The sequence below is a fragment of the Peptoniphilus sp. Marseille-Q6390 genome (genome assembly GCF_965119475.1).
Map to the genome: position 1 here is coordinate 344,463 of NZ_CBCPLS010000001.1, position 115,343 is coordinate 459,805.

The following is a 115,343-nucleotide window of genomic DNA, read 5'->3' on the forward strand; positions in this document are numbered from 1 at the left end:
AAAAGGCTAAGAGAAAGAACAAACATAGAAATATTTGAAGACACTCCCATACTTGACCTTATTGTAAAAGATGGCAAGTGTTACGGAGCAAGGTCTCGTGATGAAATTTTTATTTCTACAAATGTTGTCCTTGCAACTGGTGGACTAGGTGGACTCTTTGACAAGTCTACAAACTTTCCTCATATATCAGGCGACGGACTTGCCATGGCAATAAAAAATTGTGTCAAGATAAAGGACATATCTTACATTCAATTTCATCCAACTTCCCTTTATGAAGAGGGAGTGGAAAGGCAACTATTAATATCTGAATCTGCTAGGGGAGAAGGTGCAGTCCTACTTAATCACGAGGACCAGAGATTCACAGATGAAATGAAGCCAAGAGACATAGTAGCAGGTGCCATAAAAAATGAAATGGAAAAAGAGGGAGTGGACTTTGAATATTTGTCTATGAAGCCCCTTGGAGAAGAAAGAATTCCCAAGAGATTTCCAATGATTTTTGATGAGTTAAGAGCCAGGGGGATAGACCCAAGATACGAAAATATTCCAATAGTTCCCTGCCAACACTACACCATGGGAGGAATTGAGTGTGATATCCAAGGAAGGACTAACCTAGAGGGACTCTTTGTTGTTGGAGAGGCTGGTAATGTTGGAATTCATGGTTCCAATAGACTTGCTTGCAATTCACTTTTAGAGTGCCTGGTCTTTGGAAGAATTTTGGCAGACTACTTAAATGAAAATAAACTTGAAGAAAAAGAAATAAATTTTCTAATTGACACAAAAGACCTTGATGGAGAAGATAAGAAAAAAATTATTTTTGAAAGGATAAGAGAAGATGAGAGAGCTAAAGCCAATCTTAATTGACAAGTATATACTTGCAGCTCTGCAAGAAGACATGACAAGTGGTGACATTACCACTGATGCCATCTTAAAGGATGAAAGGGCTGAGGTAACTTTAATAGCCAAGGACAAGGGAATCCTTGCAGGACTTGATGTCTTTAAGAGGGTCTTTGAAATCTTAGACCAAGAAGTGGCTTTTGAATTTTATTTTTCTGATGGCGATGAGGTTAATAATAAGGACTTAATTGGAAAAATAAGTGGAAGAGCCAAGGCAATCCTTGAGGGGGAAAGGACAGCTCTAAACTTTTTGCAAAGGATGAGCGGGATTGCAACTTACACCAAGAAAATGGTTGATGCCCTTGACAGCGACCATGTAAAAATTCTTGACACAAGAAAGACAACACCTAACATGAGGGTCTTTGAAAAGTATGCAGTGACACTTGGTGGAGGTTACAACCATAGGTACAATTTATCTGATGGGATTATGCTTAAGGACAATCACATAGATGCAGCTGGTGGAATAAGAGAGGCAGTGGAAAAAGTGAGAAGCCTAAATCCCTTTGTAAAGAAAATTGAAGTTGAAGTAGAAAATTTTGACCAAGTTAGGGAAGCCTTAGAGGCAAAAGCTGATATAATAATGTTAGACAACATGGATATAGAAGAGATAAAAGAAGCCTGCAAGATAATTAATAAGAGAGCCATCATTGAGTGCTCGGGTAACATTAGCCTTGAAAATATAAATTCTTATAGGGACCTAGACATTGATTATATTTCTTCAGGTGCAATAACTTATAGTGCAGGAGTCCTTGACCTATCCATGAAAAATTTGAAAATCTATTGAGGGAGATATGTTAGATCCAAAATCAAGAAGAGAAGACTTGTTAAAATTTTTATACGAAAGTCAAAAGCCAATGTCGGGAGAAAATCTTGCAAAAAAGTTTGATGTAACAAGACAGGTTATAGTCCAAGACATGGCAATACTTAGGGCCAGCGGTAAGGATATTGTCTCAACCAATAGGGGCTACTACTTAAACGAAGCCAGGACCCAAAAAGTTTTTAAGGTCAAGCACAGTGACAAGGACATAAAAAAAGAACTAGAAGCCATTGTTGACCTGGGAGGACTTGTTAAGGACGTCATTGTCCACCACAAGGTTTATGGTGAGATAAAAAAAGATTTAAATTGTTCATCAAGAAGGGACATAAAAATTTTTTTAGAAAAGATGGATGAAGAAAAGTCCAAACCCCTTGACGTCTTAACTGGTGGAGTCCACTACCACACAGTAGTAGCAGAAAACGAAGAAGTCATGGAAGAGATAGAAGTGGTCTTGGGGGAAATGGGATTTTTAATAGAGGACTAAGGAGTTAGGAAACTAACTCTTTTTTTATTGTAAAAATTTACATTACAAGGGATAAAGGTTAAAAAGTAAAATAATTTACACAAAGTTTACAAAAGACTTCTTGGCAATTTACAAAGCAAAATTATAATGACCATGAAATAAAAAATAAATTAAATTTTGAAAGGATGAAAATTAATGAAGTTAAAAAGTTTTGGAAAAGTTGCTATGGTTCTTGGTCTTGCTGCAAGTCTTGTCGCTTGTGGAGGAAACAAAAAGGAAGAAGCCACTGCAAATGCTGGTGGAAAAGATGAAGGAAAGGCTCTTGGAAAAATTAATGTTATATCAAGGGAACAAGGCTCTGGAACAAGGTCAGCCTTCACTGAATTAACTGGTGTTCTTATTAAGGATGGAGACAAGGAAACTGACAATACTTATGCAGAAGCTGCTGTTCAATCTTCTACTGATGCAGTTCTTACTGCAGTACAAAATGACGCCGCTTCCATTGGTTATATTTCTCTTGGATCTTTAAATGATGATGTCAAGGCCCTAAAGCTTGAAGGAGTTGAAGCTACTCCAGAAAACATTAAGGCAAACACTTATAAGCTTGCAAGACCTTTTAACCTTGCTTACAAAAAAGACCTAGATGAAAAAGCTATGGACCTTGTTAAGTTTATCATGTCTGATGAAGGACAAAAGATTTGTGAAGATGAAGGATATGTTGGCGATGCAAAGGGCGAAACTTATGCGCCAATTGATAACGATGCAAAGTTAACTATTGCAGGCTCAACTTCTGTTACTCCTCTTATGGAAAAACTTGTTGAAGCCTATAAGGCAAAGAACCCTAAGGTTGAAATTGATATCCAATCTAATGGTTCATCAGCAGGTATGACTGCTGCAATGGAAGGAACTGCACAAATTGGTATGGCATCAAGAGAGCTTAAGGACGAAGAAAAGAAGGCTCTTGACTTCACAGTTATTGCAAGAGATGGTATCGCAGTTATAGTAAACAAAGAAAACCCTGCAGAAGATGTAACTATGGATAACTTAAAACAAATCTTTACTGGAGAATTAACAGATTGGTCAGAACTTGCAAAATAAAATGCAAAGGAAATAAAATGGAAAATATTAATATAAAGGCCCCTCGAGATGACAAGAGGACCAGGACATTTTCGTGGGAAGAAGTATCTAAGTACTTCTTCCTACTTTGTTCTGTTCTTTCGATTTTCTTCTTACTCTTAATTTGCCTATTTATCTTCAAAGATTCAATAGGATTTTTGACTAAGGTGGGAGTGAAGGATTTTATCTTAAATGACTCTTGGGCACCTATGAATCAACCGCCAACTTATGGAATCTTATCCATGATACTTGGCTCAATAATTATTACAGCCCTATCATGTTTGGGGGCAGTGCCAGTTGCCATTATGGTGGCAGCCTACTTGGCCTTTGATTGTCCCAAAAAATTTTACAAGATTTTAAAACCAGGACTTAATTTAATGACAGGGATCCCATCAATTGTTTATGGTTTCTTTGCTCTAACAATTATTGTTCCTATTAACAAAAGTATTTTTGGTGGAAATGGAATGAATATTTTAAGTGCGGCAATTCTACTTTTAATAATGATTCTACCAACAATAATTTCTATGGCAGAAGCTTCACTTAGGACTGTGCCAAAGTCTTATTACTCAGGTTCACTTTCTCTTGGCGCAAGTCACGATGAAACTATAACAAGAGTTATGATACCTGCTGCAAGATCAGGAATCTTTGCAGGGATAATACTTGGAATTGGACGTGCTATTGGTGAAACTATGGCAGTAATCCTAGTTGCTGGTAACCAAACAAGACTTACACTTAACCCTCTCAAGGGAATTAGAACTATGACTACAAATATTGTTTTGGAAATGGCTTATGCTGCTGGCGACCACAGACAAGCTCTAATAGCAACAGCAGGAGTCCTATTTATATTTATACTGATTATAAATACAAGCTTCTTCATAGTTAAGAATAGGAGAGAAAAAAATGACTAAAATAATTGTCCTAGGTCTCTTGGCCCTATTTATAATTTCAATTCTTGGACTTCACTTTGTTGGGAAGATGTCCTTTTATAAAATAACTACAAGACTATTTTCTGCAATGACTCTTGGAGTCCTAGTCTTTATAGTTTTATTTGTTGTAGTAAAGGGAGCCATGTCCTTTAAACCAAGCATGCTATCTCTTAACTATTCAACAGAAAATCTTTCTATGGGTCCTGCCATTGTAACAACACTTTTAACAGTTGTCCTTTCAATTTTATTGGCATCACCTATAGGAATCTTTACTGCCATCTTCCTAGTTGAGTACACTAGGGTAGAAAACAAATTAGTAAGGGCAATTAGGCTTGCAACAGAAACTCTTGCAGGCATACCTTCCATTGTCTATGGACTTTTTGGGATGTTGTTCTTTGGACTAAAATTAAAAATGGGATTCTCAGTGATTTCTGGTGTCCTAACAGTTTCTATTATGATTCTGCCAATTATTATTAGGGCAACAGAGGAAGCTTTAAAGTCAGTTCACCCATCAGTGAGGCAAGGTTCACTTGCCCTTGGTGCAGGTAAACTTAGGACAATCTTTAAGGTTGTGCTACCAATAGCAATCCCAGGAATTTTATCAGGGATAATTTTATCTGTAGGCCGTGTAGTTGGAGAAACTGCTGCCCTTATGTACACACTGGGAACAGCGACATCACTTCCAACTTCTCTTAAATCATCATCAAGGACCCTTGCCCTTCACATGTATGTATTGTCATCAGAAGGTAAGCACGTTGGAGAAGCTTATGCGACTGGCATGGTCCTATTGATTTTAGTTTTAATAATTAACTGGTCTTCCACAAAACTTGCAAACAAACTTAGTGAGGTTGAATAATGAATACAAAAATGAGCGTTAAGGACTTGAATCTTTACTACGGAGACTTTCAAGCCCTTCACAATATAAATTTAGACATAAAAGAAAGGGAAATTCTTTCCTTTATTGGACCATCAGGTTGCGGCAAGTCTACCCTATTAAAATGCTTAAATAGGATGAACGACCTAGTCCTTGGCTGCAAGATTAATGGAGAAATAAAACTTGATGGCGAGGACATCTACGCCAAGGATTATGATGTAAATAAACTTAGAAAAAGAGTGGGCATGGTCTTCCAACAACCCAACCCCTTTCCAATGAGCATCTACGAAAACATTGCCTATGGACCAAAGACCCATGGGATAAAAAACAAGGCTGAGCTTGATGAAATTGTTGAGTCATCACTTAAACAAGCTGCCATTTGGGATGAAGTAAAAAATGATTTAAAGAAGTCTGCCCTTTCTATATCAGGTGGCCAACAACAAAGGCTTTGTATAGCAAGAGCTCTTGCAGTTAATCCAGAAGTAATTCTAATGGACGAACCAACATCTGCCCTTGACCCAATTTCTACAGGAAAGATTGAGGACCTTGCCCAAGACCTAAAGGATAAGTACACCATTGTAATGGTAACTCACAACATGCAACAGGCATCAAGAATATCTGATCAAACTGCCTTCTTCTTAAATGGAGTAATTGTTGAGAAGGGAAAGACTGTGGACATCTTTACAAACCCAAGGGAAGAAAAAACAGAATTATATGTAACAGGAAGGTTCGGCTAATGAGAAAAAGATTTGATGAAGAATTAAGGCACTTAAACAACTTGCTCTTGGAGATGGCAAGTATAAATGAATCTGCAATTAAAAAAGCAATTTCACTTTTAGATGAAAAGAATAAAAATATTGCAGAAGATGTCATCCATGACGAAGAGAGGACAGACCAATACGAAAAGACTATCCAAAACCAATGCCTTAAAATTTTTGTAGAGCAACAACCGGCAGCAAGTGACCTTAGGAGGGTCTCTTCTGCCTTAAAGATGATAACAGACTTAGAAAGAATTGGTGACAACGCAAGAGACATTGCAGAAATTTGCATGGGTCTTCCTGATGACTGTGACAGGTCAAGTCTAGGGCTTATTAAAGAGATGGCTGAGGCCACAGTAAACTTATTAAATAGGTCTATTGATTCATTCGTAAATTTAGATCTTGATCTTGCTAAAAAAATTGACGACGAAGATGATGTAGTCGACAAGTATTTTGTAATGATAAGAGACCAATTAATTGATATAATTAAGGCAGATTTTGACCCAGCAGTTGCCATTGATTTTATAATGATTGCCAAGTACTTGGAAAGAATTTCTGATCATGGAGTTAACATTGCTGACTGGGTGATTTTTACTCTCGAAGGTTCAAGAACTTAATAAGAAATCAAAATTTATAAGGATGATTTTATGCTAATTTATCTCGTTGAAGATGATACATCAATTTTAAAATTAATTGAATACTCCCTAAAGACTAAGGGCTATGAGGTCAGGGCCTTTGAAAGGGGCAAGGACTTTTTCAAGTCTCTTGAAGAAAGAAAGCCTGACCTCGTCCTCCTTGACATAATGCTTCCTGATATGGATGGTATTGAAATTTTAAAAAGACTTAGGGAGAGAGAAGACACAAGGGATACTTGGGTCATAATGATAACTGCCAAGACCTCAGAATACGATGTGATCTCTGCCCTTGACGAAGGAGCAGACGACTACATCAAGAAGCCCTTCTCTGTCATGGAACTTTTATCAAGAGTTGGGGCAGTGGAAAGACGTGCTGGCAAAAAAGTTGTGGACACAGGAGTTCTTGACTACAATGGAATTGTCATTAAGGACAAGAACAGGTCCGTTACCATTGATGGAGTCCAAGTTGACTTTAGTTTAAAAGAATATGAAGTTTTAAAATACTTAATTTTAAATAAGGACATAGTTATATCTCGTGAGAAACTCTTAACAGAAATTTGGGGTTATGATTATGAGGGAGAAACTAGGACTGTGGATATGCACATAAAATTAATAAGGGACAAGCTTGGCGACAAGAGAGGCTCAATAAAAACTATTAGGGGTATTGGTTACATGATGACCAAGGAGGAATAAGATGAAGAAAAGATTTTTCAGATACCTCCTTGGCATTGCCCTCTTGACCTTATTTTTATCAACTGTGGCATCCATGTTTATTTTTTATTCTGGCTATGCCAAGAGGTCTAACGAAGACCTGAGAAGCATCATCATGACCATGGGGGAAAGTCTCAACAAGCATGAAGATGATATAACTTACTTGGAAGGACTTGCAAATAAAAAATTGGATTTCAGGATAACTTTGATAAGAGATGACGGACAAGTTCTTTACGATTCAAAGAAGGATGTAAAGCTCTTACCATCTCACAAGGATAGACCAGAAGTCATTGAAGCAAAACGACTTGGCTATGCCCAAGTGGAAAGATATTCCAACACACTTTCCAAGGACCTCTACTATGTCAGCCTAAGGCTTGATGATGGAAATATGATTAGAATCTCCAGAGAGATGGACAACTTAATCGGTGCCTTCACAAAGGTCCTTCCTCTTGACATCTTAATGTCTATAGTGATTTTTATAGTGGCAGCTCTCGTTTCAAAGACCTTAACTAAAAAGACCTTTGATCCACTTAACAGTCTTGAAGAAGACCTACTTAGCCTCGACACAAATATTTTTCCAGAGCTAAGTCCCTTCATCAATAGGATAAAAAAACAAAAGATTACTATAGATGAAAACTACAGAGAGATTGCAAGAGAGAGGGACACAATTAATACAATCCTAAAAAATATGAGGGAGTCCCTTGTTATTGTTGACGAAAATAAAAACCTATTGGCAGTGAACGACTCTGCAAGAAAAATTTTTAAGTCCAAGAGAGAAATCCTCGGAGAAAATATAATCAACCTAATAAGAGATGAAGAAATTTTAAAAATGACTGACGAGGCCCTTGTGGGTAAGAGCATCGAAGCCATAAGAAGAATTGGCGACAGAGACTACAAGTGCTATGTCAATCCAGTCTATGAAGATAAGAGGGTGAGGGGACTTTTGATCCTCTTCATTGATGAGACAGAAGAGATTAGGGCCCTAAGACTTCGTGAAGAATTTTCATCAAATGTCAGCCACGAGCTAAAGACTCCTTTGACATCAATAAGTGGTTTTTCAGAACTTCTTGTCAATAACTTAGTAGAAGACAAGGACAAGGAAGGATTTTACAAATTAATTTACGATGATTCAAAGAGACTCCTAAGTCTTGTTGAGGACATTATGAAAATTTCTGGGCTTGAAAATGCAGGAGACTATGACAAGGAAGGAGTTGATTTAAGAGAAATTATTTCTGAAATTCTAAAGGGATATGAAAATTTAATTGAAGAAAAAAATCTTGAAGTTAAGCTTGAAGGACAAGGCACTGTCTTTGAAAACAGGACCATGATCTGGGAACTCTTCTCCAACTTAATTAACAATGGACTTAAGTACAACAAGGAGGGGGGAAGGCTAGATGTAAAAATTTCTGAAGAAGAAAGAGCCTACAAGATTATAATTGCCGACACAGGAATTGGAATCCCACAAGAAGACCTTGCAAGGATCTTTGAAAGATTTTACAGGGTGGACAAGTCTAGGTCACGCAGAGTTGGTGGAACAGGTCTTGGCCTCTCAATAGTAAAACACATCTTACAAAACATTGGGGGAGAAATAAAAATTTCTTCACAACTAGGTCAGGGAACGACCTTTGAATTACTTTTAAACAAGCAAAGTTAATAAAATTTTCAAAAGCTTTTAATAAAAGAAAGTAAACTTAAATGACCTATAGGGGTTGAACTTAAAAATCAACCCTTATAGGTTTTTTTGGTATGTAAACTTTCTATAAAATAAAAACTCCTTAAATCAATTTAATAGGGCTTAAAGGTATACAAGGTTTGGGATACTATTAGATTTTCAAAATTGAAATCAAAAATCAATTTATGTTATATTAGCTATTGATGATAAATGTAATCAAAATTAAAGCAGGAATCATTAACAATATTAAGATTTATTTCAAGTAGCCATAAATTAGTAAATAATTGATTTTAAATATCATTGTATTATTGAAAAATTATTTTAAAATTTTGCTTAATTAGGAAATTTTTTAAAAAAATGATTGTAATTTATAGATTATTGGGTATAATGAAGGCAAAGAAAAAATTTAGGAGGTTTTTATAATGAATAAGAGATTAATTAATTTAGGATTAGGTTTAGTAGTAGGTGCCCTTGGTGGAAAAATTCTTGCATCAGACACTGCAAAAAAATTAGCAGTTAATACTGTTGCTGGTGGTTTAAAAATCAAAGAAGGCATTGACAAGAATCTTGAAAATGTAAAAGTTACTAGCGAAGATATTCTTGCTGAAGCAAAAATTAAAAAAGCTGAAGACGAAAAGAAGGAAGCTGAAAGAAAGGCTCAAGTAGACATAGAAAAAGTTGCTGATGCAGAAGTTGTTGAAGAAGAAGTTGTTGAAGAAGAAGTAGAAGACTAAGATGATTGCTTCTATTGCTAGCAGGACTCTGGGGAGAGCTCGTTTCACTTACGAAGGGAGCCTTCCAGATTCCAATGTAAATAAATTAAAATATAAAATTGAAGAGCTTGAGGGAGTTAAGTTCTGCAAAATTTCTCCCCTTGCCAATTCAATAACTGTAACTTATGAAGAGAAATTTCTTCCTAAGATTGCAAGATTTATCTTGGACTTTGACTTAAGTGACTTAGATGACTTTGAAATCGATGATCCAGACTTTGTACCACAAAATAATAGGGAAGTATTTCACATCTTGCGTGACGCCATGTACAGGAGGATTTTCTTTACAAAAATTATGCCAATGCCTTTGAGACCAATTGGGGTAATTATAAAATCCATCCCTTACATCAAGGCTGGTTTAAGGAGCCTTAAGAATAGGAAGCTTGACGTGAGCCTACTTGATGCAACAGCAATTGGTGTATCTATACTTGATGGAGAGTTTGGCGACGCAGGTAGCATTATGTTCTTGCTAGGACTTGGCGAAGAACTAGAAGAGTACACACTAAAAAAGTCTAAGGATGACCTAGCTCAGTCCTTAAAATTAAATGTTGACAAGGTCTTTGTAGTTGAGGGAGATAAGAAGTATTTAAAGAAACTTGAAGAAGTAGAAATTGGCGAACTTGTTGAAGTCAACATGGGTTCAACTATTCCTGTTGATGGAGAAATAATTAGGGGTTACGGCATGGTCAACGAGGCCTCCCTAACTGGTGAGTCCCTTCCTGTTAAAAAGACTGAAGGCAAGACTGTCTTTGCAGGCACTGCCTTAGAAGAAGGAGCTCTCTTAGTAAAGACTGCCAAAAAATATGACGACTCAAGAATCAACCATATAATAGAATTAATTGGAGAAAGTGAAAAGAATAAGTCTCTTGCAGAAAAGAGGGCAGAATCTCTTGCAGATTCAATTGTAAAATATTCCTTCCTTGGAGCAGGACTAACTTATCTTTTGACAAGGAACTTTATCAAGGCCAAGTCCTTCTTAATGGTGGACTTCTCTTGTGCCCTAAAACTTACAATGCCAATTGCAACAATGAAGGCAATCTCATCGGCATCAGAAAGAGAAATTCTTGTAAAGGGTGGAAGGTATCTTGAAAAGTTAGCCCACGCTGACTCCATAGTTTTTGACAAGACAGGAACTCTTACAAAGTCAGAACCAAAGGTTGAGAAGGTAATTGCCTTTTATGACCACGATGAAGATGAATGTCTAAGGATTGCAGCTTGTCTTGAAGAACACTTCCCACACTCAATTGCCAATGCAGTTGTAAAGGCTGCTAAGGACAAGGACCTTAAGCACGAAGAAATGCACTCAAAGCCAGAGTACATTGTGGCTCATGGAATAAAATCAACTATTGAAGGAAAACCTGCCTTAATAGGATCTGCCCACTTCATACTTGAAGATGAAAAGATTCAAATAGACAAAGATCAAGAAGATAAGATTGAAGAGTTAAAAGAAGACTATTCACTTTTATATCTTGCTTTTGATGAAAAACTAATTGCAGTAATTTGCATCAAGGACCCAGTTCGTGAAGATGCAAAATTCACTATTGATGCCCTAAGAGAACTTGGCTTCACAAGAATTGCAATGCTAACTGGCGACGCAGAAAATTCTGCAAGAGCTGTAGCAAAAGAACTTGAGCTTGATTATTACGAGTCTCAAGTCTTACCAGAAGACAAGAAAAATTATGTAGATAGGGAAAAGGAAGCAGGCAGAACTGTAGTTATGATTGGAGACGGCATCAACGATTCCATTGCTCTTTCATCAGCAGATGTTGGCATCTCTATGCATGAAGGTGCAGACATAGCAAAGGAAATTGCAGACATATCCATTAAGTCTGACTCCCTAAAGGAACTCATCGACGTAATAAAAATTGCAAGAGCTCTCGAAGGAAGAATTCACAGAAATTACAGGGAAATTATTTCCTTTAACGGAGCCCTAATTATCCTTGGCGTTTTGGGTTATGTGACAAACACTCGCTCAGCCTTCCTTCACAATGCATCAACAGTTGCCATTGCGGGAAGAAATATGAGAGAGTATAGAATTTAAAAATTTAATTTAAGTTTAAAAATAAAGCCCTAGCGGCTTTATTTTTTTGCATATAGTAAATTTTTATGAATTATTTGGGGGAAATTTTAAGGGTTAAAACCGTCTAAGAAAAAGAAAAACATTTGAAAGCAAACGACTTGTAAAAGAAAATTGAAAATAAAGTAAAAAAAAATATACATTTTTTTATGGAATGTAAATTTTTTTATTTTCAATTCAAAAAAAATATTGTATAATTTTTTCCTAAAAAAATCCTCTAGCCGCATGTTGAGGGGGTTTATATATTATTATTGTATATTTAGGAGATGAGTAAATTTGAAAAAACATTTAAAAAGAATTACAACACTTTTTTTAGCAATATGCATGGGTTTAACAATTCCCTTACAAGCTTTTGCAGGCAGTACAGATTTAATCTTATTGTCAAAGGAAAAAGATCCTATTAATACTTTAGCCGTTTCACCTTATAAACTTAATGATAATGAAAAGGCAGCAGAATTTTTAAAAGACAAAGACCAAGCTGACATTTATACATACCGCACAAATTATAAGGTACAAAAGGGCGAGAAATACAAGAAAAATTATCAGCCTTACGTAGCAAGTGTTGGTGCAGCTATAAGCGAAGAAGATAAAGCAAGGGTAAAAAAAATAATTAAACTACCTGACCTTACTGGTTATATAAAACCTAAAGATAGCTTTTCAATAAATTATGATGAAATAAAAAGGAAAGCAGAAGAAGGAGATATAAAAAGAGAAGATGGTGTAAATATTCACCAAGGGGAACAAGACTTTAAATATAAGGCTAAAAAAGCACAAGTTAAAGTTAAGCATGTATTCCAAACCTTAAGAGATCTTAATAAATATGCTAACAAAGATGGTTCAGAAAATGCTTTTACAAGGGAACAAACAGGTAGCACTGGCTCTACAATGGAAGTCAAACCTTTAGATGAAACAGAAAGAGAGGGATTTGAGCCAGAGGCAAAATTTATTATGACCCAAGTTCCAGAAGACACCAAAGACTTTGAACTAGAGTACCGCTACAATCGTGCCTACAATGATGTGGTATTTGATTGTGCTGATGGTACGCCAATACCTGCAAGGACCCTATATTATGAACAAAAAATTCCAAAGATTGCAGAAGGGGATATGCCAACTAAGGCTGGTATGATACTCAAAGGCTGGAAGCCTTCTGTAGATTTAAAGGGAAATATAAATGGTAAAGATACTGTTTTCAAAAAAGATGAAATCATGAAGGACACATTAGGTAAGCCAAGCTTAAATCTTGACCTTAATTTACAAATGCCGGCGAAAAAAGTAACCTTTACGGCCCAATGGGAAACTAAAAAAGAAGCAGACTATACAGTCTTGTTTTGGGCAGAAAAGGCGGATCATCCAAAGGATGCTAAACTTTTGGATAAGTATGACTTTGTAGGAACCCATGTATATAAGGATCAGAAAGTAGGTATGCGACCAGAACTTGAAAAAGAACCTGTAAAAGGCGTAGAGTTTACAGATTTAGATGCTGGTAGACTAAAAAGGATTTACGCCGGGGAGAAAGTAAAGGTCAACAATCCCAATGGCACTGATAAAATGGAAATCCCCTACCTTAATAAGTTTTATGTCTACAACCAAGACCTTACTAATAAGCAAAATGCCGATAGCAAAAACCCAAGCCTTATAAAGACAGTGTCAGCTACAGGAGAGACTGTATATAACATCTACTACGATAGGCAGGTCTACAAGCTTTGGTTTACTAAAGGCTTATTCAACAGGAGTTTCTATCCGACACTAACAAGGAATGGAGAAGTGCTGGGCAAACCGGGAGCACCTTATCACTTTGAGGCTCGCTTTAACCAAAGTCTTTTGGGTCTATGGCCCAATGACATCTTGGAGGTCACTGGTTTTGAAGAGGGCTACAATTCTGTAGGATGGTCTATCTTGCAAGATGTTAGATATAACCGTAACTATCGTGATACCCCTCCTTATAGGCTCACTGCCAATCAATTTGTGGATTATCCGGAATTGAGTACAAAAGGTTTAGCAAAAGAAATTCCTATGGGCGAAGGGGTGGCTGCCAAAAAGGCGGGACCCTTTGATATAGCCTTTGGCATTGATCAAGGTAAAAGTTCTAATGTTATGCCAATTCACGAAGACTTTTTGCTGGATGGTTTTGAAGAAGACGAACAAAACTATGACTATGATCTTTATATGGTAAAATCTGATGTAGATAATTCAGACTATGACTTTACACAGCCGGACCTGCAAGGTTTTACGAGAAAGTGTAAAAGTAAAAAACTTGATAAAAAATTAGATGATTATGACCTGCAAGAGGAAATGAATGAAGAAAGAAATGATATAACGCCATTTCCTGAGCTTTATTATAGATATAAAGGCAAGAAAAGACAAAAGGGCAAGATGTATTTTATGTATGCCTTCCCTAAAATTAACTCACTAAATGAAGAAGAAAAAGAAGATTTAAAGAAGCCTATTGAAGACCTAGAGGAAGATGAAAACGAATATGATAGCAGCGTTGCAAATTTTGAGCAAAATGGTTATTTGGTCTTTGAATACTCAAGAAATAAGTATGAGATAAAACTCAACAATGACCCATCAAAAGAAAAGGAAGCTTCATCTTATACAGATAAGGACAAAATTCAGGTTTTCTACGATTACCCTTTAAAGAAATTAAATCTTGATAAAGACCACAAGCCGAAAAAGCCTAAGGGAATACCAGATTCATGGGAATTTAAGGGCTGGGCAATGGATACTAAAGGACAAAAGCTTGTATGGAAAAACAATGAAACCATGCCGGCGAGAAATTTAGTCTTATATGCTCAGTGGGGCGAACCTGATTACAAGTGGAAGGTTACCTTTGATGCAAATGGCGGTACTTTATCAAATATCAATACTGATAATCTAACTGTTGAGAAAAAATCAATTAAAGAGGGGGATATTGGACAAGAAAAAGAAGTAACTTATCCCCTAGCTGGAGAAAAAGATGGCGACAAACAAGTCTTTACAGTAGTCCAACACCAAATATTAAACTTGCCGGAAAAACCAAATCGAAAGGGATACGAATTCCGTGGATGGGAACTTATCCGTTATAAGAAGGATAAGGATGGCAACTACACTGATGAGTTGGACACAGACTACAGTCAAGCATACCGCAAGGCTTCAGGCGGTCCAGAGCTTTATGCCTTTGGCAATGATGTGGTCAGCCCTATTTATTTAAAAGCCATTTGGGTGCCGACGGACACCGTTGATGTCAAAGTTAAGCATTATTTCCTAGATGAAAACTTTAATCTCGATAAGTCTATTTCAAAAAATCCTTTAAAGGAAGATGTTGTAGATAAGCGTGTCAACTATTTAGCAGCGACAATTGGGGACCAACAAAACGAAGAATGGATTTTAGCGACTGATGAAGAACTTATGGCTCATAAGGATTCTGATGTTTACAAGGAATACAAGGATTATAACGATAGGGTAAAACTCAACAACACCTATTTCCAAACAATCCGTGTAGAAGCTGAAAATGTTGTGGATCAAAAAACGGGTGTATCAAGCAAGAATCCAAATTTTGAAAATAATATTTTTAAATTTTTCTACAGAAGATATAAAACACGTAAATATAAGGTAAATTATGTGGATGTAAGGGCTAAAGAAGCAATAGAAAAAGCTACAGATCCCGCAGAAAAAGAAAGACTCATTAGAGAAAACAGCATAATTGGACAAGAGAAAGTTACCAGTGAATGTCGTGACTTTGATGCAAGAAATTATAGACCTATACCAGGTTGGGTTTTGGCAAAGGATGAAAAACCACAAAAGCAACTTTTCTATGATATTGATGAAGAAACAAATAAATTCTTAGGTATTAATGGAAGTGGATCTGATGAAATCAACTTCTACTACCAAGATGCTCGTGTAATTGAATGTCAAAATCCTAAGGAGCCTGTACCAGATGGTTATGTAAAAGTAACATTTAAGGCTTCTGATGGTGGCTCCTTTGGTAGGGATCTTAAAGGCAATGAGGTTAAAGAAATTAATTATTATGTTATAAAGGGTCTCAAATTTGGTTTATTATCAGTGCCTGACCTATTAAAAGCAGGCGAAAATATATCTGATAAGCACCATATAAGACCAGACCTTGGAAGAGAATTTACAGGATGGGACACTTCCTTATTAAACAAGAACACACCTATTGAAGAAGACCATACCTTTACTGCAAAATTTGATTGGTCTGAAATTGAGGCAAGGTGTTTTGCGACAACAGAATCCTTTATGGATCCAAATGATAAGTGGACTAATAGTTTTGCACCTAAAATTTCTGATATTATGAGTCTTGTTACTTGGTCAGGGAAAGATAGTGGAACTATTGCAAGTCTAGAGTTTGTAGATGAAAATGGAAGAGCATTAACTGATGAAAAACTTTTTGACCTTTGCAGCGAAAAAAATATGTCTGATAAGGATGAACTTGTTCGCACAGTAAAGATTAGGGCTTTGGTACAATTTGGTACTAGTGAAGATAAAAAAGTAATTGAAATACCAATAAAGCTTTACAAAAATATTTATGAGGCGAATACATCAGGAGATAAACCTTTATTTTTAACTGAGGCTGAAAAAACTGACCTAAACATCAACTATGTAAAAGTTACAGTTAATCCAACAAGAAAGGCAAATAATAAAGATAGTAAAATTTATTATGTAAATCCAAAGGCTTGGGTTAGTATTCCAGAATTTGATATAAATAATGGGGAGAATGAGCCTAAATTATCCAAGTGGTTAAGTGGAAGTCAAAACGATGAAGTTTTTGATTTTAAGGCTCGTCATCAGTTTACACAAGACACAACTATAACTGCTCAGTTTGATGACCAAAAACCAAATATACCAGAGAAACCAGATGATCCAGGAACAACAGAAAAGCCTGATAAACCTGATACACCAGATGTGCCAGGAACAACAGAAAAGCCTGATAAACCAGATAAACCAAATAAACCAGAAAATCAAGATCCATCTGATAAGCCAAATGAACCAGAAAATCCTGAAAATCCAAGCAAGCCAAGTGGATCAGATGATGACAAACCAGAACCTGGACCTAGACAAAAGCCTGAGGATCCTGATGACTCAGGACCAGAATTTCCACTTAATCCGGGAGATGATAATCCACAGGATCCTGAAGACTCAAATCCTGGTAGCCAATTTAGGCCAAGTGAAGAAGATTTTGGATATCCTGATAATTCAAGGCACTGGTATCCTGAAGTAAATAGTGAGGCCTTCTTCCAAGAAAAATTTGCAAGAAAGCCTATACCATCAAGTGATAATTCTTACTCTAAAGAAGTAATCTATATAAAGGGTTTTAATGGAAGTTTTAGACCTAAGGATGGACTTACTCGTGCAGAGGCTGCGCAAATTCTTGCTAACGCCCTTATTGAGGACGGCTACAAGTACCATGATGATTTCAAAATTTCTTATAAGGACATTGGAGAAGGATGGTACACTAGGGCTATTAAAATAGTAACTGAAGCTAGAGTGTTTACTGGTTATGATGATGGAAACTTCAATCCACAAAAGAAGATTACAAGAAACGAATGGATTTCATGCTTAAAGAGATTCCAAGAACTTTCAAATGCAAGTGGGAACCATATGAATCTAAAGGCTGGTCACTGGGCAATGGGTGATGTCGAAGCAGCTTGTGAGGAAGGTTGGCTAAAGATTTATGAAGAAGGAAAGCTTAAGTATGAAGGCGATAAGTTTATAACAAGAGAAGAGGTTGTAGCAATTTGTAACAAGGCCTTTAATAGACTTGTTGATAAGGACTATATTGAAAGAAATGCTAAGGATCTAATAAACTTCAATGATGTCAATGAAAGCATGTGGTCTTACGATGATATTCTTTGTGCAAGTAATACTTTCTTGTATCAAGGAAATATTATAAAGGCACACTTGAATAAGGATAGCAAAAACTCCTTTAGTATGGACACCAGTGGATTTGAAATTAAACAAGTAAAGTTTGAAAGAATCCCGAGGTAAAATTTTATAAAAACATTAAAAAAACAAACCCAGAAAACATCTCTAGGTTTGCCTACAAACTAAAAGGACCCTGGTGGTCCTTTTTCTTTTGCTTATTTATTTTCTTCTTCTGTCAAAATTTTTAAAATTTCTGAATAAATTTCTTCTGGATTTTTTTTGAAGTTAGCAGAAATTTTCTTCGCCATAGTGGCATCTGAAGTTTCAATTTTTAAATTTAATACTTCGATCTCGTCGTCTCTAATTTTTAGTTGAGCGTAGTGGCTCCCATCTCTTTCCATGACTTCTGCTGAGACAGAATTTTTTAAAAGTAATTCGTGGTGGTAGGCTTCCATCTTCTCGTCCAAAAATTTTATATTTTCTTCAGGTATTTGCTCGTAGAAAATATTTAGGGTCTTGACTCCGTCCTCTGATAGATAATATTTTTTGTCATTGTCAAAGAGGACAAGGCCCGTTGACTCTAGCTCCTTTAAATATTGTTTGAAGTAAAAATAATTAAAGAGCTCAATATCCAATACAAAATAAGACAGGTCATTCTCCTTTAGTCTGTGGTTGAAGTTGTCTATTATGTAGAGGATTAATAATTTATTCAATGCAAGTTCAAAAGAACTTTTTTTCATAAGATCACCTTCTAGGGTATTATACCAAAGCCAGGCTTATAATGGCAATTAAAGATGAATTTTTACAAGTTTTTGATATAATGTACTTGGAGGAATTATGGAAAAAGAAATTTTATTTTCTCGTGAAGAGATACATGAAAAAGTTGTAAGCCTGGGCAAGATGATTGAAAAAGACTTCGAAGATGATTTCGTAGTTATTTCTCTTTTAAGGGGAAGTTTTATCTTTGCAGCAGACTTAGTTAGAGAGATAGATAGATTAGTTGAAATAGATTTTTTAACAACGTCAAGTTACGGCCACAGCGAAAGCTCCAGTGGAGAAGTTAGGTTCTTGACAGACCTTCGCACGAATATTGAGGGAAGAAATGTCCTAATAGTCGATGACATATTGGACACAGGTAATACCCTTTATGCTGTGAAGGAAAAGTTAATGACTTATAAACCTAAGTCCATAAAGACTTGCGTCTTGTTAGATAAACCTTCAAGGAGAGAGGCAGATGTAAGTGCCGACTATGTTGGCTTTGAAATTGAGGACCTCTTTATAGTTGGTTACGGCCTAAACTATGGCGACCACTACAGGAATGTCCCTTACATCTACACTTATAAAGAAAAAAATGAGAAACTTTAAGAAGAAAAATTTAAATGTAATGAGTGTCAACTCCTTGACCCTCGTTCTTGCAATTATATTTTTGACAATTGGCTTTAATATTCAAGAACGTTTTAGTTTTTGGGGGACTTTAATAACAGAGGTAGTAATTGTTTTAATTCCAGCCCTACTTATTTCTTCCACAGGAAGAATTAAGGAGGTCCTAAAGATCAAGAAGGTCCCAATGAAGAGCTTGGGACTCACAATAATCCTTGTGGTATTAATTTATCCTGTGATTTTACTTCTTAACGGAGTATTTTTGTCCCTTCTTTCAAACTTTATTGAATACAAAAATTTTCCCATGGAGTTAATGCTACAAAATGTTCCGATTTTTAATTATTTAATCTTCATGTGCCTTGTGCCGGCAATTTGTGAAGAAGTTTTCTTCAGGGGAACTCTTACCAATGCCTACAATGTTTATGGAGAGAGGTTTGCCATAGTGGTGTCGGCTCTTGTCTTTGCCCTCTTCCACTTTGACATCCAAAATTTTATAGCTCCCTTCTTGTTGGGGCTTTTATTTGCAAGTTTAATTGAAGTTACAGGCTCAATTCTGCCTGCAATCTTGGGTCACTTTGTCAATAACGTCCTTGCAGTTTTATCTGCCAGGTATGTAAATGAAAGAGTATTTAACTTTTTGAGGCAGACAAAATTTTCTCGTGAGATTGGATCTCTTGAGCTTTCAATAATTATAATTTTAGTTGTCCTTTCTATTTTCTCAATAGTCTTTAGCAGGCTTATTTTGAAAAATCTAAAGAAGGAAAATCAGGCTGAAGGTCAAGTTAAGATTAGGTATAGGGACGTAGAGGCTATTGACTTGTTCAACTTTGTGCCCCTTATTGCCCTTGTGATTTTGTATTTCATCTATCACTATATTGTTTTTTAAGGAGATAGGATATGGATAAGATTAGAGAAGCAGCAGATTTAATTTTAAAATCAAAGAAGGTTTTTGCCCTAACTGGTGCAGGTATTTCTACAGATTCAGGCATCCCTGACTTCAGGTCATCATCTGGTTACTATTCCAAGATGGACCCAGCCCTTGCCCTTTCCAAAGACAGACTTTTAAACCATCCAGAAATTTTTTATAAGGAAGGTTACAAGATCTTAGAAGACCTAAATGACCAAGAACCTAATGGAGGCCACAAGGCCCTTGCCAAGATGGAAGAGGAAGGATTTTTAGCTGGAATAATCACACAAAACATTGACAACCTTCATGCCAAGGCTGGCTCCAAAAATATATATGAAGTTCACGGCGAAACTCGTGGAACCCACTGCATGAAGTGTGGGAAGGAATATCCCTTTGCCCTAATGAGAAAAAAGGTTGAAGCTGGAGAAATTCCACCAAAGTGCGACGCTTGTGGCGGAGTAATAAGGCCTAACGTTGTAATGTTTGGCGACATGATGCCAGACGACTTCGAAAGGGGAGCAAGGGAACTTGATTCCACTGACACCCTAATAGTTGTTGGCTCATCCCTTACTGTTTCACCAGTGAACTTCTTGCCAAACTACGTGGACCACTTGATTATAATTAACAATGACCCAACACCAATGGATAGGCGTGCAGATGTAGTAATCCACGAAAACTCCACTAGGGTCTTAGAAGAAATTTTAAAGGAGCTTGAAGCCAGATCATGATGTACGGAGATTTTGCTTATTTTTACGACAAGCTCATGTACGACCTTGACTACGAAAAAATTTATAAATTTATAGGAGAGCTTCTAGGGAAAAAATCTCTAGAAGCTGACTTAATTTTAGAAATGGCTTGTGGGACAGGAGGTCTTACAGAGAAACTTGTCAAGGACTACAAGGTCCATGCCTTTGACCTGTCAGAGGACATGTTGGCAGTCTGTGAAAATAAGATTAGGAGTAGAAATTTAAGACTTTTTAAGCAAAATATGGCAGGATTTTCTGCCCCAGGGACTTATGACGCCATAGTCTCAGTTGGTGATAGCTTAAATTATTTAATAGAGAGGGAAGACTTTGAGGCAGCTTTGAGGTCAGCCTATGACCACCTAAGAGAAGGTGGGATCTTTATCTTTGACTTAAACACTGAGTACAAGTTCAAAAACATAGACCCCGTAACTGTTGACGAAGTTGAAGATGTCTTTTACATCTGGGAAAATATTTTTGATGGGGAGTCAAAACTCAACACTTATGGAGTTAATTTTTTCAGAAACACTGAAGACAACAATTATAAGAGATTTTATGAAGAACACATAGAGAGGGCCTACGACCTTTCTTATGTGAAAAATATTTTAGAAGAAATTGGATTTTGTGACATAGAAGTTTATGACGACTACGACTTTAAAGAAGCAAGTGATAAAACTTCGAGATACACAATAATCGCAAGGAGGTAAATTTGGGATATATTTTAAGAGCAATAGATGAAACAGAAACTATAAAAATTTCTGCTGCCATAACAACTGACGTGGTTGAAGAGGCAAGAAAAATTCACAATCTTTCAAAGACAACTTCAGCAGCCCTTGGCAGGGTTTTAACTGCAACAGCAATTATTGGTTCATGGCAAAAAAATGAAAAGGACTCAATAACTCTTTCCATTAACGGAAACGGACCAGCAGGTCCAATTATTACAACTTGTAAAAATGATGGCTTTGTAAAGGGTTACGTTGCAAGACCTGGGGCCGACCTTCCAACAAGAGAGTCCGACGGCAAGATTGACGTGGCAGGAGCAGTGGGCCAAGGAACCCTTACTGTGACAATGGATGTTGGGATGAAGAAGCCTTACACAGGAACAGTTAACCTAACAAGTGGAGAAATTGCAGAAGACCTTGCAGTTTACTTCTTGCAATCAGATCAAGTTCCATCAGCAGTTGGACTTGGAGTCCTAGTTGATGTTGACTATTCAATAAAGGCAGCAGGTGGCTTCATAGTTCAACTAATGCCAGACTGCAGGGAAGAAGAAATTGCAAAGCTGGAAGAAAACTTGAAGAAGTTAAAGAATGTAACTTCAGTGATTGATGAGTACCACGACGCAGAAAAGTTAATTGAAATTTTAATGGAAGGCATGAACTACAAGGTCCTTGAAAAGAGAGACATTGAGTACAAGTGCAACTGCTCTCGTGAAAAAGTTGAAGATGCAATAGTGTCAGTTGGTCCAAAAGAAATTAGAGAAATTTTAGAAGAAGACAAGAAGGCAGAAGTAAATTGCTATTTCTGCAACTCTGTTTACAATTTCGATGAAAAAGACCTTGAGAGAATGCTAAAGAAGGCAGAGGACATAAATAAAAATAGGGAAATAATAATCCAAGATAATTTTTAAAAATTTTCTATTTTGTTTTAGCCTTATCTAAGAGTTAGGAGACTACTTATTACTTTCTTGTTGGCTGCTGGCAAAAAGGATATAATTGTATTATGAATAGAAATTTATTAGATGTTTTAAAATACGAAAAAAACAATAAAATAAGTGGTGGAATATATCACAAACTTCAAGTTGAATTCACTTATAACTCTAATCACATCGAGGGAAGTAAACTGACTGAAGACCAAACTAGGATGATATTTGAAACTAACACTCTTGGAGTCAATGAGGCAGTAAATGTTGATGATGTTATAGAAACTGTAAATCACTTCCAAGCAATTGATAAGGTCATCGACTCCTACGATGAAGATTTAACAGAAGACTATATAAAAGATATTCACAAATTTTTAAAGGCTGGCACAAGTGACTCGAAGTTAGACTGGTTTAAGGTTGGAGATTATAAGGCCTATCCCAACGAAGTTGGTGGATATGAAACGACTTCGCCAGAAGATGTGTCTCGTGATATGAAGAAACTTTTAGATTCCTACAATGAGAGGACAGACAAGACTTTGGAAGATATAATTGACTTTCATTATAAGTTTGAAAAAATTCATCCCTTCCAAGATGGCAATGGAAGACTTGGAAGGTTGATTATCTTTAAGGAGTGTCTAAAGCATGACCTCGTTCCCTTTATCATTAGTGAAGACTTAAAATTTTTCTATTACAGAGGTCTTGCAGAATACAAAAAGGAAAGAGGCTACTTGGTAGAAACTTGCCTTTCAGCTCAGGACAGGTTCAAAACTTATTTAGATTATTTTAAAATTGAATATAATGATTGAGAGAAACTTTATAAAAAAATAAAGATAGCTAGAAAATTTAATCTAGCTATCTTTTTTATTTTATGCTATTAAAAACTTTTTCCATGGGTTTTAATATCACAAGGACTATGACGGATGAAACGCCAATTTGAATTAGGTTGCCTGGTATTGATGCAAGGGGTGCAACAAAGGAAGACAAGATAAAAATTTCTCCTATGTAATAAACAACAACTTTTACAAGGGCAACAAGAATGAAGGACAAGATTAAACTTTTAAGAGTGTACTTCTTGTAGTTCATCTTGTTAAGTATGTAGCCCATAATAAGTGCTGAGATCACAGTCATTGGAGACCAAAGAATCCATCCACTTGTGAGGTCGAAGAGTCCCATGCCTAGAGCTCCTGCTGTCATGCCAACTCTCTTGTCAAAAAATATGGCTGCCAAGAAGAAGGGTACATTGCCCAAGTGAATCAAGCCGCCGTTGGGAGAGAAGGGAAGTTGGATTTTTACAATCCAAGTGAATACATATACAAGTGCAATAAATAGTGAAGTGATGACAAGGTCTCTGACCTTAAAATTTTTCATGTGAGCTCCTTTCATGTTTTAAAAAGTAATTTAAAAATATTCTACCAGAAATTGTCATATAAATAAAGAACAAGGTCGACAATCCGACCTTGTTTTTAATATTATTTATAATCATTAAAGGGAAAATTTTTAAAAACTTACTATGACTGTGAATTTATAGGAGTATTTTTGTAAGTGATTTTTGGAGTAAAGATTCGTTAATTCACTTAGTATTAAAGTAGCTTTAAAAGTAAGGAATATTATTGTAAAAGTTATAAGACTATTTATCTTTAAGAAATTTTAAGTTTTTTTCAACTAAATTTATTCCTTTTTGATATGCACTTATATAATATTTGGATATAAGTTTTAAAGTTGTTTCTGAATAACTATAGAGTTCACCTTTGAAATAGTATTCTATGCTAGTATTAGCTGTACTGTTTGTTGAATTATATAAATCTCTCTTATTATCCAAGATTTCTGGGTTGTTTTTTCTAATATCTTCTTCCCAAGCGAGATAAATAGCCATTATTGAATTGACGAGGATATCTTTGTCCTTTGAGATATAAGGGAGATTATTTTTTATTTTGCTAAAATATTTAGGATCAGTATATTGCATCATATAAGCATATTTTTCTGTAATCAGATTTCTATTGTCCTTTTTAGCACTGATTAAGTCATTTAAATAAGAAGTTAGTATTATATCATTATAGATATTCCAGTAACAAAGACGAGAGTATATAAAGGTAAAAGAATCATCTTGACAGAAAGCTCTTTTACCTAAATTATTTACATTAGTAAAAAACTTCCATTCACTTATTACAATTTTTTTTAGAGTTTCATCTCTTTTTTTTGATGTTGAATCGAATTTCATATTTAACCTACTTTATCCATGTATCTTCATTTTTTAATTCTTCATTATTTATTTTTTTAACTATTTCAGAAGAATGATATTTTAAAAAATTTGCATTTAAATTCGAAAAGTTAGCTTTATTTAGGTATCCCACTAACTTCTCACACATTTCTTCAATAATGTCAATTTTTTGAAGTGATTCGCTAACGTCACTATAAGACAATAGAGCATCCATTTTTGAACAAGTATATTCGCCAAGTAAATGTAATGATTTTAGAGATCTATATTGCCACTTATAGAAAGGCATATACTTTTTATTTATTAGGTGAATAAATTCACAATAATATTGCAGAAATTCGCTAAGTGCAATCTGAGCTCCCATTAAATTATTTCTTTTTAAGCATCTTTGATAGTTATACTGACCTGATTGGGCAATTTTATTACAAAGGTAAGCTAGTTTCTTTAAAACTAAATCTTTTGGATAATATGCTAGAAGTCTTTGCCTAATATAAGAAAACTTGCCGTAATTATCTTCGAATATCTTTCCATTAGTAGCTACTGATAAAAGATCTTGAGGGACTTTTCTAAATTCTTTCAAAGTTAAAGGACCTTTTTCATAAAGAGTATAATACTTGTAAAAATCTTCCACTGCAATAATCTTTACAAGCCCATCACCTAAGTTTATTTCAGTGATAGGGAGTTGAGAAATTATATCTCTAGGTAAAAACCAATAACATCTCTTTATAAAATCGTGATCTTTAGAAATTTCATCATCAAAACCGTAACATTCAGAACCTTCACCAACTAGACCAAAGGCAGAATATCTAACAAAATCTGGATAATTTTTTAATATGAAGGGTTTTACATGGTTGAAATAAAAGTCCTCCGATATTTCTATACCTTTTTTCAAATTATTTTCAGTAATATAATGTTTTGACTCTGGTTTTAAATTTTCTTTAATGAAATTTAAGTTGCTAACTATATTCTTATAAGCCTCGCTTTCTCTTCCGTAAGTATTTTCAATGATTTTTTTTGAAATATTATAAAGTGATGTACTTTTTTCAATTTCTCCTATATTAAAATAATATTTTGCAAGATTATTGAGTACACTAGCATAAAGTGGATTAGATGGAGAAATCTTACTTTCAAGGAATTCTTTTGCTTTAAAAATATAATCTTCGGCTTCGCTATCTTTTTTCATAAGAGTGCAAACTTCAAATAAATTATTATATGTAGTTGCAAGTTGTATGCTATGGTGTGGAATTTCAGACAAAATCTTTTCAGCCGATTTTAAAAGATCATAGGCCCTTTGAGGGTTTCCATCTTCTAAGAAAAGAAGAGCCAAGTTGTTTGCGTTTGATGCGTATGAATAATTATAAAGGTTTAAATTTTTGAAAATTTTATCAGCTTTATTAAATAAATTCAAGGCCTCTTCTCTATCAGAATTCATTCTATAAGCATTTGCTAAATTCATAAGAGTATTTGCATAGGCTTCAGAGTTTTTGTTGAAATGAGTTTCAATGAGGGTTTTTGCAGTTAGTAGGCTTTGAATACTCTTAGAATAATCTCCTGTATTTCTAAGTGCGCCACCATAATCATTAAGTAATTCAACTAGCTTTGCAAAATCTTTATTGGAAAAAGCAATTTCAATAGCTTCTTCAATTAGAGGGAGCATTTCAACTTCTTTTCCGTCTCTTAAAAGAGAGTGGTATTTTTTTTGAATATTTTCTATTTTATCTAAATACATTTTATTAACTCCTCTACAGGATTTTCGATGATTTCTAAAGCGACAATTTCTTTATCTGAAAAATTATTTAAAATAGTCTCTTTTGAATTCTCAAGACTTGACAACAAACCGCTTAAGATAAGAATACCTTTTCCAAAAAGTCCGACTTGGAAATGAATTTTAATTATAGAAACACCAGATGCTTTTAAACATAAGTCAGAAGCCTTAATGGCAGAAATACTGTTTTTAAACTCACAAATCATTAAAGAAGATATTTTTATTGATTTGTCAGGAGAATTAATCCTGCCTATAACACCTTCATGTATATTTAGAATGGGTAGAGCAGATATGTTTTTTTCTTTTAAATAATTTTTTATTCCTAGGATATCGTGGTCATTTCCTTTAAATATAAAAAGAATACTCCCAGGACAAATATTTTTTACTAAAAAAAGTTCAACAGGATAATTTAAAATTATTGAATTTACTTCTTTATAACCAAGGGCTATACTTCGGAATTCAACAAGTAAATAAGAAGAATCCATAAAATCACTTCCTTATCTTATATAAGGATAATTTTATTTTAAGAAAAAATTAAATTCAACATATGTCTGGGAAAATGTTTTGATTGTACAACGAAAAGTTTATATTGTCACTTTTTCATAAAAAATTGGTAAAACGTTAGTCAACGAATATCAAAAGGATACATATTAAAAGTTTTAATTTTACCTTACAAAGGTTTGCATAATATTTTAAATCTAATTCTGGTAAAGTATATAATTTCCATAAGCTTGATGGTTTACATAAGCAAAATAAAATTTAGGAGGTATTTTATGTTAGAAAAAGGGTTTTCACAACCTACAGAGAGAGTGAAAAGACTAAGACAAGTTATTATCGATGCAGTGCCACAAGTTGAGTCTGACAGAGCAAGATTAATTACAGAGTCTTACAAAGAAACAGAAGGTCTTACAAACATATTAAGAAGAGCAAAAGCAGTTGAAAAACTTTTTAATGAGCTTCCAGTAACAATTAGAGATGATGAATTAATTGTTGGTTCCATTACAAAGGCACCAAGATCAACAGGACTATGCCCTGAATTTTCTTACGAATGGGTAGAAGCTGAGTTCGACACAATGGCAACAAGACTTGCAGATCCTTTTGTGATTCCAGAAGAAACAAAAAAAGAACTACATGAAGTATTTAAATATTGGAAGGGAAAAACTACATCTGAATTTGCAGATTCTTTAATGAGTACAGAAGCAAAGGATTGCATTGCAAATGGAATATTTACTGTAGGTAATTATTTCTATGGCGGTGTAGGACACGTTAATGTAGATTATGAAAAAATAATTAAAAAAGGTTTCAGAGGAGTTCTTGAAGAAACAGTCAAAGCAATGAATGAAATTGACGAATCAGAACCTGAATCAATTAAAAAGATGCAATTTTATAAGGCAGTTATAATTTCTTATAACGCTGCTATAAATTTTGCGCACAGATATGCTAAGAAGGCTGAAGAATTAGCAAATGTTGAAACTAATCCTCAAAGAAAACAAGAACTTTTAAGAATTGCAGAAAACTGTAAGAGAGTTCCTGAATATGGAGCAAGAGATTTCTGGGAAGCTTGCCAAGCTTTTTGGTTTGTTCAAATAATGGTTCAAATTGAATCAAACGGTCACTCAATCTCACCAGGAAGATTTGACCAATATATGTATCCATCTTATAAGGCAGATACAACCATTACAAAAGAATTTGCCCAAGAACTAGTAGATTGTATTTGGGTTAAGTTAAACGATATAAATAAAACTCGTGACGAAATTTCAGCTCAAGCCTTTGCTGGTTATGCAGTATTCCAAAACCTATGTGTAGGTGGACAAGATTCTGAAGGTTTTGATGCTACAAATGACGTATCTTATATGTGTATGGAAGCTGTTGCTCATGTTGCTTTACCAGCACCATCATTCTCAGTAAGAGTTCATCAAAATTCTCCTTATGAATTCTTATTAAGAGCTTGTGAAGTTTCAAGACTAGGATACGGCGTTCCTGCTTTCTATAACGATGAAGTCATTGTACTTAACTTAGTATCAAGAGGAGTTAAGCTAGAAGATGCAAGAGACTACTCAATTATAGGTTGTGTTGAACCTCAAGCAGGTCATAGAACTGAAGGATGGCACGATGCCGCTTTCTTTAACATAGCAAAAGTTCTTGAAATAACATTAAACAATGGTAGATGTAATGGAAAACAACTTGGACCTAAGACTGGCGAACTTACTGATATGAAGTCTATTGATGACATATTTGTTGCATATCAAAAACAAATGGAATACTTTGTAAAATACTTAGCTGAAGCTGATAACTGCGTTGATTATGCACATATGGAAAGAGGAAATCTTCCATTTATGTCAGCTATGGTTGACGATTGTATTAAGAGAGGTAAATCTGCTCAATCAGGTGGAGCTATTTATAACTTTACAGGACCTCAAGCATTCGGTGTAGCAGATTCTGGAGACTCATTATACGCTATTTACAAAAATGTATTTGAAGAAAAGAAAATTTCTCTTACTGATTTAAGAGAAGCATTAGAAAAGAACTTTGGATTCACAGACTCATTAATGCCTGGATGTGGATGCAATACTCAAACTGTTTCTGCTAAGGTTGGAGAAATGAATGAAAGTGAAATTTATGAAGCTGTTAAGAAAATCTTAGCTTCAACAGGATCAATTAATGTTGACGATCTTGAAAACAAATTAAATGAAGAATATGTAGTATCTAGTGATTGTGGATGTGGTTCACAAGAAACAACAGGAAAGTTCAGAACAATTCAAAAAATACTTGATAACACTGATAGCTTTGGTAATGATAATGAACTTTGTGACGAATTTGCAATCAGAGCTGCAAAAATTTATTGTGATGAAGTTGATAAATATACAAATCCAAGAGGAGGAGCATTCCAAGCAGGAATTTATCCAGTATCTGCCAATGTATTATTTGGTAAAGATGTAGGAGCACTTCCTGATGGTAGACTTGCACATGCACCACTTGCTGATGGTGTTTCACCAAGACAAGGTAAGGATACAAATGGCCCTACTGCTGCTGCTAATTCTGTAGCTAAGCTTCCACACGGTCAAGCATCTAACGGTACTCTTTATAACCAAAAGTTTTCACCACAAGCTGTTTCAGGAGAAAAAGGATTAAAGAACTTTGTGTCTATTGTTAGAAGTTATTTCGACCATAAAGGAGCCCATGTTCAATTCAATGTAGTAGATAGAAATACCTTAATTGAAGCACAAAAGAATCCTCAAGATCACAAAGATTTGTTAGTTCGTGTAGCAGGATATTCAGCTCACTTTGTAACATTAGCCAAAGAGGTACAAGACGATATTATAAATAGAACAGAACATACTATGTAAGTTGGAGGTGACTATGGATTCTATAAATTATAATGAAGAGGGTGTCGTATTTGATATTCAAAGATATTCAATAAACGATGGTCCTGGGATTAGAACCATAGTATTCTTAAAAGGATGCCCTTTGAGATGTATTTGGTGCTCAAATCCTGAATCGCAAAGAAAAGGAAAAGAGCTAATGTTTAGAGAGATTCTTTGCATACATTGCGGCATGTGCATCAAGGCCTGTAAACAAAAGGCATTAGACCCTAAAAACCCGAATTTTATCGATAGAGACAAATGTGTGATGTGTGAAGAATGCGCGAATGTATGTCCTTCTAGTGCATTGGAGGTTAAGGGTAAAGTAATGAATGTAGAAGAAGTTATTACTGAACTAAAAAAAGATGATTCTTTTTACTACAGATCCAATGGAGGAATAACACTTTCTGGAGGAGAGACTTTAATGCAACCTGAATTTGCTAAAGAAATTTTTAAAGCTTGCCGATCAAGAGGATGGCATACTGCAATAGAAACAGAAGGGTATGCTTCTGAAGAAGTAATAAGAGATGTTGTTCCACATATAGATTTAGTTTTACTTGATATAAAAGCAAACAATGATGAACTGCACAAAAAAGTAACTGGTGTAAGTAATGAGCTTATAAAAAAGAATGCAAGAATTTTACAGGAAATTGCCAATACAATAATAAGGGTACCAACTATCCCTGGTGTTAATGCAGATGAAAAAGAATTCGGGGATATAGTTGCTTTTGTAAAAACATTGCCAAATGTAAAAGAGTTACACATATTGCCTTATCATAACTTTGGTGAAGGAAAATATAATTTATTAGGTAGAGATTATGAACTATCTAATGTAAAAAAACTAGATGAAGATCATATAAACAAATTAAAAGAAATAGTGGAATCTAGTGGATTAATTTGTAAAGTAGGAGGCTAAGGAGGAAACGATGGATAAAGATTTATTAGAAAAAATAATGGGACAAGTATCTAATGAATTGGGAATAGACCAAAAAGATACTGAATGCTGTCCTTCAAATGGATGCAAAAAAGTAGACGTTACTGAATTTGTTGGAACAGCAATAGGAGATACAATCGGATTAGTAATAGCTAGTGTTGATCCAATGTTAGTAGACAAGCTAAATCTTGGAAAATACAAATCAATAGGTATTATTGGTTCAAGAACTGGGGCAGGTCCACAAATTATGGCTGTCGATGATGCAGTAAAAGCAACTAACACAGAAGTAATTACTGTTGAACTTCCAAGAGATACAAAGGGTGGAGCAGGACACGGATGCTTAATATATATAGGAGCAGATGATGTGTCTGATGCAAGACGTGCTGTAGAAATAGCGTTGGATGTACTTCCAAAATATTTTGGAGATGTATATTCTAATGACGCAGGCCACTTGGAATTCCAATACACTGCTAGGGCTAGTTATTGTTTAGAAAAGGCTTTTGGAACACCTAATGGAAAGAGCTTTGGTATGGTAATTGGAGCTCCAGCTGGAATTGGTACAGTTCTTGCTGATGTTGCTGTTAAAGCCGCAAACATTGAAGTAGTAGGATATGCTTCTCCAGGACAAGGAACAAGTTTTTCTAACGAAGTTATATTAACTTTCACAGGAGATTCAGGAGCAGTTCGTCAAGCTGTAAAGGCAGCTATAGAAGTTGGTAAAAAATTGCTAGGGGCTTTAGGAGAAGATCCTAAATCAACAACAAGTCCATATATTTAATAGAAAATAATCAGGAGGTAAATTATGAATTCAGACGCTTTAGGAATGGTTGAAACAAAAGGTTTAGTAGGTGCAATTGAAGCAGCAGATGCTATGGTAAAGGCTGCAAATGTAAATCTAGTAGGATATGAAAAAATTGGTTCTGGTTTAGTAACTGTAATGGTAAGAGGAGATGTAGGAGCAGTTAAAGCTGCTACAGATGCAGGTGCTGCATCAGCAAGAGCTATTGGCGAAGTAGTATCAGTTCACGTAATCCCAAGACCACATTCAGATACTGAAAAAATTATCCCTCACTTTGATAAATAATATTTAAGCATAATAGAATTGAGAAAAGTTAAAATATCTTTTGGTATTTTAACTTTTCTATTACTTATATAAGTAGGGTGATTAAATGAATATTAGTAAAAAAGAGCTTGAAGAAATTATAAAGCTTATAGCGAAACAAATTTCTGAAAATAGAAACATTAATTTTATATTCTCAAAGCCATGGAATAACAAATATTATATTGCCCTTGATAGTTTGAAAAAACTAAATTTAAATGCAAATGCAATTATAAGCCGAGAATTGGACGAAAGTCATAAGCTTACAATAAAGAATTCATGTTGTTGGAAAGAAGTTATAGATTTTGATGAAAATAAACTTGATTTAATTTCAAAAAACGATACTTTCTTCCTTGATATAAAAATGAAAAATATTGTTAATATAACAATGTTAAATGAAGATGAGCTTGAATCTGCACTTGTAATGAAACTTTTTGAAAATGGCAAAAATATATATTTATGGAAGGAAACAGTAAAAACTGTAACAGGGAAAGAACCTGAAAAATATATAAAGAAACTATTAAGTTATTATGAGGAAATTTTAAGTTATGGAATAAATATAGTTGATATAGAGGAAGTGAGAAATTATGAATAGGGCACTGGGACTTATAGAAGTAGTAGGTCTAACAAACGCTATTATAGTAGCGGATACAATGCTTAAAGCTTCAAATATAAAAATGGAAGATGTCGAAATTACTAAAGGGATGGGCTTTGTTACTGTGAAAGTATCTGGAGATGTAGGAGCAGTAAAAGCTGCCATCGATTCTGGAAAAAGTTTGGCAGTTTCATTTAACAAATTTGTTTCATCAAAAGTTATACCAAGGCCAGCTAATAGTCTTGACGGTTTTTTTCATTTAGACAAAGAGGATAAGCTTGAAGTTAACGCAAAAGATGAGGTAAAAACTTTAAGTAAAGAAAAAATAAAAGAAGTTGAAGATAAAAATAAAGTAGAAAATGAAAAAAAAGAAGAAAAGGTTGAAAAGGAATCTGAAACTAAAAACAATTTGAGTGAAAAAGAAGTTAAAATAGCTGAAACTGTAAAAGTTGAAAGCAAGGAAATCAAAAAAACTCAAAGCAAGAAAGCTAAAAAAGATTCAAAGAACCTTAAGACAAGTGAGTAGTGATATTATGTTTATCGCAAAAGTAGTTGGTAATGTTGTTGCAACAAGAAAAAATGACACCCTAGTAGGATATAAGCTTATGATAATACAGCCTATTAATGCCAAGGGCGAAAAAGTTAGAAACGAATCAGTTGCGGCTGATTATGTAGGAGCTGGTATTGGTGAGCTTGTACTAGTAGGTTCTGGTTCATCAGTTCGTGTAGAAGATGATAGGAAATCATCGGTGATAGATTTGGCAATAATAGGAATTATTGATGATTTAATTGTGTGAGGTAGATTTATGAATAAAAGAGCAGTATTTGATACAGTATGCGATGCAATAGATGCTGTAAAATCATCTTTTCAATTATATAGAAAGCTTGGGATCTCAGATAGAGAGGAAATAATACAAGAACTTAGAAAAGAACTTTTAAATCATGTAGATGAACTTGCACAAACAAGTTATGAAGAAACTTGCATGGGTAATGTTGTATCCAAAATTGAGAAAATAAAGTTGAGTATTGAGAGGACACCAGGAACTGAAGATTTAGTTTCAGAAGTTTTAACTAAAGATAAAGTTATGACTCTTTACGAATATTCTGCTTTTGGAATTGCTTGCGCTATTATGCCAAGCACAAATCCTGTAGCTACGGTAATAAATAATGTAATAGGTTTATTGGCTTCTGGCAATGCCGTTATTCTATGTCCCCACCCAAGGGCAATAGAAGTAACAAAATACCTTACTGACATAATAGCGACTACAATACTTAGAATATCAGGTATTGATAATTTGGTTACTACTCTATCTGAAGTTAGTATAAAAAATATATCAGAAATAATGCATCATCCTGATGTAAATTTATTGGTTGTAACTGGGGGAAGCGATATAGCGAGGGCTGCAAATAAATGTGACAAAAAAGTAATATCAGCAGGGGCAGCTAATCCTACCTTTATTGTAGATGAAACAGCAGACTTAGATAAAGCAGCTAGTTGCATTGTAAAGGGGGCTAGTTTTGACAATAACATTTTATGTGTTACAGAAAAGAATATAGTAATTGTGGAATCAGTTTACGATAAATTCAAAATAGCTCTTGAAAAAGAGGGAGTTTTTTACGTAGATACAGTTGAAGATATGTTGAAACTTTCTAAGGTTCTTTTAACAGAAGACTTGAAGCCAAATAAATTTTTTGGCGGAAAAGATGTAAAAGAAATATTAAAATTTGCTGGAATAGAATCTAATGGCGATTACAAATTAATAGCTGTGGATGTTCCAAAAATTCATCCTTTTGCAACAGAAGAGTTATTGATGCCGGTTGTTGCAATAGTCAAAGCAAAGAATTTTGACGACGCATTAGAAACATCATTAAATCTTGAACAAGGGCTGCATCATACAGCAGGGATTTATTCTAATATTATAGAAAGGCTTAATATTGCCGCTAAGCAAATGCAAACATCAATATTCGTAAAAAATGGATGTTCCTTAGAAGGTATAGGGTTTTCAGATAACAATCCCGTAAGTTTTACTATAGCAAATAAAACAGGTGAAGGTTCAACAAGTGCAAGAAATTTTGCTAGAAAGAGAAGATGTGCTTTGGTTGATGCCTTTTCTATTAGGTGATGAAGTATGAAAGATTTAATAAATAAAACAGAAATAGTATTTCAAGGAAAAGCTCTCAGTAAATTAAAAGAGATAGAAGAAAAGAGAATTTTAATAATAACAGATTCTTTTATTGCAAAAAGTGTTCTTATGAATAAAGTTTTAAGTAACATAAACGCATCAAATAAAGTTGTTATATATGACAAAGTTTTGCCTGATCCAAGTCTTGAAATAATAGGTCAAGCTTTGTCTCTATATATAAAAGAAAATATAGATATAATAATAGGATTTGGCGGAGGTTCCTCCATTGATTCTGCAAAAGGTGTAATATATTTTGCTAAGGAAGTTACAAATAAAGATGTTTATTTTATAGCAATACCAACAACAAGTGGAACTGGATCTGAAGTTACAAGTGTATCAGTAATAAAGGACAATGATACGCAAGTAAAACACTTGCTACAATCTTATGATATGTTACCGAACTTGGCTATCTTAGACACCTGTCTTGTTAAAGAACTTCCTAAGAAAATAATTGCAAATACAGGCATAGATGTTTTAACTCATGCTATTGAGGCCTATGTTGGTAAAAACAGAAGCTCATATTCCGATGCTTTAGCAGAAAAAGCTGGAGAATTGGTTGTTAAATATCTCTATAGAAGTTATAGAAATATGAACGATATTGAGTCCAAAGAAGAGATGCATTTAGCATCTATGATGGCAGGTATGGCATTTGAAATGGCAGGGCTTGGAATAAATCATGCAATAGCACATCAAATAGGAGCTAAATTGCAAATACCTCATGGTCTTTGCAATGGTATTCTTTTAACAAGTGTTATAGGATTTAATTCGAAAGTTGAATCAATGAAAAAAAGGTATGCTAATTATGCAAGAAAGATTGGAGTTACTACAGCTAAAGATGATACAGAAGCAGTAAATAATTTAAATAAATTTATTGAAGTCTTACAAGCAATTATGGATATGCCAAAAAGCTTAAGCGAATGTAATGTGTCAAAAGAAAAACTATTAGAATCGAAGAATCAAATTGCTGAGAATGCTTTAAAAGACAATTGTATGAAAACTTCTGTAAATAGTATAAGCATTGATGAGATAAAAGAAATTATTGAAAAGATATATTAGCTTTTATAAGATTATTATGAGATTAAATCGTCTTGGAGGGATTTATGAACATTAATAAAAAATATAAACATATACCTAATATAAAAATCAATGAAAAATACACAGACGGAAGAAGTAGAATTGACATATATTCGATTTTTGGAAAAGAATATTTAGAAGAAATTCAAAGAGTTATTTCTGACGTAACAGGTCTTGCTTTTGTCACAATTGATTATAAGGGAGAGCCTCTAACAGAGATGACAAATTTCTCTAAAAGATGCAGATATATTAGAGAAAATGTAATGTGCAAAAAAATATGTGAATTATCTGATGCATCTGGTGCTATAAGATCAGCTGTGTCTAAAAAAACATCAATTTATTTTTGTCCTTTTAATTTATTAGAGGTTGCAATCCCAATTGTTATCAATGATAAATATTTAGGTGCCTTTATAGGCGGTCAAGTAATATGTGAGGATGCTCCTGAAAAAGTCCTAAGGATGCAAGAACAACTTTTACTTGATGAAATAGATTTGGAAAGTTTACATCTAAATAATATAGATTTAAATTCAAAAAAGTATACATTTACAGAATTTGAGTCAATTGTGAGATTGGTTGAGCTAATAATTTCAGAGATAATAAAGAAAGAATTGATTTCAAGTTATCATGAAAGTAAAAATAAAAAGAGAATAAAGGACTTAGAAGAAAAGATAGAAAAGCTTGAAGGGAAAAACTTAGAGCTTAAGAACAAAATCTTAAAAATTAATAATAATTTAAACAAACTTTTTTTAAACGATTTGATGGAGTCACTTTCAAATCTTGCCTTAATAGAAGAAGCAAAAAATACCAGCCAATATAGCGAGTATTTGAGGAACTATTTCATTAACTCAATTGAAATTGATTCTGATTCTATAAATTATGTTTATAAAACTTTGATTAATTATTTCAAAATGAAAAAAATTCAATATAAAGATAGATTCAAATATGAAATTAATATCGATGATGATGTTAAGGAATGCAGTATGCCTTTTAAAATATTAATTCCTTATACTCTAGTTATGTGTTATCTAGGACTTAATTTCAAAGAGGAAGAGTACCACATTGAAATAAATGTAAAAAGAGAGGAAGACAATATAATTATTTTAATTAATGATAATGGAGTTGGAATTTCAAAAGAAGCATTTGAAAGGTTAAAAGATATACATAACATAAGCGGAGAAGTAAAAAACATGTTTGAATATATAAAGAATTTGGAAGATGATTTCAAAAAAATATCAAATGGAAAACAAGAAATAAATATTTTTGAAGACAATGAAAAGGTAGTTATTTCTATGAAATATCCTATGAAAAATTAGGGTGATTATATGTATAGTGTTCTATTAGTAAGTAATCAAACCTTAATGAGAGATACATTAAAAAAAATAATAGAAAAGAATGAGAAATTCAGTATATTTGGAGAAACAAATTCTTATAACAAAGCAACAGATTATGTTAGAAGCAATAATATTAATTTAGTTTTTTCTGATTTTATAATGCCTAACATTACAAGGGTAGATTTTATAAATAAAATCGAAAAATCAAATAATAAAACAAAAGTATTGTTGGTAGCATTTCCTCATGATTTAGTTTTTGAAGGAAATGAAAATATAAATTTAAACCAAATAATATTAAAGCCTTTAACATATGAAAAAGTTAATGAGAAGCTAGAAAAATATGACGCTATAAATCAAAAGAGTTATGAAAAAGATTTTCTGTTTAATATGGAACAAACAGTTAATATGAATGACTTTATTGAAGTTAATGAGTATTTAATTGAGATAATAAATGAATTTGATTTTAATAGTAGTGATTTAAAAGTCAAGGATGAGATAAAAGACAAATTAAAAAACTTAGGAAATAAAATAATTAATTTTAACAGCTTTGCAGAAGATAAAGATCTACTATATAAGGATTTCCCAATTAGTGACTTAACAGTAAAAGATAAAAGACTTTGTAATATATGGATGTTTAGAATTATCAATTATTATTTTAAGAAAAAAGTGTTGCTAATTATCCAATATTAAAAGACGTCTTTAAATATATTGAAAATAATTTAAACAAAAATATTTCTCTTAATGATGTTGTGAAAGAATGTAATATATCCCAAGGTTATTTAAGTAGGCTCTTTAAAAATGAATATAATCTAACCGTTGTAAATTATATTCATTTAAAGAAAATAAATTTAGCAAAAGAATACATATTGTTAGAGAATAGCAGTGTTTTGGATATAGCATTTAATTTAGGATATAACGAATATGGTTATTTTAGCAAAGTATTTAAAAAATACGAGAAAATGACAGTTGAGCAGTTTAGAAAAGCTAGGTGATATAATGAATAAATTTATTATTACATCAGAATCAGTTACAGAAGGTCATCCTGATAAGGTTTGTGACATAATATCAGATTCAATTTTAGATGAATATTTAAAAAAAGATAGCAATTCAAGAGTTGCTATTGAAAATATGATTTCAAACAATCTTCTTGTTATAGCTGGAGAGGTAACTTCAAAAGTAAAGATAGATGTAGAGAAAGTTGCTTTAGATGCAATCAAAGAAATTGGATATTCAACTAATGAATCAGGTTTTGATGTAGATAAAGCTATTATTCTTACAAATATAGATGAGCAGTCAAAGGATATAGCAATGGGGGTAAATCAAGAAAAAATTTGTGCAGGAGATCAAGGACTTGTTTTTGGTTATGCAACAAACGAAAGTAAATCCTATCTACCTTTAGCAGTTGAACTTTCTCATGCTCTCACAAAAAGACTTTCTGAAGTTAGAAAAAAGGGAATAGTTCAAGGTTTGTACCCCGATGGAAAATCTCAAGTTAGCTTGGTATATGAAGACGGAAGACCTAGTTATGTTAAGTCAATAGTTCTTGCTGCACATCATAAGGCAAGCAAAGATATTGCACTTCTAAGATATGAGCTTATCAAGGAAGTAATAATGAAGGTTATAGATAAGTCTTTGATAAAAGGCGATACTTTAATTCATATAAATGCAACTGGGAAATTTACAATTGGTGGACCAAAGGCTGATGTAGGATTAACAGGACGAAAAATAATTGTTGATACATATGGAGGAATTGGAAGACACGGTGGTGGAGCATATTCTGGAAAAGATCCATCTAAAGCTGATAGATCAGCATCTTATATGGCAAGATACGTTGCGAAGAATTTAGTAGCAGCTGGATTATGTGATAAGTGTGAAATACAATTGGCCTATGTTATTGGCAAAGAAAATCCAGAAAGTGTATATATAGATACATTTGGAACAGAAAAATATGATCTAGAAAAAATTTATAAGGTAACTGAGAAGATTTTTGATTTGAGTATCGATGGCATAATAAAGAACTTGAAGTTACAAAGGCCTGTTTATAAAAAAACAGCGTCTTATGGTCATTTTGGAAGAGATGAAGATGAATTTACTTGGGAGAAAACAGACAAAAAAGATGAACTAAAAAACTTAATTAGGTAGGTGTACTATGGATATTTTAACAATAATTGCAGGTTTTGCAGGAGGAGCTTTCGGAGCAGCTTTTGGTTCGATACCAGCTTTTATCTTGACAGGAGTGTTTGCTTTAATAGGATCTATTTTAACCCTTTCAGGAGTTACAGACTATATTGTTGGTAATGTGGCATTTGGTCCATTCTTTGGTCCACATGTATCCTTTGCAGCAGGAGCTGCCGCAGCAGCATATGCAGCAAATAAAGCTAAAAAGCTAGATAATGCACAAAATGTTTTAGCATCTCTTTTTGGTATTAATGATATAACTACAATATTGGTCGGTGGAATTTATGGTTTGGTAGGTATAGTCGCCTTTACATTGATAACAAAACAATCTGTATTTGTAACAGATTATCCTGCTTTTTGTGTATGTATAGTTTTATTTTTAAATAGAATTATCCTTGGGAAGACAACAATTATAGGTACATTAAACGATGGAGAAAAAAGAGAGATATTTCCTAAATTTGAAATCATACAAAATTCAGTAAATGGATTCCTGTTATCACTAGGCATCGCCATAATTGGTCAAAAGCTTATTGAAGCTGGAGTTAGTAAAGATGCTATGGCAATTTATCCTGTTTTTGCTTTTGGAATTTCAGCCCTATCACTTATTTTCCTACAAATGGGTTATTCTATTCCAATTACGCATCATGTAACATATCCTGCAGCAACTGTATTTATTTTGACGCAAAATATATTTTTAGCCGCTATCACAGGATTCATCAATGCAATACTATGGGTAATTGCAGGCAGAATTTTTAATTCTCACTGCGATACATATATTGACCCACCTGCAATAGTAATTGCAGTTAGTATGTTTATAATAAATTTAATTTTCTAAAAAAGGAAGTAATATGTTGAATAATAATGAACTTATAGCAAAAATTTCAAAAGAAGTTTTACAAAGATTAAATGATATAGATAATCACAAGATTGTTGTAGGTGTATCAAATAGGCACATACATCTATCTAAAGAAGATTTAGAAAGCTTGTTTGGAAAGGATTATGAGCTTACTGTTAAATCAACATTAAAACAGCCAGGTCAGTTTGCAGCCGAAGAATGCGTAACAATACGAGGTCCGAAAGGTGAATTTAACAATGTAAGAATTTTAGGACCCATAAGAAAAAAATCACAAGTGGAAATATCTCTTACAGATTCTTTCAAACTTGGAGTGAAGGCACCTATAAAAGAATCCGGAAAACTACAAGGAACCCCTGGTATTCAAGTTATTGGACCATGTGGACGAATAAATATGCCAGAAGGAACTATAATAGCTCTTAGACATATTCATATGACTCCTGAAGATGCAAAGTTTATGGATGTAAAAGATGGTGATTTTGTTGATGTGCAATTTTTTGGTGAGAGAAAAGCAGTAATGGGCAATGTACTCATTAGGGTAAGTGATAAGTACAAATTGGAAATGCACTTAGACACTGATGAAGCAAATGCTGTAGGTATAAAAAACAATGACTATGTTGTTTTGAAAAAATTTACTAGGTGAGAAATTGATAAAGAATAAGGACTTATTAAAACTTTCAAACTTAATAAAAGAAAACAAATTTGTTGACTTTAAAGATAGTGAATTAAAAGTTGGAGTGGATCTTGGAACTGCAAATATTGTACTCGTTGTTACAGATATGAGTGACAACCCCATCGCAGGTCTAATTAGACATGCCAAGGTTGTAAGGGATGGAATTGTTGTTGACTACTTAGAAGCAATAAAAATTGTCAAGGATTTAAAAGAAGAGCTAGAAAAATTACTAAATGTAGAGCTTATATATGCAGCTTGTGCTATACCACCGGGAATTGATCCTAGGAGTGTAAAAGCTATATCTAACGTTGTTGAGTCAGCTGGTTTTATAGTTACAAACATAATTGATGAGCCAACAGCAGCTGCGAAAACATTGAGAATAAAAAATGGTGCAATTGTTGATTTAGGCGGAGGAACAACTGGGATAAGTTTGATGAGAGATGGGAATGTTATAGGAACATGGGATGAACCAACAGGTGGTCATCACATGAACTTAACGATAGCTGGATACTATAATATAGACATAGATGAGGCAGAAGAATTAAAAATAAAATCTAATAGCAGAGAAATATTAACTATAGTAAAGCCAGTTTTAGAAAAAATGGCGATTATAGTAAAAAATGTGTTAGTTAATAAAGACGTACAGGCCTTATATTTAGTTGGAGGGGCTTCAAATTTTGACGGAATAGAAGATTTATTTGAGAAAATAACTGGGATAAAAACTTATAGAAGCGAAGAAGCTTTATTGGTAACACCCTTAGGTATTTCAAAAAGTTGTATTGGAGGAAAATATGGAAAACAACATGATTGATGAAGTCATAAAACAAGTAATTGAAGAATTAAGAAAAGAAGGAAGTATAAATAATTCATTTGAAAGTTGTCAAACAAATTATGGAGTTTTTGACAATATGGATGAAGCAATCGAAGCAGCAGATAAGGCCCAAAAACAACTTTATGATCTTTCCATTGACGAAAGAGATAGATTTGCAGATATTATAAGAGAAACAGTATTAAAAGAAGAGAATTTACAACTTCTTACAAATATGGCTGTTGAAGAAACTAAAATTGGAAGAGTCAGTGACAAGTTAATAAAAAATAGAGTAGCTGCAATAAAAACTCCAGGGAAAGAAGATTTGAGGACAAATGCGTTAACAGGGTCAAATGGTCTTATGATTGAAGAATATTGTCCTTTTGGAGTTATAGGATCTATTACACCAACTACTAATCCAACAGAGACTATAATATCAAATTCAATTTCAATGATAGTTGGTGGTAATTCTGTTGTGTTTTCACCACATCCTCGTGCAAAAGAAACTTCAATAACTCTTATTCAAATGCTTAATCAAGCTCTAGTAGCAGGTGGAGCGCCTGCTAATTTAATAACCATGGTCAGAGAACCATCTATTGAGGCTACTAATATTATGATGAACCATCCTAAGGTTAGACTTCTTGTAGCAACAGGTGGTCCTGGAATTGTTAAGACAGTTCTTTCATCTGGTAAAAAAGCAATAGGAGCAGGAGCTGGTAATCCACCTGTTGTTGTTGATGAAACTGCAGATATTGAAAAAGCTGCAAAAGACATCGTTAACGGAGCAAGTTTTGATAACAATGTACCTTGTATTGCAGAAAAGGAAGTTTTTGTAGTTGAATCTCAAATTGATAATTTAATATATTATATGAAAAATAATGGTGCATATTTATTGACATCTGAAAATGATATAAGAAATCTTGATAACACTGTTAGTCAAGAAAATGGAAAACCAAAGACTGAATTCGTAGGAAAAGATGCAAAATATATTTTAAGTAAAATTGGAATTGAAGTTTCAGATGATATAAGGCTTATTATTTTTAAAGCAAACAAAGAGGATCACTTAGTAACTGAAGAAATGATGATGCCAATATTACCTATAGTTCCTGTTCCTAATGTTGATGAGGCAATAGAGTGTGCACATAAGGCAGAACATGGAAATAGACATACTGCAATAATGCACTCAAAAAATGTTGACAAATTATCAAAAATGGCAAAACTTTTAGAATGTACAATTTTTGTAAAGAACGCACCTTCATATTCTGGGATTGGTGTTGGTGGAGAGGGCTCTACTACTTTTACAATTGCCGGCCCTACTGGTGAAGGTATAACAAGTGCAAAGAGTTTTTGTAGAATAAGAAGATGTGTAATTAAAGATTCATTTAGCATTAGATAAAATAGAAAAACAAAAAAATATATTTATTTAGAAACCCCTAAATTTTTGAGATTTAGGGGTTTGTTATATAAACATGAATTAAATTAAGTCAAAATTTTAAATTATGAAGGCTCCCTTTTTATCAAGGTCAAGTGCCACAACTTCATAAGAATTTGAAAGTTTGTCTAAGTTATTTTTTATTTCCTCTTCTGAAGTCTTGTCCTTAGCCTTAAAGACTAGCATTATTGTTGAGCCGGCACCACTCAGGTAGTGACCAAGGGCTTCGCTATCATCAATAATTTTTTCAATCTCATGAATTTCTGGAATTAGTTTTAACCTGTAGGGCTCGTGAATCTTGTCATCAAGGGCAACTTTTAAGTTTTCTTGGTCACCTGAGATTAGGGACAAGATTACCATGGAAAGCCTTGATAGGTTAAAGACAGCATCTTCCTTTGAGTAAGTCTCTGGCAAGGCATCTCTTGCTTCCTTTGTAGGAAGTTTGAAGTCAGGAATGATTGCCAAGAATTTAAAATTATTTGAAATTTCAAATTTTTCTACATAAACTTGGTCATCTTTTAAGATTGAAGCCACAGCGTTTCCAAAAATTGCTGGAGCCACATTGTCTGGATGGCCCTCCATCTTTGTTGCAATTTTTAAAATTTCCTTCTTGTCAAAGTCTCTTTTCATGATGTCGAAGGCTGCCATTATACCCATGACAATGCAGGCAGCTGATGATCCAAGACCACGTGAAAGGGGAATGTTGGCGTCTACATCAAAGTCCACAGAGAGGACTTCTTCATCGTAGAAGTCGAAGGCATACTTGTAGGCCTTGTAGATTAAATTTGTTTTTAAATTATTTTCAAATTCTTCTTTATTATCAGTCAATTTAAATTCACAAGTGTTGGCAAGGTCAAGGGCAAGTCCAAGTACGTCAAAGCCAGGTCCTAGGTTGGCAGAAGTTGCTGGGACAGAAATTCTCTTGCCACGTTTTGCAAATTTTAAAACTTCTTCTTCAATTTCATTTTTTAGAATTTTTGTCTTGTGAATAATTTTTTTATCTTTCAATTTTTTAATTTCAGATGGAATCTTCACTCCAGTTTTTTCGTGAAGAATATTAATGTTTTCGAACTCATCATCTGAAAGATTTTCTCCAAGGGCCTCAAGGACTGTTGAAGAAAACTTGTAGGGACTTGCAGTTGATAAAATCACAGTCTTGTCAAGTCCAAGCTTGTCTACAATATTTTTTGCAACCCCTGTGTGAGGGTCAATTAAATAATTTTCTTCCTCAAAGACCTTCTTAATAGTTTTCCTTGTCTCCTCTTCATTGGCATAGCCACACAAGAATTCCTTGAAATCTCCATCGAAGTCAAAGAGACCCTTGTCTCTTAGGTCATCCATCTTTTCTTTTACAATATCATCAGAGGACTTGTGGAAGATTAGTCTTTCAAGATTTGATGAAACTAAGATGTCCATGGAAGGAGAAATTGTCTTTACAAGGTCCCTGTTGGCATCGTAAGTCCCAGTAGTGAAGAAGTCTGTCAAAACATTGTTGTCATTTGATGCAATTACAAGTTTGTCAACTGGCAGGCCCATTTCTTTGGCATAGTAGCCAGCCAAGATGTCTCCAAAGTTACCAGTTGGAACGCAGAAGGAAATTTTTTCGCCAGCATCTATTTTTTTATTTTTAACAAGGTCTGCGTAGGAATAAAAATAATAGACAATTTGGGGAAGGAGCCTGCCAATGTTAATGGAGTTGGCAGAAGAAAGATAAATATTTTCTTTTTTTAGCTCTTCCTTTATCTTGCTATCGTTAAATATTTTTTTCACAGCAGATTGGGCATCGTCAAAGTTTCCATCAATGGAAATAACCTTTGAATTTAAAGATCCTGTTGTATCCATTTGAGCCTTTTGGATGGAGCTCACGCCTTCCGTTGGATATAAAACCAAGATGTCAATGTCCTCTGTGTTGTAAAAACCTTCTAGGGCAGCCTTACCAGTGTCGCCTGATGTTGCAGTTAAGATTAATGTCTTGTCCTTGATGCCCAGAGATTTTTTGGCATAGGCCAAGAGGTTTGGAAGAAGGCAAAGGGCAAAGTCCTTAAAGGCAGAAGTCCTGCCATGGTAAAGTTCTAGGTAAAAATCCTTTTGGTAGGATACTTTTGCAATTTCATCTTCAAAGGACCCGTAGGATTTTTCTATAATTTTTAACAAGTCTTCCTTGTTGAAGTCTGTAAGATATAATGAAAGAATTTTGTGGGCCAAGTCAGTGTAAGATAGGTCCAAATTTTCCATTATGTCGAAGCTAGGGAAGAATTCTGGGACAAAGAGTCCGCCATCTTCAGAGATTCCCTTAACAATGGCTTCTCTGCCAGAAATTTTTAAATTTGAATTTCTTGTTGATAAAAATTTCATAGGTCCTCCTCAATTTCTGCCAAGAAAACTTTTGAAAGGTCTCTAAGGGCATCTCTCAAGTCATCAAGGGAAACTTCCTTTGTTACTATTAAGTGTTGGTCGTCTAGGACTTTTTCTTTTTCTATCAGGTCTTTTAATTTTTCTGAAACGTCACAAGTCCTAACATAAAATTTATTTTTCAGATTATTTTCGACGTCATAAGAATTACCCGCGTCATAAAAAGTCTTGATTTCTCTTCTTGCAAGAACTCTCAAGAGGTCACGCATAACTGCATCGGCAGTTTCAAGCTTGCCTGCACCAGGTCCCTTTAGCTCGTAGGCAGAGAAATTTTCTCCCCAGACCTTAACCCCATTGGTTCCACCAAAAGTCTTTGCAAAGAAATTATCTTTTATAAATGTAGGTATTACAGAAATATTTATCTTGCCCTCAGCGAGTTCTGACTTGGCAAGAAGTCTAATGGAATAGCCTCTTTCTTTTGCAAAATCAAAATCAGATTTATTTACATTTTGAATTCCAAAAGTAAAAATTTCTTCTTCATTTATTTTTGCATTGTAGATGAGAGAAGATAAAATTCTTATCTTTCTCATGGCATCAAAGCCACCAACATCAGCAGTAGGATCTGCCTCGGCATAGCCAAGTTCTTGAGCTTCTCTTAGGACCTCGCCGTAAGAGGACCCTTCCACTTCCATCTTTGAAAGGATGTAGTTGGAAGTTCCGTTTAAAATCCCTTGGATCCTGTTCATGTCGCTGAAGAAGGTCTCTTCCATGATGGGGTGAATTACTGGAATTGCACCAGCAACTGCAGCCTCATAGGAGAAGAAAATATTTTTTTCTCTAGCAAGCTCATTTAATTCTTCAAAATATTTTGAAACTACAGCCTTGTTGGCAGTGACAATATTTTTGCCAGCCTTCATTAGCTTTACAATTCTTTCGTAAGTTTCTTCAAGACTTGATGTCACATCAATAACTGTGTCCACATCAGAATTTAAAATTTCATCAAAATCATCTGTGAAAGCAAGGTCGCCATCCAGTGGAGACCTTTTTTTATTTTTATTTCTAATTAAAACTTTTTCAATTTTTATATCAAAATTATTTTTTAAGAGGGCATCTCTCTTCTTGTATAGAATTTCTTCGACACCTGTTCCCACAGTGCCAAAGCCCATTATTGCAATTTTCAACTTAAACCTCCAAGACTTTTTCCGCAATTTGCACTGCGTTAGTTGCAGCTCCCTTCCTGATGTTGTCGGCACAAGACCATAGGTTTAGACCATTTTCTACAGTGAAGTCACGTCTAATTCTGCCAACAAAAACTTCATTCTTGTCGGCTGCCATTAGGGGCATTGGGTAAACTTCATTGGCAAGATCATCTTGAAGGACCATGCCAGGGTAGTCGCCGATAATTTTTTTCACATCTTCCACTTCAAAAGGCTTTTCCACTTCAACGTTAATGGAAATTGAGTGAGAGAACTTAACTGGAACACGAACTGTTGTGGCAGTAACAAGGATAGAGTCGTCGTGAAGAATTTTTTTAGTTTCGTTAATCATCTTCATTTCTTCCTTGGAGTAGCCATTGTCTAAGAAGACATCAATTTGTGGAATGCAGTTGTTCTTAATTGGATACTTGTAAGCAAGTTGTGTTCCTTCTTCCAAGTCAGAAATTCCCTTTATGCCAGATCCAGAAACTGATTGGTAAGTAGAATAAATTACCCTCTTGATTTTGTACTTGTCGTGAATTGGTTTAAGAGGAAGTACAGATTGGATAGTTGAACAATTTGGGTTTGCAATGATTCCCTTGTTCATTTTAATATCTTCAGGATTGATTTCTGGAACAACTAGGGGAACCTCTGGGTCCATCCTAAAGGCAGAAGAGTTGTCAACAACAGTTACTCCAGCCTTAGCTGCAGTAGGAGCAAACTTTTCACTAACAGATCCACCAGCAGAGAAGAGGGCAATCTTAATGTCTCTTCCTTCAAAGGAATCTTCCTTTAATTCCTCAACAGTGTATTCCTTGCCACAATATTCAATTTTTTTGCCAGCTGATTTCTTGGAGCTAAACAAGTATAAATTGTCTATTGGGAAATTTTCTTCACTTAAAACCTTTAACATCATGCTTCCAACAAGTCCAGTTGCACCTACAACTGCTACATTAACCTTCATCTTTAGTCCTCCTTATAAAATTCTCTATAAATTGCGCGAATTGCTTTTTCAAAATCCTGAGTTTCCACACCAATAATAATATTGATTTCGCTGGAACCCTGGCTAATCATCTTAATATTAATTCCTTCTCTGGCAAGGGCAGTGAAAGTCCTAGAAGACACACCCTTTTCATTAATCATGCCACGTCCAACAACTGCAATTAGGGAGATGTCCCTTTCCCAAGAAATATTGTCTACGTTTAAATAAATCTTTAGCTCTTCAAGAACCTTGTTTAGCTTTGGTGTGATGTAAGAATCTGCCACAAGGACAGAAACTGAATCAATACTTGAAGGCATGTGCTCAATGGAAATATCGTTGGACTCGAAAACTGTAGTGAGCTTCCTGAAAAAGTCCTTTTCGCTATTCATATTTACCTTCTCAAGATTTATAACAGTGAAATCTTTTTTGCCCGAGATACCAGTTAAAATATTTTTATTTTTTATGTCACATTGAGAAAGAATCAAAGTCCCTTCTTCATGAGGGGCGTTAGTATTTTTAATATTGATTGGAATGTTCTTGTCCCTAAGTGGGAAGATTGCCTCTTCATGAAGGACCTTGGCTCCCATGTAGGAAAGCTCCCTCAACTCCTTGTAGGTGATAGTTCCAATAGGGGATGGGTTCTTGACGATTTTTGGGTCTGCAACTAAGAAGCCAGATACGTCAGTGAAATTTTCATACATCTCTGCATCAAGGGCAGAGGCAATGACAGAACCTGTCACATCAGATCCACCACGAGAAAAAGTTTTGACCTTGCCGTCTTCCTTTTCTCCATAGAAGCCAGGGACAACAGCCTTTTCATGTTGAGTTAGAAGATTTCTAATCTTTTCCTCTGACTTCGGAAGGTCCAAGACTCCATTAGTAAAGGCAATCAAGTCTCTTGCGTCTACAAAGTCAAATCCAAGATAGGCTGCAAGGACTTGGGCACTTATAAACTCGCCACGGCTTATGACGAAGTCGTAGCTTGCCCCATTGGTAATTTCATCCTTGACCTCAGCAAGAATCTTATCAATGTCTATATCCAAAACAAGATCATCAACAATATTCTTATAAACATTCTCGATGATCTTGTAAACTTCATTAAAATTTAATTCGTGGGCACTTAATTCGTGACACATTGCTAGAAGGTCAGTGACCTTGTGATTGTTGTTAACTCCTTTTCCAGGCGCAGAAACTACTATGTACTTTCTAGCCTCATCTTCCAGTACAATATCCTTAACTTTTTTCAGTTGACGAGCATCGGCAAGTGAACTGCCACCAAATTTTGCGACTTTCATCTCTTTCTCCTTTTTGTAAAATTAAGAAAAACCTTTAACACAATAAAAACTTTTGAGTTCATAAAAATTATTTAATCAAAACTACTTAATAAAAAAATTTTGAATTGAAAAAATAAACTTACAAAACAAGCTTATAAATATAAGTAAAAATGTTAAAAGTAATTTTTTCGATTATACAATTATTTAGCCCAGTTGTCAATTGAAAGGGACTTATAAGAAAGGAAGAAGAGGGATATCATAATAAATTTAAAACAAGCGAGAGAGAACAAAAATTTAAAATTTGAAAAATAAAAAAGGCCGAGTTAACTCGACCTGAATTTTTCTAAGCTATTAAGATTGTTTTCTTTAAATTTATTTTCTTGAAAAGGAGTTGCGTTTATAAAATTCTTTTTTCAACGCTTCTGCCACCAAAGCATAGACGAAGGAGATTAAAAACATGGCAAGTAGGGCTTTGATAGGAAGGTCAACTAAACCAAGATAGGAGTTAATTGGGCTGTAAATTATTCCAACTAAGAGGATGCCGACACAGACTATAGCGAGAATTAATTTTTTGGAAGGCTTACTTTTGAAAATTGGCCTTGCAGTCCTTACGATTAACATAACTACCATAGCTGAGATAACAGACTCTAACATCCAGCCTGTTTGGAAGTAACTTTCCTTTGCCTTGAAAATATAAATTAAAACAAAGAAGGTCACATAGTCAAATAGGGAAGATATAATTCCAAAAACAACCATGAACCTCTTAATAAATTTCATGTCCCACTTAACAGGATTCTTCAACCAATCCTCATCAACAGAGTCCGATGCAATTTGTAAAGAAGGAAAGTCAGTTAACAAGTTTGTAAGAAGAATTTGCTTAGGCAAGAGGGGCAAAAACTTTAAGAAGAGACTTGCGCCTGCCATAGAAAACATATTTCCAAAGTTGGCACTTGTAGCAACAAAGATATACTTCAAGGTGTTGATGAAGGTCCTTCTTCCTTCCTTGATGCCAGACAAGAGAACAGTGAGACTGTTTTGCAAAAGAACAATTGAAGCTGCATCCTTTGCTGTGTCGGCAGCAGTGTCAACAGATATACCAACGTCAGCTACCTTTATGGCAGGAGCATCATTGATGCCATCTCCCATGTAGCCAACAATTTCTCCAGCTTCCTTATAAGCCCTGATAATTTTTTCCTTTTGATTAGGACTTATTTCAGCAAATATATCAATATCCAAAACTTTTTTGTTAAGTTGACTTATGGAATAAGAGCTTAAATCTTCTCCAAGCAAAATTTTTTCGGGATTAAGTCCAATTTGGCTGCCGATATTTTTTGCAATCTCTTGGTTGTCTCCAGTTATCATCTTTAAGGCAACGCCAAGCTTATTCATATGGCTAACAACGTCCCTTATATCTTCCTTTAAAGGGTCAATGAAGAGCAAGAAACCCTTGAAGATCATATCTTGAGCAGCTTCTTTTTCAAGGTCGCAAGAATCATCTAAAAATTTGTAGGAAAGACCTAGGACTCTATAGCCTTGACTTGAATACTTATTGAAAGAATTTTTTAAACTAGGTATGACATCATCAATTGATCTAATAGAACCATCACTTCCTTCGTAAGTTTTACAAATCTTTAAGATGCTTTCAAAGGCTCCCTTAGTGACCATTAAATTTTTATTTGAAAAATCATCATTGGTTTTCACAATGACACTCAAGAGTTTATTTTCAAAAGAATAGGGGATTTCAAAAAGTTTTTTGTAGGCAGAAAAATCCTCTGACTTGTCACTTAAGATAGCCTCATCAATTGGATTTGCATAGCCCTCTTGAAAATATGAATTAAGACCTGCAAATTTTTTTAATTCTTCAGAATTTTCTCCAGCAAAGTTAAGGCTAGAGTGGAGCTTAACTTTTCCCTGAGTGATAGTTCCAGTTTTGTCAGAACACATAACTGTCATGGAACCAAAGTTTTCAATGGAGTTTAATTTTTTAACAATAACGCCTTGCTGGGACATCCTCTTGGCACCCTGTGACAAGTTGACGCTAATAATAGCTGGCAACATTTGTGGAGTTAGACCAACAGATAGGGCAAGGGCAAACATAAAGGATTCCAAAAAAGACTTATTTAAAACAATATTAAACAAGAAAATTAAACCAATTAAGAGGGTCGTAACGTGTAAGATTAAATTCCCAAAATTTTTAATACCCTTCTCGAAGTCAGTATCCGAATCTCTTTGACTAAGAGAATTTGTAATTTTTCCAAACTCAGTGTCCTTTGCCAAGTTGACAATTAGAGCCTTGCCAGACCCACTAATAAGATGAGTCCCCATCCAAAGAGAATTTTTTCTAGCAGAAAGACCTGTGCTTGCATCTAATTTTCCGCATGACTTTTCAACAGGGAAGGTCTCCCCAGTCAAGCTTGACTCATCAGTGGTAAGAGAGTTGCCCTCAATAAGCAAACAATCAGCAGGGATCATGTCGCCAGTTTTAACCTTAATTATGTCACCAAGAGTTAGATCAGCATTGTCTAACTCTTTAAAACTTCCGTCTCTTAAAACTGACGACGTAACACTAACAGAAGAAAGGAGTTTCTTCACAGCGTCCTTTGCCTTGCTCTCATGAAGATAACTCAAGAGAGAAGAAATTAAAATTATAATCAAAATAATGATGCCATCAGAATAATCCTTTAAAAAAATTGACAAGATAGCAGCAAAAATAAGAATCAAAGTAATAGGACTTTTGAATTGAGATAAAAAGATTATGAAGTTAGAAGAAGCCTTCTTCTCATCAAAAACATTCTTACCATAAGTTTCAATCCTCTTGGCAGCCTCTTGACTAGTTAAACCATCACGGCTAGAATTTAATTTTTTGAGCGCATCATCTATGTCATAAGACCAAAAATTTTTCATAATACCTCCTAGATAGGTCAAATATATATCTATTAATAATAAAATACAAGAGATTTACAAGAATAAAAATATGTAGGTAAAATAAAAAAAGACCGAAGGCTCCTCGCCAGAGGGCTGTGATTTTCCGCAGTCATGGTCTGTTCCAAATCAAAAAGAGGACGCTACGCTTCCCCTGCACTGGCTGCCGCCAGCTACCCTTTGAAAGGAAAAATTTATAGAAACAGTATTTACTACGAAATTCACCACTAAAATATTATTTTAAGAGATATAAACTTAAAAACAAATTAGTTGACGCATCAACTAATTTGTGGTATACTTCACTTATTATGAAAAGTGATGTAAGAGTAATGAAATATAAACGTTATATTTTCCCTATATTGATGGGGAGCACAATGAGTTGCATTATGTCTCAGATGAATACTGGAAAAATTGTTTTTCCGTCTATACTTTTAATGATGTTATTGCAATCTATAGTTGCAAGTATAGCATCTTTGATTTTTCCGGCTGGACTTATAGGTGCAAAAGTAACAGAGAAACTATATACTGGAAAATCATATATTGTTTTTTTAGTTCTTTCATCAATAATTCCAGCGATATATTTTACTACAATTATGTCTGTAAGCGGATTGTTAAGAATGAAGGGATATGATGAGAATTTCTGGAAAATATATTTTTCCTCATTTCCTATTAATGTTGTATTAGGATATTTTTCGAGTATTTTTTGGAATGTGATATTGGACAAAGTTTTAAGAAGAAAAGAGGCATAAAGTGGAGAAAAGTATCGGAAAACTTATAACTTATTTATCGAGATGTATTCAGCAAGAATTAAAAAATGTAGTTGTTCCATTTGACATAAGTGTCGGAGAAGAGCCTTATTACATGGCACTTACAAAACAGGATGGATTGACTCAGGATCAATTAACAAAGCTTGTGAAAGTAGATAAGGCTGGTACGGCTCGAATGGTTAAATCATTAGAGCAAAAAGGATATATCACACGAGAAACAGACCCTAAAGATAAAAGAAACAAAAAAATACATCTTACAGAAAGAGGACGATTAAAATATGAACCTTTAAGTAGAGCATTAAAAGAATTTAATCAGAAGTTGACATCAGAATGGACAGATGAACAATATGAAATCGTTTATCAAAGTCTGGAAATGCTAAAAAAAAATTTTGAGATTGATAATAAATAACTTTCAATTTATTGCCCCTCTACACATCGGGTCAACTTGCCTCGAACTTTTACACCTTGGATTGTCAACACTTATTTGTACAATTTAAAATCGAACGCACTAATTTAAGATTAAATGATAATTACTAGTTAATCTTGATTGTCTATATTTAACTGGGGGCTGTAAATAATTTTGTGTATCAACCTAAATCCTGACATAAGGGTAAGGGTTGATACATTTTTTGCATTTAAATATCTATACACTCCTATAGAAATAGAGCATATCGTAATATTATAAAACTTTAATTATTGAACTAGAAGTTTAAATATTATCATAATTTCTACATTTTTTCATTCCCTCCTTAATAATAGTGAATGCACATCCCACAACTCCTTGGATATTTTCTCTATTTTTTCTCTCATATAATCTATATCTTTCTTATAAATGACTCCCGTTGTATTAGTTGCTTTTACGGTCTGGTTTATATTATTTGTTGCATTTGAAAGTGACCATTGTAAATCTCTAAATTGTTCTAGGTCTATAATATAAATTTCTTTTTCTTCATATGTTGAGTATATTTTTAGTTGATTTTTTAAATTTATTTTATACTAGATGTCGCTTTTAATTGTACAACATATCAAATAAAAAAGACCATAACACTTAAGTTATGATCTAATTTTTTATCCAAATGTAAACCACTTGGAACTATTATTCAATTTATTATTTTTTACTTCCAGTACTATTTGAGTACCAGTAGCCATTTTTTATTCTCTATATAGCTTGTAATCAAGCTATTTTAGAAAATTTTGCGATTATTCCCATTCAATAGTTGCTGGGGGTTTTGATGTTATGTCGTAAACTATTCTATTTATATGGTCTACTTCGTTTACTATTCTATTTGACACCTTGTCCAAGATTTCCCAAGGGATTCTTGTGAAGTCGGCTGTCATGAAGTCTGTTGTTGATACTGCACGAAGGGCTAGTGTGTAGTCGTATGTTCTAAAGTCGCCCATTACTCCTACTGTTCTGTTGTTTGTTAGGACTGCGAAGTATTGGTTGATGTCTTCAAGTTTTGCTTTTTCTAATTCGTCTCTAAAGATTTTGTCTGCGTCACGAAGTATGTCGAGTTTTTCTTTTGTGATTTCACCCATTACTCTTATGGCAAGTCCTGGTCCTGGGAAGGGTTGTCTGTCTACTAGGTAGTCTGCAAGTCCTAGCTCTCTTCCAAGGTCACGTACTTCGTCTTTAAATAGCATGCGTAGTGGTTCGATGATTTCTTTGAAGTCTACGAAGTCAGGTAGCCCGCCAACGTTGTGGTGGGATTTTATTACTGCTGAGTCGCCTAGTCCTGATTCAATTACGTCTGGGTAAATTGTTCCTTGTGCTAGGAAGTCTACTGCTTTTATTTTTTGTCCTTCTTCTTCAAAGACTCTTATGAATTCTTCGCCGATGATTTTTCTTTTTCTTTCTGGGTCTGTTACGCCTGCTAGTTTATTTAAAAATCTTTCTTCTGCATCTACTCTTATGAAGTGCATGCCTGAGTCTTTAAAAGCTTCTTCTACTTCGTCACCTTCGTTCTTTCTCATTAGGCCGTGGTCTACGAAGATACATGTTAGTTTTTCACCAACTGCTTTTGATAGTAGGGCTGCTGTTACTGATGAGTCAACTCCACCTGATAGGGCAAGGAGGACTTTTCCATCGCCAACTTTTTCTTTTATTTCTTGGATGGATTTTTTTGCATAGTTTTCCATTGTCCAATCTTTTTTTGCTCCACAGATTTTTACTGCAAAGTTTTCTAACATTTCTTTGCCGTGAACTGAGTGGTTTACTTCTGGGTGGAATTGTAGGGCATAAAGTTTTTTGTCTACATTTGCCATGCCTGCTATTGGACAGTTTTTACTTTTTGCTATTACTTCAAAGCCTTCTGGCACTTGGCTCACTCTATCTACGTGACTCATCCAAACTGTTTCTTCTTTTGATAGGTTTTTAAAGATAAGTGATTCTTTTGTTTCGATTTCTGTTTTTCCAAATTCTCTTTCATTTGGTGCTTTTATTACTTCGCCACCAAGTGTGTGTGCCATGATTTGCATTCCATAGCAAAGTCCAAGTACTGGTATGCCTTTGTCGAAGATTTCTTTTTCTATTTGTGGTGCCCCTTCTTCATAGACTGAGTTAGGTCCACCTGTAAATATTATTCCTTCTACATTGTTTCTATTTTCTAATTCTTTTAAGGCCTTGTTGTAGGGTACAACTTCGCAGTAAATGTTAAGATCTCTTATACGTCTTGCTATTAACTGGTTGTATTGGCCGCCAAAGTCAACTACTAGTATCATATTAACCTCCTCTTCATTTAGTCCATTTTATAATAAATTTTTAATTTTGTATAGTTTCAGCTGAAGGGATTTGATTTAAATTAAGTAATTAGCCTATTTATATTGACATTAAATAATAGTAACAATATAATTTATAGAGATATATTGAACGGGATTTTTATTGTAAAATATGCCATTTAATGATAAAATAATACGTCAGGTAAAAGGAGTGGTAAAATGGGTTTAATGGAAAAGATTTTTGGTACCTACAGCGATAGGGAACTGAAAAAGATCGAGCCCCTAGTTAATAAAGTTATGAGTCTCGAAGGCGAGATGGAAAAGCTTTCTGATAATGAGCTTAAAGAAAAAACTGAAGAATTTAAAAATAGAATTAAGAATGGTGAAACAACTGATGACTTACTTCCAGAAGCTTTTGCTGTTGTAAGAGAAGCTGCTTGGAGAGTCCTAGGCATGAAGCATTTTAGGGTTCAAGTTATTGGTGGTATTATTCTTCACCAAGGTAGAATCGCAGAAATGAAAACTGGTGAAGGTAAGACACTTGTTGCTACACTACCAGCTTACTTAAATGCACTTGAAGGTAAGGGTACTCATGTTGTTACTGTCAACGACTACTTGGCTAGCCGTGATAGGGACTGGATGGGTAAGGTTTATGAATTCCTAGGTCTTAGTGTTGGATGTATTATCCACGACATGGATCAAGAGGAAAGACAAGCTGCTTACAATTCTGATATCACTTATGGTACTAACAACGAATTTGGTTTCGACTACCTAAGAGATAACATGGTTATATATAAGGAAGAAATGGTTCAAAGAGGACTTCACTTCTGTATAGTCGACGAAGTTGACTCTATCTTAATTGATGAAGCGAGAACACCTCTTATTATTTCTGGTCAAGGCGATGAATCTATTGACTTATATGTTAGAGCAAGAGATTTTGTTAACACTCTTAGCCACAGAATTAAGTCTCAAGATGAAATTGATCTTGAAAGATTTAACAGGGAATTCGAAGAAGAAACTGTTGACTATGTAATAGATGAAAAAGATAAGACTGCAACTCTTACTGATAAGGGTATTACTAAGGCTGAAAAATATTTTGGCATTGAAAACTTATCTGATGCAGCTAACATGGAGTTATCTCACCACATTAATCAAGCTCTTAAGGCAGCAGGTACAATGCACAGAGACATTGACTATGTTGTAAAAGATGGCGAAGTTATTATTGTTGATGAATTTACAGGCCGTCTAATGTACGGTAGAAGATATTCTGAAGGTCTACACCAAGCTATTGAAGCAAAAGAAGGACTAGAAGTAAGAGCTGAATCAAAAACTCTTGCAACAATTACCTTCCAAAACTACTTCAGGATGTATGACAAGCTTTCTGGTATGACAGGTACTGCCATGACAGAAGAAGGCGAATTTAGAGATATTTATAATATTGACGTTGTTGAAATCCCAACAAATAAACCTGTACAAAGGGAAGACGACAATGACCACATCTATATAAATGAAGATGCAAAGTTCAAGGCAGTTACAAGAGAAATTGCCGAGGCACATGAAAAGGGACAACCAGTCCTAGTTGGTACTGTATCAATTGACAAGTCTGAAGCACTTTCTAAATATTTAAAACGTGCAGGCATTAAGCACAACGTCTTAAACGCCAAAAATCACGAACAAGAGTCTGAAATAGTTGCCCAAGCAGGTCGTTTTGGTCAAGTTACTATTGCCACTAACATGGCTGGTCGTGGTACCGACATTGTACTTGGTGGTAACCCAGAATATCTTGCAAAGAAAGAACTTAAGAAACAAGGCATGGAAGAAGAAATGCTTGAATACGCGGATTCATACTTCAAGACTGATGATCCAGAAATCATAAAGGCAAGAGAAGACTATCAAGCTCTTGTTAAAAAGTTCAAGGTTGAAACTGACAAGGAAGCTGAAGAAGTTAAAAAAGTTGGCGGACTTAGAATCATTGGTACAGAAAGACACGAGTCAAGACGTATCGACAACCAATTACGTGGTCGTTCAGGTCGTCAAGGAGACCCAGGTTCTTCAAGATTCTACATCTCAGCTGATGATGACCTAATCAGACTATTCGCTGGAGACAGATTCAAGGATACAATGCTTAAACTTGATCCAGCAGAAGATGAACCAATTGAACACAAAATTCTTACAAGGCTAATCGAGTCAGCTCAAAGGAAAGTAGAAGGTAACAACTTTAGTATTCGTAAGAACGTCCTAAAATATGACGACGTTATGAATAAGCAAAGAGAAGTAATCTATGCAGAAAGAAGAAGAGTTCTTGAAGGTGAAAACCTAAGAGATGACATCATAGCAATGAGAAATGATGTAATCGACAAGACAATTGACTTCTACAATAAGCTAGACGACAACAACAAGAACTATCTTGACTTTGAATCAATAAGAAACTTTGGTGTGACTACTTTTGACTTCGAAGAAGACTTCTTAAAGAAGCTTGAAAATCCAACAGTAGATTCACTAAAGGCTTATTTCAAAGAACTTGCTGATGCAAAATACCTTGAAAAAGAAGAAGAATTCGGCGAAGAAAAATTCAGAGAAATTGAAAGAGTTGCCCTTCTTCAAAATGTTGACCAAAAGTGGATGGACCACATCGACGCGATGGATCAACTAAGAAAGGGAATTGGACTTCGTGCAGTTGGTCAAACTGATCCAGTAAGAGCCTACGCAGAAGAAGGCTTTGATATGTTCGAAGCAATGAACGAATCAATAAAAGAAGACACAGTTAAGATGCTTTACCACGTAGTTAACCCTGAAAGAGTTCAAAGAGTTAGGGTGGCAAAGGAAGTTGAAACTGTAAATCCTGATGACGGAAAACAAAAGCCTTTCGTTAGAAAAGAAAAAAAGGTTGGAAGAAATGATCCATGTCCATGCGGAAGTGGAAAAAAATATAAAAACTGTCACGGAAAATTTGAATAAGATGTAATTAAAGTGACCTAAATATTTAGGTCACTTTAATTATAAGCTACATATAATAATTATTGAGAAGGGGTGGTACTATTAACAAGTATTTTGTAGATTCAGAAAAGTTTGATGAAATGACATTTAAAGAAAAAGCCTATATATTAATTAAAAATTCGATTATGTTTAATAAATTTAGAGTAGAAGGTATATACTCGCAAGATGATATTTGTGATGAAATAGAAATTAGTAAAACACCTGTTAGGGAGGCCTTACTCCAGTTACAAAACGAAGGATTTGTAAAAATACTAAGAGGTAAAGGAGTACAAATAGTACCAGTTAACCATGGAAGAGCAAAAGATATTATTGAAACAAGATTATTATTAGAAGTAAATAATGCCTATTTTGCTGCATCTGTATTAGACGAAATTAGCAAGAATGAGATAAAAAGTTGTCTTGATGACCTTGAAAATTTTCTTGTTTCAAAAGATAGTAACTATTTGTATGTAATAGACCATGCTTTTCATAAATCTATAGCTAAGGCGACAAAAAATAAGATTTTCTATAAACAAACTTGTTTAATTTTAGATAACTATTTAAGATTTGAAAATAAAAATGTATATAACAATCTAATTGATGGAAAAATAGTTTTTGAAGAACATCGTTTAATAGCTGAAGCAATATTTAATAGAGATCCGAAGAATGCAAGCAAAAATATGGAGACTCACCTACTGAAATCATACAATAGGACTTTAAAGGAAATATGGGAAAAAAGTATATTATTTAATGAAAAAATTTATAAATGAAACTATTAAGTAAAAATTCTCTGCCAAATACAAAGGTAGAGATTTTTTTGTGATAAAGTGTTGACAAATATGTAAGAGGAACCTATAATAAGAAATATATTACGTAATATATTTCTTATTATAGGAGGTTAATATGATTATTTTAACGTGGATAATAACATTTTCTATTGTTGTTGGTTTAGGTATTTATTCTGGGAAATCCATAAAATCAGCAAATCAATGGACAGGTGGAGACAAGTCTATGGGAGCTATTTCTATAGGATGTATTTTTGCTGCATGGCAAATTGGTGGAATGGCTATTGTTGGTGCAGCTCAAAATGGTTATAACTTAGGGATATCAGGAGCTTGGTATTCTATTGCTGGTTCATTTTATTTTATAGCACTCGCGTTTTTTGCAAAGACTATACGAACTAAGATGCCAGGAGAATCAGTTCCTTCTTATCTACAAACTAGATTTGACAAAAAGACCGCTAAATTATATTCAATTGCATGGATAATATATGGATTTTTCTATATTCCAATTCAATTAAAAACAGTATCAAGTATCATTTCAATAGTAATACCAAATGTAAATCTAACGATTGCAATGATTATTGGATTAACACTAGCTGTATTATACACTAGTTTCTCAGGTATGAGGGGAGCAGATACTGTTGGAAGAATAGTTTGTATTGGAATTTACATATTATTAATAATATTTGTATTTACAAACTTAAAAAGATTTGAAGGATATGGAGGTTTATTAACCGAGTTACCATCTGAATACAGCAGTATGACAAATATGCCTATACAAAGAATTATAGCATGGATTTTTGGAGGCTGTATATCAACAGCTGTTATGCAATCTGTATTACAACCATTATTAGCAGCTAAGAATCCTGAGGCTGCTCAAAAGGGGATCTGTAATAGGATACTTAATAGCAGCTCCAATATGTTTCTTTACAGCACTATGTGGAATGATGGCGAAAGCTTCTGGGGCTAGCTTAGGCGATGGATCCACTGCTTTTGCATATTCTATTGATTTATTTAGTTCACCGTTATTTGCAGGTATTATATTTGCATTTACAACATTAATTATTTCAGCAACTATGGCAACAATGATGCTTGCTACGGGAACAATTATAACGAATATTTATAAAACAGACATAAATCCAAATGCTAGTGATGATAAAATTTTAAAAACATCTAAGATAGTAACTTTTATATTCGCTTATCTAACTTTAATACCAGCTTTTTTAATACCAAGTGAATCATTAACAAATCTATTTTTAACTTTACAGCATGTCGCAGCGGCGCCTGTGAGTTTCTCCATTATAGTTGGTTTAACTTGGCATAAGGCAACAAAACAAGGTGCATTTTGGAGTATGTTATTAGGAATTATTGTAGGAATTTCATGGATGCTTCTTGGTCTTACTGATAAGGTCGAGGCTATTTATCCAGTTTTCTTAACAACATATTTAGTTGGTTTCATTGTTTCTAAATTGACATATAAAGAGGAGATTGAACATATAAATGAATAAAAAAAGTTATTTATGGCCTACTTATTGGGAGAGGCCTTATGCAATGGGCGATAGTGGAGCAGTAAGTTCAAACAGTTATTATGCTACGAAGACAGGACTTGAAATATTAAAAAAAGGTGGAAATGCTTTTGATGCTTTGATAGCTGTTAGTTTAGTTTTATCTGTAGTAGAGCCTCATCATTCAGGAATTGGTGGTGGAGCGTTTAGTTTAATTTATTCAAAAAAACAAGATGAATTATTTGCCGTAGATGCTAGAGGGATAGCTCCAGAAAGAGCAACAAAAGATTTATTTATTAAAGATGGAGAAGTTTGGAACGAATGGAAAGATAATAGTGGAAAATCGGTTACTGTTCCAGGGTTAATAAAATCTCTTGCATACGTATATAAAAACTTTGCTAGCTTAGATATTAAAGAACTAATAAAACCAGCTTATGAATATGCAGAATATGGTTTTAAAACTAGCTTCACTGAATCAATAACAATTAAAGATGAATCGGTTAAGAGAAAAATAGAATTATCTAAAGATTTTAGAGATTTATTTCTTAAAGATGAAGATAAGGGATATGAATTTGGAGAAGTTCAATATAATAAAGGAATTGCAAAACTTTTAAAAATTCTTTCTGAAAAAGGATTTGAAGAATTTTACAAGGGAGACATTGCAGATAAAATTGTTGAGGCAATAAATACAAGAGAAGGCTGTTTTGTAAAGGAAGATTTATCAAATTATGATGTAAAGATAAGAGATGTTGTAGCTACTAATTATAAAGGATACGAAGTTAAATCGTTTGGGTTACCTTCAAGTGGTAGTACTGTAGTTGAAATGTTAAACATTTTAGACAACTTTGATTTAAAATCTATGGGTCATAATTCAAGTGAAAGCATCCACCATATAGCAGAAGCTATGAAGCTTGGATTTTCTGATAGATCTACTCTTATGGCAGATCCAGATTTCTTCAAGACAGATGTTGAAAAATTGATAGATCCTGAATATGCAAATAAACTAGCTAAATCAATAAAGGAACATTCACAAGATTTTGCAAAAAATTTAACGGATAATTATACAGAAGATTATAATGGGAATACATCTCATTTCTCTATAATTGATAAATATGGAAACTGTGTTTCACAAACTCAAACAATAAGAGATTGGTATGGAAGTGGAATTATTGTTAAAGATTACGGATTTACTTTAAATAACAATATGAGTGATTTTTCTGCAAGTGTTGGAGAAAAAACAAGCCAAGGTTTAGAATATGGTGAGGCTAATGCTGTTGAACCGTTCAAGACTCCAATATCTAGTATGTCACCAGTAATTATTTTTAAAGATGAAAAACCATTTTTAATTATAGGTGCTGCTGGTGGGCCTAGAATAATAACAGGGATAGTTCAGGGAATTGTTAATGCCATTGAATACGACATGAACCCAGAGCAACTCGTAAGTTTCCCATTTATAACTTGTTTAAGTGAGGAACAAGGGTTAGAACTTGAGTATGGAATTTCAAAAGACACAATGAACGAGCTTATAAAAAAAGGTCATGAAATAAAGCCTGTTTCAGTTAAAAATATGATGAGCTCTATGCTGAATAGTGTAATGTTTAAAGATGATGTATATTATAGTGCATCTACTAAGAGAGTTGATGGTTGTGGCGGATGTCTATGTGAAAATGGATCAATTATTTATGAAGGAATAAGTCATAATTAGTTAAAAACTCTGGTAGAGATACCAGAGTTTTTTATGTTCTATTGAAGAATAAAAGTTTTAAGTCAAAAGAAATCTGAAATAAAGTTTGAAAAGTTTAAACTTATTAAAGACTTAAAATAAAATTAAAGAGCCTTAGCAAATATACTTCCTAAGAAAGTAAAAAATTCTAAAAAAAAAGAGGGCTTAGCCCTCTTTAAAATTTAAATTTTATCTTACATATCTTTTTCTATAAGCTTACCTGTTTCATAGTCGTAAGTGTAAGAGATATCTTTAGTTCCGTTAACAACTTCAACTGTAACTACATACTTGCCGTCTTCGAATTCAACTTCGTATTCTCCAGCTTCAAAGCCTTGGCCAGCATCTTTTAAAGCTTCGTCCATATACTTGTCAACTGCTTCAATCATTTCTAATTGAACGTCAGCTGTCTTAGCTGAAGTGTTTTCTGCTTCGAACTCATCCTTAACAATGTCACCAGTCACTGCGTCCACTGTAACTTCGTATTCTTTTTCAGCGTCGTAGCCGCTAACCTTGTAGTAAGCTTTTCCGTTTTCAACTTCAAGTTGGAAAGATTCAACCTTTGCGTCAGCGTGAAGTTTCTTAAAGCCGTCAAAAGCTATCCCTCTATCTAAGTTTGCAACTGCACCCTTATTAATAGCTGTTTCTTCCTTTGTTTGAGCATCAGCTTTGTTTTTGCTTGCATTTTTATTTGCGTTCGCTTCAACTGCTGCAGTATTTTTTGCATTAGGATTATCTGCTTTTTCATTCTTTGGACCACAAGCAGTAAGTGTTAGTGCAAGTCCTAGTCCAAGTGTTGTCATTAAAATTTTCTTATTCATTATATTCCTCCGATTAAAGTGTATTTTAATTTTGCCTACAATTATTCTACCCGAAATGGCAAGGGATAAACATTTGGAAAAGCATGAAATATTGAAAATAAACGTATAGCAAACTACTAACTTTATGGTATAATGAAAAAAGAAAATTTCCTAGACTGAAGGAAAACATTTTTAGGATGTAGGAGGTGAGTTTTTTGGATGTAAAAGCTAATAAAAAGTCTCTTAGCAATATGGTCTATAGAGATTTAAAAGAAAAAATATTGAAGAACAAATTACTTCCAGGGGATAAGCTTATTGAAATGGAAATCGCTTCTAAACTCGACGTTTCTAGGACACCAGTAAGAGAAGCTTTGAAGAAGTTGGAGAAGGATGGTCTTGTTACTAGCTTTCCAAGGAAATCTTATATTGTTTCAAAAATTTCTGTCAAGGAAGCCAAGAATCTTTATATAGTTAGAAAATCTTTAGAACCTCTTTGTGTTGAACTTTTAGCGGAGAAGGGATTGGCAGATAAGACCAAATACTTCGAAGAAGTCAACGAAGATCTTAGGATCGCCATTGAAAATGGTGAAGAAGAACTTGCTCAAAATCTTATTATCGAGTGGAACATGGCTCTTGTAAGGTCACTTAACAATGAAATTCTTATTGAGGTAATGACTATGGTCAATAAGAGACTTTACAGGTTTGGTAATTTTATTTTCAGAGACAAGAAAAATTATAAGAGACACTACGATAACTTACAAAAAATTTATAAATTAATCGAAGAGAAAAAACCTAAGGAAGCTAGGAAGGCTAGCGAGAGAACAATTGAAGTAATTTACGAGATGTTTGAAGAGCAAGCTGACTATAGAATGTTTAGAAAATAATTAAAAAAAACACTTGACAGGAGTGTTTTTTTTAATTATAATTATTTTTGTTGTACTGATGGTACAGACAAGTTAATATTCATGCACCTTTAGCTCAGTTGGTAGAGCAACTGACTCTTAATCAGTGGGCCTACGGTTCGAGTCCGTAAAGGTGCACCATTCAATCCTGCTGACGATGTTGGCAGGTTTTTTTATACAATTATATTTTGATTTTACATACAATATCTATGACTTAAAGAAGGAATTTTTATAAATACAATTATTAACAATGAATTTATATTCTTCTTTTTGTTTTTCACAATTTATAGTATTATATAAAAGAGTTGGTGATTTAATGGGAAATAATGTGATCGGCTTTTATGATAGTGGAGTCGGAGGACTTTCTGTTTTAAAAGTTGCTTTAAATAAAATAAAAAATAAAAACTTCGTATTCTTTGGCGACACTCTTAGGATGCCCTACGGTGCCAGAACTAACGAAGAAATAAAAAATTATACAATGGAAGTCATGGGTTTCTTCAAGGATCTTGATGTTGACCTTTCAATTATTGCTTGCAACACTGCAACAAGTCATGGCCTCAAGGAATCCAATGAAAGATATAAGTATCCAATAATTGGTGTTGTTGAACCAGGTAGTGAAAATGCCCTTGAGAGAACTAAGACCAAGAGGGTTGCTCTTGTCGCAACAAAGTCCTGTGTTGAAAGTGGAGTTTATGACAAGGTCTTAAAGTCTATGGACCCATCTATTGAATTAAGATCTGTTTACTGTCCTGACCTCACTCTTGCCATTGAGAGGGGAGAGTTTGAAGAAGAATACATGGACGGAATTGTAAAAAAATACTTAGACTATTTCGAAGATTACGACTTCGACACAATGATTCTCGGCTGCACCCACTATCCTCTTGTTGAAGATTCCTTTAAGAGAATTTTGAAAAAACAAGGTAAGAAGGTCTTGATGGTTGACCCAGCCTACAAGACTGTCCTAGATGCCATGAATATTTTAAAAATTGAAAAGGACAACCAAGAGATTCCCAATAGGACAATTGACTTTTATATAACTGGGGACATTAATTTGTTTCGTTCTACCATGGAAAAGATAGTTGATCTATCTGACTTCGAGGTAAGCTTCCATCAAGTAGACATAAAAGATTTAGAAAAATATAGGTAATAAAAGAAGGCTTCAAAATCATGAAGCCTTCTTTTTGTTTAAGTCGTAAATAATTTTAAGTCCGTAGATGCCCAGGTCGTCATCTCTTATTAAGTCGTACTTAGATAGGTCTAAGAGATGGGCATAGGGTCCGGTGATTAAAATATTTGTGTCTTCTTTATTAAGTGAATAGCCTTCCACTATTTCATCAATTATACCAAGGACTGCCTTCTTGTATGCGAAGAAGAGTCCAGCCTGAATTGCCTTTTCAGTATTTTTTCCAACTATGTCATCAGGCTTTTTTAATTCTACATGAGGGAGCTTGGCGCTACCTCTCACAAGTGAATCTTGAAGCAAGTTGATTCCTGGCAGGATTAGTCCTCCCAGGAATTCTTTTTTTGCATTGATATAGTCAACTGTTGTAATTGACGATGCAGAAACTATTATTATGTTGCCTGTGTACTTTCTAGTGGCAGCAACTGCCTTTATAATTCTGTCTGACCCAACTTCTCTTGGGCTTTCGCACTTTATATTTAAACCAGTCTTAACTCCAGCAGAAATAAAAATTGGTTTCTTGCCAATGAGTTCTCTTCCAATCATCTCATAGGAAGATGAAAGCTCTGGTACAACATTAGAAATTATAATTTCATGGATGTCAGAAAGTTCTATATTCTTATCCATTAAGATGAGTTTAATCATCAGTTTAATTTCCACCACAGACCTATTCCTGTCAGTTGTAATTGAAAACTTATCAACTAACTTCTCTTGGTCGAAGACTCCAAAGTCTGTGGTCCTATTATCTATATCAATTGCAAGTAACATATTAACCCCTTCTTGATTTCAAAGCTTTTATAACTGCTGTAGTAATAATAACAGATAGGATAGCTTCAGGTATTCCTGATGTAACTGACACACCAAGGATTGCAGATTTTGCATTTTCTAGTGGAATGTTAAGAGCCTCAACATATCTCTTGGCATAGATTACATAAATTCCACCAAGGACTAGGATTGTGTTTGTCATTGATCCCACAAAGGCACCAATGGCAATAGGGAAGTCCTTCTCGCTTGACTTGAAAGAATAAATAAAAAATCCAAGGCAAAGGGCAAGTAGTATTACTACAAAAGTAATATTTAGTGTTGACCCACCACTTGTTATATTCTTATAAAGTAAGTAAGCTAGGAAAATTGAAATTAGTCCCCAAAGTCCCTTAGTTAAGTTTCTCAAGTTTTTATCTTCTAACTTCTTCATTGCTGCGTAAGAGTAGTAGGAAGTTATCCCAATTAAAACTCTTGGCAAGACAGAAATTAGTGGATTGTAAAAAACAAAGGCAACGGGACTTGCACCCCTTAGGATTGCATTTAAGAGTGATGACACTCCAAAAATAAGTCCAACCATGGCTCCCACCACAGGACCCTCTGCTATGGCACCAATAATTACTGGTATGTGCATAGTAGTTGCATTGATTACTCCAAGTGGAATAAGTCCAAGAGGAGTGAGACTAAGAACAACTGTGATGGCACCAAGCATGGCAGCTATCACTAGCCTTCTGTTACGTTCAGTGTTTCGATTCATTTTTACCTCCGATAGGGTTCGCGAGGATACCCTTCTTATTTGCATCAAATTATTTGATGGTCCTATAACTTACCAGCCCTCCAGAATCCTCGGCTGAATAAATTGCATTAGCAATAGACCTTGAGATGGTCTTTGCAGCAAGAATTCCAACCAAATTTATGTCTGCTTCAACTTGGCCACTTGCTAGTGTAAAAATTGTATCTCCATCGTTCATGGTATGCACTGGATTAATTGATCTTGCATATCCATCATGAGCCATTTGTGAGATCTTATTACAGTTTGCCTTAGTGAGTCTTGCGTTAGTTGCCACGACAGAAATTGTAGTGTTGGCAGGGCTAAATTGATTATAATCTTTAAGCTGCTTTTCGTAAAGGGCACAAGTGTCTAAAAAGATTTTATTTTCCCTGTCATAAACTCCCGCAATTCTTTTTCCAGCTTCGTAGTCAAAAATATCTCCCAAGGCATTTAATGCAACTATAGAAGAGACTACAAGGTCGCCAACTCTTATTGATGATTGACCAAGACCTGACTTCATGGCAAAGTCATTGCCCAAGATTTTTCCAACGCTGGCACCACAGCCTGCACCAAAGTTGCCTTGAGTCTTGTCATCTTCTCTTGCCTTTCTTGCAGCTTCATATCCCATATTAAAATCAGGTCGAACTTTTGAATCGCCTACTGCAAGATCAAAGAGAACTGCACCGGGAACTATGGGAACTATACCAACTCCCACATCGAAGCCTGCACCTTCTTCTTCCAAGAACTTCATAAGTCCGCCACCTGCGTCAAGTCCATAGGCAGACCCACCAGTTAAGAAAACTCCGTGGACCTTTTGGACCAAGTTTTCTGCTCTTAGAAGATCAGTCTCACGAGTGCCAGGTCCTGCACCACGAACGTCAACTCCTGCCGTAAAGCCTTCTGTGCAAAGGATGGCACTTGTCCCTGTTAGGGCCAGGCCATCTTCTGCGTGGCCAAGTCTTATACCCTTAACATCTGTCAAAAATCCCTCGTACATATTTCCTCCTTATTAAAAGTTTATCAACTCATACAAAATTATAAACTTGCAAAAATTTATAAAGTTGTAAGAGTTCGCTAAGTCATAAAAAAATATTAACTCACAAAGAACTATAAAGTCACAAAAACTTACAAAGTCATAAAACCTAATCACTTACAAAATATCAAAAAACCTCATCAAAGTCGATGAGGTTTAAAAATTTATTTATTTTTTCTCTTTTCGTTGACAGATGTAATTTTATCCTTGAATGTGTAATCCTTGTCGCGTCTGTCATCAATTTTTACAACAGAGTAAACCCTGTCTGCTCCAGATTCAAAAACTGATTCTTGCATCCTTCTTATTACATCATATAAAACTTTTAAATCCTTATGGGCAATTGTTGTTCCCATGGCATTAAGTTCATAAGTTAGTCCATCAACTTCGCCAATGGAGTCAAGGGCACCTGCAATGTACTTGCTCACAGATGTTGTCTTTGTTCCTATAGGTATAAGTGTTAATTCTGCTACTGCCATTTTATTCCTCCTAGTCACTAATCCTTGGCAGGTTCCAATTTCTTTTCACTGCCAAGAGTCTAAATATTAAAACTGTAAAAAAACAAATTATCATGGAAACCTGGTCGCCTAAAAAATTTCTCGTGAGGAGAAAAACTATAGAGCCCAAGATACATGCGCCGGCATAAATTTGTTCCTTAAAGATAAAGGGGATAGTGCCTGCCAAGACGTCACGAATCATTCCACCGCCAACTCCCGTTATAGAACCAACAAATATAAGCAAAAACCTCTTATCAAGTCCTAGGGAAAGGGCAGTTGCCATTCCAGTAATAGTAAAGGAAGCAAGACCAATTGTGTCGCTAATTATCATGAACTCATTCATAAAATTTATGACCTGTCTTGATTGAAATTTTTTTCTGAAATAGAAAAACATAAAAACTAAAATTGAAAAGACAGTGGATATGATTGCGTTAGTTGAATTCTGAAACATCTTTGGTGGATTGATACCAAGGACCAAGTCACGAACGAAGCCTCCCCCAAGAGCTGTGACAAGACCCAAGACGGTAACGCCAAGTATGTCCATCTTCTTCTTGCAACCAAGTATGGCACCGGAAATTGCAAAGGCAATTGTCCCGATGATGTCAAAAAATACATTGAACTCTAAATAATTTCCAATCATAAGGTCATTATACCAAAGTTTAAATTTGTGGGAATCGGAAATTTCAATAAATTGAAAAAATTTTTTTAAACTTTGTTATAATGTTAATAGTATTGGAGGGACTATGAGCTTACTTATAAAAAACATTTCTTATTTAGATATAGACCAGGAAAAAATTATTGATAATGCAGATATTCTTATAGAAGAAAATAAAATAAAAAAAATTGGAAGAGATTTAGATGTTAAAGCTGACCAAGTTTTTGATGGCAAGGACAAACTTCTTACACCAGGTTTTGTAAATGCCCACACCCACCTTGGCATGTCTTATTTTAGGAACTATGCCGACGACTTGGCACTGATGGACTGGCTGGAAAATGAAATTTGGCCAATTGAAGCAAAGTTAAATCCTGAGGACATATATTGGTCCTCTAAGCTTTCTATTATTGAAAACATAAAGTCGGGTGTGACAACTTTTTGTGATATGTACTACGAGATGGATAAGGTTGGGGACGCTGCCATTGAAGCTGGCATTCGTGGAGTCTTAACTCGTGGCATGACAGATGTTGATGGGGAAGGGGAAGCCAAACTTAAAGAGTTTGACGACCTTTACAAAAATTATCAAAACAAAGCTGGGGGAAGAATTAGAGTTGTCCCTGCACCTCATGCAATTTATACTTGTTCCACTGACTTTTTAAAGGAAATCTCTAAGAGGTCCTTGGAAAGATACGACAGTTTAATTCACATTCACTTGTCAGAAACTATAACAGAAGTAGAAAATTCAAAAAAAGAATATGGGATGACGCCAATTGAGTACGTAAACTCCTTGGGACTACTTGATAGCCAAATAATTGCAGCCCACTGCGTTCACATTACTGATGAAGAAATTGAACTTGTGAAGGATAAAAAATTCTTCCCAGTTTACAACCCATCATCAAACCTAAAGCTTGCCAGTGGATTCACACCAGTTGATAAACTTTTGAAAAACAATATAATTGTGGCATTAGGAACTGACGGCGACTCTTCAAACAACAACCAAGACTTTGTTGAGGAGATGCACATAGGCGGCATAGTCAACAAGGCCGTTACCATGAATGAAAAGGCTGTGCCGGCTATTGAAATTTTAAAAATGGCAACTGTAAATGGAGCAAGGGCCCTTGGCTTTGAAAATCTTGGCTTGATTAAGGAAGGCTACCTTGCAGATCTAACAATTTTTGATTTAGATTCAAATTCTTTCACACCGAGAAATAATTTGATCTCAGCCCTAGTTTACTCAGCCAACTCATCTGATGTTGAAGCAGTCATTTGTGACGGCGACTTTATCATGAAGAATAGGGAAATAGTAAAGCTAGATGAGGGAAAAGTTAGACAAGTGGTTAATGAGAGATGGGAAGACATTAAGAGCAGATAAGACCATGGAAAAGAAAAAAACAAATAATTTTTTTAAAGTCATACTAAGGCTAGCTATTTTACTAATCACTATTGCCATCTTCACTGGTGGTATCATGCTTGCCCTGTCCCTAATTTTTTATGGGCAGACTTATTTTAATAGCGGCTATAAAAATGCAAACCTAGTGATGTTAACGGGGACTACGGGCCAGCTCTTGGCAGCCATCTTCTTTGTGAAATTTATTTTGAAAAAGAAAATTGACTACATCTTCTTCAAGAGAGAAGGACTTGCAAAGAATATTGGACTTGGACTCTTCCTAGGATTCTTGCAAATTTCTATTTATGTCTTGCTAGACATGGGAAGGGGAGTCCTTGGATACGAGAAGATTAACCTAGGCAATTTAAACTTAATTTTTCTTGCCTACTTCATTGCCTTCTTTATCCAATCCACATCAGAAGAATTCTTGGTAAGAGGAATCCTAACAAGAGTCCTAGTTGATAAATATGGAAGGAAGATTGCAATCTTACTACCATCAATTTTCTTTGGTTTATTGCACCTAGGCAATGAGGGAGTGACAATTTTATCCACCCTCAACACAATCTTGGTGGGATTATTTTTTGCAAAATTATTATTCTACTCAGACAACATTATGTTGACCTCTGGAGTCCACGCAGGCTGGAACTTTTCCATGGCAATGATCTATGGCCTAAATGTTAGTGGCTTTAGTGGCTTTGACAGCCTACTTAATTTTAAAATTTTAAATTATAACTTGTACGACAAGACTTATGGGCCAGAGGGAAGTATCCTCGTGACCTTCATTGAAATAATTAGTATTTTTATTATATTTTATTTGGAAAAAAGAAAGAGAGATAAAAATGGAAGATAAAAAAATAGTTTACTCTGGGATCCAACCTTCAGGTTCCCTCACTATTGGAAATTATATTGGGGCCTTAAAGAACTTTATTGGCCTTCAAGATGAATACAACTGCCTCTACTGTATAGTTGACATGCATGCCATCACTGTGGCACAAGAGCCAAAGGACCTTAGGAAGAACACACTTGATGTCCTTGCACTTTACCTTGCAGCAGGTCTTGACCCAAAGAAGTCAATAATTTACATCCAATCTCATGTACCAGCCCACGCTGAACTTGGTTGGGTCCTAAACACAATGACAGGTCTTGGACAACTTCAAAGGATGACACAATTTAAGGACAAGGCAAAGAAGTATACTGACGTGCAAGCAGGCCTACTTAACTATCCAGTCCTAATGGCAGCAGACATTTTGCTTTACCAATCTTCCTTTGTACCTGTTGGCGAAGACCAAAAGCAACACATAGAAATTACAAGAGACTTGGCACAAAGATTTAACTCAAGATATTCTGAAACTTTTACAATTCCAGAAATTTTAACTCCAAAAGTTGGGGCAAGAATTATGTCTTTGAAAGACCCATCTTCAAAGATGTCTAAGTCTGACCCAAATAAGGACGGTTACATCCTTCTTCTTGACTCAGAAGACGACACAAGAAAGAAAATCAAAAGAGCTGTGACAGATTCTTCTGGCGAGTTTAGATATTCTGACGAACAAGCAGGCCTAAAGAACTTGATCAACATTCACGCTTCCTTCTCTGGCATGAGCCCAGAAGAAATTGTTAAGAAGTACGAAAACCTTGGCTACGGCGAATTCAAAGAAGATCTTGGCGAAGTTGTAGTTGAAGGACTAAGACCACTTCGTGAAAGATTTAAAGAGATTAGGGAGGACAAAGCTTATCTTGAATCAGTTTACAAGGAAGGAGCAGAAAAAGCATCCTATCTTGCCAACAAAACCCTAAGAAAGGTTTATAAGAAGGTTGGTTTTATCCCTAGATAATCAAGATTTTATTGATTTCAAATATTTTTTGTGGTATCTTTTATATTAAGTTGGAGGTGGCTTATGGCAAAGAAAATTATTATTGTCCTTGCCCTAATTCTTCTTGGAGGCTATTTTGCCTATCCACAGATTCGAAAAAAAATGTTTGAAGCAGAGTTTAAGAGGCAAAACCCTGGAGTAGAAATTATAGGTAAGGCAGATGGACCGACAGCTATTTTTACCACAAAAAATAAAAAAAGAGACAAAGATAAGGGTGTAGAAAAAAATAATAATCAAGAAGCAGACCAAGCAACTGCTATAGGAACAATTGGTGGGAATGACGATTTTAAGGTCTTATATCCAAAGGTTGATCCAGATTCTGAACCTACCTTACAAGCTTCTGATTTTTTAAGAGTCAAGGATTTTATTTTTGAATCTTCATCAGTTAAAAAGGACCTTGAGAAGGATTATGACAATGCAGCAAGAGCTTTTGGCTTTGGAAGTGAATCCAAAGAACCAGAAAAGGCTGGCAAGATAGAAGATGCGACAATAATTGGAGCAGTCATAAACTCAAGGGGATTTAGTGGTGACAAGTTGGTCTTAGATATTAACACCTATTCCAATGTTAAAAGTTTAATGAAATCTACTTACATCTTAGGATTTGAAGATGAAAATGGAAAAGAAATCAAAGAATTAAAGGTAAGAATAAATTCTTCAGAGCCAGAAGATCATCAAAATGTAAGAGAAGAAATTGGTGGGTTTGATAAGTACAAAAAGGTAATCATATTTTTGAAGCAAGTAGAAGTTGTAGAAGACAATGATTGTACAAGTTACCTCACTCCTATACAAAACTTGACAATAGAAAAATAAATTAGCAATAAAAAAGAGGATTGTAAAAATTTATATTTAGAGAGAGACTATTTGCTGAGATGTCTTTATAAACTTTACAATTGTAGCTTTTTTGCTTCTTTGGTGAAGCTAGTAGCCAGAGACGACTTATCTCGTTAAAGATTTTAGAGAGTTTATTGAAAAATAAAAATTAAGGTGGTACCGCGTCTTTCGTCCTTAGGGATGGAGGACGCTTTTTTATTTTTTAATTTTATAAAAATGCAAAAATTCAAAAATTATAAATTATGAGGAGGAAAAATGAAAGAGTTAAACAAAACTTATGATCCAAAGGATTTTGAAGAGAAAATCTATGACTATTGGATGGAAAATAATTACTTTAGGGCAGAGGTTGATGAAAACAAAAAACCTTACTCAATTGTAATGCCACCTCCAAATGTAACAGGCAACCTTCACATGGGTCACGCTCTTAACAACACTATCCAAGACGTTCTCATTAGGACAAAGAGGATGCAGGGCTACTCAGCACTTTGGCTACCAGGAACTGACCACGCATCAATTTCCACTGAAGCAAAGGTTGTTGAAAAACTTAGAAACCAAGGCATAAACAAGGAAGACATTGGAAGAGAAAAATTCTTAGAACACGCTTGGGAATGGACTCACGAATACGGTGGCAACATTGTAAACCAACTTAAGAAGCTGGGAATTTCTTGCGACTGGTCAAGACAAAGCTTCACCCTTGATGATAATCTTTCCCACGCAGTTGAAGAAGTTTTTATAGAACTTTATGAAAAAGGACTTATCTATCGTGGCAACAGGATTATTAACTGGTGCCCATCTTGTGAGACTTCAATCTCTGATGCAGAAGTTGAACACGAAGAAAGTGATGGCAATATTTGGTACTTCAAGTATCCCTTTGCAGATAGGGAAGGTGGAATTGAAATTGCAACAACAAGACCTGAGACTATCCCAGGAGACCTTGCCATTGCAGTAAACCCTGAAGACGAAAGATACACTGACCTTGTTGGTGAGTATGTAATGATTCCAGTAATGGGCAACAAAAAAATTCCAATTATTGCTGATGATTATGTTGAAATGGACTTTGGTTCTGGTGCAGTAAAGATTACTCCATCCCACGACCCTAACGACTTTGAAGTTGGAGCTCGTCACGACCTTGGTCAAAATATAATTATGGACGGCAAGGGCTACTTAAATGAAAATGCTGGTGCCTATGCAGGCTTGGAAAGATACGAAGCTAGAAAGAAAATCATAGAAGACTTTGAAAAGCTTGGCTTCTACATTGGCAAGAAACACCACCACAATGCTGTTGGTCATTGCGAAAGATGTCACACAGTTATTGAACCCCTAATCTCTAAGCAATGGTTCGTTAAGATGGCACCACTTGCTAAGCCAGCTCTTGAAGAATACAGGAAGGGCAACTTAAATATCATTCCAGAAAGATTTGGAAAGATTTACGAAAACTGGCTAGAAAATATTCGTGACTGGAACATTTCAAGACAATTGTGGTGGGGTCACAGACTTCCAGTTTGGTATTCAGACTCTGACGATGAAATTGTAATTTCAAGAGAAGATCCATCAAACACAGAAGGGCATGAAGGCAAGACTTACACACAAGACCAAGACACACTTGACACTTGGTTCTCATCAGCCCTTTGGCCTTTCTCAACTCTTGGTTGGCCAGAAAAAACTCCAGAGTACGACTACTTCTATCCAACAAATGTACTTGTAACAGGCTACGACATTATCTTCTTCTGGGTAATTAGAATGGTATTCTCTGCCCTAGAACAAACTGGCAAGCTTCCATTTAAAGATGTATTCCTAAATGGACTTGTAAGAGACGACCAAGGAAGAAAGATGTCTAAGTCTCTTGGCAATGGTATTGACCCACTTGACATCATAAGAGACTACGGTGCCGATGCTCTTAGATTTACCCTTGTAACAGGTAACACTCCAGGCAACGACATGAGATTTTACATTAAGAGGGTTGAAGCAAATAGAAACTTTGCCAACAAACTTTGGAATGCAACAAGATTTTTAATGATGAATATGTCTGATGAAATCGAAGATTCCAACTTTGATGTAAATAAACTTCACTACCAAGACAAGTGGATAATATCAAAGCTACAAAAGGTTATAAAATCAATTACAGAAAAAATTGACAAGTACGACATTGGCCTTGCAGCAGATGACATTTACGACTTCATCTGGTCCGACTTCTGCGATTGGTACATTGAAATTGTAAAACCAGTTTTATATTCAGATGATGTGGAAGAAAAAACAAACACAGTAAAAGTTTTACTTTATGTATTAGAAAATATTTTAAAACTTCTTCATCCATTTATGCCTTACATCACAGAAGAAATTTGGCAAGCCCTACCTAATAGGAAGGAAGCACTTATTGTTGCTGCTTGGCCAGAATACAGGGAAGACCTTGTGTTTGAAAAAGAAGAAAGGGCAACAGAATACATTGAAAATGCTATTCGTGAAATCAGAAATGCAAGAAGCGAAATGAATATAGAAAACTCAAAGAAGTCCAACACTCTTGTTTACACTAAGGACAATGAAGTTAAGGAAATCTTTGAAGAAATGAAGGGACTTCTTCTAAATCTTGGCTACTCAAACTCTGTAGAAATTACAGATGACGAAAGCAAAAAGAATTCAGAAAATATTTCTATAGTTCTCGACAAGGCAGAAATCCAACTTCCACTAAAGGAACTTGTGGACTTTGAAAAGGAACTAAAGAGACTTCAAAAGGATAAGAAGGAAGCTGAAGGAGAACTAAAGAGAGCCAAGGGCAAACTTGCCAATGAAGGCTTTGTTTCTAAGGCGCCAGAAAAACTTATTGAAGAAGAAAAAGAAAAAGTTACTAAGTACGAAGAAATCCTAAAGACAATTGAAGTGCAAATTGCAAAGGTAGAAAAGAACCTATGACATACCAAGAAGTTGTAAAAAATATTGAATCCAGGATTGGCAAGTTCAAGTCCAAGGGCAATGTGAGGATCAAAAAGTTTTTAGAAAAGCTTGGGTCCCCCCACAAGAACTTAAAAGTCATTCACGTTGCTGGGACCAACGGCAAGGGATCAACAGTTAACTTTATAAAAGATGTCTTAAAAGAAGACTACAAGGTGGGGTCCTTTGTTTCTCCCCACCTCATAACTTACTGCGACAGGATAAAAATTGGCGATGCAGAAATTTCTCAAGCCGACTTTGCTGAAATTGGTGAATTTATAATTGAAAGGGAAAAAGATATTGTAGAAGAATATGGGGACCTAAACCTCTTTGAGTTTTTGACAATTATGGCAATCATCTACTTTGAAAGGGAAGGGGTGGACCTTGCCATTCTTGAAGTTGGCATGGGTGGACGTGCAGACTCTACAAACATCTTCACAAATCGTGAAAAATTAATTTCTCTTATCACATCAATATCCATGGACCACATGGAATATCTTGGCGACACCATAGAAGAAATTGCAGATGCCAAGGCTGGCATCATCCAAGAAGGTGGACTTGTGGTAACGACTAATATGGATCCAAAAATTCTTGGAGTTATAGAGAAAGAAGCAAAAGAAAAATCTGCAGAACTTTTCTACACCAAGGACCTTGCAAGCGAGATTTTAAATTCAGACCTAAGGGGAATTGATTTCAAAGTGAAATTAGATGATGTTGAAGAAGAATTTCATCTCACACAAATTGGCGACTACCAAGTTGAAAATGCTTTTGGAGCAATTTACGCCCTCTACCTCTTAAACAAGAGGGGAATTTTAAAAATTTCTCTTGATGACATCAAGGCGAGAATAAAAAGATCAACTTGGAAGGGAAGGATGGAGATTGTCTCAAGAGACCCACTTATAATACTTGACGGAGCCCACAACTTTGATGGAATCAAGAGACTAGTTGAGTCCCTAGACAATTTTAAATTCAAAAAACTCCACCTCATTATGTCAATCCTTGCAGACAAGGAACACAAGAAGATGCTAGAAGAAATTGCGTCCTACACAGATGAAGTTGTCTTTGTAAATCTTGACTACAAGAGGGGAACAAGCCCAGATGAACTTAGCAGCGAGGCAAGTGAGTACGGACTTAAGGGTCAAGTCATGACAATTGATGAAGCCCTAGCCTATTACAAAAAGTCTTACCAAGAAGGAGACTTGATATTAATCACAGGCTCTCTTTACTTCGTAAGTGAAGCAAGATCAAAGATTTTAAACTACGATTACAGCATTTAATAAAATAAAGAATTGTAAAAAAATAAGACCATGGATTTTTGTTTCCATGGTCTTTTAATTTAAGTTAAATTATTTTGCTTCTTTAGCAGTTTCTTTAACTTCTTCTTTAGCTTCTTTGACGTCTTTCTTCATTTCTTTTTTAGCTTCTTTAACGTCTTTTTCCATTTCTTTTTTAGCTTCTTTAGCTTCTTTCTTTTCTTCTACTTTAACGTCAGCCTTGAAACCAAGTTGTTCTTTAGCTTCAACAAGTGCCTTAAGTTCATTTGTGAATTGTTCAGCAGTAGCTTTTTCATCAGCTAGTAGAGATTTTGCAGCTGCAACAGCATTTTCAAAGTTAGATTTTACTTTGTCGTCAGCTTTCTTGTAAGCTTCAGATTCACGAACTTCTTTTTCGTTAACAAGTTCTTTTTTAACAGCTTCTTTAAGTTCTTCTAATTTAGGAGCAACTTTTTCTTCTTTAGCAGCTTCTTTTTCAGACATTAATAGAACAGTGTTAGTAGCCTTGTCAAAATCAACGCCAAATCCAAGAGCTTCGCCAAGATCTCTTAACTTGTAGTAATTGCTGTCATCAACCTTGTAAGCAGTAGCTGTAAGAGCCTTGTCGCCAACCATTACCTTGTCGTTAGTAAGCATACCCTTAGACATAGCCTTTACTTCTTTTTGGTCAGTTTCAGCAACCTTGTAGTCAGCACCCTTAGTTAAAGTTACAAGAGCATCCTTGTATTCAACACCAAATTTAGCCTTAGAGTCTTTAAGAACTGCAGCTAGGTCTCTAAGTTTGAAGTAGTTGTAACCATCAATGTTGTATCCATAGATAACAACGTCTTTTCCGTCAAGTTTAACCTTTTGAGTAGTAGCCTTAACGTCAACAGTTTTAACTTCTTTTACTTCTTTTTTAACTTCTTCTTTAACTTCTTTAACGTCTTTCTTAACTTCTTCTTTAACTACTTTAGCATCTTTTTTAGCTTCAGTCATTTTTTCTTCAGCTTTTTCTTTAGCTTCAGTCATTTTTTCTTTAGCATCTTTAGCTACTTCTTTTCCAGCTTCCTTAGCGTCTTTAGCTAATTGTTCAACCTTAGATGGTTCTTTAGCTTCTTTCATAGCATTTTCAGCTGCAGCGAAAACTGGGCTAGCAGTAGATAGTAGCATTACTCCAGCTAGAGATAGTGATGTTAATTTCTTGTTCATTATAATTTTCCTCCTAAAATATAAGTTAACCTTATTATACATAAATTAATTGATAAATCAATTAAAGTGAGTAAAATAGAGAATCATTTTAAAAATTTTAATAATTCTGTAACATTAATTCTTGCTATAAGCGTAAACGAAACCACCACTTGCATCTACAGTGACTTCGCCAGACTTAGTGTAGAAGACATAAGTGCCAGCATCAGGGAGGTAATCCCTTTGGTCCTTGCTAAGTTCCTTATCTTTTAAAAACCTCTTCTTGTTTCCAACAAGGGTCATGAAGTCACGAGCAACTTTTCTTGACTCACCTTCACTCAAGTGCTTTTCCAAGAAGGGATACTTTTCGTTAGGGAAGTAGTCAAACTTATAAAACTTTAAATTATTATTCTTATCAAAGATAAATCTCATGGATAAATTTTTCTTTTCATAATCCTTTAAAAATAATTCATAGACCTTGCCGTCTTGAACTTCTTCCACCCTCATGACACCATCCCTTAAGTAGTCGCCCAGGTCAGTGACCTTTCGTATCTTATTAATAAGAGCAAGGTCCTTGACATCCTTAAGAGGGTCAGGGTCTCGAGTGGCATCTCTCTCATAGCCATTATTGATGCTGCAGTAAAATTCTTTTTCATTCCACTCAAGCTTGGCATTCATTGCATTGGCAAGTGCCCTAGCAGGTACATAAGCAGTGTCATTTAAGATAAAAGTTGGCGAGTCAATTGTAAAGACCATGTCATCAATCCTGTACTCCTTAGAGTCAATGTAGAAAACAATCTTTTTTCCCTTGTTAATAATCTCCACCTGCCTTGTGTCGCCCTTCCAAATAACATCAGCTCCTAGGTTTTCAGAAACAAGCCTAAGAGGAATGTGAATCCTGTCATTCTTAACAACGAAATCCTTCTTGAAGACGATGTTATTGATGACAAGAGTCATCTTTTTCCTTTCACTAGCGTAGACACTGGTGAAGAGTAAAAGAAAAGATAGGATAAATAAAAACTTCTTCTTCATGCAATCACTCCTTTAGTTAATTATAACACTAATAAAAAATTAAAAACTTACAAAAAGCTTAAGAATAAGAGAAAAGAAAAAAGTCCCCCTAAGAGAACTTTTAAGAATTAATTATGAATTTTTATTTCGCAATTAAAAGATAACTTTTTTTGAGACATACTCTTTTATGATTGAAGAAAGCTTGCAAGCAAACTCTTCTATCTTTGGATTTTTATATACGACAGTGATTGCTGAAAAGTCTCCATCAATTTCTATAAATTCACAATAAGAAGTTGAATTAATCATCTTAAGAGCTGACTCATAAATAAAAGTTACACCCTTATTGGCCCTAACCAAGCTTACAGAATTCATTATAGTGGATGTAATTTTAATATTCTCAGGGTAGAAGTTCTTGGCTTTAAAGATGTCCTCTACGGACTTTCTTAGATTTTTTTCACGATTTAACAAGAAGAAGGTTTCCTTTGAGTAGTCCTCTAAAGAATTATTATCATCTTTATAAATAGACTTGGGAACCATTAAATAAATTTTGTCGTTTAAAACGTGAACAGATTGTAAGTTCTTGTTATTTATATTTCTGTTAGTTATAAATAAATCAATCTCATCTCTTAATAAGGCATCTTCGAAAGAAGTGGAATCATACTTAGTAAGACTCAACTCCAAGTTTGGATAAACTTCTATTAACCTAGGTACAATGTTTGGAATTATGTATTGAGACATAAAAGTCAAAGAACCTATCCTAATGTATGAATTATTTGAACTTTTGGATTCGTTTATTTCTTTTAGCATTTCCATTTCTAAGTCTTGGAACTTATCTATGTAATCAAAAAGTATTTTGCCTTCTTGAGTTAAAGCTAGGGGAGACTTTGACCTATCAAAAATTACAAAGCCAATATTGTCTTCGATCCTCTTTAAAGTCCTACTTAGATTTGGTTGAGCAGTAAAAAGTTTTTGTGAAGCCCGGCTTATACTTCCACACTCTCTTATTGTTGTTAAAATTAAAAGACTTTTATGGTCTAACACTTATATCACCAAAGATATTATATCATAAATCATATATGGGGTATAGTAATTTAAGTATTTGCCGTAGTAAAGTCAAGAATGCTAAGATTTAAATATAGATATGAAAATGTTTACTCAAAAACTTTTCTATCAAAAACGTTAGAAGATTGTGTAATTTAAAAAAGAGGTGTTTTATGGAAAAAGTAAAAAAGAAAAAGGTTCCACATACTTTAGTAATTCTTATGATTATTATTTTATGTGCAGTTGCTCTAACTTGGATTATACCAGCTGGAGCTTATGAAAGGATTGAAAACGCACAAGGTGTAAAGGTAATTGATCCAGAAAGTTTTCATTATATTGAAAAGAGTCCAGTAAATCCTTTAAAAATATTTAACATTAGTTTAGAAGGCTTTAAGGATGCAGTAACTTTAATATTTGTAATTTTATTCTCAGGAGCTTCCTTCCATGTAATCACAATGAGTGGAGCTTTACAATCGCTAATAGGAGCTGTTTCTAAAAAGACAGAGAGTAAGGAATATCTTTTTATTCCAATACTAACTCTTATCTTTGGACTTATTTGTACAACTCAAGGTGTAAATACCTTCATAGGATTCGCTCCAATTATGGTTATGATTGCTTTGGCAATGGGATTCGACTCTATAGTAGGAGCTTCAATCATATTACTTGGTGGAGCTGTAGGATTTTCAACAGGAACTTTAAACGTTAATACAACAATAGTTGCTCAAGAAATTGCAGGATTAGCACCATACTCAGGTCTTTCCTACAGAGTTGTTTGCTTTATAGTTTTCTATATTGTTACAAACTTGTACTTAGTTAAGTATGCCCTAAATATTAAAAAGAATCCTGAACTAAGTCCTATGCATGAACTTGATAAGCTTAGAGTTAAGGATGTAGACTCTCACGATGAGTTTAACGCTCCAATGGATGCAAGAAAATGGGCAGTTATAATTTCGCTATTTGCTGCACTTGGACTTATTGTTTATGGTGGAGTAAAATTAAAATGGAAATTGGAAGAAACAGCAGTTGTATTTATTTGGTTATCAATAGTAGCAGGTTTTGCTGCTGGATTTACACCATCACAAATTGCAAAATATTTTGTTGAAGGTGCTAAAAAAATGGTAGGGGCAGCCCTAATAATTGGACTTGCAAGAACTGTTTCAGGAGTATTAGATGCTGGTAACATAATGGACACAAGTATCCACGCTATGTCAGGATGGCTTAACTTCTTCCCTCAATTTTTAAAGGGACCAATGATGTTTATCATAAACTTAATAGTTAATATGTTTATAACTTCTGGAAGTGGACAAGCAGCTGCAATTATGCCAATATTTGCTCCTCTAGCTGATACTATTGGACTTACAAGACAGACTGCAGTTTTAGCTTTTAACTTTGGAGATGGATTTTGCAACTATATCCTACCAACTTCAACAGCCCTAATGGGAATCTTGGGAGCAACAGACATACCTTATGACAAATGGATGATGTTCATGGGGAAACTATTTGGAATTTGGATCATAGTTGGTTCAATTATGATGATTGGGGCACAAGTTATTAACTTTTAAAAAATAGTAAAGGAGAAAAATGAAAGACCTAATTATAAAGGAAATTGATAAAATAAAAAATAAATTATTTGAAATGTCAGACGAGATCTTTGATCATCCAGAACTTTGCTTTGAAGAACACTTTGCAAGTAAAGTTTTAGAAGATTATCTTGAAGAAAATGGCTTTAAAGTTGAAAGAGGTTTAGGGAGTTTAGACACTGCCTTTCGAGCGAAGTATTCTAATGGAAATGCCAAGTACAACATAGGACTCTTGTGCGAGTATGATGCACTTCCTATGGGTCATGGTTGCGGCCATCAAATGCAAGGCCCATCAATAATAGGAGCTGCCATAGCAGTAAAAAATGCAGTGAAAGACCTCCCCTTTAACCTAATTGTTTATGGAACACCTGCTGAAGAAGGCGGTGGGGGAAAAATGATTATGCTTAAAGAGGGTTACTTAAAAGATATTGACATAGCCCTTATGATGCATGGCGGACCAGCAACTCAAGTTGATGTTAAGTCTATGGCACTGTCATCAAGATTTGTAAAATTTTTTGGCAAGTCATCTCACGCAGCCCTTAAACCAGAAGCAGGTAGATCAGCTTTTGATGCTCTTCTTTTAACCTTCCAAGGCGTAGAATTTTTAAGAGAACACGTGAAAGAAGATACGAGGATGCACTACACAGTTCAAACTCTTCCAGGACCAGCAAATGTTGTTCCAAGTGAAGCAGAAGGTCACTTCTCACTTAGGTCCTACAACTCAAAGTATTTAGATGAAGTTGTGGAAAGATTTGACAATATTGTAAAGGGTGCAGCCCTAATGACAGGAACGACTTATGAAATAAGAGAAGACAGAAGACTTGAATCAAAAATACCTGCCTATATCTTAAATGATTTAATAATGAAAAATGCTGAGGAACTAGGAGCTCCAAGAATAAAAGGAGCCAGAGAAAAGACAGGTTCAACAGATTTTGGAAATGTAACCTATTTAATGCCAGGATCATGTGCAAGGATAGCCTTTGTTCCAGAAGGAACAGCTTCTCACTCTCAAGAATTTTTAGACTTAGGTAAGAAAAAAGAAGCACACGACTGTGTTGAGTACGGTGCAAAGATAATTGCTACAACAGTCTATGATTTAATAGAAGATCCTAGCCTAATCGAAAAATCTATAGAAGATTTTAAAGAATACAAATCAAAGATGTAAAATGAAATCCCCTTTTTATCGAGGGGATTTTTTAATACAAGAAAAAAGTCCCCCTAAGGGAACTTTTAAGAATTAATTATGAACTTATTGCCACATGACTTGCATGTAACTCTTATTTTGCCCTTGCCTCTTGGGACCTTCATCTTTAACTTGCATGAAGGGCACTTGATGTACTTGTAAGTCTTCCTATTGTCGTACCTAGTCTTGGAAGTGAAGACCTTCCTCCTCAGTGGTTCAACGCTATCCAAGAATTTTTGATTTTCTCTGTACCTTGCGTTGATGTCGCGAGAGAAGATCCTGTAATAGGAATAAATTATAAGCACAAGGGCAACAGTTGGTAGGCTTGCCTTCTTTACGAAGAGATTAATTATCAAGAGGACAAGAGCTAGGGAAGTGATGAACCTGCCCAATTGATCTTGACCATACCTGCCCACCATAAACTGTCTAAACTTTTCTTTGATTTTCAAAAAATCAACTCTTTCTAATTTTATAATCTTATAGGTCTAACTTTGCAATATGATCCTTGATTACGCCAGCTGTCTTTTTAAGTCTACCCAATTCTTCTTCTGTTAAGTCAAGCTCAAACTTTTCTTCTATACCATCTTTGCCAACCCTAATTGGAGTTGAGATGTATAAGTCATTAAGTCCGTAGTGTCCTTCCATTAAACAAGAAGCCTTTAGGACAATTTTTTCGTCATTGGCAATTGCTTGGATGATATTGTTAACAGTGTTGCCAATACCATATTGAGTTGAGCACTTGCCCTTGAAGATATCCCAGCCACGACGACGAGTGTCATCTTCGATTTGGTCCTTGTCAAAGTCCTTAAATAGTTCTGGGTGAGTTTCCTCATACTTATCAAGAGTCATAGATCCAATCATAACTTGAGACCAAGGAACGAATTGACTTTCACCATGTTCACCAAGGACAGTAGCGTTGACAGACTTTGGAGAAATACCAAGCTTATTTGCAATTACAACTTGTAGCCTTGCAGAGTCCAAAAATGTTCCTGAACCAATAACCCTTGAGTCATCAAAGCCAGAAACTTTATAAACTTCATAAGTAATAATGTCTACAGGGTTTGTTACAACGACAAAAATTCCTTTGAAGCCAGCGTCAACAATCTTTCTTACGTAGCTTGCAACTTCCTTCTTGTTTAACTCAAGCTCATTAAGTCTATCTTCTTCAGGGATCTTGCCAGAGCAAATTACAACGACATCACGGTCGCCCATGTCTTCATACTCGCCAGCTCTAAACTTAACATCCTTTGGATAGAAAAGTCTTCCATCATTTAAGTCAATGGCTTGGGAGATTGCTTTTTCTTTTATAACATCATTAATAATAATGTCACTTGCAATACCTCTCATGGCAGAAGTGTATGCCACGATTTCGCCAACAGCTCCAGCTCCAATAATACCTAATTTCATCTTTATTCCTCCTTATGTCCTCCTGGGACAAATTTAATAAGAAGTCAAAAATCTTCTTATTAATACCATATTATAGTACAGTAAAATCTAAAAGGAAATAAAAAAGTAAATTAACTAAGCATTTACAGAAAAAAATAAAAATAAAAAATTGTAAATTTCTGTAGCTTTTTTTAAATTCAACTGTTATAATAAAGAAGCACTTGTAAGAGGGAGAAAAATTCCTCAAAAAATATTTAAAAAACTTTTTAAAAAGTGTTGACAAGATATTAAAAAGTGCGTATAATAAGTTTTGTTGTTAAAACTTCATGCGGGAATGGCGGAATTGGCAGACGCGCTAGACTTAGGATCTAGTTCCAATGGAGTGGGGGTTCAAGTCCTCTTTCCCGCACCAACATTAAACACACAAGTTAACTTGTGTGTTTTTTTACGTCCTTTTTTAAATTTTTACGGGAATCATAGATTCTCTATTAAAAGATTTACTGAATGATAAAAATTAGTTTTCTTAATGAGAAGACATTGGTATAAGGAAACTAAATAAAGTTATAAAACATATTTAGATGGCGAATTTATTGCGAATATGATATTATAATATTAATTATGCATAAATTTAAGCATAAAATAGTAGAAGAAAAGTGATTTTAATGGATAATATTATTTCTTTGTTTCATTGTAACGAAGATACTACTATAAATGTTGTTATGTTAAATATTAATGAAATTGATTTACTTAGATCCTTTGGTAATAAGGATTGGTTAGGGACTGGGATTTATTTTTGGGATAATCTAGGAAATGCAAAATATTGGAAGAGAGACAAAGAGAGAAAAGATAAAGAAAAAAAGTATTCAATTTTAAGAGTAGGAGTTTGCTTAGATAATGCGCTTAATCTCACTGATCCGGATGTGGGAAAACAGTTTAACAATATAATTAATAAAATATCAGAAATAGATCCTATTATACAAAAGGGCGGTTTCGGGAAAAAAATTGATTTTTTATCAAGAAAATCTCCGGAAATCATGGGTAATTATGAAGTTATTATTGCAGATGTATATTATGCAAAACAAACTAATAGGATATTTAAAAATATGAGAAGTTATTTGCCTAGGCTAACAGATAAAAATAAAAGGATTTATAATGTAATTAAAAACGACGCAATAGTTGAAGTATTAGGAAAAGAGGTTGATCTAAATGAATAAAGAGCAATCATTATTATTATTGAAGAAACTCGAAAATCAAATAGATAATATGAGCGAAGAAGAAAAAAAGGATTTTATAAAAGATGCTAAAATATTTTTTGATGATAAATATGAGAATAATTGTGAGCATTCTAAATTTGAGATTGAGTTTGAAAAATACTCAGAAGAGAAAGTAAAAAAGTATTCAACAAAAAATAATTTTATTTCAAACAATGAAATGAAAAAATTTAATGTTAATTGGTTAAGGGTGGCTTAATGAAGAATTTAAACGAAAAAGATTATGTAGGTGTTATTTCTTTTTTAGATTATCAAGTTGTTGATGCTGAATTTAAATTAAATAGGGACTTTAATGATAATGGAGAACCGATATCTATAGATTTTAAATTGGGACATGAATTTGAAAAAAAAGATAATATAATGCAAGTTGGCTTAGGCGCAAAAATTTTTGAAAATTCTACGGAAAATAACTATCCCTTTGAAATAAGTGTTGAAATTCTGGGTTTTTTTGAATCAGATAATGATGATATTAATTCAGAGGTATTTCTTCCTAATGCCCTTGCTATATTGTATCCATATTTGAGGTCAACGATAACCAATATTACAGCAAATGCTAATGTTCAACCTTTGATTTTACCAACAATAAATATTCTAAGTTATTTAAAAGATTCTGATACTGAATAATTATTACCGATTAAGAAATATTAAGCCTAGAGGATAAAACCTCTAGGTTATTTTTATGTTTGTTTTATATATCTCTTAAAAATTACACCTACAAATAATATTTCTGAAAATTAAAAAATAATTAATAATATTTACAATTATTTTACATTTACAAATTCATACAAAAAAAGAAATTTTATCGAGTATAATATGTGAGGGAGGACTTATGAAAAAAACTTTTAAAATAATTTTTGGACTAATACTAATTTTAATAATTTCTATATACATAGGAGGACTTTTCTTCTTCACTAATAGGTACATGCCAAGGACCTACATCAATGGAAGAGACTTTGGGCTTGTAAAAAAATCTGAACTCAAAAAGACCTACGAGGACCTTTCAAGAAATTTTGAACTTGAAATCATCGCCAAGGACAAGAACTTAAATGACAAGATCGCTGCCAAGGACTTTGGATATGTTGACTCTATAGGAAGTGAATCTATAGACCAGACAGCCTTCTACTGGCCAGTGGCATCTCTTGTGCCAAAGCACTACAAGGTTGACCGTGACCTAAAGTTTGATGCAGAAGCCTTAGATGAAAAAATAAAAAAGCTTAAACCAGTAATGGGGCAAAAGGACCACTCACAAGATGCAAAAGTCATCTTTGAAGATGGGGAATTTAAAATCCAAGATGAAATCCACGGCAACTTTATAAAGATGGATGAATTTAAAAATTCCATCCTAGGTCACTTTGGAGACTTGAAGGGAGAACTTGACCTTGCAGGGGAAAATCTCTACCAAGAACCAAAGATCACTAAGGATTCAGAATATATAAAAAATCAACTTGCTTCTTATAAAGACGTCTACAAGAAAAAAATAATTTTTGATTTCGACGACAGAAAGGAAGAAGTGACAGGTCAAGGCATAATTGCCATCTACTCCAAGGCTGATGACGGGACCCTTGCCCTTGACGAAGAGAAACTAAAACACTTTGTAGAAAGACTTGCTGCCAAGTACGACACTTATAGGACAAGCAGAATCTTTAACTCAACAGGACTTGGCCTCATGAAAGTTGACGGAGGCATCTATGGTTGGCTAACAGATAGGAAGGCTACAAGAGAAAAAATAAAAGAAGCCCTTGCGAAAGAAGAACCAGTTACAATAAAGCCAGCCTATAGGCAAGATGCGGTATCAAGAAAAGTTGACGACGTTGGCAAGACATACATCGAAGTAGACCTTGCAAGACAAAAACTTTGGTACTACAAGGACGGAGTCTTACAACTTGAAACCAATGTTGTAACAGGTAACCCAACCAAAGGCAACGGAACACCAACAGGCACTGACAGGATTTGGTCTCGTGAAAGAGATAGGTACCTAACAGGAGAAACCTACCGTTCAAAAGTTTCTTACTGGGCACCAATCAACTGGTCGGGAGTGGGTCTTCACGATGCATCATGGAGATCGAACTTTGGCGGAAACATCTATAAGTCAGGTGGATCTCATGGCTGCATAAACATACCAGTTCCAGTTATGAAAAACCTATTTCCACAAACCTTTACGGGTATGCCAGTTATAGTTTATAACTCAGCGACCCAAAGGGTAAATGATGCTGGCGGACAAGTAGTAGTTGGTCAACAACCACAAGCCCAAGGGCAAGGACAATAATAAAAATAAGAAAACTCTTGATAAATAAGCTTAATCTTTTATTGATTAAGCTTTATTTTTTTACAATTCTATATTAAGTTATGAATTATAGGGAGTGCCCCAGCTTGTTGAAGTCTTATGAGGTTATAAATTTTCCAATATGCTGCAAGCTAATAAGTTAGTAAGCAAAAAGTTCGGAGACGTTAAAAAAATTTCACTGCTCAAGAGGACGGAGCGAGTGAGTTGGCATGACCTAACCCAATTTGCGAAAGCAAATTGATGGTAGGTCAGTTCGCAAATTGGAGCTTGCGACAATTTGTGTTCTTCTATTTTTAGCATGACCGATTTTTTTGGACTTTCAGCGCGTGGGGTTCAAAGGGGGTGGTTTAAGGAGGGGGAAAATGGGCCTCGCAATGCCCCTTAACCCCCTCCTTAAAAGAAGTAAAAATAAAAATATATTTTATGATGAAAAATTTTTTAATATGTTTTTAAAGAAAGCTTTCATCAATTTAATACAAATTAACTCCACATAAAGCTTGAAAAAAATTTAACGAGTGATATAATAAAAACAAGAAATAAATAAATATTTTAAATCTTCAGGGAAGGGTGCAAATCCCAACCGGCGGTAAAGTCCGCGAGCGCAAGCCGAATTGGTGCAATTCCAATACCGACAGTAAAGTCTGGATGAGAGAATGATTTAAACTTTCACGCCCCGAAGGTTCGGGGTTTTTTTATGCCCCAACAGGAGGTAAAATGAATAAAGTAAATTCAAGTTCAATGATAAGAACAAAAGACATGACAAAAATAGGAATGCTATCAGTAATTGGTTTTATACTAATGTATTTTCAACTACCACTTACCTTTGTAGCACCACCCTTTATGAAGCTAGACATCTCAGACCTACCAGTACTAATGGGGGCCTTCACAATGGGACCAGCCTACGGCATCATAATCGCAGCCATAAAAAACATAATGCACATCATCTTTAAGGGCACAATGACAGCAGGAGTTGGCGAACTATCCAACTTCATCATCTCATCAACCTTTGCCTTCGTGTCAGCCTACTTCTATAGAAGACACAAGACATACAAGGGAGCAATAGTCTCCATGACACTAGGAGTCCTTGCCATGACTGTCCTTGCAATGATCTCCAACTACTTCGTAGTATTCCCACTATATGGTAAGGTAATGCCAATGGAAGCAATAATAGGAATGGGTTCAGCAATCACATCAAGAATCACAGGCCTATTCACAATGATGATCTACTCAGTCCTACCTTTTAACCTAATAAAAGGTTTCACAACATCAGCAGTGATGATGCTAGTCTACAAAAGAGTCTCACCACTCTTCAAAAACTAAATAAAAAAGATTTAAAAAAGATTAAAGATAAGATAAGATAAAAGAGCAAGCTGTCCCAGGGCAGCTTGTTTTTTTTATCCTATATAATATAATTTATAAAGAAAACTTTTTAAAAAATACAAAGAGAGGTAGACAATGAAAATACTTTGCGCAGGCCCAACATCAATCGACCCAAGAGTAATGGAAGTAATGGGCAAGTCCCTTACCAACCCAGACATAGATCCAGAATACGAAAAGAAACATAGACAAGTAGAAAAGAAAATATCCAAACTCCTAAAGACAGAAGCCACATCCTTTATCATGCTAGGAGAAGGAATGATAGGACTAGAAGGCGCCATCATAAACCTAGTAGAAAAAGGCGACAGAGTCCTAGTCCTTAACAACGGAGTCTTTGGAGCAGGCTTTGCCGACTTTGTAAAATACTATGAAGGTCAACCCTACATATACGAAGACGACTTCAGAAGAGGCTTCGACATAGAAAAACTTAAGAACTTCCTAGAAAAAGACCACGACTTCAAAGTAGCAACCATGGTCCACTGCGAAACACCATCAGGCATCACCAACGACGTCAAGACAATTTGCCAGCTCCTAAACTCCTACGGAATCCTAACAATAGTAGACACAGTATCAGGCATGGGAGGAGAAGAATTTGACTTCGACGACTACAAAGTAGACATAGCCCTAGGAGGAAGCCAAAAATGTATCTCAGCCCCAACAGGCCTCACCCTAGTGACAATATCAGAGAGAGCCAAGCAGGCAATAAGAGATAGAAAAAAACCAGTTCCTTCATATTATATGAACTTCGAAAACTACTACGCCTACTCCGACGGCTTCGCCTTCCCATACACAATGAACGAAAACTTGACCTATGCCCTAGACCTAGCCCTAGACCTCTTATTTCAAAAAGACGCCCTTGCCCTTCACAAAAAATACGCAGAAGTCACAAGAGAAATATTTGAAAAAGCAGGCTTCGAACTCTACGCCAAAGACTCAAGATCCAACACCCTAACAGCAGTCATGGTCCCAGAAGGCTTCATAGCAGAAGACATCATCGGAGCCTTGAGAAAAAAAGGAATCCTAATCTCCAAGGGAGCAGGCTACATCTTCGAAAAAGTATTTAGAATAGGCCACATGGGCAACAACATCTCCTATGAAAACTTCTTAGAACTCTATGAAAAGTTAGATGAGGTTTTTGGGGAACTTGGGATCAAGACAAAGGTATCTTTAAAAGAAGAGTTTCAAAAATTAATGGAAAAATAAGATTTTCTTTAAAGAAAATAAGGAAAAGAATTTTATTATAAAGATTTCATATTTAAAATTTTTTTGCAAAGCCAAGCTTTACGATTCTTTATCCGGAGGGGGTTAGGACCTTTCGATTGGTCCTTCCCCCTCCGGGCCACCCCCAACACCTTCAACGACCTGGCAGGGGCCCGACCCAATAATACGCAAAAAGCTCTCCGACTAAAAATAGAGGAACACAAATTGTCGCAAGCTCCAATTTGCGAACTGACCTACCATCAATTTGCTTTCGCAAATTGGGTTAGGTCATGTCAACTCACTCGCTCCGTTCTATTGAACAGTGAAATTTTTTTAACGTCTCCGAACTTTTTGCTTACTGATTTATTAATCATCAGCGTATTGGAAAAGTTTATAGCTTTATAAGACTTCAGCAAGCTGGATCACTTGATTAGCTCACTATTAAGTACAAAGTTGTAGTTCTTTATGAAGTCATAGAAGCTTATAACCTCGTAGATTAGTATGAAGTTGTAATTCTTTATTAAGTAATAGAAAATTACAAGATCACAATTAAATATAAACTTATAAAAAGACAAAGCTTAATCGATATTGATTAGGCTTTATTTTTTTAAAAATTTCAAACACATCTTGAGTAAGATTGCCAAGTTCCCAACAAATAGAATATAATAAAGAAAAAAGCAAAGAAAGGAGAAAAACTTGGAAAGATTTAAGGAAATTGATCAAGCTCTTGATAAATTAAAAATAGATATAAAAAACATCTCTCCATCAATCCTTGAGAAGATAGAAGAAGACCTAGACTTGAGATTTTCTCACGAGTCCACAAAAATTGAAGGCAACACCCTTTCCATCTACGAGGTCAAGACCCTATTAGTAGACAAGACATCAATAGGAGGCAAGGACCTGAGAGAAATCTACGAAGTAGTTAACCACAAAAAAGCCTTTGACTATATAAAAAGTCATCTTGAAGAAGATCTAGACGAAGAACTAATAAAAGACCTTCACCAAATCCTAATGGATAACATATTCTCAGGAGGCATCTATAGAAACGGGAACGTGAGAATAACAGGAGCATCATTCTCTCCACCATCCTGGGAAGCAGTAAGACAAGAGATGAAAAACTTTATAGAAGATTACAAGATCAAAAAAGAAAATACCCATCCAGTGGAACTAGCAGCCTGGGTCCACGCAGAATTTATAAGAATCCACCCCTTCCAAGACGGAAACGGAAGAAGTGCCAGACTTCTTCTAAACTTTATACTAATGAAGAGGGGATACCTTCCAATAGTAATAGAAGCAAAAAATAGGCCAGCCTACTACCAAGCCCTAGATAATTACGGAAGAGAGGGAGACCTAGGACTCTTCCTAGACATGGTGAGGGAGTTGGAGTTAGGAACTATAGGAGATTATTTGAAGTAAGGGAAGTGGATTCAAAGACTTTGTCTTTATGAATCTACTGAAAAGATTTCATCTTTAAATAGTTTTGTAAAGCCGAGCTTTACTATGTTCTTTTGGAGGGGACTTATACCCATTTGGGCACGCAGGGGCTTATTCGATCGCCCTTGCCTGTGCCTGCGTGGCATCCCCTCCAAACCTCCACTTACCACCCCCAACGACCTGGCAGGGGCCCGAGCCATTAATACGCAAAAAGCTCTCCGACTATTAAATAGTAGAATACAAATTGTCGCAAGCTCCAATTTGCGAACTGACCTACCATCAATTTGCTTTTGCAAATTGGGTTAGGTCATGTCAACTCACTCGCTCCGTCCTCATGAACAGTGAAATTTTTTTAACGTCTTCGAACTTTTTGCTTACAGCCTTATTAGCTTGCAGGATATTAGCAAACTTTACGACCTTATAACATTTCAAAGAGCTGGGGCATAATTGCCAACGTTACAATTGAAGATAAAGTTATAAAATATAAGCTTAATCCTTTATTGATTGGGCTTTTCTTAGTATTTATGATATTATTGCCAAAATCTCGGCAAATAGAATATAATAAAAGAAAAAGCAAAGGAGAGATACTTTGAACTTAAAAGACTATCTTGGAGAAACAAATCTATACGACAAAAAAGAAAAATTAGAAATAAATAAGCCAAAGTCTTGGTTAAAATCTGTGTCAGCCTTTGCTAATGGTAGAGGTGGGAAGCTAATATTTGGAGTTAAAGAAGATAATACAATTCTTGGACTTAAAGACTATAAAGATACTTCCGAAAATATTTCTGAAATCGTAAAAACTAAAATGGATCCGAATCCAGAATTTGATATGGAAATAGAGGAAATTGATGGAAAAGTCATATTGATTTTAAATATATTTGTTGGGAAAAACACACCATATTTTGTAGTTGATGGAGGAAGCAGAACTGCTTATAAAAGAGTAGGAAATCAAAGTGTCCCTGCAAGTCGAATAGACTTATTTAATCTATCGCTAAAAGGAGAACATATAAGTTACGATTCACTTCAATCAAAGAAAAAACTAGAAAATGTAAGTTTTAAGGAACTTAGAATCGAGTACAAAGAAAGAACGGGAAAAGATTTTGAAGAAAAAGATTTAAAATCTTTTGGACTTGTAAATGATGAGAACAATTTAACAATTGCAGGAGCACTCTTTGCAGATAACTATCAAATTTATCAGTCAAGGGTATTTTGTACTAGATGGAATGGATTAACTAAAGCCAGTGGTAGAATAGAAGCTCTTGATGATGTTGAATTTGAAGGAAATATAATTTATCTTTTAAAAGCAAGTCTAGACTTTGTAAAAAGAAATTCAAAAAAGATGTGGAAGAAAGGTCCAGTCTATAGAATAGAATATCCAGAATATCCTGAAAGAGCAGTGCAGGAAGCCTTAGTAAATGCACTTATTCACAGAGATTATTCAGTAATTGGCAGTGAAGTCCATGTAGATATCTATGATGACAGGCTAGAAATATATTCTCCTGGCGGTATGTATGATGGGACTTTTGTGCAAGATCTCAATCCGTTGAATGTATCTTCCACAAGAAGAAATCCGATAATAGCAGATGTATTTGCTAGAATGGATTTAATGGAAAGACGTGGATCTGGACTTAGAAAAATTATAGAAGCTTATGAATCAGAAGAAAATTATAAAAAAGAATTAAAACCAGAGTTTAAGTCAACAGAATCTTCTTTTACTACAATTCTAAAAAACTTAAATTATGCCCCTCAAAGTGTCACCCAAAATGTCACCCAAAATGTCACTCAAAGTGTCGGTCAAAAATTAAAACCAAGTGATAGGCGTGAAAAAATTCTTGAAATAATAAAAAATAACCCTAAAATAACTGCCAATGATTTATCTAAACAATTTAATGTAACTGATAGAACTATAAAAAGAGATTTAAAAGTTCTAACAGATAAAAAAATAATAAAGTATGTAGGCAGTGCTAAGGATGGGCATTGGGAATTTAAACAATAAAGGTAGCTTTTTTGTTTTTTATAAAGATTTTATCTTTAAAAATTTTTTTGTAAAGCCAAGCTTTACGAATCAATATTGGAGGGGCTTAGGGGCATCGTGAGGCCCCTTGCCCCTCCAAGAGCAATTATAAAAACGATAGCTTTTAAAAACTTCTTTAACCAACCTTTTCTTTCCATTTTCTTTCTTTATCTGATTAGAAAAAAAAAATAAAAAATTGCAATCCTGTAATCCTTTTGTTATAATTCTACATACGGTCAAAAAAGACTGCCCTATTAACACGAGAAAGAGCCAAATAAAATACAAGCCATCACAAGAGGGAATGTTGCAAAAGAATTTCGCATATTTCCTTTATGTAATGTAATTGTAATTTTACAAAGCAAAATTCTAGTGTATAATAGAGACACAAGAGGAACATGACAACTAAATAAAACCAAAAGGCGATATTTATTTGTCGACCTCTTAGCCGAGATAGTTCAGTCTCGGCGACAAAAGTTTGAGACTTTTGTAGAATCTACAAAATTTTTAAGGAGGTCGAAAGACAAATGAACAAGAAAATTATTTCTCTAGTACTAGCACTAGTTATGGTACTAGGAACATTCACAAGTGTCTTCGCCGAAACAGCTAAAGGAGCTACTGCTAAAAAAGAAGAAGTTAAAAAGACTGAAACTAAAAAAGCAGAAGCTGGAGAAAAAGTTGAAAAAGTAGTTGGAAAAGATAACAAAATCCAATACGTAATCGACAAAAAGCTTGTTGAAGGCTACGAAGACGGAACTTACGGACTTGATAAAAACATCAAGAGATCCGAAATTACAAGACTTCTTGTACTTGCTAACGGTAACGAAGAATTAGCAAAACAACTTCAAGGCTCAATGAAAATCTACTCTGACGTAGATGCTAAACACTGGGCAAACGGAGTTATCTCAGTAGGAACTACTGTTCCATCTGATGCTAACGGAATTGCAATGCTAGCAGGATACCCTGATGGATCATTCAAGCCAGAAAACGACGTAACTTACGCTGAATTAGCTAAAATGCTTGTAGTTCTTGCTAAAAAAGACCTTACAGCAGACATGGTTAAAAACGCTAAATGGGCAACTTCATGGATGACATGGGCAGCTCAATTAGGAATTCTTGACGACGTTAACGTTGTTGATTCTAACAAAGCAGCTAACAGAGCAGATGCATTCACTATGATTTACAATGCTCTTTACACAATGAAAGAATTCAAGAGAGTTCCAGCTAACGAAACTAGAGGTATTATCTCTAACCTTACAAAAGACGTTTTAACTCTTAACCAAGATTCTAAAATGGAATACAAGGTTACTGGAAATACTGTATTTGTAACTGGTAAAGATGCTGTTAGACAACAAATCGTTCCACTAGACAAGCTTGATCTTAAAGCAACTGATTACTACCTAGGATCACTTGTAAGAGTTCTTGTTAACGAAAAGAACGAAGTAACTCACATTATCGAACTTGGTAACCCAGCAGAACTTGCAAAACCAGAATATGCTACAGAAGGTAAGGTTGTTGCTAACAATGTTTGGAAAGGCGTTGCAGATTATACTATTGAAACTGTAAACCCAAGAGTTAACAATGCAGCAGCTGCTCAAAAAGAAATTAAAGCAGGACAAACTTACGCAACAGTTAAATTCAACGACAACAATATTGATGCAGAATACATCAGATTCCACAACGTTGATGTAAAAGGTAAAGTTATTGATCTTAAGATTAATGACAAGACTGAATTCTATGTAGCTAACCCAGCTAACAACCAAATGAAGAAAGTTGCTGATATTAATGCAGCACTTGCTCTTATCGGTTTCCACAACTATGATGGATACAAACTAGCAGGCGTATATGCTGGTTTCGATACTGATGGAATGAAAGCTAACTACAAAGCTATCAATTTCAACGAAGCTAAAAGACACACTGCAAAAGTTGTAGTATTTAACTTTGTAAACAAAGCAGCTGAAGGAGAAAAATTCAGAGTAATCGAATCATCTGGTTCTACATTCAAGACAACTCTTGAAAAAACTGATGGTACTCTAGTTGAAAGAAACAACGTATATGATACATCAAGATTCCCACTAGAATATGGTGACAAACTTGACGTTATCGAATTAGATACAGTAAGAGAAGGATCATTCTACAAGACACTAATTGATCACTCTTCATCTGAATTCCCAATCGTTAAGATTACAAAAGTAGACTCTGATAAGAAATTCATCGAGATTGAAGACATTAGAGGAGAAAAATCATTCTTAGATATTAGAGATGCAAAAATCTTCTCTGATAAGAGATATGGTAAGTTAGAAGAAGGAACAGCTATTCAATTTGCTGTTAAGAATGCTAAGAGCAACGAAGCTAAAGTTATCTCACTTCTTGGCGATGCTAAACTTAGAGATTCTATCGTAGGAATTCTTCCAACAGCTGACAAGGCTCAAAGAGTTGGATATGTTGTTGACGTTAAGAATGTTAACGGTGTATGGCACATGGTAGCTAAAGTTGATTACAACCTATTCGACGAAGCAGACAGAAATGGCTATGCAACATATATCGTTGCTAACGAAGATGTAGAAGCTCTAAAAGCATTCAAGGGAACTGACAAGAAAATTTCTTTCAAGGTATTCGAAAGAAACAACAATGGTCTATACATTGCAACTGATATCAGAAACAATGATTTAGATCAAAAAGAATTTGATGCTTATGTTAAAGATCTTCAAGAAAAATTAGCAGCAGCTAAAAAAGCTGAAGCTGAAAAACAAGCTACAATGCACACACTTGGTGGAAAAACATTAGCAAAAGAAAAATATACTAAAGCTGAAATTGCAAACAAAGCAGCAGCTGAAACAGCTAGAGAAAATCTAGTTAAATATCAAGAAGCAGTTAAAGAACTTAAAGCTGCTGAAGAAAAAGTTAACAAGCTAGAAGAAGAATTAAAGCTTGCAAAAACTGTTTATACAAAAGCTGATTTAAATCAAGGATATGTAAATAACAGAGTTAAAGCTTTTAACGACCTACTTGATAGCGACACAACAACTTACGCAGGTGTTGAAAAAATTAAATAATTAATCTTATTTAATTAAAATTAAAGATAAAACCTGAGAGGAAACTCTCGGGTTTTTCTTTTTGTACATAAAAGTTTTTTCTGGTAGAATTAGGGCAAGAGGTGGTAGTATGTCAACTGATAATGAAAAGCTAAATTCAAAAGATTTAACAGGTAAGATAGAAAAAGAAAATTCAATTTGTGAGAAAATTTGTAAATTTTTTACAGTTATGAGTTATGCTATTCTTGTTTTGCTTCTTATTTTTTGTCATTAGTTCTCTTTTATTCTATTGTATTTATAATTTTTGATAAGACAAAGTCTACTGAGTTAGCAGGAGGAGTTGGTATTATCCTTGCTGCTTTTATTTCTGTTTTTGGTGTCTTTGCTGGCTTTAGATTCAACAGGAAGCAAACTTACAAGGAGATAGTGACTAGGGAGAGGATAGAGTGGCTTAGAGATTTGAAGAATAACTTTTCAGAATATCTTGCCCTTACTAGTTATGGATATGTTCCTTCTAAAGACATTGAAAAGGTTAGGGAACTCTACAATAAAATTATTTTTAATATTAACAGTGTAAATGATATAGAAGCTTTAAATGCAATAAAAATTTACAATGATTATGTGTTTGCGACAAGGTATGAGGATAGTAGAGAGATAGGAAAGTATTCGATTAAAATAAAGTCCACTGATACTGAAGAAGAAAATTATTCTTGTTCTGTTTCTGTTAGTAATTATGAGTACTTAAAAAATAATATGGAAGAAAAGTTTAGGGCGATCTTTAAAGGTACTTGGACTTTTATAAAAGGAGAAGCAGATTGAGGTCTGCTTTATTTTTTTCTTTAAAGAAAGATGGAAAGAAGTTTTTTTAAAAAGGGATATTAAAAGCTGAGGCTTTTTCAATTGCTCTTGGATTGCTTGAGTAAGATTTCATCTTTAATTGGGTTTTGTAAAGCAGAGCTTTACTATGTTCTCTTGGAGGGGATTTAGGGCGTTTCGATTCGCCCTTATCCCCTCCAAACCTCCCCTGAACACCCCCAACGACCTGGCAGGGGCCTTTGCCAACAACCCCGAGCGGCAGACATCCTAAAAATTCACAACTTGCTCGCTACAAACTTTTATAAATTAAAGATAATTTATTAATAGAGTCAGAAGCACCTGTCTCTATTTTTTTATTGCGAGCTTCGCGTGAACCTAATCAAGTCAAAGTTCGCTTCGCTCCTTTTCCTTGTAAGGTTCATCGGTTGAGCAAATAAATTTGCTCAAGCACATTGAATTTTTTTAACGGCTGTCTTGCCTTACGGGGTTTTTCAACCCTAGTTAGTGGTTTTACCTCTACATATTTTCAAACTTATCTTGAGTTACATACCAAAACCTAACAATCTTAATAAACTTTTTAATCAAAAGAAGCTTAATCATATTCGATTAAGCTTTTTCTTTTTATAACTTTCTATTTATTTGGTAAGTTATCACTTTCTATGACTTTATAAAGAAACTCCAACTTCATAATAAGCTACAAAGTAATAATGTTTCATCAACTCATAAAGAACTATAACTTCGTTATTAGCAGTGAGTTGATCGAGTGCCCCAGCTTGTTGAAGTGTGATGAGGTTATCGCCTTTGCCAATAAATCGCAAGCTATTAAAGCAGTAAGCAAAAAGTTCGGAGACGTTAAAAAAATTTCACTGTTCGAGCGAAGCGAGTTTGAAATTTTTAGTCGGAGAGCTTTTTGCGTATTAATGGGTCGAGCCCCTGCTAGAGCGATGGGGATAAGGGGGAGGTTTAAGGAGGGGGAAAGGGGCCTCGCCCGCCCCTTGTACCCCCTCCTTATAAGAAATGTAAAAGCGTCAGCTTTTTGAATAATTTTGTTAGCTTGCTAACCCCCTCCGGAAAGGGAATAGTAAAGCCTAGCTTTACACAAACTCTTTAAAGATGAAATCTTTATACAACAACTTTAATTCTAAAAACCTTTAGGCTTTTCCAACAATTTTGAAAAACTTCTTTCCCTTACTTTCTTATAAAGAAAATAAGTTTAAACAAATGATTGACAATTTAAAACGGAAGTTCTATAATATCCTTAAGAATAATTTACAAAAGGAGGTAAGCTTAATGGAGATTTTTGATAGGAGGGAAGATGATAATAAGATTGGAGGAAGTAATATGAGCAAAATCATAAGTCCTAGGGGGGACATGAAGGAAGTTTATAATCTTGAGGGGGATCTTTGGACTGGGTCCAGGGACTCTGGGTCTAAGTGCTCTGAGTCTTTGAAGAAAAATTCTTATGAAGATTTTGACAAGGTCCTGAGGTCTGCTCTTGTTGGTGAGGAGAGGGCAAGGGCAAAGATCTTATCTATGCTTGACCCTCTTATTAGGTCTTCGATTAAGAGATATTGCCCAGTATATTCTGAGTTTGAGGATCTTTATTCTGATGGCCGTTATATGGTCTTGGAATGCCTTGAAGATTTTGATGGGAAGAGGTCCTTTCTTAAGTATGTTAAGTCTTCGCTTATGTATTTTTATCTTAATACCTACAAGTACCTCACTAATGTGGAGGGCGACCTTCACGATGAGGTCTCTGATGAGGAGGGTCTGTCTATTTTTGATTCTCTTGATGCTGGGGTGGATATTGAGTCGGACTTTTTGGAGGCTGAGAGGCTGGGTATCTTGAAGGAGGCACTTGATAGTCTAACTCCAAGGCAGGGGATGGTGGTTAGGCTCTTTTATTATGAGCATTTGGGTCTCAGTGAGATTGCTGATTTTCTTGGTATCTCTAAGAGGACTGTGATTAATCTCAAGGTCAATGCCGTTGCCAACTTGCGTAAATTTATTCTTAATAATAATTTATGAAGGAGGTGTTTTTATGTTGATTGAAAAGAATCTTATTCGCTATAACTTTATGAAGAGGCAGGGGAATGTAGCTCCGAGATTTATTGTGGTCCACGACACTGGAAATCCTAATCCTGGTGCTGATGCTCTTGCTCACTTTAGGTATTTTAATGGTGGCAACAGGCAGGCTTCGGCTCATTATTTTGTGGATGATAAGAGAATAGTGGAGACTGTTGAGACTGCTAATGCTTCTTGGCACTGTGGCGATGGTCACGGCAGGTATGGGATCACTAATTCTAATTCTATTGGAGTTGAGATCTGCGTCAATAGGGATGGCAATTATGAGGCCGCTCTTGAGAATGCAAGAAAGATTATTAGGTATCTCATGGGTCTTTATAACATTCCTCTTGAGAGGGTGGTAAGACATTATGATGCTTCGCGCAAGATTTGTCCTCGCTCTATGTCTGAGAATAATTGGAAAAAGTGGTGGGCCTTTAGGGCTTCTCTATAATTTTCAATTTTTTTAAAAATTTTTTATTTTAGCATAGCAACTTTTGGGAATTTTTTCTATGTATATAGTAGGAGGTGAAAATAATGGCAGTTAAAGTTAAAGAAACTAAACTTATGCTTAAGTCAGTTTTTACTGACGAGTCTTCTGGCGTGATGAAGAGAAGAACTGTTTCCATCAAGGGTATTAATCCTCAGGCTTCTAAAGAAAACTTATATAGTCTTTCTTCTGGTCTTAACCATCTTGTTGAAGGAAACTTCTCTAATTCTTCTTTAATCACTGAAGAAGTTTTAGCTAGTGAAGTTTAAGATTTATAATCTTTTGCTTGGTAGCTTGTTGGCGTGAAATTTTTGGATTTCACTTGTTATGTATTTTATGAAAGGAGAATTTTTTATGAAGGAAACGAGAACTTTAAGAATGAGTTTTGTTGATGAAGGTGGCAAGCCTTGGACTCTTACAATATCTAACCCTATGGAAAATGTTGGGATAGAAGATGTGAAGGCTGTGTCTAATAACATCACTAGTAATAAACTTGTGCAAGGGAAGGTTGGCTTTGTCAAGACTTTCAACGGGGCTGCGATTGTTACTAGAAAAGAAACTGCTCTTGGGTAAGCTTGAGTAAGGTCTAGTAAGGTTGAGTACGATGGAAGATTTATTAGCTAACATTTCAAATATTGGTTTTCCCATTGCCATCTCTTGTTATCTCTTGGTGAGGTTGGAGAAGAAGATGGAGGAGCTAAAGGAAGTTATTGTGGAGCTTTCTAAGGCTTTGGAGAATATGGGGAAGTAGGGGAGAGTTTTATTGTTAAAACTCTGGAAAGAATCTTTATGGGTTCTTTATTTTTTTGCCCTTTTTTAAAGGGGGCAAAGGGAAATTTTTTAAAAATTACATAAAGAAGTTTTCTTTAAAAAAGTTTTATTAAAAGCTGACGCTTTTAGATTGCTTTATAAAGACTTTGTCTTTGAAAGATTTTTGTAAAGCAGAGCTTTACTATTCCCTTTCCGGATGGGGTTAGGACCTTTCGATTGGTCCTTCCCCCTCCGGGCCACCCCCAACACCTTCAACGACCTGGCAGGGGCCCGACCCATTAATACGCAAAAAGCTCTCCGACTAAAAATTTCAAACTCGCTTCGCTCAAACAGTGAAATTTTTTTAACGTCTCCGAACTTTTTGCTTACTGCTTTATTAGCTTGCGGTTTATTGGCAAAAGTTGTAACATTATAAGACTTCAACAAGCTGGGGCACAATTGCTAACGTAACAATTAAATATGAATGTATATAAAGAAAAGCTTAATCCTTTATTGATTAAGCTTCTTTTTGATTTAATTTTTATAGGTTTAACAATTTTTTGTGAACTTTAGACTAAAATTACTTTCCCAATTCCCTAAAAGCTTCATCATACTTATCCATAATATTATCACTTATTTCTGCAAGTCTTTTAAAAGCGTCAATATGATTATCAACAAAATTTATTGCATCTTCAAACATCCTATCTTCGTCTGTTTTATTATCAACACAATTTTCTTGATTCTTGTTAAAAGATAATTTAGCCTTAGACATAAAACCAGCTCCTTAAGGTAATTATATGTATACTAGGCATATTTTTCAATACGACAAAGAAATCAATATTTTACTAATTAATCTATTTTAATGCAAAAGTTAATTCCATTTGTTAGGTTGGGTTAAGTGATCCTACATAAGTTTGAAAAGTTGTAGAGGTAAAACCGTAGACTAATGGTTGAGAAACCCCGTAAGGCAAGACAGCCGTTAAAAAAATTCAATGTGCTTGAGCAAATTTATTTGCTCAGCCGATGAACCTTACAAGGAAAAGGAGCGAAGCGAACTTTGACTTGATTAGGTTCACGCGAAGCTCGCAATAAAAAATAGAGCCAGGTGCTTCTGACTCTATTTATAATTAGTTTTTTGTTTGGAACAAATTGAAGCGAGCAAGTTTTGAATTTTTAGGATGTCTGCCGCTCGGGGTTGTTGGCAAAGGCCCCTGCCAGGTCGTTGAAGGTGATGGGGGTGGTCCGGAGGGGGCAGGACCAATCGAAAGGTCCTAACCCCCCTCCGGAAAGGGAATAGTAAAGCTCTGCTTTACAAGAACTTCTTAAATATTAAATCTTTATACAGAAATCTAAAAGCTTTAGCTTTTAAAAAAATTTTATTCTACCGGCACTACTCTCAATTCTTTTGATACCTTATTTAAAACCTCACACCCATCTTCTGTTATTAATACTAAATCTTCTATCCTAACTCCTATTCCTTCGTCTAACAAATAGATTCCTGGTTCTACGGAGAAGATTTGTCCTACTTCTATTATGCTGTCGTTTACTGATGATACGTCGCCTTCTTCGTGGGTTTCTAGTCCTATGGAGTGGCCTGTTCTGTGGGTGAAGTATTTGCCGTAGCCTTTTTCTTCTATATAGGATCTTGCTGCCTTGTCTACGTCTGACATCTTGTTGCCTGGCTTTGCTGCAGCGATTCCTCTTAGGTTGGCTTCTTTTACTATTTCGTAGATTTCTCTAGCTCTATCACTTACTTCGCCAATGAATACTGTACGTGTCATGTCTGATGCGTAATTTTTGTACATTCCTCCAATATCAAGGACTACGCAGTCTCCTAGCTTGCCCTTTGTGTTGTCTGTGGAGTGGTGGGGGTCTGCTGCTGACTTGCCATAGGCTGTGATTGGTTCGAAGGATACTTCTTCAACTCCGTGAGCCTTGTAGATTTCCTTTAGCTTTTGGGAAAGTTCTTTTTCGCTTAGGCCCTTAACAACCCAAGGGATGAGGTCTTCCATTACCTTGTCATTGATGGCAGAGGATTCACGCATTAGTTGTTTTTCTTCTTCGTCTTTAATTCGTCTAACGCCGTCAACTATTGTGGATCCATTTACATATTTCTTATTTGGGAAGATTTCTTGAAGTCTTAGAAGGAACTTAGCTGACCAAAATTTGTCGATTCCTATGACTTCATCGTCTTTTATAAACTTGGAAAGTTTTTCAATGCCGTCTTCTATGTCGTTGTACCAAATAAAGTCTACGCCTGCCTCTTCTTCTTGTGGAAAAAGCTCGTTGATGAGGAGCTTTATGTCTCCGTCCTTGTGGATGTAAAGGGCAAGGGCTCTTTCGCCTGGTTCTATCATTCTGTCAAGGAGATAAAAAATTGCGTAGGGGTCTGAGATTATCATGTGGTGAAGTTTTGCTTCTTCCATTTTTTTTATAAGTCTATCAATTCTATTTTTATGCATAGTGTGTCCTCCGTTTCTTTTTTTCAAATATATCACAAATTTATCCATATAGCTATGGGGAAGATGGGGGCAAATTTTTATAAATTTGTAAAAAGTTAATTCAATAAAGGTTTTTTAAAAGCTGACGCTTTTATAATTGCTATTGGAGGGGACTTAGGGCGTTTCGATTCGCCCTTGTCCCCTCCAAACCTCCCCTGAACACCCCCAACGACCTGGCAGGGACCCGACCCATTAATACGCAAAAAGCTCTCCGACTAAAAATTTCAAACTCGCTTCGCTCAAACAGTGAAATTTTTTTGACGTCTCCGAACTTTTTGCTTACTGCTTTATTAGCTTGCGATTTATTGGCAAAAGTTATAACCTTATAAGACTTCAACAAGCTGGGGCACTCCCGTAAGCTCATAACTAAATAGAAAGTTGTAAAAAGATAAAGCTTAATCGAAACTGATTAAGCTTTTTTTGGTGTGCAAGTTTTTAATTGTTGTTAGGTTTGTTTAAGTAAGTCAGCATAAATTTGAAACTCTGTAGAGGTAAAACCATAGACTAAAGGTTGAGAAACCCCGTAAAGCAAGACAGTCGTTAAAAAATTCAATGTGTTTGGACTATTTTTTGCGACCTATGAAATAAAATGATTTAAGGCTTAAACCGTGAGCTGATCGAGTGCATCTAATGAGCAAAAAAATTGGTTATGCGTTAAAAATTTTCAACTGTTTGAATTCGCGAAGCGAATGAGTTTTGAAAATTTAGCATGACCGATTTTTTTGGACTCAACGTACGTGGGGTGAAGGGGGTGGTTTGGAGGGGCAAGGGGCCTCACGATGCCCCTAAGCCCCTCCAATATTGATTCGTAAAGCTCCGCTTTACAAAAAATTTTAAAAAATAAAACCTTATCAAGGATTTTAAAAGCACCAGTTTTTAATAAAATTAATTAAAGAAAATTTCTTTATAAAGCAATCCAAAAAGCAGAGCTTTTACCCTTATTTTGCACAAAAAAATCTGTAGTTTCCTACAGATTAATTTTGTGTCAATGTTTTTATTATATTTTCTACCTTCATTGGCATTGTGAATTCGTGGTCTCCTGGTGCGAAGGCTGTTACTCCTAACCTATTGCATTCTCCTATAAAGGCTTGGTCTGATTCTATTGCTCCAAGGTCTAGGAGTTTTTTGCCTACTTGGGCTGGTCCTTCGCCTTCGGCAATATTTACCTTGTAGTCCTTAAGTTCTATGCCTGCAATTTCTGCAAGGATTTCTTTTACCTTCATACCCTTGTCAAACTCATAGGCGCCTGGGACAATCTTGCCTTCTATTTGCATGTCTTCTGCAAGGGCCTTGTAAGTTGGCATGTCTGCAATTAGTCCCTTGGAAATCAAAAGTTCTCCAAGACTATCTAGGTTTGTTCCTTCTGGAACTGTAAAGGAATTTACATTTTCGTCTTTTTCATCTTTTTTATCATCGTCTATTAGGACAACGGGCTTAACAAATTTTTCTTCTCTTAGGCCTGTTGCTATAAGAAACTCGCCATAAGTTTTTTTCACTTCGTCGACTATTCCAATTTTTATGTCCTTTGTGGTAATGGAATTTAAGTAAAGGGAATCCATCCTCCACTTGATTACAAAAATTAGGAATAAGAAGAAGAGTATTGATATTAAAACTTGGCAGAATTTAATAAAAAAGAGTTTGCCTTTGTTAAAATTATTCAAAATAAACCTCTTTTCATCATGTTTTGATATAATTATATCAGCAAAGGCGTAAAATGAAAAGTTTGGAGATTTTATGAGAGAAATTATTGTTAACAAGAACGACGAGGGAAGAAGGCTGGATAGGTTTTTAAAAATCTATTTTGAGAAGGCACCTCTTTCCTTTATATATAAAAATTTGAGAAAGAAGAACATTGTGGTCAATGGGAAGAAGGCCAAGCCTGAGGACATCTTGAGGGAAGGCGACGAGATCAAATTATTTTTGGCAGAGGAGACTATTGAGAAGTTTAAGAAGGACATTAAGAAGTCAAAAAATTCTAAGCTGCCAGATATCTTGTACGAGGATGAGGACATCATCCTTGTGAAGAAGCCCATCAACATGCTTACCCACAACGACTCAAAGGGCTATCAAGACAATGCTCTTGACAGGATGGTGGACTATCTCATTGCTCAGGGTGATTACAATCCAAGGCTTGAGAAGTCCTTTAGGCCTGCCTTTGTAAATAGACTTGACAGGAATACTTCTGGAATTTTAATTGGGGCGAAGAATTTAAAAGCTTTGCAGGACTTAAACGATGCCATAAAGAAGAGGGAGATCAAAAAACTCTACCTCACTCTTGTGGCTGGCAGGGTTACGAAAGATTTTGACGCTGATATCAACCTCAAGAAGACTGGCAACAATGTTATGAAGAAGTCTTCGAGAGAGGAGGGCAAGAGGGCCATAACAGAGTTTAAGGTCCTTAAGTCCAACAAGGACTATTCACTTTTATCTGTCAACTTGATCACTGGAAGGACTCATCAAATTAGGGCATCCTTAAAGGAAGAGGGCCTTGCCATTGTTGGAGACAGGAAGTATGGGGATGACAGGGTCAACAAGGTCTTTAGAGAGAGGGGACTGGACTCTCAGTTCTTGCACAACTACGCCATAGTTTTTGAGGCAAATGCCTTTAAGAACTTAAAGGGCAAGTCCTTTGTCCACCTGCCTGATGGTAAGATGAAGGACCTAGCTGAAGATATATTTAAGATAAATTTAGGGGATTTGTTAAATGAAAAAAATAATTTTTAGGTCTCCAAGAGAGGACTTAGATTTTGAAAATTTAAAGGGCGAGAGAACTTTAGTGGTCTTGCCCTCTCAATCTGCCATAAATTTTCACATAAGGGACATGCTGAAAAAGGGCATGGACATAAACAAGACTGAGTTCGAGACCTTTGACGGGCTTGGAAGAAGGAATAGGGCAAAGAGGCCAGATGGGATTTTAAAATATTTGGTCTTGTCAAAGCTTATGAAGGATGACCTTGGGGATTTTAAAATTTTCCCAGAGACTGTTGACCTTGTCTTAGATTTTTTTGATGAGCTTGCAGAAAATTATTTAGGCCCAAGAGATGTTGAGAAAATTCCTGGAGAGCTTTTTGTAGACCTTGCCAAGGTCTTTGAATCTTATGTGAATTACTTTGGTGATAAGGGCTACGACATATATGGAAGGGTCAAGGAAGAGTCCATAAGGGCAAGCAAGTTCGACTCTATAATTATTTCTGGCTTTTTGGAATTTGGTAAGACTGAAGAAGAGATTATAAAAATTTTATCTGACTTATCTGAGAAAGAAGGGAAAAATATTTTTATTGACCTGCCCTTTAACTTTATGGAGTCAGACCTTCTGGATGGGCTTATTAAAAAATTAGAAAGCTATGGCTTTGTCCTTGATGAGAAAGAATCCACTGACTACAAGAGAGAAATAGATAGGGACAAAATAAAAGTTTTGTCCTCAAAGGACAATTTTTATAATTTATTTTTCTCTAAGGTGAAGCTTTTGTTGAAAGAGGAAGAAGTAAGTGACCTGACAATTTTAAGTGGATCGCCTAGTCTTTCAGAAAAAATCAGGGGAAGGGGAAGGCTCCAAGGACTTGAATTTAATATCCCAAGGAAGGAGAGGTCTTTACTTGAGAGAGAATTTGTGGCTCTCTTAGATTATTTACTCGACAAGTCCAAGGCGAATACTTTGAAGCGACTTAGGCTCTCTTACTTTCCTTTGTCTGTAGATGTCATCAATCTTGAGTCAAGTCTTATGTCCTATAATTTTAAAAACCTAGGGGATATTGACTTCTCTAAGCAAAGGGACCTAAGGCTCAATGAAGGCGAGCTTGATGACTTTATAAAGGGAGTGGACCTTTTAAAGGATGAAAAAATTTCTCTAAGGGAAGAGCTCTCATATTATCTTGAATTTTTCAAAAATTACTTAGAAAGTCCTAGGGGAAGAATAGAAAATGCCCTTGAGAGGGACCCTGAAAGTCCCTTGATTCGTGACCAAAGATTTTTGGAAGAGCTTGACCAAGTCTTTGTTAAGATGGAGGCCTTGAGGGAATTTTATAAGTCCATAGACCTTTCTGACTTTGTCTTGATTCTCAAAAAATATATTGAAAAGATTAGGCTTGATGAGGCCCAAAATCTTGAAGGTCTTGAAATTTCAAACCAGGCTTCCAACTATTATAGGGACTTCAAAAACTTAATTTTAATTGGCTTTGACGAGTCTTATCAAGAGGACAAGAGGTCCAACTTCATCTACAAGCAAGAAAGTCAGGAAGTCATGGAAAAGCTTGGACTTGTAAAGGATAACTTCAAGAGAGACTACTCTTATTTAATCTATGACTTACTTGTTGCAGAAAATATTTTGATTCTCTGCGGCGACAAGGATAAGGGATTTTCAAAGCTTTTGAACTCCTTGATCCTTGACCTGGACCTAGAAGTAGAAGAAGTTAAAAAAATTTACGAGACGGGGAAACTCTATAGGACGAGAGAAGTCAAAGAAAACAACTACCTCATAGATGCAGGTCAGCTTGGAGAGATTAACAAGAAGATATCTGAGAGGCCCTATTCAGTTACGGATTTTGACATCCTAAAGGACTGCCCAAGACACTTCCTCTTTGAGAGAGTCTACAGGATTGGCAAGCTTGAAAAGGACTACGAGGACAGATTTTTTATTGAAGCTGGAGAAAAATACCACAAGGTTTTGGAGACCTACTTCAAGCAAGAAGAGGGCTTCCATGAGGACAAGCTATTAAAAATAATTTTGGAAGTTGAAAATCTTGGTGACTTTGATGATCTTTCCTTCTTGGATAGGGTTTCAGTCCTAAATTCACAAAGGATTCTTGGCGACTATATAAAGAAGGACCTAGAGGGCCAAGCCAAATATGGTTACAAGCCAGCCTACTTTGAGGAAGGCTTTGAAACAGAAATAAATTCTTTAAAAATCAGGGGAAGGATTGACAGGATTGATGCTCTTGGGGACAAGGAAATCCTCATGGACTATAAGAGGTCAGGTGTCAAAAAGAAAAAGGAAATTGATGAACTAAAGTCTTTCCAAATGCCCCTTTATGCTATAGCGAGAAAAAAACTGGGTAAGAAGATAGCAATGGCCAACTATGGGTCTATTAAGAGGGGAGAAATCGCCACTGTGATAAAGAACTCTGACTTCCTGCCAAAGGACGACAAGGGAAGGTACTACATGACAGATGAAGATTTAAGAGACCTCTTAAATAAATTTGAAGATGAGATAGTCAGACTGACTTCTAATATTAGGTCTGGCGATTATGAATCCACAAGTGATTGCAAAAATTGTAATTACCTAGAAATTTGCGAGAACAAGGAGAGTTTTAATGGATAAAAAAGAACTTAGAAAAAAATATACGAAAGTTAGGGCAGAGGTTGAGGACAAGGACCTCAAGGACAAGTTAATAAGAAAAAATTTAAGGGAACTTGATCTTTATAAAAAGGCCAAGTCTGTCTTTGTTTTTATTTCTTATAGGTCAGAAGTTGACACCAAGGGAATAATAGAGGACATCTTGGCAGATGGAAAAAAACTTTTGGTGCCCCTTGTCAAGGGTAGCCAAATGATAGCTGTTGAAGTCAAGGGGATTGATGACCTTGAACCAAACAAGATGGGGATTCTTGAACCTAAGTCTGGAGAAGAAGTGACTGATGTTGACTTGACTATCACACCTGGACTTGCCTTTGACAAGGCAGGCTATAGGCTGGGCTACGGTGGTGGTTACTACGACAAGTTCTTTGCCAAGGTGGACACAATAAGGATGGGGATTGGTTACTATGACCAATTTGTTGAAAGTCTTGTTCACGAAGACTACGACAAGCCCCTTGAATATCTTTTAACTGATAGGGGACTGATTGAATTTGAATAAATATAAAAGAGAATATCCAATCATAGAAGCCAAGACGTGGAAGTGGGTCCTGTCACTCTTTCTTTGTATAGGTTCCTTCTTCTTGGTGAGCTTGATTTTTGGAATCTTGGGAAGTCAAAATGAAGTCTTAATTGCCCTCTTAATAAGTGCCTTGTGCCTTATGTCCCTTTGGCTAGTGGACAGGCAATTCATTTTTAAAATTTTCTTGCCCTTAAAGATGAAGGATCTTCTCTACATTCTTCTTGGACTTGGATTTTCCTTTGTGGCAGTTGTCTTTGCATCAATTGCCATGGCGCAAATGGGAATTCAAGGCTCGGCAAATCCAATTTTTGATGTCTTGACTGATGAAAATATAAAGAGGTTTATTGTCTCAACTATGATTCAGTTCATAGCTGAGGAAATAATTTTTATTATTCCCTTCTTGTTTGTGATTAACAAGTTGAGGACAAGAAATGAAAAGTTAAAGACCCTTGCGGCAATCCTTGTATCATCTGTGATATTTGGTGCCATGCATCTGACAACTTACAACTTCAACATCCTCCAGGCAGTCCTTGTGATTTCCATAATAAGAACGGGACTTTCCATGTCCTATGTCCTTTCAAAAAACTTGACTGTGACTTACCTAGTCCACATGATTTACGACTGGGTCTTGATTTGGATTTACTTGGCAGCTGGTCAAATGGCATAGATTTGTAGACTTGTATGAGTTTGTAAGTAAGTATGAGTTTATAAAAATTTATGAAGTCCTAAAAGTTTGTGACTTTATAAAGATTTATGACTTTGTAGAAAACTATAGGTTAATAAAAATTAAAAAATAAAATTTAATAAGCTAGTAAAAATTTATAAAAAATAACCACGACTTAAGGGGATCACCATAAAGTCGTGGTTTTATTTTTGCTTAAAATTAATTAAATTGAAAGTTCCTTGAAGCCATTGCCAAGAATTTCTGAAGTGTCAGAAACTGTAACAAAAGCATCCTTATCTGTCCTCTTGATAATTTGTCTAACCTTTACAAGTTGTCTTGATGAGCAAATGACGTAGAGGATATAGACTTCCTTCTTCTTGTAGGAAGTCACTCCCTTGATGTAAGTTGCTCCCCTTGTGATCTCTGCATAGATTTCTTTTGCAATCTCTTCGTTGTAGTCTGAGATGATAAGGACTTGCTTTTGCTTGCCAACTCCCAATTGGATCCTGTCGATAACAGTGTAGTTGATAAACATAAGTATTAGAGTGAAGAGGACCTTGTCAATGGAGTAGAGGTAGCCGAGGCAAGATACAATGATGAAGTTGAGGCCCATTAGGACGTGACCAATAGTTATATTAAAATTCTTTTTTAAGATTGCAGCGACAATATCAAGACCGCCAGTTGATGTTCCATTCCTAAAGGCAAAGCCTGCTCCAATTCCATTTAAGAGTCCTCCAAAGATACAAGCGAGGATAGGTTCTTGAGTCACATAAAAACCTGGTGCAAGTTTCTCGAAAAATGAAATGAATATAGATAGGAGAAAAATTACAAGGGTTGAAAAAAATGTAAAGTCCCTATCTAAGAATATAAGACTTAAAACTGAAGTTGGAAGGTTCATCAAAAAGACAAGTAGGGGAAGGCTAAGTCCCGTTACGTTAGAAGTCAAAATTGATAGACCAGTTAGGCCTCCTGATATAAGTAAGTTGGGTTTAATAATATATGTAATGGAAAAGGCAGTTATTATGCTGCAAAAAATTACAGAAAGCAATTTCCTAGCAAAAGTTTTTGAAAAAATCCAGTCCTTAAAACTAGTTTTATGTAAATTCACACTATCACCTCAGTTTTTATAATACACTATAAAGGAAAAAAATTTAAGCAATAAATTTATTAATAGTAAAAAAGCCTGCCAATAAAAAATTGGAAAAAACTAATGAGAAGGCGTGAAACTCTATATCTTAGTAGATTAGTGAAAATGATTACAGTCTTATAATTACTAAATTTTGTGTAAGAAATAAGTGTCAGGAACTTGTAAAAATTTATAGATTATAAATAATAAAAAATATTCCGATTGTTTACGAATTGAATTAATAAGGGCAAAAAAAAATAAAATGATTAAACTAAAATTATAATATCAAACAATTAGTTAAACTTAGTTGGTCTGCTTGAACTTAATATTTCTATTTGCTATAATTAAGACTGTAAGAAATGGTTATCATGATTATACATAAAGGAGAGTGTTAAAAATGACAGATACTTTAAATCCGTTAGTAGCAGCTCAACAAAAAGTTAAGGCTGCATGTGACAAGCTAGGTTGCGACCCAGCAGTTTATGAAATTCTAAAAGAACCTGAAAGAGTAATTGAAATCTCTATCCCAGTTAAGATGGATGATGGTTCAGTTAAAACTTTCAAAGGCTGGAGATCAGCTCACTCAACAGCAGTTGGTCCTGCAAAGGGTGGCGTTAGATTCCATCCAAATGTATGCCTAGACGAAGTTAAGGCTCTTTCTCTTTGGATGACTTTCAAAGGTGGTGCACTTGGTCTTCCATACGGTGGAGGAAAAGGTGGAATTTGTGTTGACCCATCAGAACTTTCTGACAGAGAATTAGAACAACTTGCAAGAGGTTGGGTAAGAGGACTTTATAAATATCTTGGTGAAAGAATTGATATTCCAGCACCAGATGTTAACACTAACGGACAAATTATGTCTTGGTTCCTTGATGAATACATCAAAGTAAACGGAGACAGACAAGATATTGGAACTTTCACAGGTAAACCAGTTGGACTTGGTGGATCTGAAGGAAGAAACGAAGCAACAGGATTTGGTGTTGCAGTAGTAACTAGAGAAGCTGCTAAACGTGAAGGAATTGACTTCAAACACGCTAAGATTGCAGTTCAAGGTTTCGGTAACGTTGGATCTTTCACAGTTAAAAACATTGAAAGACAAGGCGGAAAAGTTTACGCTCTAGCTGAATGGGACAAAAAAGAAGGAAACTACGCTCTATACAATGAAAATGGACTAGACTTCAAAAAACTTCTTGCTTACAAAGAAGAACACCACACACTAATTGGTTACCCAGATGCAAAACAAATTTCAGCTGACGATTTCTGGACAGGCGAATGGGATATCTTAATTCCAGCAGCTCTAGAAAACGTAATTACTGGTGACGTTGCAGCTAAACTTAATGTTAAATTAGTTTGTGAAGCAGCTAACGGCCCTACAACTCCAGAAGGAGACAAGGTTCTTGCTGAAAGAGGAATCAAACTTACTCCAGATATCTTAACTAACTCTGGTGGAGTTCTAGTTTCTTACTACGAATGGGTTCAAAACCAATACGGAATGTACTGGACAGAAGCTGAAGTAGAAGCTAAACAAGAAGCTGACATGATGAAAGCTATTAAAGGCGTATTCGCAGTTTGCGATGAATATGATGTAGTTCCTAGAGAAGGAGTTTACATGTACGCTATCCAATCAATTGACAAAGCTATGAAACTTAGAGGATGGTATTAATCCCTACAAGTAAATAAATGCTAAAAAAGCCGCAAGTTATCTTGCGGTTTTTTTGTGTTTAAAATTTAACTTAGGGTGAAGAATTTTTATTTTGGAAATCCTATGGGCTTGAATAAAATTGACTAGGATCTTTCTCCTTGCTATCATTAGGTCAAGAAGACATAGGAGAATTTATTAAGGAGTTAATAAGATGATAAAAAATATTGCCCACATTGGACTAACTGTTAGGGACCTAGACAGGTCGGTGGAATTTTATAGAGATATACTTGGACTTGACTACAAGGGATTTATGTACATGGAAGGGGAGTCAACAGATAGGCTCTTCCATGGGAAAAATATAAAAGCAAAGGTTGCCTACCTAAGTCCCAAGTCTTGTGAAGACTGCCCTGATGTTGAACTTATTGAGTTTGAAAGAGGAGAAGTGGAAGTTGGGAAACCATCACTTTTTAAAACTTCAATTTCAGAACTCTGCTTTGGTGTTGAGGACATTGAGGCTTTTTATAATAAGTTAATTGAAGAGGGTGTGGAAGTTATGTCACCAGTTCAAGCCTTTGACTCTAGTGACTACGGCTTTGGCAAGAGCAAGGCCTTTTACTTTTACGACCCAGATGGAAATATTCTCGAAGCCATAGAGTCCCTTGGTTGATTTTAAAAATTTCATTTGTTAAGTTGATTAGATTTAATGATTTATTCGGACCTAATAGTCCGCAAATTTAAAAAAATAAAAATGAGCAAAAAAAAATCTACTGAAAAATTTCAGTAGACTTTTTATTATGGAGGCGACAACCGGATTTGAACCGGTGATAAGGGTGTTGCAGACCCGTGCCTTACCACTTGGCTATGTCGCCATAACAACATTAGTATAGCAGACAATGAAATAAATTACAAGGGAAAAATTTATTTTCAATTTTAAATAGGCATGAAAGTAAAAAGTCCTAGGAATAGACAGGCTACTAAGATATTATAGTTTTAAGGAGTTATTAGGAGGATGAGATGAAGCTACTAATTTTAGTTGATAATAAAAATGCAATTGCAAAAGATGGCAAGCAAATTATGTTTGTGGACAATGATCTTGATATGTTTAAGAACTACACTACAAATAATATTATTGTAATGGGACGCAAGACTCTTGACGATATTGGAAGACAGCTTCCCAATAGGATTTCTGTGGTTTTTACTAGGTCCAAGAGAGAGGACAAGGAGGACCTGTTCTACATTGACTCAGTAGAAAAGTTAGACAAGATTATTGAGGCCTATCCAGATAAGGAAGTCTTTGTTATTGGAGGAGCAGAAATAGTAAAACTTCTTTGGGATAGGATTGATGAATTAATTGTAACAAGAGTTGACACAGTAGTCGAGGGAGCTGACACCTTTATATCAGACTTTGATGGCTTTAAACTAATTGACAAGTCAGAAATCGAAGATGAGAGCTACAGAGTTTATCACGAGAAATGGGTTAGGGAAAAATGAAAATTTTAATTGTTGAAGATGAAGAAAAATTATTAAAGTCCATAAAGAAGGGCCTAGTTCATTCTGGCTATGCAGTTGACACAGCCCTTGACGGAGATGAAGGGTCCTTTATGGCCTTTACAAATTCCTATGACTTAATAATTTTAGATGTAAACTTGCCAGGGAAAAATGGTTTTGAAATCTTGGAAGAGATAAGAGAGAGGGATAGGGAAGTCAACGTCATAATGCTCACTGCCCTTTCAGATGTTGACGACAGGGTGAGGGGCCTTGACCTTGGAGCCAACGACTATATACTTAAACCCTTTCACTTTGAGGAGCTAAAGGCAAGGATCAGGTCCCTCTTAAGACGCAAGACTTCCATAAGTGATACCATCATCAGAGCCCATGGAGTTGAGTTTGATACAGCCAAGAGGACCTTTGCAATCGATAAAGAAGCCTTGAAGTTAACTGCCAAGGAAGCGGGAATCTTGGAATATTTATTTTTCAACCTGGGAAGGTATGTCACTGCTGAAGAGTTAATGGACCACGTCTGGAATGACGAGGTAGACCTATTCTCCAACGTTGTGAGAGTCCACATGTCTGCCCTTAGGAAGAAGTTAAAGGACAAGCTCGGCAAAAATATTATAAGAAATGAAATTGGAAAGGGCTACATTATAGATGAAGAGAATTAAAAATGTAAAAAATACCATTGTCTTTAAGCTTATTCTTTCCATAATTTTGATTTTTATTGTAATGACAGCCACTTCAAATTACATTATTGGCAAGTATCAAGAGAAGAGAATCCAGGACATTGGCGAAAAAATTGTAATGGAAGAGACCAATAAGGGGAATAAAGATTACTTTATAGTCCTTGAGGACTCAAAGTTGAAGTCAACTAAGGAGATAAAAAACTTTTCTCTAATAGTTATTGGGTCAACAATTGCCCTTGGGTCCTTGGTTTATTATTTTTTAGTTTCCAGAAGCCTTAAGCCCTTAAAGGAGTTAAAGGAAAAAGTTCAAGAGATTGACATTGACAAGGTGAATAGTGAAGAAAAAATTTACATGGAGGGTCAGTCGCAAGAAATCGAGGAACTCTCCTTGGCCTTTCAAAAGTCCCTGGACAAGATCTATGGGTCCTACG

Annotated in this window: 105 protein-coding genes, 3 tRNA genes, 1 riboswitch and 1 other annotated feature (2 of these 110 cut by a window edge); of the genes, 80 read left to right on the forward strand and 28 right to left on the reverse strand. The window is 35.1% G+C overall.

Going from position 1 to position 115,343, the window contains the following annotated elements; translation table 11 throughout:
* The 13 genes from ACWPVO_RS01700 to ACWPVO_RS01760 form a co-directional block, all read left to right on the forward strand.
* On the forward strand, window positions 1–861 hold the 3' portion of the coding sequence (locus tag ACWPVO_RS01700) for an L-aspartate oxidase (protein ID WP_454206123.1). 402 nt of this gene lie to the left of the window's left edge; 861 of the gene's 1,263 nt are visible here — the last part of the coding sequence; the start codon falls outside the window, past its left edge; its stop codon occupies window positions 859–861.
* Complete coding sequence (nadC, locus tag ACWPVO_RS01705) at window positions 833–1,678, forward strand: carboxylating nicotinate-nucleotide diphosphorylase (RefSeq protein WP_412275735.1); 846 nt, start codon at window positions 833–835, stop codon at window positions 1,676–1,678. Before ACWPVO_RS01700 ends, nadC begins: the two co-directional genes overlap by 29 nt.
* Before the next feature lie 7 nt (window positions 1,679–1,685).
* Window positions 1,686–2,195, forward strand: a complete 510-nt coding sequence (locus ACWPVO_RS01710) for a transcription repressor NadR (RefSeq protein WP_148465148.1) — start codon at window positions 1,686–1,688, stop codon at window positions 2,193–2,195.
* A gap of 174 nt (window positions 2,196–2,369) precedes the next feature.
* A complete protein-coding gene (locus ACWPVO_RS01715; protein WP_454206126.1) occupies window positions 2,370–3,272 on the forward strand; it encodes a substrate-binding domain-containing protein in 903 nt (300 codons plus the stop codon).
* Between the two features lie 17 nt (window positions 3,273–3,289).
* Entirely contained in the window at window positions 3,290–4,198 is a 909-nt protein-coding gene (pstC, locus tag ACWPVO_RS01720) for a phosphate ABC transporter permease subunit PstC (RefSeq protein WP_148465150.1), read from the forward strand.
* Window positions 4,191–5,072 carry a phosphate ABC transporter permease PstA gene (gene pstA, locus ACWPVO_RS01725; protein ID WP_454206128.1) on the forward strand — a complete coding sequence of 294 codons (882 nt, stop codon included), beginning with the start codon at window positions 4,191–4,193 and terminating at the stop codon, window positions 5,070–5,072. Before pstC ends, pstA begins: the two co-directional genes overlap by 8 nt.
* On the forward strand, window positions 5,072–5,827 hold the full coding sequence (pstB, locus tag ACWPVO_RS01730) for a phosphate ABC transporter ATP-binding protein PstB (protein ID WP_454206130.1): 756 nt from the start codon (window positions 5,072–5,074) through the stop codon (window positions 5,825–5,827). Before pstA ends, pstB begins: the two co-directional genes overlap by 1 nt.
* Window positions 5,827–6,465 (forward strand): phosphate signaling complex protein PhoU, encoded by a 639-nt coding sequence (phoU, locus tag ACWPVO_RS01735; RefSeq protein WP_454206132.1) that lies wholly within the window; start codon window positions 5,827–5,829, stop codon window positions 6,463–6,465. Before pstB ends, phoU begins: the two co-directional genes overlap by 1 nt.
* Window positions 6,466–6,495: 30 nt before the next feature.
* Window positions 6,496–7,176 (forward strand): response regulator transcription factor, encoded by a 681-nt coding sequence (locus ACWPVO_RS01740; protein WP_454206134.1) that lies wholly within the window; start codon window positions 6,496–6,498, stop codon window positions 7,174–7,176.
* A 1-nt stretch (window position 7,177) separates the two neighbouring features.
* On the forward strand, window positions 7,178–8,848 hold the full coding sequence (locus ACWPVO_RS01745; RefSeq protein WP_454206136.1) for an ATP-binding protein: 1,671 nt from the start codon (window positions 7,178–7,180) through the stop codon (window positions 8,846–8,848).
* Between the two features lie 440 nt (window positions 8,849–9,288).
* Window positions 9,289–9,600: a DUF6110 family protein gene (locus ACWPVO_RS01750; protein ID WP_195443572.1), complete on the forward strand. Its 312-nt coding sequence runs from the start codon at window positions 9,289–9,291 to the stop codon at window positions 9,598–9,600.
* 1 nt (window position 9,601) lies between these two features.
* Entirely contained in the window at window positions 9,602–11,677 is a 2,076-nt protein-coding gene (locus ACWPVO_RS01755; protein ID WP_454206139.1) for a heavy metal translocating P-type ATPase, read from the forward strand.
* A gap of 360 nt (window positions 11,678–12,037) precedes the next feature.
* The gene (locus tag ACWPVO_RS01760) at window positions 12,038–17,698 is read left to right on the forward strand and encodes an S-layer homology domain-containing protein (protein ID WP_454206141.1); all 5,661 of its coding nucleotides are present in this window, start codon (window positions 12,038–12,040) and stop codon (window positions 17,696–17,698) included.
* Window positions 17,699–17,790: 92 nt separating this feature from the next.
* Here ACWPVO_RS01760 and ACWPVO_RS01765 read toward each other — a convergent pair whose 3' ends face one another.
* A complete protein-coding gene (locus tag ACWPVO_RS01765) occupies window positions 17,791–18,315 on the reverse strand; it encodes a DUF4364 family protein (RefSeq protein WP_250341664.1) in 525 nt (174 codons plus the stop codon).
* A gap of 97 nt (window positions 18,316–18,412) precedes the next feature.
* On the opposite strand from ACWPVO_RS01765, the gene hpt reads away from it, so the two are divergent.
* The 6 genes from hpt to ACWPVO_RS01795 all read left to right on the forward strand — a co-directional run bounded on the left by hpt (window position 18,413) and on the right by ACWPVO_RS01795 (window position 23,053).
* Window positions 18,413–18,940, forward strand: coding sequence for a hypoxanthine phosphoribosyltransferase (gene hpt / locus ACWPVO_RS01770; protein ID WP_060799566.1), 528 nt, complete (start codon window positions 18,413–18,415; stop codon window positions 18,938–18,940).
* Window positions 18,876–19,841, forward strand: a complete 966-nt coding sequence (locus ACWPVO_RS01775) for a CPBP family glutamic-type intramembrane protease (protein WP_454206143.1) — start codon at window positions 18,876–18,878, stop codon at window positions 19,839–19,841. The genes hpt and ACWPVO_RS01775 overlap by 65 nt, the downstream gene beginning before the upstream one ends.
* 11 nt (window positions 19,842–19,852) lie before the next feature.
* A complete protein-coding gene (locus ACWPVO_RS01780; protein ID WP_060799565.1) occupies window positions 19,853–20,590 on the forward strand; it encodes an SIR2 family NAD-dependent protein deacylase in 738 nt (245 codons plus the stop codon).
* Window positions 20,587–21,312 carry a class I SAM-dependent DNA methyltransferase gene (locus ACWPVO_RS01785; RefSeq protein ID WP_005957794.1) on the forward strand — a complete coding sequence of 242 codons (726 nt, stop codon included), beginning with the start codon at window positions 20,587–20,589 and terminating at the stop codon, window positions 21,310–21,312. The genes ACWPVO_RS01780 and ACWPVO_RS01785 overlap by 4 nt, the downstream gene beginning before the upstream one ends.
* Before the next feature lie 2 nt (window positions 21,313–21,314).
* Window positions 21,315–22,235, forward strand: coding sequence for an Hsp33 family molecular chaperone HslO (gene hslO / locus ACWPVO_RS01790; RefSeq protein WP_454206146.1), 921 nt, complete (start codon window positions 21,315–21,317; stop codon window positions 22,233–22,235).
* Window positions 22,236–22,327: 92 nt separating this feature from the next.
* A complete protein-coding gene (locus tag ACWPVO_RS01795; protein WP_060799562.1) occupies window positions 22,328–23,053 on the forward strand; it encodes a Fic family protein in 726 nt (241 codons plus the stop codon).
* 55 nt (window positions 23,054–23,108) lie between these two features.
* On the opposite strand, the gene ACWPVO_RS01800 is transcribed toward ACWPVO_RS01795, so the two are convergent.
* The 4 genes from ACWPVO_RS01800 to ACWPVO_RS01815 all read right to left on the reverse strand — a co-directional run bounded on the left by ACWPVO_RS01800 (window position 23,109) and on the right by ACWPVO_RS01815 (window position 26,712).
* On the reverse strand, window positions 23,109–23,615 hold the full coding sequence (locus ACWPVO_RS01800; protein WP_454206148.1) for an ECF transporter S component: 507 nt from the start codon (window positions 23,613–23,615) through the stop codon (window positions 23,109–23,111).
* A 259-nt stretch (window positions 23,616–23,874) separates the two neighbouring features.
* Window positions 23,875–24,465, reverse strand: a complete 591-nt coding sequence (locus tag ACWPVO_RS01805; RefSeq protein WP_005957757.1) for a DUF4125 family protein — start codon at window positions 24,463–24,465, stop codon at window positions 23,875–23,877.
* Between the two features lie 7 nt (window positions 24,466–24,472).
* On the reverse strand, window positions 24,473–26,191 hold the full coding sequence (locus ACWPVO_RS01810; RefSeq protein WP_454206151.1) for a DUF4037 domain-containing protein: 1,719 nt from the start codon (window positions 26,189–26,191) through the stop codon (window positions 24,473–24,475).
* On the reverse strand, window positions 26,182–26,712 hold the full coding sequence (locus ACWPVO_RS01815) for a BMC domain-containing protein (RefSeq protein WP_195443557.1): 531 nt from the start codon (window positions 26,710–26,712) through the stop codon (window positions 26,182–26,184). The genes ACWPVO_RS01810 and ACWPVO_RS01815 overlap by 10 nt, the downstream gene beginning before the upstream one ends.
* A 288-nt stretch (window positions 26,713–27,000) precedes the next feature.
* Here ACWPVO_RS01815 and ACWPVO_RS01820 point away from each other — a divergent pair, with 288 nt between their 5' ends.
* From ACWPVO_RS01820 to ACWPVO_RS01900, 17 genes are all read left to right on the forward strand, one after another.
* The gene (locus tag ACWPVO_RS01820; RefSeq protein ID WP_195443554.1) at window positions 27,001–29,574 is read left to right on the forward strand and encodes a glycyl radical protein; all 2,574 of its coding nucleotides are present in this window, start codon (window positions 27,001–27,003) and stop codon (window positions 29,572–29,574) included.
* 13 nt (window positions 29,575–29,587) lie between these two features.
* A complete protein-coding gene (locus tag ACWPVO_RS01825) occupies window positions 29,588–30,505 on the forward strand; it encodes a glycyl-radical enzyme activating protein (RefSeq protein ID WP_040541784.1) in 918 nt (305 codons plus the stop codon).
* 10 nt (window positions 30,506–30,515) lie between these two features.
* Complete coding sequence (gene pduB, locus ACWPVO_RS01830; RefSeq protein WP_005957739.1) at window positions 30,516–31,301, forward strand: propanediol utilization microcompartment protein PduB; 786 nt, start codon at window positions 30,516–30,518, stop codon at window positions 31,299–31,301.
* Window positions 31,302–31,325: 24 nt separating this feature from the next.
* Window positions 31,326–31,607, forward strand: coding sequence for a propanediol utilization microcompartment protein PduA (gene pduA, locus ACWPVO_RS01835; RefSeq protein WP_005957821.1), 282 nt, complete (start codon window positions 31,326–31,328; stop codon window positions 31,605–31,607).
* 85 nt (window positions 31,608–31,692) lie between these two features.
* Window positions 31,693–32,217, forward strand: a complete 525-nt coding sequence (locus ACWPVO_RS01840) for a hypothetical protein (RefSeq protein ID WP_195443539.1) — start codon at window positions 31,693–31,695, stop codon at window positions 32,215–32,217.
* A complete protein-coding gene (locus ACWPVO_RS01845) occupies window positions 32,210–32,743 on the forward strand; it encodes a BMC domain-containing protein (protein WP_005957812.1) in 534 nt (177 codons plus the stop codon). The genes ACWPVO_RS01840 and ACWPVO_RS01845 overlap by 8 nt, the downstream gene beginning before the upstream one ends.
* Window positions 32,744–32,750: 7 nt before the next feature.
* The gene (locus ACWPVO_RS01850) at window positions 32,751–33,014 is read left to right on the forward strand and encodes a EutN/CcmL family microcompartment protein (protein WP_005957819.1); all 264 of its coding nucleotides are present in this window, start codon (window positions 32,751–32,753) and stop codon (window positions 33,012–33,014) included.
* 9 nt (window positions 33,015–33,023) lie between these two features.
* The gene (locus tag ACWPVO_RS01855; protein ID WP_282925078.1) at window positions 33,024–34,340 is read left to right on the forward strand and encodes an aldehyde dehydrogenase; all 1,317 of its coding nucleotides are present in this window, start codon (window positions 33,024–33,026) and stop codon (window positions 34,338–34,340) included.
* 6 nt (window positions 34,341–34,346) lie between these two features.
* Window positions 34,347–35,456, forward strand: a complete 1,110-nt coding sequence (locus ACWPVO_RS01860) for a 1-propanol dehydrogenase PduQ (protein ID WP_282925079.1) — start codon at window positions 34,347–34,349, stop codon at window positions 35,454–35,456.
* 44 nt (window positions 35,457–35,500) lie between these two features.
* Entirely contained in the window at window positions 35,501–36,787 is a 1,287-nt protein-coding gene (locus ACWPVO_RS01865) for a PocR ligand-binding domain-containing protein (RefSeq protein WP_282925080.1), read from the forward strand.
* A gap of 45 nt (window positions 36,788–36,832) precedes the next feature.
* Window positions 36,833–37,495 (forward strand): response regulator, encoded by a 663-nt coding sequence (locus ACWPVO_RS01870; RefSeq protein WP_454206157.1) that lies wholly within the window; start codon window positions 36,833–36,835, stop codon window positions 37,493–37,495.
* A gap of 59 nt (window positions 37,496–37,554) precedes the next feature.
* The gene (locus ACWPVO_RS01875) at window positions 37,555–37,797 is read left to right on the forward strand and encodes a helix-turn-helix domain-containing protein (RefSeq protein WP_454206159.1); all 243 of its coding nucleotides are present in this window, start codon (window positions 37,555–37,557) and stop codon (window positions 37,795–37,797) included.
* Between the two features lie 4 nt (window positions 37,798–37,801).
* Window positions 37,802–38,947 carry a methionine adenosyltransferase gene (gene metK, locus ACWPVO_RS01880; RefSeq protein ID WP_195443527.1) on the forward strand — a complete coding sequence of 382 codons (1,146 nt, stop codon included), beginning with the start codon at window positions 37,802–37,804 and terminating at the stop codon, window positions 38,945–38,947.
* A gap of 7 nt (window positions 38,948–38,954) precedes the next feature.
* Window positions 38,955–39,818: a hypothetical protein gene (locus ACWPVO_RS01885; protein ID WP_454206161.1), complete on the forward strand. Its 864-nt coding sequence runs from the start codon at window positions 38,955–38,957 to the stop codon at window positions 39,816–39,818.
* A 13-nt stretch (window positions 39,819–39,831) separates the two neighbouring features.
* The gene (gene pduL / locus ACWPVO_RS01890) at window positions 39,832–40,479 is read left to right on the forward strand and encodes a phosphate propanoyltransferase (protein WP_005957709.1); all 648 of its coding nucleotides are present in this window, start codon (window positions 39,832–39,834) and stop codon (window positions 40,477–40,479) included.
* 4 nt (window positions 40,480–40,483) lie between these two features.
* A complete protein-coding gene (gene eutJ / locus ACWPVO_RS01895; protein WP_005957737.1) occupies window positions 40,484–41,320 on the forward strand; it encodes an ethanolamine utilization protein EutJ in 837 nt (278 codons plus the stop codon).
* On the forward strand, window positions 41,301–42,713 hold the full coding sequence (locus tag ACWPVO_RS01900) for an aldehyde dehydrogenase family protein (RefSeq protein WP_454206164.1): 1,413 nt from the start codon (window positions 41,301–41,303) through the stop codon (window positions 42,711–42,713). The genes eutJ and ACWPVO_RS01900 overlap by 20 nt, the downstream gene beginning before the upstream one ends.
* Window positions 42,714–42,809: 96 nt before the next feature.
* Here ACWPVO_RS01900 and thrC read toward each other — a convergent pair whose 3' ends face one another.
* The 5 genes from thrC to mgtA all read right to left on the reverse strand — a co-directional run bounded on the left by thrC (window position 42,810) and on the right by mgtA (window position 51,457).
* The gene (thrC, locus tag ACWPVO_RS01905; protein ID WP_285073769.1) at window positions 42,810–45,104 is read right to left on the reverse strand and encodes a threonine synthase; all 2,295 of its coding nucleotides are present in this window, start codon (window positions 45,102–45,104) and stop codon (window positions 42,810–42,812) included.
* Window positions 45,101–46,282, reverse strand: coding sequence for a homoserine dehydrogenase (locus ACWPVO_RS01910; RefSeq protein ID WP_454206166.1), 1,182 nt, complete (start codon window positions 46,280–46,282; stop codon window positions 45,101–45,103). The genes thrC and ACWPVO_RS01910 overlap by 4 nt, the downstream gene beginning before the upstream one ends.
* Window position 46,283: 1 nt before the next feature.
* Window positions 46,284–47,261 (reverse strand): aspartate-semialdehyde dehydrogenase, encoded by a 978-nt coding sequence (locus ACWPVO_RS01915; protein WP_454206168.1) that lies wholly within the window; start codon window positions 47,259–47,261, stop codon window positions 46,284–46,286.
* 2 nt (window positions 47,262–47,263) lie between these two features.
* On the reverse strand, window positions 47,264–48,574 hold the full coding sequence (locus ACWPVO_RS01920; RefSeq protein ID WP_250341673.1) for an aspartate kinase: 1,311 nt from the start codon (window positions 48,572–48,574) through the stop codon (window positions 47,264–47,266).
* 351 nt (window positions 48,575–48,925) lie between these two features.
* Complete coding sequence (mgtA, locus tag ACWPVO_RS01925) at window positions 48,926–51,457, reverse strand: magnesium-translocating P-type ATPase (RefSeq protein ID WP_454206170.1); 2,532 nt, start codon at window positions 51,455–51,457, stop codon at window positions 48,926–48,928.
* 413 nt (window positions 51,458–51,870) lie between these two features.
* On the opposite strand from mgtA, the gene ACWPVO_RS01930 reads away from it, so the two are divergent.
* Both ACWPVO_RS01930 and ACWPVO_RS01935 read left to right on the forward strand, forming a co-directional pair.
* Window positions 51,871–52,224, forward strand: a complete 354-nt coding sequence (locus tag ACWPVO_RS01930) for a hypothetical protein (protein ID WP_285043734.1) — start codon at window positions 51,871–51,873, stop codon at window positions 52,222–52,224.
* A gap of 1 nt (window position 52,225) precedes the next feature.
* Window positions 52,226–52,651 (forward strand): MarR family winged helix-turn-helix transcriptional regulator, encoded by a 426-nt coding sequence (locus tag ACWPVO_RS01935; RefSeq protein ID WP_005957777.1) that lies wholly within the window; start codon window positions 52,226–52,228, stop codon window positions 52,649–52,651.
* Window positions 52,652–52,980: 329 nt separating this feature from the next.
* Here the strand turns inward: ACWPVO_RS01935 and ACWPVO_RS01940 are convergent, their stop codons facing one another.
* On the reverse strand, window positions 52,981–53,232 hold the full coding sequence (locus ACWPVO_RS01940) for a mobilization protein (protein WP_072071454.1): 252 nt from the start codon (window positions 53,230–53,232) through the stop codon (window positions 52,981–52,983).
* A gap of 210 nt (window positions 53,233–53,442) precedes the next feature.
* The gene (gene guaA, locus ACWPVO_RS01945; RefSeq protein WP_454206173.1) at window positions 53,443–54,963 is read right to left on the reverse strand and encodes a glutamine-hydrolyzing GMP synthase; all 1,521 of its coding nucleotides are present in this window, start codon (window positions 54,961–54,963) and stop codon (window positions 53,443–53,445) included.
* A gap of 216 nt (window positions 54,964–55,179) precedes the next feature.
* Between guaA and secA the strand changes: the two genes are divergently transcribed.
* The 5 genes from secA (at window position 55,180) to ggt (ending at window position 61,928) form a co-directional block, all read left to right on the forward strand.
* Window positions 55,180–57,918, forward strand: coding sequence for a preprotein translocase subunit SecA (secA, locus tag ACWPVO_RS01950; protein WP_148465217.1), 2,739 nt, complete (start codon window positions 55,180–55,182; stop codon window positions 57,916–57,918).
* Between the two features lie 119 nt (window positions 57,919–58,037).
* A complete protein-coding gene (locus ACWPVO_RS01955; RefSeq protein WP_282925107.1) occupies window positions 58,038–58,706 on the forward strand; it encodes a GntR family transcriptional regulator in 669 nt (222 codons plus the stop codon).
* 133 nt (window positions 58,707–58,839) lie between these two features.
* Window positions 58,840–59,688 (forward strand): sodium:solute symporter family transporter, encoded by an 849-nt coding sequence (locus ACWPVO_RS01960; RefSeq protein ID WP_454206175.1) that lies wholly within the window; start codon window positions 58,840–58,842, stop codon window positions 59,686–59,688.
* Window positions 59,666–60,226, forward strand: a complete 561-nt coding sequence (locus ACWPVO_RS01965; protein WP_454206176.1) for a sodium:solute symporter family transporter — start codon at window positions 59,666–59,668, stop codon at window positions 60,224–60,226. Before ACWPVO_RS01960 ends, ACWPVO_RS01965 begins: the two co-directional genes overlap by 23 nt.
* A complete protein-coding gene (gene ggt / locus ACWPVO_RS01970) occupies window positions 60,219–61,928 on the forward strand; it encodes a gamma-glutamyltransferase (RefSeq protein ID WP_282925109.1) in 1,710 nt (569 codons plus the stop codon). Before ACWPVO_RS01965 ends, ggt begins: the two co-directional genes overlap by 8 nt.
* Window positions 61,929–62,140: 212 nt before the next feature.
* Here the strand turns inward: ggt and ACWPVO_RS01975 are convergent, their stop codons facing one another.
* Window positions 62,141–62,764, reverse strand: coding sequence for a PepSY domain-containing protein (locus tag ACWPVO_RS01975; protein WP_454206178.1), 624 nt, complete (start codon window positions 62,762–62,764; stop codon window positions 62,141–62,143).
* 185 nt (window positions 62,765–62,949) lie between these two features.
* On the opposite strand from ACWPVO_RS01975, the gene ACWPVO_RS01980 reads away from it, so the two are divergent.
* From ACWPVO_RS01980 to murI, 3 genes are all read left to right on the forward strand, one after another.
* Window positions 62,950–63,627 carry a GntR family transcriptional regulator gene (locus tag ACWPVO_RS01980; RefSeq protein WP_454206180.1) on the forward strand — a complete coding sequence of 226 codons (678 nt, stop codon included), beginning with the start codon at window positions 62,950–62,952 and terminating at the stop codon, window positions 63,625–63,627.
* Window positions 63,628–63,710: 83 nt separating this feature from the next.
* A tRNA-Lys gene (locus ACWPVO_RS01985) sits at window positions 63,711–63,786 on the forward strand.
* A 175-nt stretch (window positions 63,787–63,961) separates the two neighbouring features.
* Complete coding sequence (gene murI, locus ACWPVO_RS01990) at window positions 63,962–64,792, forward strand: glutamate racemase (protein WP_412427971.1); 831 nt, start codon at window positions 63,962–63,964, stop codon at window positions 64,790–64,792.
* 18 nt (window positions 64,793–64,810) lie between these two features.
* Here murI and ACWPVO_RS01995 read toward each other — a convergent pair whose 3' ends face one another.
* From ACWPVO_RS01995 to ACWPVO_RS02015, 5 genes are all read right to left on the reverse strand, one after another.
* Window positions 64,811–65,593, reverse strand: a complete 783-nt coding sequence (locus ACWPVO_RS01995; RefSeq protein ID WP_005956247.1) for a type III pantothenate kinase — start codon at window positions 65,591–65,593, stop codon at window positions 64,811–64,813.
* 1 nt (window position 65,594) lies between these two features.
* Window positions 65,595–66,344, reverse strand: coding sequence for an ECF transporter S component (locus tag ACWPVO_RS02000; protein ID WP_148465277.1), 750 nt, complete (start codon window positions 66,342–66,344; stop codon window positions 65,595–65,597).
* Between the two features lie 49 nt (window positions 66,345–66,393).
* Window positions 66,394–67,356, reverse strand: coding sequence for a P1 family peptidase (locus ACWPVO_RS02005; protein ID WP_454206183.1), 963 nt, complete (start codon window positions 67,354–67,356; stop codon window positions 66,394–66,396).
* Window positions 67,357–67,556: 200 nt separating this feature from the next.
* The gene (locus ACWPVO_RS02010) at window positions 67,557–67,868 is read right to left on the reverse strand and encodes an MTH1187 family thiamine-binding protein (RefSeq protein WP_060799474.1); all 312 of its coding nucleotides are present in this window, start codon (window positions 67,866–67,868) and stop codon (window positions 67,557–67,559) included.
* 10 nt (window positions 67,869–67,878) lie between these two features.
* On the reverse strand, window positions 67,879–68,526 hold the full coding sequence (locus ACWPVO_RS02015; protein WP_454206185.1) for a trimeric intracellular cation channel family protein: 648 nt from the start codon (window positions 68,524–68,526) through the stop codon (window positions 67,879–67,881).
* A 103-nt stretch (window positions 68,527–68,629) separates the two neighbouring features.
* Between ACWPVO_RS02015 and ACWPVO_RS02020 the strand changes: the two genes are divergently transcribed.
* The 6 genes from ACWPVO_RS02020 (at window position 68,630) to ACWPVO_RS02045 (ending at window position 76,832) form a co-directional block, all read left to right on the forward strand.
* The gene (locus ACWPVO_RS02020; RefSeq protein WP_454206187.1) at window positions 68,630–69,913 is read left to right on the forward strand and encodes an amidohydrolase; all 1,284 of its coding nucleotides are present in this window, start codon (window positions 68,630–68,632) and stop codon (window positions 69,911–69,913) included.
* Entirely contained in the window at window positions 69,855–70,778 is a 924-nt protein-coding gene (locus ACWPVO_RS02025; protein WP_454206189.1) for a CPBP family intramembrane glutamic endopeptidase, read from the forward strand. The genes ACWPVO_RS02020 and ACWPVO_RS02025 overlap by 59 nt, the downstream gene beginning before the upstream one ends.
* Window positions 70,768–71,760 carry a tryptophan--tRNA ligase gene (trpS, locus tag ACWPVO_RS02030; protein ID WP_005956149.1) on the forward strand — a complete coding sequence of 331 codons (993 nt, stop codon included), beginning with the start codon at window positions 70,768–70,770 and terminating at the stop codon, window positions 71,758–71,760. Before ACWPVO_RS02025 ends, trpS begins: the two co-directional genes overlap by 11 nt.
* 63 nt (window positions 71,761–71,823) lie before the next feature.
* Window positions 71,824–72,609, forward strand: coding sequence for a hypothetical protein (locus ACWPVO_RS02035; protein WP_454206192.1), 786 nt, complete (start codon window positions 71,824–71,826; stop codon window positions 72,607–72,609).
* Window positions 72,608–72,809: a binding site (T-box leader), on the forward strand. It overlaps the preceding gene by 2 nt.
* Before the next feature lie 76 nt (window positions 72,810–72,885).
* On the forward strand, window positions 72,886–75,537 hold the full coding sequence (locus ACWPVO_RS02040) for a valine--tRNA ligase (protein ID WP_454206194.1): 2,652 nt from the start codon (window positions 72,886–72,888) through the stop codon (window positions 75,535–75,537).
* Entirely contained in the window at window positions 75,534–76,832 is a 1,299-nt protein-coding gene (locus tag ACWPVO_RS02045) for a bifunctional folylpolyglutamate synthase/dihydrofolate synthase (protein WP_005956215.1), read from the forward strand. Before ACWPVO_RS02040 ends, ACWPVO_RS02045 begins: the two co-directional genes overlap by 4 nt.
* 69 nt (window positions 76,833–76,901) lie before the next feature.
* Here ACWPVO_RS02045 and ACWPVO_RS02050 read toward each other — a convergent pair whose 3' ends face one another.
* From ACWPVO_RS02050 to ACWPVO_RS02060, 3 genes are all read right to left on the reverse strand, one after another.
* Window positions 76,902–78,020 (reverse strand): hypothetical protein, encoded by a 1,119-nt coding sequence (locus ACWPVO_RS02050; protein ID WP_412446326.1) that lies wholly within the window; start codon window positions 78,018–78,020, stop codon window positions 76,902–76,904.
* 114 nt (window positions 78,021–78,134) lie between these two features.
* Entirely contained in the window at window positions 78,135–79,028 is an 894-nt protein-coding gene (locus ACWPVO_RS02055) for a copper amine oxidase N-terminal domain-containing protein (protein ID WP_285043696.1), read from the reverse strand.
* Between the two features lie 132 nt (window positions 79,029–79,160).
* Window positions 79,161–80,048, reverse strand: coding sequence for a LysR family transcriptional regulator (locus tag ACWPVO_RS02060; protein ID WP_282925125.1), 888 nt, complete (start codon window positions 80,046–80,048; stop codon window positions 79,161–79,163).
* Window positions 80,049–80,221: 173 nt separating this feature from the next.
* On the opposite strand from ACWPVO_RS02060, the gene ACWPVO_RS02065 reads away from it, so the two are divergent.
* Entirely contained in the window at window positions 80,222–81,610 is a 1,389-nt protein-coding gene (locus tag ACWPVO_RS02065; RefSeq protein WP_454206198.1) for a YfcC family protein, read from the forward strand.
* Between the two features lie 19 nt (window positions 81,611–81,629).
* A complete protein-coding gene (locus ACWPVO_RS02070; RefSeq protein WP_454206200.1) occupies window positions 81,630–82,793 on the forward strand; it encodes a M20 family metallopeptidase in 1,164 nt (387 codons plus the stop codon).
* 65 nt (window positions 82,794–82,858) lie between these two features.
* Here ACWPVO_RS02070 and ACWPVO_RS02075 read toward each other — a convergent pair whose 3' ends face one another.
* Both ACWPVO_RS02075 and ACWPVO_RS02080 read right to left on the reverse strand, forming a co-directional pair.
* On the reverse strand, window positions 82,859–83,260 hold the full coding sequence (locus ACWPVO_RS02075; protein ID WP_270674698.1) for a hypothetical protein: 402 nt from the start codon (window positions 83,258–83,260) through the stop codon (window positions 82,859–82,861).
* A 28-nt stretch (window positions 83,261–83,288) separates the two neighbouring features.
* Window positions 83,289–84,218 (reverse strand): L-lactate dehydrogenase, encoded by a 930-nt coding sequence (locus tag ACWPVO_RS02080; RefSeq protein WP_454206202.1) that lies wholly within the window; start codon window positions 84,216–84,218, stop codon window positions 83,289–83,291.
* A 307-nt stretch (window positions 84,219–84,525) separates the two neighbouring features.
* Here ACWPVO_RS02080 and ACWPVO_RS02085 point away from each other — a divergent pair.
* The 17 genes from ACWPVO_RS02085 to ACWPVO_RS02165 all read left to right on the forward strand — a co-directional run bounded on the left by ACWPVO_RS02085 (window position 84,526) and on the right by ACWPVO_RS02165 (window position 100,930).
* Window positions 84,526–84,609, forward strand: a tRNA-Leu gene (locus ACWPVO_RS02085).
* A 250-nt stretch (window positions 84,610–84,859) separates the two neighbouring features.
* Complete coding sequence (locus ACWPVO_RS02090) at window positions 84,860–85,411, forward strand: hypothetical protein (RefSeq protein WP_454206204.1); 552 nt, start codon at window positions 84,860–84,862, stop codon at window positions 85,409–85,411.
* Entirely contained in the window at window positions 85,404–85,667 is a 264-nt protein-coding gene (locus ACWPVO_RS02095; RefSeq protein ID WP_454206206.1) for a hypothetical protein, read from the forward strand. The genes ACWPVO_RS02090 and ACWPVO_RS02095 overlap by 8 nt, the downstream gene beginning before the upstream one ends.
* A complete protein-coding gene (locus ACWPVO_RS02100) occupies window positions 85,667–86,092 on the forward strand; it encodes a protein-export chaperone SecB (protein WP_454206208.1) in 426 nt (141 codons plus the stop codon). Before ACWPVO_RS02095 ends, ACWPVO_RS02100 begins: the two co-directional genes overlap by 1 nt.
* 205 nt (window positions 86,093–86,297) lie before the next feature.
* Window positions 86,298–87,734, forward strand: a complete 1,437-nt coding sequence (locus ACWPVO_RS02105; protein ID WP_454206210.1) for a L,D-transpeptidase family protein — start codon at window positions 86,298–86,300, stop codon at window positions 87,732–87,734.
* 567 nt (window positions 87,735–88,301) lie between these two features.
* Window positions 88,302–88,414, forward strand: a riboswitch (FMN riboswitch).
* Between the two features lie 52 nt (window positions 88,415–88,466).
* Entirely contained in the window at window positions 88,467–89,072 is a 606-nt protein-coding gene (locus ACWPVO_RS02110) for an ECF transporter S component (RefSeq protein ID WP_454206212.1), read from the forward strand.
* 135 nt (window positions 89,073–89,207) lie between these two features.
* Entirely contained in the window at window positions 89,208–90,332 is a 1,125-nt protein-coding gene (locus tag ACWPVO_RS02115; protein WP_454206214.1) for a pyridoxal-phosphate-dependent aminotransferase family protein, read from the forward strand.
* Between the two features lie 693 nt (window positions 90,333–91,025).
* Window positions 91,026–91,745 (forward strand): Fic family protein, encoded by a 720-nt coding sequence (locus tag ACWPVO_RS02120; RefSeq protein ID WP_250341761.1) that lies wholly within the window; start codon window positions 91,026–91,028, stop codon window positions 91,743–91,745.
* Window positions 91,746–92,352: 607 nt separating this feature from the next.
* On the forward strand, window positions 92,353–93,759 hold the full coding sequence (locus ACWPVO_RS02125) for an ATP-binding protein (protein WP_454206216.1): 1,407 nt from the start codon (window positions 92,353–92,355) through the stop codon (window positions 93,757–93,759).
* Window positions 93,760–94,301: 542 nt separating this feature from the next.
* The gene (locus tag ACWPVO_RS02130) at window positions 94,302–96,830 is read left to right on the forward strand and encodes an S-layer homology domain-containing protein (RefSeq protein ID WP_454206218.1); all 2,529 of its coding nucleotides are present in this window, start codon (window positions 94,302–94,304) and stop codon (window positions 96,828–96,830) included.
* 109 nt (window positions 96,831–96,939) lie between these two features.
* Window positions 96,940–97,083, forward strand: a complete 144-nt coding sequence (locus ACWPVO_RS02135; RefSeq protein ID WP_454206220.1) for a hypothetical protein — start codon at window positions 96,940–96,942, stop codon at window positions 97,081–97,083.
* Window positions 97,074–97,628, forward strand: a complete 555-nt coding sequence (locus ACWPVO_RS02140; protein ID WP_454206222.1) for a hypothetical protein — start codon at window positions 97,074–97,076, stop codon at window positions 97,626–97,628. Before ACWPVO_RS02135 ends, ACWPVO_RS02140 begins: the two co-directional genes overlap by 10 nt.
* A gap of 1,287 nt (window positions 97,629–98,915) precedes the next feature.
* Complete coding sequence (locus ACWPVO_RS02145; protein WP_454206224.1) at window positions 98,916–99,653, forward strand: sigma-70 family RNA polymerase sigma factor; 738 nt, start codon at window positions 98,916–98,918, stop codon at window positions 99,651–99,653.
* Window positions 99,654–99,666: 13 nt separating this feature from the next.
* Complete coding sequence (locus ACWPVO_RS02150; RefSeq protein WP_454206226.1) at window positions 99,667–100,143, forward strand: peptidoglycan recognition protein family protein; 477 nt, start codon at window positions 99,667–99,669, stop codon at window positions 100,141–100,143.
* A gap of 83 nt (window positions 100,144–100,226) precedes the next feature.
* Window positions 100,227–100,448, forward strand: coding sequence for a DUF1659 domain-containing protein (locus ACWPVO_RS02155; RefSeq protein ID WP_454206228.1), 222 nt, complete (start codon window positions 100,227–100,229; stop codon window positions 100,446–100,448).
* Between the two features lie 85 nt (window positions 100,449–100,533).
* Window positions 100,534–100,752, forward strand: a complete 219-nt coding sequence (locus ACWPVO_RS02160) for a DUF2922 domain-containing protein (protein WP_454206230.1) — start codon at window positions 100,534–100,536, stop codon at window positions 100,750–100,752.
* Window positions 100,753–100,783: 31 nt separating this feature from the next.
* Window positions 100,784–100,930 carry a YvrJ family protein gene (locus ACWPVO_RS02165; RefSeq protein WP_005956291.1) on the forward strand — a complete coding sequence of 49 codons (147 nt, stop codon included), beginning with the start codon at window positions 100,784–100,786 and terminating at the stop codon, window positions 100,928–100,930.
* A 579-nt stretch (window positions 100,931–101,509) separates the two neighbouring features.
* Here the strand turns inward: ACWPVO_RS02165 and ACWPVO_RS02170 are convergent.
* The 3 genes from ACWPVO_RS02170 to ACWPVO_RS02180 form a co-directional block, all read right to left on the reverse strand.
* A complete protein-coding gene (locus ACWPVO_RS02170) occupies window positions 101,510–101,701 on the reverse strand; it encodes a hypothetical protein (RefSeq protein ID WP_454206232.1) in 192 nt (63 codons plus the stop codon).
* A 604-nt stretch (window positions 101,702–102,305) separates the two neighbouring features.
* Window positions 102,306–103,391 carry a M24 family metallopeptidase gene (locus ACWPVO_RS02175; protein ID WP_454206234.1) on the reverse strand — a complete coding sequence of 362 codons (1,086 nt, stop codon included), beginning with the start codon at window positions 103,389–103,391 and terminating at the stop codon, window positions 102,306–102,308.
* Window positions 103,392–104,404: 1,013 nt separating this feature from the next.
* On the reverse strand, window positions 104,405–105,091 hold the full coding sequence (locus tag ACWPVO_RS02180; RefSeq protein WP_412275832.1) for a hypothetical protein: 687 nt from the start codon (window positions 105,089–105,091) through the stop codon (window positions 104,405–104,407).
* 73 nt (window positions 105,092–105,164) lie between these two features.
* Here ACWPVO_RS02180 and ACWPVO_RS02185 point away from each other — a divergent pair, with 73 nt between their 5' ends.
* The 4 genes from ACWPVO_RS02185 to ACWPVO_RS02200 are packed head-to-tail and all read left to right on the forward strand — an operon-like array spanning window position 105,165 to window position 109,967.
* On the forward strand, window positions 105,165–106,154 hold the full coding sequence (locus ACWPVO_RS02185; protein WP_454206236.1) for an RluA family pseudouridine synthase: 990 nt from the start codon (window positions 105,165–105,167) through the stop codon (window positions 106,152–106,154).
* On the forward strand, window positions 106,135–108,747 hold the full coding sequence (locus tag ACWPVO_RS02190) for a PD-(D/E)XK nuclease family protein (RefSeq protein ID WP_454206238.1): 2,613 nt from the start codon (window positions 106,135–106,137) through the stop codon (window positions 108,745–108,747). Before ACWPVO_RS02185 ends, ACWPVO_RS02190 begins: the two co-directional genes overlap by 20 nt.
* Complete coding sequence (locus ACWPVO_RS02195) at window positions 108,740–109,279, forward strand: 5-formyltetrahydrofolate cyclo-ligase (RefSeq protein WP_270674126.1); 540 nt, start codon at window positions 108,740–108,742, stop codon at window positions 109,277–109,279. The genes ACWPVO_RS02190 and ACWPVO_RS02195 overlap by 8 nt, the downstream gene beginning before the upstream one ends.
* A complete protein-coding gene (locus ACWPVO_RS02200; RefSeq protein WP_454206240.1) occupies window positions 109,272–109,967 on the forward strand; it encodes a CPBP family intramembrane glutamic endopeptidase in 696 nt (231 codons plus the stop codon). The genes ACWPVO_RS02195 and ACWPVO_RS02200 overlap by 8 nt, the downstream gene beginning before the upstream one ends.
* A 220-nt stretch (window positions 109,968–110,187) precedes the next feature.
* On the opposite strand, the gene ACWPVO_RS02205 is transcribed toward ACWPVO_RS02200, so the two are convergent.
* On the reverse strand, window positions 110,188–111,072 hold the full coding sequence (locus ACWPVO_RS02205) for a YitT family protein (RefSeq protein ID WP_250341772.1): 885 nt from the start codon (window positions 111,070–111,072) through the stop codon (window positions 110,188–110,190).
* Window positions 111,073–111,487: 415 nt separating this feature from the next.
* On the opposite strand from ACWPVO_RS02205, the gene ACWPVO_RS02210 reads away from it, so the two are divergent.
* Window positions 111,488–112,753, forward strand: a complete 1,266-nt coding sequence (locus ACWPVO_RS02210; protein WP_454206242.1) for a Glu/Leu/Phe/Val family dehydrogenase — start codon at window positions 111,488–111,490, stop codon at window positions 112,751–112,753.
* A gap of 190 nt (window positions 112,754–112,943) precedes the next feature.
* Entirely contained in the window at window positions 112,944–113,399 is a 456-nt protein-coding gene (locus ACWPVO_RS02215; protein WP_454206244.1) for a VOC family protein, read from the forward strand.
* A 128-nt stretch (window positions 113,400–113,527) separates the two neighbouring features.
* Here the strand turns inward: ACWPVO_RS02215 and ACWPVO_RS02220 are convergent.
* Window positions 113,528–113,601 (reverse strand) — tRNA-Cys (locus tag ACWPVO_RS02220).
* Between the two features lie 145 nt (window positions 113,602–113,746).
* On the opposite strand from ACWPVO_RS02220, the gene ACWPVO_RS02225 reads away from it, so the two are divergent.
* The 3 genes in view from ACWPVO_RS02225 to ACWPVO_RS02235 are tightly spaced (each overlapping or abutting the next) and all read left to right on the forward strand, a layout consistent with a single transcriptional unit that may run on beyond the window.
* Window positions 113,747–114,223: a dihydrofolate reductase gene (locus ACWPVO_RS02225; protein WP_454206246.1), complete on the forward strand. Its 477-nt coding sequence runs from the start codon at window positions 113,747–113,749 to the stop codon at window positions 114,221–114,223.
* On the forward strand, window positions 114,220–114,894 hold the full coding sequence (locus tag ACWPVO_RS02230; RefSeq protein WP_454206248.1) for a response regulator transcription factor: 675 nt from the start codon (window positions 114,220–114,222) through the stop codon (window positions 114,892–114,894). The genes ACWPVO_RS02225 and ACWPVO_RS02230 overlap by 4 nt, the downstream gene beginning before the upstream one ends.
* Window positions 114,881–115,343, forward strand: partial view of a sensor histidine kinase gene (locus tag ACWPVO_RS02235; protein WP_454206250.1) — the 5' end (the start) only. It continues 692 nt past the right edge of the window; only the first 463 of its 1,155 coding nucleotides appear in the window; it begins with the start codon at window positions 114,881–114,883; the stop codon falls past the right edge of the window. The genes ACWPVO_RS02230 and ACWPVO_RS02235 overlap by 14 nt, the downstream gene beginning before the upstream one ends.

What these genes read in the sequence shown, in the direction of transcription:
- ACWPVO_RS01750 (WP_195443572.1), top strand. Translation starts at nt 9,289, where the DNA reads ATGAATAAGAGATTAATTAATTTAGGATTAGGTTTAGTAGTAGGTGCC.
- ACWPVO_RS01755 (WP_454206139.1), top strand. Translation starts at nt 9,602, where the DNA reads ATGATTGCTTCTATTGCTAGCAGGACTCTGGGGAGAGCTCGTTTCACT.
- ACWPVO_RS02065 (WP_454206198.1), top strand. Translation starts at nt 80,222, where the DNA reads ATGGAAAAAGTAAAAAAGAAAAAGGTTCCACATACTTTAGTAATTCTT.
- ACWPVO_RS02230 (WP_454206248.1), top strand. Translation starts at nt 114,220, where the DNA reads ATGAAAATTTTAATTGTTGAAGATGAAGAAAAATTATTAAAGTCCATA.
- ACWPVO_RS01865 (WP_282925080.1), top strand. Translation starts at nt 35,501, where the DNA reads ATGAACATTAATAAAAAATATAAACATATACCTAATATAAAAATCAAT.
- ACWPVO_RS01850 (WP_005957819.1), top strand. Translation starts at nt 32,751, where the DNA reads ATGTTTATCGCAAAAGTAGTTGGTAATGTTGTTGCAACAAGAAAAAAT.
- ACWPVO_RS02185 (WP_454206236.1), top strand. Translation starts at nt 105,165, where the DNA reads ATGAGAGAAATTATTGTTAACAAGAACGACGAGGGAAGAAGGCTGGAT.
- ACWPVO_RS02095 (WP_454206206.1), top strand. Translation starts at nt 85,404, where the DNA reads ATGAATAAAGAGCAATCATTATTATTATTGAAGAAACTCGAAAATCAA.
- ACWPVO_RS02100 (WP_454206208.1), top strand. Translation starts at nt 85,667, where the DNA reads ATGAAGAATTTAAACGAAAAAGATTATGTAGGTGTTATTTCTTTTTTA.
- ACWPVO_RS02050 (WP_412446326.1), bottom strand. Translation starts at nt 78,020, where the DNA reads ATGAACAAGAAATTAACATCACTATCTCTAGCTGGAGTAATGCTACTA.
- ACWPVO_RS02015 (WP_454206185.1), bottom strand. Translation starts at nt 68,526, where the DNA reads ATGATTGGAAATTATTTAGAGTTCAATGTATTTTTTGACATCATCGGG.
- ACWPVO_RS01915 (WP_454206168.1), bottom strand. Translation starts at nt 47,261, where the DNA reads ATGAAGGTTAATGTAGCAGTTGTAGGTGCAACTGGACTTGTTGGAAGC.
- ACWPVO_RS02190 (WP_454206238.1), top strand. Translation starts at nt 106,135, where the DNA reads ATGAAAAAAATAATTTTTAGGTCTCCAAGAGAGGACTTAGATTTTGAA.
- ACWPVO_RS02170 (WP_454206232.1), bottom strand. Translation starts at nt 101,701, where the DNA reads ATGTCTAAGGCTAAATTATCTTTTAACAAGAATCAAGAAAATTGTGTT.
- ACWPVO_RS02070 (WP_454206200.1), top strand. Translation starts at nt 81,630, where the DNA reads ATGAAAGACCTAATTATAAAGGAAATTGATAAAATAAAAAATAAATTA.
- hpt (WP_060799566.1), top strand. Translation starts at nt 18,413, where the DNA reads ATGGAAAAAGAAATTTTATTTTCTCGTGAAGAGATACATGAAAAAGTT.
- ACWPVO_RS02155 (WP_454206228.1), top strand. Translation starts at nt 100,227, where the DNA reads ATGGCAGTTAAAGTTAAAGAAACTAAACTTATGCTTAAGTCAGTTTTT.
- ACWPVO_RS01955 (WP_282925107.1), top strand. Translation starts at nt 58,038, where the DNA reads ATGACATTTAAAGAAAAAGCCTATATATTAATTAAAAATTCGATTATG.
- ACWPVO_RS01815 (WP_195443557.1), bottom strand. Translation starts at nt 26,712, where the DNA reads ATGGATTCTTCTTATTTACTTGTTGAATTCCGAAGTATAGCCCTTGGT.
- ACWPVO_RS01805 (WP_005957757.1), bottom strand. Translation starts at nt 24,465, where the DNA reads ATGAAATTCGATTCAACATCAAAAAAAAGAGATGAAACTCTAAAAAAA.
- thrC (WP_285073769.1), bottom strand. Translation starts at nt 45,104, where the DNA reads ATGAAATTTTTATCAACAAGAAATTCAAATTTAAAAATTTCTGGCAGA.
- ACWPVO_RS02135 (WP_454206220.1), top strand. Translation starts at nt 96,940, where the DNA reads ATGTCAACTGATAATGAAAAGCTAAATTCAAAAGATTTAACAGGTAAG.
- ACWPVO_RS01885 (WP_454206161.1), top strand. Translation starts at nt 38,955, where the DNA reads ATGGATATTTTAACAATAATTGCAGGTTTTGCAGGAGGAGCTTTCGGA.
- ACWPVO_RS01855 (WP_282925078.1), top strand. Translation starts at nt 33,024, where the DNA reads ATGAATAAAAGAGCAGTATTTGATACAGTATGCGATGCAATAGATGCT.
- ACWPVO_RS01825 (WP_040541784.1), top strand. Translation starts at nt 29,588, where the DNA reads ATGGATTCTATAAATTATAATGAAGAGGGTGTCGTATTTGATATTCAA.
- ACWPVO_RS02160 (WP_454206230.1), top strand. Translation starts at nt 100,534, where the DNA reads ATGAAGGAAACGAGAACTTTAAGAATGAGTTTTGTTGATGAAGGTGGC.
- ACWPVO_RS02130 (WP_454206218.1), top strand. Translation starts at nt 94,302, where the DNA reads ATGAACAAGAAAATTATTTCTCTAGTACTAGCACTAGTTATGGTACTA.
- ACWPVO_RS01780 (WP_060799565.1), top strand. Translation starts at nt 19,853, where the DNA reads ATGGATAAGATTAGAGAAGCAGCAGATTTAATTTTAAAATCAAAGAAG.
- ACWPVO_RS02010 (WP_060799474.1), bottom strand. Translation starts at nt 67,868, where the DNA reads ATGGCAGTAGCAGAATTAACACTTATACCTATAGGAACAAAGACAACA.
- mgtA (WP_454206170.1), bottom strand. Translation starts at nt 51,457, where the DNA reads ATGAAAAATTTTTGGTCTTATGACATAGATGATGCGCTCAAAAAATTA.
- ACWPVO_RS01930 (WP_285043734.1), top strand. Translation starts at nt 51,871, where the DNA reads ATGAATACTGGAAAAATTGTTTTTCCGTCTATACTTTTAATGATGTTA.
- ACWPVO_RS02115 (WP_454206214.1), top strand. Translation starts at nt 89,208, where the DNA reads ATGAAAATACTTTGCGCAGGCCCAACATCAATCGACCCAAGAGTAATG.
- ACWPVO_RS02105 (WP_454206210.1), top strand. Translation starts at nt 86,298, where the DNA reads ATGAAAAAAACTTTTAAAATAATTTTTGGACTAATACTAATTTTAATA.
- ACWPVO_RS02035 (WP_454206192.1), top strand. Translation starts at nt 71,824, where the DNA reads ATGGCAAAGAAAATTATTATTGTCCTTGCCCTAATTCTTCTTGGAGGC.
- ACWPVO_RS02025 (WP_454206189.1), top strand. Translation starts at nt 69,855, where the DNA reads ATGAGGGAAAAGTTAGACAAGTGGTTAATGAGAGATGGGAAGACATTA.
- ACWPVO_RS02020 (WP_454206187.1), top strand. Translation starts at nt 68,630, where the DNA reads ATGAGCTTACTTATAAAAAACATTTCTTATTTAGATATAGACCAGGAA.
- ggt (WP_282925109.1), top strand. Translation starts at nt 60,219, where the DNA reads ATGAATAAAAAAAGTTATTTATGGCCTACTTATTGGGAGAGGCCTTAT.
- ACWPVO_RS02000 (WP_148465277.1), bottom strand. Translation starts at nt 66,344, where the DNA reads ATGAATCGAAACACTGAACGTAACAGAAGGCTAGTGATAGCTGCCATG.
- ACWPVO_RS02110 (WP_454206212.1), top strand. Translation starts at nt 88,467, where the DNA reads ATGAATAAAGTAAATTCAAGTTCAATGATAAGAACAAAAGACATGACA.
- pstC (WP_148465150.1), top strand. Translation starts at nt 3,290, where the DNA reads ATGGAAAATATTAATATAAAGGCCCCTCGAGATGACAAGAGGACCAGG.
- ACWPVO_RS01800 (WP_454206148.1), bottom strand. Translation starts at nt 23,615, where the DNA reads ATGAAAAATTTTAAGGTCAGAGACCTTGTCATCACTTCACTATTTATT.
- secA (WP_148465217.1), top strand. Translation starts at nt 55,180, where the DNA reads ATGGGTTTAATGGAAAAGATTTTTGGTACCTACAGCGATAGGGAACTG.
- ACWPVO_RS02165 (WP_005956291.1), top strand. Translation starts at nt 100,784, where the DNA reads ATGGAAGATTTATTAGCTAACATTTCAAATATTGGTTTTCCCATTGCC.
- ACWPVO_RS01860 (WP_282925079.1), top strand. Translation starts at nt 34,347, where the DNA reads ATGAAAGATTTAATAAATAAAACAGAAATAGTATTTCAAGGAAAAGCT.
- ACWPVO_RS01795 (WP_060799562.1), top strand. Translation starts at nt 22,328, where the DNA reads ATGAATAGAAATTTATTAGATGTTTTAAAATACGAAAAAAACAATAAA.
- ACWPVO_RS02005 (WP_454206183.1), bottom strand. Translation starts at nt 67,356, where the DNA reads ATGTACGAGGGATTTTTGACAGATGTTAAGGGTATAAGACTTGGCCAC.
- ACWPVO_RS01965 (WP_454206176.1), top strand. Translation starts at nt 59,666, where the DNA reads ATGGCGAAAGCTTCTGGGGCTAGCTTAGGCGATGGATCCACTGCTTTT.
- ACWPVO_RS02045 (WP_005956215.1), top strand. Translation starts at nt 75,534, where the DNA reads ATGACATACCAAGAAGTTGTAAAAAATATTGAATCCAGGATTGGCAAG.
- nadC (WP_412275735.1), top strand. Translation starts at nt 833, where the DNA reads ATGAGAGAGCTAAAGCCAATCTTAATTGACAAGTATATACTTGCAGCT.
- pduL (WP_005957709.1), top strand. Translation starts at nt 39,832, where the DNA reads ATGTTGAATAATAATGAACTTATAGCAAAAATTTCAAAAGAAGTTTTA.
- pstB (WP_454206130.1), top strand. Translation starts at nt 5,072, where the DNA reads ATGAATACAAAAATGAGCGTTAAGGACTTGAATCTTTACTACGGAGAC.
- pduB (WP_005957739.1), top strand. Translation starts at nt 30,516, where the DNA reads ATGGATAAAGATTTATTAGAAAAAATAATGGGACAAGTATCTAATGAA.
- ACWPVO_RS01765 (WP_250341664.1), bottom strand. Translation starts at nt 18,315, where the DNA reads ATGAAAAAAAGTTCTTTTGAACTTGCATTGAATAAATTATTAATCCTC.
- ACWPVO_RS01745 (WP_454206136.1), top strand. Translation starts at nt 7,178, where the DNA reads ATGAAGAAAAGATTTTTCAGATACCTCCTTGGCATTGCCCTCTTGACC.
- ACWPVO_RS01785 (WP_005957794.1), top strand. Translation starts at nt 20,587, where the DNA reads ATGATGTACGGAGATTTTGCTTATTTTTACGACAAGCTCATGTACGAC.
- ACWPVO_RS01820 (WP_195443554.1), top strand. Translation starts at nt 27,001, where the DNA reads ATGTTAGAAAAAGGGTTTTCACAACCTACAGAGAGAGTGAAAAGACTA.
- ACWPVO_RS01870 (WP_454206157.1), top strand. Translation starts at nt 36,833, where the DNA reads ATGAGAGATACATTAAAAAAAATAATAGAAAAGAATGAGAAATTCAGT.
- ACWPVO_RS01810 (WP_454206151.1), bottom strand. Translation starts at nt 26,191, where the DNA reads ATGTATTTAGATAAAATAGAAAATATTCAAAAAAAATACCACTCTCTT.
- guaA (WP_454206173.1), bottom strand. Translation starts at nt 54,963, where the DNA reads ATGATACTAGTAGTTGACTTTGGCGGCCAATACAACCAGTTAATAGCA.
- ACWPVO_RS01840 (WP_195443539.1), top strand. Translation starts at nt 31,693, where the DNA reads ATGAATATTAGTAAAAAAGAGCTTGAAGAAATTATAAAGCTTATAGCG.
- ACWPVO_RS01760 (WP_454206141.1), top strand. Translation starts at nt 12,038, where the DNA reads ATGGGTTTAACAATTCCCTTACAAGCTTTTGCAGGCAGTACAGATTTA.
- ACWPVO_RS01740 (WP_454206134.1), top strand. Translation starts at nt 6,496, where the DNA reads ATGCTAATTTATCTCGTTGAAGATGATACATCAATTTTAAAATTAATT.
- ACWPVO_RS02055 (WP_285043696.1), bottom strand. Translation starts at nt 79,028, where the DNA reads ATGAAGAAGAAGTTTTTATTTATCCTATCTTTTCTTTTACTCTTCACC.
- phoU (WP_454206132.1), top strand. Translation starts at nt 5,827, where the DNA reads ATGAGAAAAAGATTTGATGAAGAATTAAGGCACTTAAACAACTTGCTC.
- ACWPVO_RS02145 (WP_454206224.1), top strand. Translation starts at nt 98,916, where the DNA reads ATGGAGATTTTTGATAGGAGGGAAGATGATAATAAGATTGGAGGAAGT.
- ACWPVO_RS02175 (WP_454206234.1), bottom strand. Translation starts at nt 103,391, where the DNA reads ATGCATAAAAATAGAATTGATAGACTTATAAAAAAAATGGAAGAAGCA.
- ACWPVO_RS02150 (WP_454206226.1), top strand. Translation starts at nt 99,667, where the DNA reads ATGTTGATTGAAAAGAATCTTATTCGCTATAACTTTATGAAGAGGCAG.
- ACWPVO_RS02215 (WP_454206244.1), top strand. Translation starts at nt 112,944, where the DNA reads ATGATAAAAAATATTGCCCACATTGGACTAACTGTTAGGGACCTAGAC.
- pstA (WP_454206128.1), top strand. Translation starts at nt 4,191, where the DNA reads ATGACTAAAATAATTGTCCTAGGTCTCTTGGCCCTATTTATAATTTCA.
- trpS (WP_005956149.1), top strand. Translation starts at nt 70,768, where the DNA reads ATGGAAGATAAAAAAATAGTTTACTCTGGGATCCAACCTTCAGGTTCC.
- ACWPVO_RS01975 (WP_454206178.1), bottom strand. Translation starts at nt 62,764, where the DNA reads ATGAATAAGAAAATTTTAATGACAACACTTGGACTAGGACTTGCACTA.
- ACWPVO_RS01710 (WP_148465148.1), top strand. Translation starts at nt 1,686, where the DNA reads ATGTTAGATCCAAAATCAAGAAGAGAAGACTTGTTAAAATTTTTATAC.
- ACWPVO_RS01960 (WP_454206175.1), top strand. Translation starts at nt 58,840, where the DNA reads ATGATTATTTTAACGTGGATAATAACATTTTCTATTGTTGTTGGTTTA.
- ACWPVO_RS01920 (WP_250341673.1), bottom strand. Translation starts at nt 48,574, where the DNA reads ATGAAAGTCGCAAAATTTGGTGGCAGTTCACTTGCCGATGCTCGTCAA.
- metK (WP_195443527.1), top strand. Translation starts at nt 37,802, where the DNA reads ATGAATAAATTTATTATTACATCAGAATCAGTTACAGAAGGTCATCCT.
- ACWPVO_RS02195 (WP_270674126.1), top strand. Translation starts at nt 108,740, where the DNA reads ATGGATAAAAAAGAACTTAGAAAAAAATATACGAAAGTTAGGGCAGAG.
- ACWPVO_RS02210 (WP_454206242.1), top strand. Translation starts at nt 111,488, where the DNA reads ATGACAGATACTTTAAATCCGTTAGTAGCAGCTCAACAAAAAGTTAAG.
- ACWPVO_RS02225 (WP_454206246.1), top strand. Translation starts at nt 113,747, where the DNA reads ATGAAGCTACTAATTTTAGTTGATAATAAAAATGCAATTGCAAAAGAT.
- ACWPVO_RS02040 (WP_454206194.1), top strand. Translation starts at nt 72,886, where the DNA reads ATGAAAGAGTTAAACAAAACTTATGATCCAAAGGATTTTGAAGAGAAA.
- ACWPVO_RS01775 (WP_454206143.1), top strand. Translation starts at nt 18,876, where the DNA reads ATGGCGACCACTACAGGAATGTCCCTTACATCTACACTTATAAAGAAA.
- pduA (WP_005957821.1), top strand. Translation starts at nt 31,326, where the DNA reads ATGAATTCAGACGCTTTAGGAATGGTTGAAACAAAAGGTTTAGTAGGT.
- murI (WP_412427971.1), top strand. Translation starts at nt 63,962, where the DNA reads ATGGGAAATAATGTGATCGGCTTTTATGATAGTGGAGTCGGAGGACTT.
- ACWPVO_RS02090 (WP_454206204.1), top strand. Translation starts at nt 84,860, where the DNA reads ATGGATAATATTATTTCTTTGTTTCATTGTAACGAAGATACTACTATA.
- ACWPVO_RS02080 (WP_454206202.1), bottom strand. Translation starts at nt 84,218, where the DNA reads ATGAAATTAGGTATTATTGGAGCTGGAGCTGTTGGCGAAATCGTGGCA.
- ACWPVO_RS01845 (WP_005957812.1), top strand. Translation starts at nt 32,210, where the DNA reads ATGAATAGGGCACTGGGACTTATAGAAGTAGTAGGTCTAACAAACGCT.
- ACWPVO_RS01900 (WP_454206164.1), top strand. Translation starts at nt 41,301, where the DNA reads ATGGAAAACAACATGATTGATGAAGTCATAAAACAAGTAATTGAAGAA.
- ACWPVO_RS01995 (WP_005956247.1), bottom strand. Translation starts at nt 65,593, where the DNA reads ATGTTACTTGCAATTGATATAGATAATAGGACCACAGACTTTGGAGTC.
- ACWPVO_RS01715 (WP_454206126.1), top strand. Translation starts at nt 2,370, where the DNA reads ATGAAGTTAAAAAGTTTTGGAAAAGTTGCTATGGTTCTTGGTCTTGCT.